Here is a 94,656-nt window from a genome sequence, read left to right on the forward strand (position 1 = left end):
CATGTTGGCCACCCACAAAGAGAGAGGCGCGCCCACACCAAGGCGTGGCGCAGAGCGCCGAATGGCCAAGATGGTCGCGGTCGTTGACAGGCTCGGAGCCATCCGCTGAACAAGACAGCGGTTGCAGCCACGTTCCGGAGCGCGATCACAATCGCCAGAGCGGGATGACAGTGACAATGAGGCCAAAAACTCCCCCGCGAGCGAGCGAGGATGGTGGTAGATGTGAAGCCGACGGTGGTGGTTATTGAATTGGCAGCCGCGACATGTCGCGACGGCCAACATCGAGAAGTTCACCTATCGTTGCCGGACGAAACAGGAACCGTTGAACTGACAAACTCTTGGAACGTGCGTCCGTCGACCGGCGCCAGGGGAGGGGGACTGCCGGACAACAACTCGCGGACGAGCGCTTTAAGGGCTGCCCGGTGTTTTCCGTTCAGAATTGCCCTCGGGTTGAGAACATACGCAATAAACGCATGCCGGACGAAGGCCGGCCAATTGCCGGCTCGCGCCCAGCGCGGCAGAAGCCAAACCAGGAAGTCCGTCCGCGCAACGCTCATGTTATGCGCGGAGATTTGCGGATAGGCCTTCTTCACATCGTCGAGGACGATGAGTAGCGATTTTGCCTGCGCATTGGCGTCCGCAGACAGGCTTCCAGCCGTAATGCGGTAGGCCACGAGCGGCTTTGGAACCAGCACTGCGCTGTGCACAGCCGTGAGCATGAGCGAAAGCTTCCAGTCTTCCCCACCTCTGGCACCACGCGGCATGAGCGTGGCGTCGTATCCTCCGACCGCCTCGAGTGCGGAACGCCGGAATACGGCTGCGCTGCCATTGCCCACAGAGTTCTCCCGCAGAATTCCTATGAGATCTGTCCTTGGTGGTTTGTCAGGCACGCTCGCAGAGAGAAGTCGGTCCTGCTCATCTATCCATAAGGAATAGCAAAACGAGAAAGGCACTTCCGGCGGCGCGGCCTGCAATGCCTTCACCTGTTCGCAAAGATAGTCGGGAGCCCAAAGGTCGTCAGAATCAATCGGTGCAACAAACTCGCCATCTGTCTTCAGCAACGCGGAATTGCGCGCCTCGACGACCCCCTTGTTGGACTGGCAAAGCTTGCGAAACCGCACATCCCCGGCGATGAAAGCGTCGATGACGGCCTCGGTTCCGTCGGTAGAGCCGTCATTGACTATGATGACATCAAAATTGGGGTAGGTCTGGGCAGCAATCGAGATGAGCGTCCGTTCAAGGCACCAGGCAGCGTTATATGCCGGAACGATGACGGAGACGTGGGGTAGGGTGCTGGAAACATCCTGCATTCGGCCTCACTTGCAGGACTTGACGGAGCGCCAGTCGGCGACCGTCTCGGGCGGAATGGCGTTGTGCCAGTTCATCATGGATTCGAAGACCGACATATTGTTGATACTCCCGAGAAAGATCCCCACCACCACCAGCGCGCGCATTGCTGGGCGACCATAGTCGGCAAGCAAGCCCCAGCCCGCAATAAAGGTAAAGAAGGGAAGATAATGCAGCGAATACAAAAAGGTCTCAATACCATAGACAGCATGGAGGATAAAATTGAAGGCGATCATGGTGAGAACAAAAAGCGCGACCTTCGGCTGAACTGCGCCGCGGGCGGCGACCCAAAGGCCGCGCGCAGCCAAGATGCCCCACGCACAGATCGTTGCGAGCGCGATCGGGGAGGTCGAAGGTGCAACGAATTGTAGACGCGAAAGGCGATCACCAAACTCAAACACGAAGCCAGGACCAACGGTGACCATATCCGGCATCGGCGCGGCGATCGTCGTCAGCCAGAATGCCTGGACGTGTTGGAGGAACGTCCCTTGCGTGCCGTAGTCGACCCAACTCTCGGTCCAGACGTTGAAGAACGCCCCGGACTGCGGGAAGAACCGGTATTGCAACATGGCAAGGAAGCCGGTCATCGCGAAGGCGATCAAGGCTGTCAGAGCCCCGCGCCGCAGACCCAGTGCTAGAAGAGCGGCGAAGAGACCGGCGACCCAATTTGTTATGGTGATGGCTAACGAAACCGCCGACTGGAGCGGACCGGACCAAGCGTCATGTTGTCCGCGCGGGGTGGCGAGCCATATCAGCGGGACCATGAAACTCACTCCGCCGAGAAGGAAGAGTTCCGGGATGCCGAACCATAGCCACGCGCTTGACGTGGACAGGCACAAACCGAGCGCGAGGAAACTGTCGATCCTTTGAACCCGCATGAGCCTTAGCACGATGTAGATCGAAGCGCCGAACGACGCCGCCGATAGCGCCACATAGGTGGTCACCATCGCCTTCATGTCCATAATGCCGAGTTTTGTCAGGGCCAGGAAAGGCGTTGTCACCCCAATGGACCACAGCGGATGGAGGTTCGTACGGTGATGAGCTTGGTCAAAGCGCGAGGACAACGCCGCTACGACGCGTCCGGGATCGGAATCCAACCATACGTCGAGATTGCGGCAGAGAACCTCGAAATCGAGACGAAAGAAGAGCCACACGGCAAATCCGGCCGCGACAAGTCCTGCGACCAGCGCAAGCCCGGCGTCCGTGACAAAGCCACGCGAAGGCCATCTCAAACCTAGCGTCGAGCCGAAAAATTCCTCAACGCTATGGCGGTAACGTTCGAGCATGCGCCCCCCGATCGTGCCGATGGGGGATTGCAGATCGGCCCACCCAAGAGATGAATACGATCTCCCAGCATTCATAAGCTGTCAATACCGCCGGCTGCAAAGACAGCTCAAGATGAGTGAATGCAAAATCGGCGTCACAGCAACGGGGAGATTCTCACTCTCGACTTCAGTTCCGAACGACGTTCAGATCTTCATTAAGCAAGTGACGGTCGGTAGCCGCGCCTCGCAATCAGCAAAGACGCGCTGGGCGGGCGTACTGTCTCGCCTGCACGCAGCTCGTTCGCGGCGATCTCCTCAACCGAGCCCTCATTGCTCGGAATTGTCTTCAGGTCCGTACCCTTATCGGTGTCCACTAACCGACACCAGACGGCAGAAGAAGAGTCATCCACGGTAGTGCCTCAGCAACTCACGCCGCCGTCTACGAGTATCACTTGCCCCGTTATCATGCCGGCCTGGTCGCTCAGAAGGAACCGCACAAGCGCGGTCACGTCCTCTTCGGTGGCGAGCCTCCCGAGCGGCGTGCGATTCACTATCTGTGACAGCTGAGGTGAGGTGAGCGTCGAAGACATCTGGGTCTTCACATATCCGGGACCGACGCTGTTCACGGTGATATTGCGTCGTCCGAGTTCCCTTGCTAGTGCGCGAGTCAGTCCATCCATCCCCGCTTTCGAGGCGCTGTAGGCCGCCAGTCCGTTATAGCCTCGACTGCCGATGATTGAGCTGATGTTGATGATGCGGCCACCCACCTTTCCGCGGATCAGGTGCAAGGATACCGCCCGGGCAAAATGGATTGCTCCGAGCAGGTTGACCTGAATCAGCTTTTCGCTTTCGACGTTGGGAAAGGATGTGAGGATCCCCGCCTGAGCGATGCCGGCATTATTGACGAGACCATAAATACCGTCCTCGCCGGCCCACTCGGCCGCATCTGTTACGAACCGGTTTGCTGCGTCGGCGTTGCCAACTTCGCATGGCGCCCAGTAAAGGCGTGATGCGTAAAGTGGATTGGCTTGCAATTCCTCGATCCGACCGGATTTTGAACGGCTGCAGGTGGAAACCTTGTACCCGTCGGCCAACAGTGCCTCGACAAAAGCCGTGCCCAGACCGCGACTTCCGCCCGTCACAATGATGTGGCGTTGCCCCATGTCTTAACCCTTTTTTCCGGACGCACCTGGCGTGATGGCGTCCACGATCTTCAGGACCCGAGGTACTTGGAACGATGGCAGTTGCGCACGGCACGCGGCGAGAATTGCCGGACGAACCACAGCTGGATCCTGGCCCGGTAAAAGCATGACATCGGCAGCAACGAGCGCGCCGCTTATGGGGTTGGGGGCGCCGTATACACGCGCCTCCGCTACGCCCGATACGCTCAGGATCAGCTTTTCGATGGCCAACGGATAGACTTTGTAGCCGCCTACATTGATCGTGTTGTCGGCTCGTCCCAGGATATAGACACGGTCGCCGACGATCTCGCAGGAGTCAGTTGTCGAGAGCCAACCGTCGTCCATGATCGGCTGCGCTGATTCCGAAACATATCCGCGCATCCGGTTCGGCGTTCTGATCTGCAGGAAACCATCGCGGATACGCAATTCGATGCCATGAGACATCTGGTTGATAAAGGATACCGGAAAGCCTTCTAGCCCGTCGTGCACCGCAAATACCATTCCCGCCTCCGTCGAAGCGTATGTATGGGTGACGCGTGCACGCGGATGGGCTGCTTTGACACGGTTGAGCGTGGCCTGATCTGCGGCTTCGCCACCCATTGTGACCTGCCGCAGCGCCAACGCTGCCATATCGCCAGACATCAGGAACGCCCGCCAGAAGGTTGGTGTGCCGCTGATCTGGGTCACCTCCCAGCGTTTCGCGGCATCATAAAAACCGCGCGGGTTGCGCTCGACTGGCGCCACGATCAGCCCGTTGGTGATCGTGGCAGTCAGGATCACTTGCACGCCTGCGAAGCTGCTCGGCTGATAAGTGAGCAGCCACTTTGCCGACTTGTTTGCCGGGTGCTCGGCGCCCGCCCTGGCGCGGCTCAGCAGTGATGCAAGCGTGTGCGCGGCGATCTTGGGGACACCCGTCGTGCCTGACGTCATCATGTGAATCCGCGGCTCGCCGACCGAGGGTTCGATTGCGGGTTTTCCCGTCAACTCGTCTGTCTCTCCAATCCGATACTGGATGCAGTATGCCTCGACGATATCCATCAACTGCGCCTCCGGGGTGCTGGTGTGTGCGACGTAGAGATCGGTCCCCGACCGCGCGCAGGCATCGATGGCACGGATGATGTCGATCGGGTGGTCACTGCACACCATTGCTCGAGCCACCGATCCGGTCTTCAGTATGCCTGCTAGGGCATCCGCCCTTGCACGCACATCTCCACGCGAGAAACTCTGCGCGCCCTTCGCGACAAGGGCAAGCGCGTCATCGGCACCGAGCAGCGCTCCCATCGGCGATGATTATCGAGCGTAGAGACGGGCCAATTCGCCCGCGGTCTGAAATTCGATGAAGCCACTGGCGAAAGGATCGAAGCCGTTGATCTCCTCGAGTTCGCTTACCAGCGTGGCAAGGTCGAGGGAATCGATTGCAACTTCGCCGCCGAGCAACTCCGTATTGCTGGAGATGTTGGCCTCGCCGAGGCCCTTATCGCTCAAAATGCGATTGGTGATGTCCTGGATCTGCTTGAGGACGTCCTGCTCAGTCATGATATAATTTACCCTTGTTTCCCGAGTGGTCCCGCAACGCAATCGCCGCCCTGAAATACGGCATCCCTGATGTCTGCTGCAAGTTGTTTCGAGCGCCGTTCACGGCCCTCGGCGCCCAGATGATAAATCGAGTCAAAAAAGAGAGAATTATCATAGGCAAAGGTTTCCGGCAGACTGGTCACCACGAGCGAAGGCAACTCCGCCAATCGTTCGTGCAATGCATTGATCGCTTTCGCGTGTTCATCAAAAAAGTCACGCTTTACCGGCGAATACGAGTATATCACGCGCACCCCGCGTGCGTTCATCTCTTCTGAGAACGACCGCAGAAGTGGCAGCACATCGGGAACGATGGTGGCTGCTGACAGGTCGAACCTGTCGACCTCCGCGTATGGCCACTCGACCCCGAGATGGCTGGTCAAGCCGCCATATTTATCGAAGCCGGAAAGCGATTCAATCGACTTGATCGTGATCACTTCCTGATTATCGGAAGGAGGAGAGACGACCGAATGCATGACGCGCAGAACCTTTTCCTGCGCCACGTGGGGAAGTTGGGAGAGCGAGGCAAGCCTTTGCCACCAAGACAGATAGCGGATGATCTCCGGGTTGTCCTTGGCGAGCATGAGCTGGCTCACGGGGTCCCCGTTGCTGGGATTGTAGAAGTTCTGGTATTCTAGTGAGATCACCGCGATGTCTGATGCATGCAATTGAGGCGCGCTTTCCGCCAGCATCAGCCGCACGCCGAGATAGCCGTTCAGACCCATATTGACGACGGGGCATCCGGTCTCTTGTTCGAGCAAGGCGCCGTCGGTCCCGTAGGCGAGGTTCGAGCCACCGATCAGGACAATCTTCGGGCTCGGCAGCGACGCCAGGCGATCGTGCTTCATGACGCCGGCTCGCACATAGTCGGTCGCGTCGGGGATCAGCACAACGGCGACTGCTGTCGTTGCGAAAACACTCATCGCCAGCAGTACAACCATCGCCACGAAACGCACCGGGCCGAATGGGCGTGAAGGTTGCGCCTCGGTCATCTTTTGCTCAACTACCGTACTCATGCGCGCGTTTGTCCATCAGAACTGGAAATAGATAAATTGCTGATCTGTTTGATATAGAGCGCCGAAGAGAATAATTGCGGTCGCTGCGGTGTAATTCAGCATCCACCGCGAGGACAATGCGATTTGGCCCGTCTGCGCCTTGCCCTGCATCGCCTCGATCAGCAAGACCACGCCGATGCCGGCGATGCATATCAGGATTTCGGTGCGATAACCGGCGATGACAATCTTCAGCCCCTCTATCGGATTCATCCATCCGATAGGAAGACGAGCGAAAAGCTCCGCTGCGTCGGCAAGATTGCTGGAGCGGAAGAGTATGTAGGCCAGGCACACGAGTGTGAATGTGCAGCCAATTTTCCAGGCACGAAGCGCGCTGGGGTATTTATTGAGACCGACGAAGCGCACCAGCTTACCGCGCTGCTTCTGCGTCAACTGCGAGATGACGATATAGCTGCCATGGAGCGCTCCCCAGACAACGAAAGTCCATTGAGCGCCGTGCCAGAGCCCGCTCACAACGAATGTGGCGAAAAGGCTGAGCAACATGAGATTGTACCACTTCATCTTGATCCAGGTGGTACGCGACATGGGCGTATAGACGTATTCGGTGAGCCAGGACGAAAGCGATATATGCCAGCGCTTCCAGTAGTCCTGGATCGACGTGGCGATGTAGGGCCGGTTGAAATTGGGGCTGAGGTGGAACCCCATCATCAGTGCGGACCCTATTGCAATATCGGTATAGCCGCTGAAATCGCAATAGAGCTGGAAGGCGTAGAGCACCGTCGCCGCGACCACTGCGACGCCATCAACACCCTGCGGGTTGTCGTACACCCGCGCAACGAAAGGCGCGATGTTGTCGGCAACAACAATCTTCTTGAACGCGCCCCACAAGATCAGCTGCAGGCCGAGATAGGCACGCTCATAGTCGAAACTGTGCGGAACATCGAACTGTGGGATCAGTTTCTTCGCGCGTTCGATCGGGCCAGCCACGATCTTGGGGAAGAACGACGCATACAGCGCAAAAGTTCTGAAGCGGCGCTCGGCGGGCATTCCCTTTTGGATATCAATAACATAGCTGATCAGCGAAAACGTGTAAAACGAGATGCCTATCGGCAACATGATGCGGAACGTCGGCACCGGATAAGGGACGCCGCTAGCCTCGGAGAGTGATCGAAGAGTATCACTCAAGAACATCGTATATTTGAAGATGAAAAGATTGAAGACGAGCAGACCGACTGCAATCAGCATCCAGCGCTTCCGCTTGTCCTTTTCGCTCTGTGCGTCAATCCGCAACGCCAGAAAATAGGTGACGACAATGACAATGATGAAATGTACGATAAGCACCGGATCAGCAGATGCATAGAAAAATAGACTTGCGGTAAGAAGCCAGTCCAGGCGAAATCTTTGATTTACGATAAAATATACGACAATGACGGTCGCAAAGAAGAGAACATACTCGATCGAGTTGAAGGCCATGAACCACCCAACGCCCGTGCTCTAGTCGCTATGAACTCGACGAGTTTGTGGCTTCTGCAAGTCCTAGCATAGCTGCGTGACCCTGTCACTTGTCGTTGCATTCATTGGTTAAATCTGACTAGAGGGCATTCGTTCACTGTTGCGAAGCAACACAAAATTGCAAGTTGCGGCGGGCCCCGACAGCCTCCGAACGAAGGCGCGTAATCGATTGTCCTCATTAAGGTGGCAAAAAATAACTTTGGTTGATAGCGGTCGAATTCGTCTTCTTTAATTCAGATCGTCTTGAATCAACCGTTGCGCGGAGAATGAACGTTCTTCATGCTGAAGTCCTAGTCGCCCGCCTCGGGCTTGGGAAACGATCGATGGCGCTTCGCCCCATCTGCGACAATTATGCTGGATGCGATCGGCCACCCCGGTTGTGCGGGTCGTCATCGGCTCTCAGCCACCGGGATGCTGTCAAAGCGGTAGCGTGTCGCGAAAACATCCGCGGCGCAACATGAGTTCGCTTCCCTCACATCACGTCCCCGCAAACCTGCTGGCGCGATGGCGCGCGACGCCTTGGCAAACGGTCCTCTGCCTGTTTGTGATGCCAATGGCGTTCAGCGGGGGGCTGGCACTGCTCTTGTTGGTGGTATCGGACCCGCCGGTTGTGTTGCAGGACTTCAGGGATGCCTATTATCTCGCTGGAGTGGCAGTCCAGGCGGGCCCGCACGGATTGTCGCCGATGATCGCAAGGGGCACTGACGGCTTCGTCAACCTGCCCATCATCGCCTATCTGTTTTGGCCGCTTGGCCTCTTGCCCGTCTTTTGGGCGTCAGTGCTGTTTTCCATTATCGGCGTCTTTTGCGTCCTGGCTGCGTGGTGGCTGCTGGTTCGCCTTGCAGAACTTGAAGCGCAGAGCGCCGTCCTGCTTCTGCTTGTGTTCGCGATCAACGGGCCGATGATCTATGGCTTCAAGGAAGGCAATGTCAGCCACATACTGCTGTTGATGTTCGCAATTGCCCTGACCTGGTTGCGGCGCGGAGCAGAGTTCTCGGCGGGCTTGCTATTGGGGTTCGCCGCGGTGATCAAGCCGCCGCTCTTGCTTGTCGGCATCTATTTTCTTTTTCGGCGGCGATGGTCAGTGGTGGCAGGTGGTGCCCTCAGTTGCGCGGCGGCGGGCCTGCTTTCACTCGCGGTGTTTGGGTGGGCCATGCACGTCAGTTGGTACGAACTGTGTATCAAGCCCTACAGCGACAACCCAATCGCCGCGTTCAATTCGCAGTCCGTTCAGGCGTTCTTCCTGAGGATGCAGGTCGGGCTCGACGGATGGTTCGACTGGAGCCCAATCCCATTCGAGCCTGCCTATTGGTTCTATTCCACCATTGTCGTGGGAGGCATTGCTGCGTTCGTGGTGCTCACCTTGCTGATGCCCGCAGGCAGAGATTCCGGGCAGGCGCACCCACTGGCGCTAATTCAGGTGGAATTCATGATGATCGTGGCCCTTGCATGCGTCATCAGCCCGATTTCATGGTCGCACTACTATACATGGTTCCTGATGCCCTTCGCATTCTTCGTCGGGCGAGACGATCCGGCTTGGTCGACCCCCATCCTGCGCGGCGCCGGCTGGCTGGGTATCGTCTTGTTGTCCACCCCCGTCATCGCCGATATCTGGCGATCAAACTGGGCGTCCTCCACCTATGGACAGATCGGCGTGTCATCTCTGCTGTTCGGAGGCATCATATGGCTGTTGTTGCTGTGCCGGGTTCGATACCGAATGGCGTCCGATGCACACGCAGTCGCCGACAATAGCTTTTAGCTTTTGCCCCATGGCGCCCGCTATTCTCGACTGGTGCGTGACATGCAATGCCCGCGGCTTGCCAACTGCGCGCGCTCACGCAATAGTGCGGCCCGTCGGCTGAAAAGCAACGCTGACTGGGGCCAATGCGTTGAGCGTCGCGCAAGAGCCTGGATTTCGCGGCGGGTAGTCCCGCTTGATATCGACGCTGGGCCTGAGTTGGACGGAGTTTCTAATGGCGACCGGAACTGTAAAATTCTTCAATGCTGATAAGGGCTTCGGCTTCATCACACCAGATGACGGCGCAAAGGACGTGTTCGTTCACATTTCCGCTTTGGAGCGCTCGGGTCTCCGTACCCTGGTGGACGGCCAGAAAGTCCAGTTTGACGTCGAGCCAGACAAAATGGGCAAGGGTCCAAAAGCAGTCAATCTTCAGACCATCTGATCGCTACGCTATCGGGTCCGAGTTGCGCGGCGCACACACGTCGGAATGACCTCCCGAGGATCTAAGCTGTATCGATCGCTTGGGCGTGGCCGCGGGCAATGTGGCGCGGGTTAAGCGGCCACAATTGGATCCGGCCTGTGGGCTATAGTGCGCGCTCCCGAAACTTGGCGAGCAAGGTTCGGTGGTTCCGTCAATCCCTGGTCAGACAAACGCCACAGATGCGTGTGGGCGCCGTGTGCTGCAACTGGCGCGGCTTTCCAACCGGATCTACCAGATCGGCCGCGACATCCGAGAGGTCTCGATCGAGTTCGCGGACAATCCATTACTGAGTTCTTGACGGCACTGGACGGTATCGACCTCAACTTTTTCAGCGCAGCGGCTGACATCACCATCGAAGGCGGTGAATCTCGAAGCTCGCCAAAGCGAACCGAGCTCGCTCCGGCGCGGGCGTGCCCATCGGCATCCTCAATGCACTGGCGGGCGTGGGAAGATCATCTGGTGTTGCGGCGACTGGCCCGGCCTGGCGGAGTGCCCAGCGCACATGCCGCACGGGCTACCCATCGCGCGCCAAGAATGGTTCAGACGCGGCTCGGTTTCGCGAGGCGTGGGTGCTGATCCAAGTCGCGAGCTATGTCAGGTTAACCGCAATCAAACCGGTCTCGAAGGCTGTGAGCAGTTCTACTCCGGTATCGATGAACCTCAGCCGCAGGTTAAGGAACCTTGGTTATCCCTGCTGCGCTGCGGGGACCGCTTCGCGGAGCGCAGGCCTTGAAGGCGCCGACCTGACGCGCCCGAAGATGACGTCCGGGTGACGGTGGATTACCACGAGAGGCGTGAGCGCCGACTAGCTCCCTCGTACCGCGGCCGACAGAGTGCGCGCGGAGGTTGAAGGCGGCTTAAGCGGTGGCGGAGGGCGTCTATCGCAACCTTCCTCTGCGGAACATTTGCCGCGTGAGCTTCAATTTAATGTACTGGAATCAGCGCTTTTCATGCCCAGAGCGTCGGATTTGTTTGCCGCGGTCACGCAATATTCCTAGGCGCTCGTACCCCTTCGAAGACCCCTGCGTTTTTAGCTCGGAGTTCTCAGCTTACTTCTTAGGAGAGGCCGGCGATGGGGCGATACAACTTTGCATCAGGGCCGGCCAAAAGTAACCATATGGCGCATTAACTATTGATTAACCCACGGGCAGAGGGTTAAGAGATCGTTACGCAAATGGTTTGCGTCTCACGCAAGAAGCGTAACAGGGAGTTTAACATGGCAACGATCCAGGGGATTTACATCGCCCTCTTCGGGCGCCCGGCAGACCCGGCCGGTCTCGAATTTTTCAACGACGCGACCAACGAAGGCGCCGACCTCACCGCCATAGGTGATCTGGCCTCCACGGCAGAATACCAGGACCGCTTCACCGGCATGTCCGACGAAGAGATTGTCCAGTCGATCTATCTGAGCCTGTTCGAGCGTGAAGGCGAAGATGAAGGCGTGCAGTTCTTCGTCGATGGTCTCGCAGACGGCACCTACACCATCAACGACATCGCCATCGCGATCCTCGACGGCGCCCAGGGCACTGATCTCGACACCGTCAACGCCAAGATCGCTGCTGCGGACCTTTTCCTCGAGCGTCTCGATCAAGACGAAGAAGTGGAAGCTTATGACGGCGCAGACGCCGCCGACCTCGTCCGCCAGTATTTCGACAGCGTCGACACCGACAATGTTCCCACCGAAGCTGAAATCGACGCACTCATTCTGGAACTCCAGACGCAGGCCGGTCAGAACCCCGGCGGCGGCGGCGGCGCGGGCGACGTTGTTGCTCCGGTGTTCTCCTCGGGTGACGCTGGCTCGATCGACGAGAACGAAGCTGCTGGCTCCGTGGTCTACACGGCGGTTGCAGACGACGATCGCGGTGCTGTCCAGTACTCGCTCGCTGGTGCCGATGCCGGTGAGTTCACGATCGATACCGCGACTGGCGTCGTGACCATCAACGACACCAAGAATTTCGAAGCCGATCAGACAACCTACTCGATTGACGTTCTGGCAGCTGACTTCTCCGGCAACGTCGCCACGCAGTCGGTCACGATCAGCATCAATGATGTCAACGAGGCGCCGGTTCTGACCGTCACTCAGGTTGAAAACGAAGTCGCAGAGAACAACGCTTCGCGGGTCAAGATTGCAGACCTCTCTGCCGTTGACCCGGATGGCGACACCATCACCTTCAGCGTCAGCAACAACAACTTCGAAATCTACGATGGCGACCTTTATCTAAAGTCCGGCATCGACTTCGAGACGGATGGCGACCAGACCGTGACCGTGACGGCATCGGACGGCTCTCTCAGCGACGTTTCCGGGACCATTTCGGTTGACGTCACGGATGTCGCAGAAGGCACCATCTACGAATACAGCACAGTGGGCTACAAGGGCGCGATCTCCGGCTTTGATCGGAACACTGACAAGATTGATGTTTCCGACATTGATGCGAGGCTGAGCCAGCCTGGCAACCAGGCGTTCAGCTACGGTGGCGAGGACAATAACGCAAGCTACGGTGAGCTTGTCTGGGATCATACGTATGCATGGGTGAATGGTCAGATCAGGGCTGTCACATATATTGAGGCCGACAACACCCAGAGCGGCGGCACTGACTTCGAGCTCTATCTCGTCGGGCATATCAACCTGACCGCCGACAACTTCATCCTCTAACGCTCGCGTTATGGGAACTCAGAGAGCCCGCCTCGTGCGGGCTCTTTTTTTATCGCCGTGCACCCGGTTCTTTATCCAAGATGCAGTTGCCCGGCTCGAAGTCACCGTCCTCATCCACCCACCGCAGCGACAGCCCGTCAGGGGCACGCCCCCATGTCGGCGAGGAAGTTCGGGAACCCCTCGCGCCACTGCTCGCACTTCGCGATCCCCCACCCGCCGATAGAGGCATAGCGCTTGTAGCGTGGGTTGAAGCAGGCCCGCCTGGCGTGGTTGTATTGATTGAGCGTACGGCTCGTCCCGCGCTCGCGGCGATGCCCGTGCACAACCTTCGCCTCGCCAAAATCCTCACGAAGGCACCCGCAGCTCCGCGTGTTGCCGAAGCGCACATCGTGCAGCAGCGCGATCGTCTCCCGGCCGCAGTCGCATTGGAACCCCGGGGCGAGCGGTACATTCGGCTGGCATCTGCGCAGAGCCAGCCAAGCTTACATGCTGATCATCTCGGGACTGGCGATCAGAAGATTCGGCGCAAAGAAAAACCCCCGGCATTTCTGCCGGGGGTCTTTATTCGAATGCTCAGAGCCGATTAAGCCGAGAATACGAAGTTGGCGTCCGTGAGAGCGCCGATCGCAACGGTGTCGAGCAGGATAGCCGTGTCGCTTGCCAGGTCGAGCGTGCCGTTGTTGTTGCTGTCGATGAACACATAGGTGTCGCCAGCGCCGTTGTCGTACAGGCCGATCGAGGCATCGGTGTAGGCGGAACCGTCCACCAGTGCGCCGAACACAACGAAGTCTTCCGTGGTGAGGCCGAACGCCGAGACGTCAATCGCGTCTGTGCCGACGTCAAACGCCAGAAGCGTCTCGACGGTCGCGTAGATCGACTTCTCTTCCGTGGTGTAAACGACGGTCGTGTTCGCCGCGCTGCCAAGCGTGATCGAGTCAACGCTCGAAGTACCGGTAACGGTAACCTCATCGGCAGCAGCGCCAACACCAGCGAAGCTGGCCGTAAGAACGCCGTCCAGGCCGGAAGCGTCAAAGGAGAAGTCGCCAGCAGCAATGATCGAGCCGTTGAAGTCGCCTTCGCCGGTCATCACAATCGACTCACCGTCGGTCGAAAGATCAGCTGCGGAGTCACCGTCAACCATAACGTTGACGACGTCCGTGTCGTTGACGACTACATCACCATTCGCAACGTCTTCAAGCGCCAGAGTGGCCTCGTCAGCGTTGTCAAAAGTGAACGAGGAAGTTGCGCCATTAACGTCACCACGGACGCCGACAGTGATACCTTCCGCGATTTCCGTCACAGTCAGGTCGTCAGTCGCAGCAAGTGCGCCGGCATGCCAGAGCTGCTCAACGCCAGAAACGTCCTCGAAGTTCAGTGCCTGAGCGCCGCCGTCAACGCTGACGTTGACGATCTCGACGCTAACGAGGCTGTCCTCAGTGAGGACGAGCGCAGTGCCGTCAACCGTTGCATTGAAAGTATCGACACCGTCGCCACCGTCGATCTCATCACCAGTCTCCCAGGTGCCGACAGCCGCTGTGATGGTGTCGTCATACGGGGTGCTCTCATCAACGCCCGCATTTGCGGAGTCGAGATTGACGGTGATGGAATCAGCGCCGGCTACCAGCACGACATCCGGGTTGCCCGGGAACTGAACGTTCTGAAGATTCTCGATCGCGTCGTCGATTGCTTCAGCGGTCGGGATGGTGGCTTCCGACACGACCGGCGTCAGGAAGTCGCGGCCAGCCTGAGCAGCTTCTTCGCCCGTGTAGAGAGCGATCTCGGTGTCGGTGTCCAGAGCGGCGGTGAACAGGTCAGCCGCTGCGATCTTCGCATTGACGACATCGAGGTCGGCGCCCTGTGCACCGTCGAGAATCGCGATGGCGATGTTGTTGATCGTCAGTTCGCCGGAGTTCAGAGCGTTGGCGAAGAACGCAAGGCCAGCAGCTTCGGCAGGACGGTTGAACAGCGAGATGTAAAGAGAGTTGATGATCTGCGCCGAGGACATATCGTCGAAGCGAGCTTCGTACTCAGCGGTAGCAGCCAGATCGCCGATGGCGGTCAGGTCAGCACCTTCGTTGGTGGCTTCGTTATAGAATGCGAGGCCGAGCGGGTCAGCCGGGCGCCCGAAAAGGGCTACATAAATGCCCTGGATACTAGCCATGGTGTGATTCCTCTTTTATAGAAAAGACGACTTATCGTCAGCGGGGTTTGTAGTCGCGTCGGCGGGGCTCGTCAAGCGTTCACTGTTATTTTTTTCGTCGCACGAGCTTTACCTCCGGGTGGTGCTTAGTGAAGCTTACAATGATCGTTTCTCGTGGCCGTCTTAGAGTGAATGACCCGTTAACGCCTTGTTTTACTGGCGCTTGAGCCTACCAAGGCCGATGAAAAAGAACGGTCGCCATCTACGCCTGCTCCCATTTTTGTGTAATGTAATCACTGGACAAACTGCGTGATGTTGAATAGTGTCGCCTTGATGGCTACAGCCGGGGGCATACCAGGCGTGGCGCAAGGGCTGATAGAATCAAAGGCGTCGGGTCAAAAATGTACACGCATCCACAACAAAGCATGGATCAGGAGGAAGTCCAGAAGCTGCGGCAGGAAGCCGGCTCCTGGCTGCGCAAGCTTCGTGAGGAAGCCGGCTACTCACAACGCGAGCTGGCGAAGCGCGTAGGGCTAGAATATTACACCTTCATCTCGCAGATCGAATCGGGCCGCGGCCGCGTGCCGCCCGGGCAGACCAAGGCATTTGCGGAGGCGCTGAACGTGTCGGTCCGCGATTTCGCGATCCAGATGCTGCGCTTTTACGATCCGCTGCATCACGAGCTGATCTTCGGCACCGAGGCTCGCATCGAGGAGCGCGCGCGCGCTAACGAGACATTGGAACAGCGGCTCGAGCGTCTGGAAAAGTTGATGAACAAGCTGGCCTAGCGCCAGCCTCGAACTCAACGATCGTTGCATCGATAATGCGGGCCGAGAGGGAAACCTCCGGCCGGTTTACATGGTGCAAACAAGACCAACGCGGTTTTGATCATACTCGCATCGCGGGCTTCCCCGGTCGCTTGGCCTCGCCTATTGACTGGCTGCAATGGCGGATCGACATTCCTTGGACCGACCGGTGGCGCCGGGTTTTGACCAGCAGGAATTGTTCGCTACGCTAGGCTGGCAGATTTCTACGCTCCGCCGCACGCAACTTAATCATTGGCATTCGCCTGGGCTATCGCGAGACGGTGTTGCTTAGCTGAGCCACTTCATGGCCTCGACTGCAACGTGTTAATGTCCGACATGGCGGCGGATGTAGGTAAGAGCAAAGGTGCTCCCAGTTTCACAATCCATGGCGATGCCTCGGTGATAACCATCGCGCTCCTGACCACCCTCATATGTGAAAATTGCTGAACGGAGTGGATTATTTAGCGCCGACGATGCAGGAATGTTCCAAGGCCGCCCGCCTCCGCACCCAGATCGCCGACACGCTAGGTGGCGCCTCTTCGTCGACGGTCAGAGAGGTCGGCGGACGGCGGATGTGGAACAGTCGCGGTGGCGATTGGCACAGCTTGTCTTTCCAGCTCGCAAAACCATAATCCTAGCGCGGCTGGCACCTGACAAAGATCGGCCGGCTCAAAGTAAAGCCAACGCTGCTCGTTTGGGAGTGGGGCATCATGCATCGGGCAGACTGTACAGGCATCGGGTAAACACCTGTGCATATTCAACCGGCGATGCCCCGATACGTTCCATCGCAGTTTTGTGGTGGCGAGAACCGAGGTTCGACACGCGACGCCGACCCGATCCGCAATCGCGGATAACCAAGTCAGTCGCCCCAGGGGCGAAGTATTTCCGGAAAATGTGGCGGCCGCGAGAGGCCATTCGTCCCCCCTCGCGGCGTGCGAACCCGTGTCACCGGAGGCCGCCCCGACTGGCTAACGCCGCGCCGCCTACACATAATCACAAAGTAAATCTCACAGCAATATAGGAGGAGTGCAAATGCGCCTCATTGTTAATAGTGGGCAGGCGCTTCACCGTGGGTGAACCACCCGCCTGATGACTGCTGCCGGAGTTCATCTGCCATAGAGATCGCTTGGCCGATCGACGACGGTGTAGTTGAGGACGCACGCAACTTTTGTGATGCTCGCTCCCGACTAACCCCACCGCCGCTTTAATCGTACTGCTTCTCACTGCACAGATGACGACACTAGATGACCAATGAAATTGTCCCGAGGAGAAGGCTGAAGAATTGAGTGTGCAGATCGCGCCCATTTCAGCGCTTCGGCGTGCAACCGTGTGTTTTGGCGAGACGCGCGGTGCCGAAATGGACGACCGCTACAACGTAGAAGAATGCGAGGTCATCCGTGACGACAAACTCGACATCAGCGCGCTGCTGGTCCCCACCAACGCAACCACCAGAGATTCTCTTCAAGCGTCGTCGAATCTCTCAACTGCCTGTGGATGAACGTCAAGCCTGAAACGCACGCGACCTGATCCCCTCGGCCTCTTCAAATGAGGCGCATTGGTAGCTGCCGTGCTATCGGCAATAGTGACAGTGCTCCACAGAGAGGGAAGTTCAGGCATCGACCGCGTCAGCACGCTTTGGCGGAGTCTTTCGGACATCGACGCGCCGAGATATCTCTCGAGCCGGCGCCCAAAAGCAGTTTCCTGGCTCGAAGTCGCCGTCCTTATCCATCCTCTGCAATGAGAGACCGGGCGGGCATTCTCCCATTGTGGCAAGAAAATTGACGAAGCCGGCCTTCCATTCTGGGTCCATCGAAATCCCCCGGCCGCCGAACTCTGCGTAGCGCTTGTTGCGCGGATTGAAGCAGCGGTTCTTGGCGTGGTTGTATTGGTTGAGGGTGCGGCTCGTTTGGCTGGCCTTTCGGTGGCCATGGGTTTGCACGCGCGCTACCAGTATCTCGTCGCGCAGACAGCCGCAGCTCTCAGTGGTGCCATGCCTCACATTGTGCAGCGGCTGTATGGTGACGTTGCCGCAGTCGCACTTGAAGCGCCAAAGCGTATTGGTGCCTTGCCTTTCTCGCAAAATCTCGAGTGCGACCAGACGGCCATAGCGCTCACCGGTGATGTCCATCCATCGCCTGCCCAAGTTGGCTTTCTCCTCTCATTCCAATGTGCGAACCATCCATGAAGACTGGTCCATCGGGGGCTGCTAGCGAACGAGTGATTATAATACTGCAATTAAATTGATTAACCAACGTCTAAGGTGGCCGGTTACTTAGGTAGCAGCTTGGCCGCTGCCTGCACGTTTGGAAAAGATGGTCGATTTCGGTGATTTTGCCCTTCATTTTGCGAAGCACTGCCTGGTGGTCAATGTCAGTCGCCGCGTCCGCAACCCAACCATCCGCACTCTGACCTACCGCCGCCGGCAACCGTGACAAAGAAGGGCCACTCTACTAGCGTGTCAGTATGCCTGCCTCACCCGCGAGGCGGATCAGATGCGCGACATTGTCTGCATTGAACTTCGCCTTTGCGTTATCCAGGTAGAAACGCACCGTTTTCTCAGACAGGCCGTAGATCTGTGCGATATCGGCTTGGCGCTTCCCGAGCGATGTCCAGATCACGCACATTTTTTCGCGAGGTGTCAGACGCTGATCGTGCCGCGCCGAGATCGGCGGGACTTTCTGCATGACATGGAAATGCGTGTATGCAACAGCTACGAGAGCACTTTGCAGTGCATCTAATCCTATCTGCGGCTGCATCTGTTCGGCTGAAATGAACGAGAGCATGGCAGTTCGCCCAAATCCCGCTTGCATAGGGATAGTTGCCCCTGACACGACGCCGACTTTTGCAATTTCGTCCCGGAATTTGGCACTGGCGCCACTCTTGTCGGCTAGAGTTGGGAGCGACCAGACAAAGGGGGCCGACGACTGTCGTGCATGCCGCACCACCGGGTCTACCACCACATAGCGCTCGTTGTTGTATCGCCGCTCCCACTCGACCGGCAGATCGGTGACCGTCTTGGCATCCTGCCCTGCGGCGCAAACATATGCAAAATGCTCGAACCCAATAGACCGTGTAAAGCGGTGCAACGCTGACTTCAAATGCTTCTCGTCGCGACACGTTTCCAACCCGTCGAGAAGCGAGGCCACCTGATTCATGAGTTGTCTGTCACGGCGCTTATCCATCGCTGCTCCCCTAAGCCGTAATGGGCGCCGCGCTCCCCACATTCAGTCGCGGCGGTGCTTCGAAATGTTCAGGGGTTGGAGTTAGCCAGACGGAATGCATCTGACCATCACGGGATTCCGGTAGTGCGATAAGAGACCATCTGCGTTCCCTCACTCAACTCCACCAGGAGGGGAGGCAGCCCCGAATTAGATAAGCAACTGAAAAGACAAACGCGAATGATCATTGACCTGCTCACCTACCTAACAAGCGGCTGGGGCCGAGCGGCGATCCACGCTGCTAGGAATTAGGCCCTGTTGACAGAATGGATTCCCAGATCGTCTGAAGCGTGATTCACGGCTTCCTTTTAGGAGGCGGCATTGGCGCGGGGCGATCTCTCGGACGAGGGATGGGCCGTCATCAACGAGCTTCTGCCAAGCGAGCGAGGTCGCAAGGCTCGCGCGTCGCACGACAACCATCGCTTTCTCGACGGCATGCTGCCCGCCCTGCGGGCCGGCTGCCCGTGGCGCGGCACACACGATCGATAGGGCAAGTAGAACTCGTTCTATGTACGGCAGGCGCTGGTCCGAGCAAGGCATCTGGGATGCAATGTTGGGGACACTCGTGGAACGCGGGCTGACAGACGACTGGCAGCATATGATCGACTCCACCACTGTTCGCGGCCATTCGCAGGCAGCAGGCGCTAAAAGGGGACCTATACGCAGGGCTTTGGTCGAAAACTGGGCGGCTTTACGTCGAAGATCCATGCCCGTACGTACGGTCAGGGGGCCCTCTTGGCTTCGTACTGACAGGCGGCGAGCCCTTCGACTACCTAGCCGTTCGCACCCTTCTGGCCATGGCCGTTGGCAAGTCAGGTCTTATCCTAGCCGATAAGGGCTACGACGGCGACGAGGTTCGCCAGTCCGTGCTTCTGACAGGCGTCATGCAGGTGATCCCGCCGAAGGCCAACCGTCGAATACGGGCTGCCTGTGACTTCCAATAACGGGAACGCAATCGCATCCAACTTCTGTTCAACCGGTTGAACCAGGCACGGCGCAGCGCCACACTCTACGACAAAACCGCCAAGTGCTTCTTGGCCTGTGCCTCGCCGCATCACGCATTTGGCCCAAGGACTATGCCAACAGGCCCTCGGCACCCCGCATAAAGCACGTCAAAGTGAGGTCGAACGCTTCGACAAGCGCACGCCTACACCGCCACCATTCTCGGGAATAAATTCGACCCCCGCATTCTCCAAAGCCTGTCGAAGCGCCAATATCGTTACTCTATTCGCCTTTATCGGATCGCTTTGCGGCTCGACGCGCTTAATGGTGGCTATCGAAACATTAGACAAATCTGCAAGTGACTTCTGGTCCATCTTCAAGAGAGCCCGAGCCGCACGAAGCTGCGTACCAGTTAAGGTTACGCCAAAAGTATCATTTGATGCCATAGGGCTTGATTTGCGTCCCGCGTTCTCATATGGTCCCACTATCGCGTTCTCCAACTAACCTTGTTGGACGTACGAGCGGTCGAGCGAATGTGGTTGCAACACATCACTCGACCTGACCAAAACCAAGCTGTCTGGAGCTCGGATCATGGCTGATTCCGACCATACCACGACTTTGCCTTCCGTCACGCGCTGCGAACATGACGGAACAAACTTCATGGCATTGTCCGCAATCTCCCAAGGCAAACCCGGAGCCTCATCCGATCCTGCCGTGACCGTCGCGCTTGCCTGGACTGAAGCCCATGCGTCCAGGGAAAGTCACTGCAGCAAACAGCAGCGGCTGGAAACCCAGCTCATGTTTGGCGCCGACTCGGCAGATGCCGCTGATACGCCTTGCACCGGCCACCGAAAACCGCGCGTCTCCGTCCGAGAAGCCTATCTGGCGGCAAAGGCGGAAGAAACGCTTGCCGCAGGGCGAGAGCAGCAACTCTTGAGTAGGCTTTCCCAGATACAGGCCACGTCGCTTACCGGTATTGCCGCCAAGCTCTCGGTCGTTGTTCGAGAGAGCGAAGACGACACGGATCTTAGTGATTTTCCGATCGACCTCATCCGTTCCGCGATGAGCGATCTTCATCGCATCATGGCCAGGATAGGGCAGGGGTCGGCATACCCGGCCGCAGGCCTCCTAGAAAACCCAATCCACCCGGTGGGGTCGTCCACTGTCGCTGCCTGGTGTGCGTTTGAAGCGCGCATGCGCGGTGACGAGGAAAGGTATCGGATCTGGGTCTCAACCTACAAGGCTCTCAACACCCTTTCGGCCGACTAAAGGGGAACAAACATTCGCATCTGTGCAGCCGTCCAACAGCCAGCTCAGAACGCGCCACGCACACATCTTTCCATTTCTGTTTCCGTGTCACGAACAGTCGTGGCCGGGAAGATCCGCCTTCAACGCCCTCGCGGGGAGAAGGCTTTTTTTGAGAAACAAGGAGGGTTATTCATGCGCAATACGATTGGTCAGGGAATGGTCGCGACAGCGGCCGCACTATTCGTCATGTGGAGCCCGTTCGGCGAGGCTCATGCCGAAACCACGAAAGAACGGGTTCTTCGTGAAGGCAGGATCGTTGTCGGCATCCACAACCGCTCGCCATGGGGTTTTCGCGAGGATGGTACCGGGGAGGCTACGGGATGGCACCCTGATATCCTCAAGGCTGCCTTCGCGGAGCTGGGCGTCGACGACCTGGAATTTCAGATCACCGAGTTCGGCGCCCTCATTCCAGGCCTCCTGGCCGGACGCTTCGATGCGGTTGCATCAGGGCTTGCCATCACGCCCCAGCGCTGCGCGCAGGTCGCCTTCGGCGCGCCCGACCTTCAGGCTCCCGACGCCGCCATCGTCCTGGAGGGCAATCCGAAGAACATCCAGGGCTATGCCGACATCGCGGCCGACGACACCATCATCATGGGTGCCGGACGCGGCAGTGTGGTGGTCACCAATGCGAAAGCTGCCGGCGTTCCTGAGAGCCGGATGCTGCTCTTCCCCGATATCGAGGCAAATCTGTCGGCGCTGCGGGCAGGGCGGATCGATACGGCCCTGATGGCGTCTCCCACCGTCATCGGCCTCATGGCCGGCAATGGCTCCACGGGTCTCGAACGGGCGCTGCCATTCGACGTCGGCGAGGCAAGCACCAACTATGCGGCGATCGCATTTCGGCAAGACGATCTTGATCTGAGGGATCTCTATGACCAGCAGCTGGCCAAGCTGAAAACCACCGATGCGTTCACCGACATCATGGCCAAATACGGCTTCGGCGAGCCTGAGACGGTGGCTGACGGCATCACGACCGACGATCTCTGCAACGCTCGGCCCTGACGATGTCGATGAGCATGTTCGAGATATGGCTGGGGATCTTGGAGGGGCTCGGCACTACCTTGTCGGTCACCGCCTATGGCCTCGTCTTCGCCATTCCCTTCGCCCTGGTGTTCGGCGTCGCGCAATATCTGACGACCGGCGTCGTGCGTTTCTGCGTGACCTGCATCATTGAATTCTGGCGCAGCTCCGCCGTCATCATCTTGCTGTTCGTCTTCTATTATGCCCTGCCGGTGGTGGGCGTCACGCTTTCGGCGATGACAGTCAGCGCCATGGTGCTGGGCTTGAACGCGGGCGGCTATGCCAGTCAGGCTGTGCGTGCCGGTCTTCAGGCGCTTCCGTCAGGCCAGCGGGAGGCCGGGTGCGCCCTTGGGCTTTCAGGTCCAGCCATCCTCCTGCTGATCGAACTGCCCCAGGCGCTGGTCGCGATGAGCCCGACCTTCGTCAACACGCTGATCCAGCTTCTGAAGGGGACGGCGCTGGTGTCGCTGGTCACGCTGACCGACATGACGTTCCGCGCCAAGGAGATATCGCAGATCGAGTACAATCCGGTCGCCATCTACACCGCGCTTTTGCTGGCATTTTTCGTGGTCTGCTACCCGATCGCCCTGTTCGGCCGCTGGCTTGAAAGCCGGGTCGGCGTACCGGGAGGGCGCACCAGTGGGATTTGACCTGCACTTCGCGCTGTCCAGCGTGCCCATCATACTGGGCGCCGTCGGAACCACGCTTTTCGTCGCGCTACTCAGTTGCGTGGGTGCGGCCGCGATCGGTTTCGTCTTCGACATCGTTCGCCGTCTTGGCGGCGTAACGGGCTTCCTCATCGGGTTCGCGGTCGACTTCATCCGATCGACGCCGCTCCTTGGCTGGCTCTATTTCCTCTACTTCGTCCTGCCATTCTACGGCATCCGCCTTGGCTCGATGACGGTCGGCGTCATGGGGCTAAGCATCTATTACAGCGGCTATCTGGCGGAAGTCTTCAAGGCCGGCATCGACGCGATCCCCAAAGGGCAGCCGGAAGCGGCAAAAGCCCTGTCGCTTAGCCGGCGTGATACGATCATCCACGTCATCGCGCCACAGATGCTGCGAAACATCGCGGCACCGCTCGGCAACTACTTTGTCTCCATCCTGAAGGCGACCCCATACCTGGCGGTGCTTGCCGTCCCGGAGATGCTGGGCCGCGCCTTCGACATCGCATCGCAGACCTACCGTTACACCGAGCCATTGATGATGGCCGGCCTGATCTTCCTCGCGCTCGCGCTGGCGATCTCGCAGGCCGTCAAGCGGCTCGAGCGGCGGCTGCTTGCCGTCGGCGTACGATAACCAAATCAACCGGATCAAGGCATGCACCCACAATCGGACACACTCGTCGACATTCAGGGGCTCAACAAATGGTTTGGCGCCCTGCACGTACTCAAGGACATCGATTTCAGCGTCGCCAGCGGCAAGCGGGTCGTTGTCTGCGGACCATCGGGGTCGGGCAAATCCACCCTGATCCGCTGCATCAACGGGCTTGAGAGCTACCAAAAGGGAGTGTTGCGCCTCGCAGGCACCACACTTGGTCTCAGCGGCAAGGAGACGGCTGCCGCGCGCCGGCAGACCGGCATGGTGTTCCAGAGCTTCAACCTGTTTCCGCATCTGACGGTTCTGGGCAACTGCACGCTCGCATTGCGCCGTGTCGCGGGCAAAAGCCGCGTTGAAGCAGAAAGCATCGCGATGGCGCATCTCGAGAAAGTGAAGATCCCGGAGAAGGCGGGCTCGTATCCAAGCCAGCTCTCGGGCGGACAGCAGCAGCGCGTCGCGATCGCCCGCGCACTGTGCCTCAATCCTCGCATCATGCTGTTCGACGAGCCGACATCGGCGCTTGATCCGGAGATGATCAAGGAGGTGCTCGACGTCATGGTCGCGCTGGCACGCGATGGCATGACCATGGTGTGCGTCACCCACGAAATGGGTTTCGCACGCGAGGTCGCCGATCGGGTCGTGTTCATGGATGACGGCTCGATCCTCGACAGGGCTCCGGCGCGCGACTTCTTCGGCACCAGCGGCCATCCCCGGTCACGGCTTTTCCTCGAAACCATCCTGAAGCACTGAGGCAGCCTGATGAGCGATCAAACACAGGTGTGGACCCCTGTCGATTTCGAAGCCGACGGCAAGCAATGCGACTGGCTGAGAGTGCCGCACTCGGTTGACCTGTCAGGATATGGTGTCGTGCCCGTTCCCGTCATCTGCATCAGGAACGGGGCGGGCCCGACGGCCTTGTTGATGGCGGGCAGTCATGGCGACGAGTATGAAGGCCAGGTGGCCCTGGCAAGACTGGCACGCGAGATCGACCCGGCCACCATACAGGGCCGCATCATCATCCTGCCCTCCATGAACGCTCCGGCTGTCGAGGCAGGGCGGCGGCTGTCCCCACTGGACGACGGCAACCTCAATCGCTCGTTCCCCGGCAATGCCGTCGGCGGCCCCACCGCGATGATCGCGCACTATGTCACCACTGTGCTGCTGCCGATGGCCGATGTGGCCATCGATCTGCACGCGGGCGGTCGATCGTGCGACTACATTCCGTGCGCCCTGATCCGGAGCGGCGGGGGAGCGCGGGAGCATCAAGATCTGCGCGCGCTTGCCTGCGCCTTCGCTGCCCCGGTCACGTCCATCAGTGATGGGTCTGGAGGAGGCGGGCGTACCACTTTATCGGCGGCCGGGGGTGACCTTGGCGTGCCGGTGCTGACCGCTGAACTTGGCGGTCGGGCGTCGCTATCGAAGGAAGGACTTGCCGTTGCGCAACGGGGACTGCGCAGTGTTCTCAAACACTACGGGATCTTGCCCGACGATGATGCAGATCCGCTACCGGAAACGCGCTTCATGCGGGTTCGGGGCAGGGGGGCCTTCGTCTATGCCATGCGCAAGGGGCTTTTCGAGCCGGCGGCCGCGTTGAGCGATGCCGTGCAAGCCGGACAGATTGCTGGTTTCATTCACACCATCGATCGTCCGTGGCTGGAGCCGGAGCCGGTGCATTTCAGCGAAAGCGGCATGGTCGCGTGCCTTCGTGCCCCAATGCTGACGGTGCCGGGTGACTGTCTCTACAAACTTCTCGTCGATATCGACGCCGACTGATCCTGACCAGGGCCGCTCATGGCGGCGGCAACGACGCCATTTCCATGCTTCGCGCCGGCCCGTTGCAGTTGGTCAGCACGACAGGTAACACGCGGCCCACGATACGCGTGGTGCCGCACCGAATGCTCACACGTCCCACAGTTGGACGCAATCGACCCCCTCAAGCTGGGGCAGGTGAGCGCGAAGCTTTATCGTTTTACGCAACCTCGAAGAATTGTCTCGTGGCCAAATCGGATCGTCTACTGAAAGAACGATGCAGGGCTCCAGCGGGGTCCCGGAGGCTGACGAGGAAACAGGCGGTCGGCGGGCGGCGCTTGACCGAACGCCAGCCCACCACCCTTGCCAGCTGAACACTCTGTGCAGCGCCCAGCGAGTTCGCTACAAGGTGTAGGGTTCGCGTATCCCCGTATGGTCCGGTGGAAAGTCCTTGGTGTTGCGGGTCACAAGCAGGCGTCCTGCTGTCTGTGCCGTGGCCCAAATCACTGCGTCGGGTAGCTTGATGCGATGGGCACGCCGCAACGCAACTGCGCGGTTGGCGATCGCGTCGTCCAGCGCGATGACTTCAAAGCCGTCGAGAAACAGCCGGGTCGGTTCGACAAGATCGGCGCTTGCGCCTACCATTACCTCCATCCAGGTAATGATGCTGATGGCGCGTTTGTCGAACCGGTCGAGTTCGTCTCGGGCTTGGGGGATACCGTTCAGATGGTCAATGAGGGTATTGGTGTCGAAAAGTGCGCCTACCATTCACTGCGCAGCTTTTCCTGATAGACTCGACCATCAACTTTACTCTTCCCCCACAGACCAAAACCGTCCTCGACCTGCTCGCGGTGATGGCGGTCGAGATAATCGTCTATCGCCGCCCGGATGAGGGCCGCACGCGACCGGCGTACTCGCTTGGCAAGAATGTCCAGGGCCTCGACCTGCTGATCGTTCATATCGACAAGGGCTCGCATCGCACGCTCCGTCTGATATGCCTTATGTATATCAAATGAGGTGACACGAGAGAAGGGAAGAGACCCCTTCAGGGGCGATACCAGCAGAAATCAGTTGCAAAACGAAACGATGCCGATTGACGGCCGCAACGGCTCGGCAGGCGAAGCTACCATCCTATCTCAGGATGACGCATAGGGACCCGCATCGCCCAAACCCGTTATCATACGTTGAATCGGGCGGTCATTGGCATTCTTCGCGGCTCTACTCCTTTCGGGCAACATCTTGTGTCGGGAGCGGCTTGGCAACGTGACAAAGCCCCGCCAGCTGTCGCCGACGGGGCTCTGTTGCCTGACGGAACTCAATACTCATCCGTACACACGATAGTGGCCGCATTAGCTGAAGGAGACGTTAAGGCCGCCTGCCGATGCGCGTTGCGCTTCGTGCCCCGCGAGAGGCCAAATCTGCATTGCGAAGAAACTATACTGCCTGCATCAAAAGTCAGGCGACGCCTAAACGGAGCCCCACAGACAGTGTCTCGAGGAACGCCGGTATCGACCGCTTGGCAAAGGCCCGACTGAGATCAAGCGTTACCAGTGCTCTTCATCGGTGTGACGCGCTTCCATGGCAATGTCCATCGCCTCGCGGCGGCTGCAGCGATGTTTGGCCATGTAGTGGCTGATGAGCGCTTCTTGACGCTCGATCGGCGTCAAGCCGAACACCGTGGCGAACCGGTGCTCCGCTTCTGGCTTCGATAATGGTGGGGCCCCAGCCCTGCCGCGATACAGACGCGAAAGAAGGGCCCATACCACGATGGCGGCTACGGCAATAATGACAGCATCGAAGGGATCAATCGTTCCGCCCATGGGATCAGTGATAGCCTGGAACGTGTTACCAAATGGAGACCGAGTACGCATCGCCACGGTCCTGCGCGCCACGCTTCGAACTTTTTCTCAGCTTGCACTCGAACCAGGCGCGACGCGCAAACTCAGCGTCAAGATCGAGATCCGTCATAAGGACCTTGGCAAATGTTGTCCCAGCGCCATGGGTCTTGTGATGCGGTCGATCGCACTGCTCCGCCTCCGAAAACTCGCACAACCCCTGACACCCGCCGTTGAGCTCGACCTCGACTGCTGATCGTGGAGATGAAGCGGATTTTCGATCTTTCAACCGACGATGGCCATGGCGTGCGGCGTTACCTCGAAACAGCTTGCAATCGACTTCTGGGCTTGAAAAGGGATGCCGGCGCGATCGTCAAAGCGAGTGCCCATCGAGCGAATAATCGTGCGTTGCGCGGTCAGATGTTCTGGTATCGGTGGTGTTCGAAATCCATGATCGATGGCCGTATGATGGCAAAGACGCGCGAGTGTGGGGCTGTAGAGGTCGGCGCGGGGGGATTGACCTGTCCGGCTGCGGTCAGGACATGGCAGCCGATCGAGACATAGCCTGCCTGCGGCATTGGCCACAGCACGTCAAGACCGTCGAGTGCCCTGAGGTGTTGCTGCTTTGTGGCTGGAGCAACCGCACTGCCGGCTGCCGGCGTTGTCGGTGCCGGGCGAAAATGCACGTTGGGCCTGAGCTGTGCGCCGAACTGACGCTCGAGCACGCTGCGCAGGACGAAGCTGCCGCCGTTCCCATCGATCGTGGTCAGCACGCGTTGTGCCGGGTGCCAGTGATAGACGATCTGGATGTGGTCGGGTCCACCGCCAGCATCGTGGTCGACGAGCACAATGTCACCGGGCGCGATGTCAAGCGGTGTTTCGCGCTGGATCTCCGGCCACAAGACGATCCGGCGCTGGGATCTGCGGGCGCTATGGGCATCGCGTATGTCCAGTCCGCTGGGCAGCATCTTTGTGACCCGTGCCCTCGGGCGCGACGCCCCATAGATGTCGAGGGTATAATAGGATCCGTAGTCGAGCAGCCCTTGCGTGTTGGCGAAGAGTGCGGTGTGTGCCTTGTCCATGCCGCCCGCCTTCATCATGTTGGCCAGGGCATAGCCGCACCAGTTCACGCCTGCAGCGATGTTTTCTTCGCGATGCACCGTGGCCGATGCATCGGCCGTTGCCAGATTAAGCAGCTGATACGCGCGCGCAGCGGCGAGACCAAGATGGTGAACCACCTTATCATTATGGATGATCGTGCCTTGTGCAGCGGTCCAGCCTATCACCCCGCGCTGGAAGATGCTCATCCGCGAGTGGGAATCGTACCAGCCGACCTCGTCGGACTCTGGATAACCGAGCGTTCCGGCCGGACCGCCCTGGGCCGTATATGCGCCCAGAATCGCGCCATGGACTTCGAAGGCCATGGCGGCGCCGGGAGCCTGGAAGATCGTCGCGGGGACGGACGGGAGGATCATCATTGCGCCGCCATCGGGCAACGGGGTCTCAACGAGAAACAGATCGGTGATGGTCCAGCCGTTCGCGCGCAGCTGCGCAAGCTTGACTTGAATGGCACTCATTCGCCGCTCTCCTGATCGGATCACGCTGGCGCGGCGCGGTTCAACTGAACCATGCCCGGCGGGCATATCGGGATTCCACATTGACGCGCGTGTCAACGCTGCGAGCAGCGATTGGTAACCAATGCGTAAATGGCGGATGCACTTTTCGCGTGCAGCTGAAAGGGCGAGAAAACCACTTGCCTGCGCGACGCAAAAATGCACATTTACGCAAGGGAAGGTGGGGCATTGGCCGGCAGGAAGGTGCCCCTTATGGTTTTCGTAGAAGCTGATTTCACCATGAAACCGCTTTGCGTTGCACCGGTGCCGCGTCAGCCGCGCACCACAGCCGCATTTGCCTTTATCCACTGCCAGGCGCCACCCGCGTCCCCCTTCTGAGCCATGGTCGAATTGAGCTGCAACCGTATCGGTTGCCGGATCGGGAGCGGCGGACGTGAAATCGCTTGTCGAAAGTGTTGTCTCATTTATCGCCGACAATCTGGTTGGAGGGGCAGATGTGCCGCCGCCGCCCGGCAAACTTTCCGATATTCCCGAGATCATCCGGCAACTGAGCTCAGTTCACCTTGAGCCGGGCAATAACGGCCCGGCCGATTGGCTGTTGGTCCTGACGCAACATCTCGGCGACATCGAGTTGCGCGACACCGTCATCATCCGCGCAATCCAGGTCAAGGCGCCCCGCCTTGCAGAGGCGCTTGTCGCCAGCGGGTTGATCAAGGTCAACTACCAGCCGGGTGACCAATCGAGCGCCTATTCTTTCACCTTCGTATGGGACAGGCTGGACAGCTATCTCGAGAGCCCCGGCGAGGCGATCCTGACCAGCCTGCTGACGCGGGTCCAGGACATCGATGATTTCAAAGTCGCCCAAATTCTGTTTGCAGAACTGCTGGCATCGCCTGCCCAGCTTCTGCGAATGGAATACACAGACCAGGGCTTCGATGCGCTGCCGGATCCGAGCAGCGACGGCGTCGTCGATCTGGACGAAGTGATTGCCGAGCTGATCAACTCACCGTTGCGAATTGCCCTGCCGTTCGGTGCCTCGCTCGACTATGCTCAGTTGCTGGAAAGAGTGAGCTGGGCAAGGCAGCATCCCGACAGCGACACCATCGCCCTTCTTGGTCCCGAAGCACCCTACGCCGACCGCCTGGAAGGGTTCGGCCTGGAGCTGAAGCTCAACAAGGTTGAGGAATTCGCCGCGCGCACGCTCGACCTGGGCGGCGGCTGGACGATGTCTGGCGCGACCACCGGAACTGGGGCAAAGACGTTCCGGCTCGTTATGTCGGGTCGCAAGCTTGATAGCTCGCAAGGCAACGATACGAGTTTCGACGTCAAGCTGGATTGGCGTCCTTCGGCAGGCAGGGCCATTGTCGGCCCACCCAATGGCACCCGCGTGGAGGCGGGACCAATGGGCATCACCTTCCGGTTCGAGGCTGCCGGACCACCACCGGCACCGACCCCGCTGTTTTCCATCCGGGCGCGCGTTGAACAGGTGGCGTTCGTATTGGCAAAGAGTGATCTTGGTCTGCTCGGCGACGTTCTGCCACTGCCCGATGAGATCCGGCTGCAGGGGGACCTGTCGGTCTTTTACCGGCAAAATGAGGGCCTGCAGATGGAAGCAGGAGGCGATGGGACGTTCGGGGTCGAACTTCCGCTGCCGCTTGATCTGAACCTCGGGTCGGCGGGATCTGGTCTGGGCATCGACCACGTGCTTGCGCGTCTTGACCTGCGCCCTACCACGACAGGTCTGGAAGCGCGCATCGGGGTGAGGGCAGGCGCGAGCGGGCGGTTCGGTCCGCTCACGATCGCAGCGGACGGGATAGGGGGATGGTTTGGCCGTTGGGACAGCGCGCCCTTCGGTGGTTATGCACCAACGCAAGTCGCCGTTTTTCTCGAGGCGGGGCCGGTGTCGGGCGGTGGCATGCTTGCCACGCTCGCCGACCAGCAATTTGCCGGCGGGCTGGCCCTCAATGTCATCGGCATCGGGGTCGGCGCGTTTGCGCTTTTTGGAAAGGCGGACGACGCAGCTGCGTTCGTCGGGGTGCTTGGCGTGCGTCTGCCCATGCCAGGTGTACAGATCGGCTTTGGTTTTGCGGTCACCGGGGTGGGCGGGGTCGTCGGCATCAATCGGCGGGCAGATACTGACGTGCTTCGCGAGCAAATTGTAAGCGGCACCAGTGCCGACATCCTTTTTTGCGACGATCCCGCTCGCAGCGGTCTGTCAGTGGTCAGGCAGTTGCCGCGGCTGTTTCCAGCCGCACGCGGTGTCTTCCTGATCGGCCCGACCTTCAGGATATCGTGGCTCGAGCTCTTCAAGCTGGATGCCGGCCTCTTCATCGAACTGCCGGGACCGCGCCAGATTTTTGTCGCAGGCTCGGCACGGCTGGTCATTGGTAGCGAACATGCAGCACTTGTGTACCTGCGTGTGGATTTTGTCGGCGGTGTCGATCTGGTCAAGAGCCTGATCTATTTTGATGCCGCTCTCGTCAACTCGCAGGTGCTTCAGGTCTTCAAGGTGACGGGCGGGGTCGCCTTACGCATTGCCTATGGCGACAATGGCTACTTCCTGTTCAGCGTCGGTGGTTTTCATCCCTCCTTCAATCCCGGTGGACTGGAGCTTCCAGCGCTGGCGCGGGCTGGAACGAGCACCTCGGTCTCGCTCGCATGGCTCAAGCTCGAGACCTATTTTGCGCTGACCAGCAACACGTTCCAGATCGGAGCAGGCGTGGAGGCGGGCGTCAGGCTCGGACCGATCGCGGCCCATGGCTGGTTCCGCTTCGATGCGATGGCCCAGTATGATCCGTTCAGATTCACGGCTCGCGTCGATGCTGGTTTCGATGTCGAGGTGAAGGGCGTCTCGCTTTGCGGCGTGCGGGTGACAGGAAACCTCAGCGGTCCAGGACCGCTGGTTCTTAACGCACGCGCTTCGGTGAAGGTGCTTTTCGTGCGCATCACCAAGGACGTCACCATTCGCTTCGGCAGCGCAGGCGGCGACCTTTTGCGCGCACCGCTCGATCTGGTCGCATTGATGGCGCCGGAATTTGTCAATCCAGCCAACATCCGCGCCGAAGGCGAAGACGTTTCGGTAGCACTGAGGCCGCAGGCGCCCGTGCAGGTTGGTGGACGTGCAGTGGTCGGCGTGACCGGACCGGTGATCTGGGAGCAGAAGCGTGCACCGTTGGGCCATGACCTGCAACGCTTCGAAGGGGCGCCGCTGGCGCGTGGGATCAACGGGCAGGCGCATCGACTCAACCTGGTCGCTGCAGACACCACTGTGGAAGACGACTGGTTTGGGTCCGGCAGCTTCATGGACGTGTCGGACGCGCAGGCGCTCAACAATACACGGTTTGTACAATTGCAGTCCGGCGTCCGGCTAGGCAGCGGCCGCCACACAACCATAGACGACGTGACGTATGACGTGACCATCGACATCGTCAAATTGCCGAAGCGAAGGTTTCTTGGCAGTCGGATGTTTACAGGCAGCTATGTTTCCCCCGCACTTGCTGGCGCGGCTGCCGAGCGGTCCGGCGGTGCCCGCGTGACCTCCGGCGGCCCGCGCGTCAGAGCGGTTGCGGAAAAATGGAATGCCTTTGCCAATGACGGATCGCAGGTGGCGACAGCGCTGCCCTCCACCCAGGCGTTCATGACGGCCCGCGAGCGCGGGGGAACCGCGCAGCCGGCAATGGCGGTCACTGTTTCGCTTCAAGGGGTGTTGTGACATGGCGACGATGACCTTTCACAGCTGGCGCCGTTCGAGTTTGATGGACAACGCCACGCTCGCCGAGGGCCGGTTGAGCGGGACGATTGCGATGACACTGGACGATCCGGCTGTCGACGCTCCGCCAAGGGCGTTTCCCGTTCCCATTGCGTTCAGAAGTGCGGCGGATGTCTCGGCGTTGAAGCCTGAAGCGATCCGCCACACGGCGCCACGCCCCGCGACCGCGGATGCCGAGACGACGAAGTTCGTCCACATCGATTTTGCCGAACCGGACCTGCCGTGGCGCTACAGCCCCGCGGTCCCTGAACCCGAGGCTCCTGGAGGAATCCGCACACGATTGCGGCCCTGGATCGTGCTTTTGGTGGGCGAAGCGTCGGAACTTGACGTACGCGGTGGTGTGGTCGTTCCCGCCAAGGCGGTTCTTGATGCCCACCCGCTTGGCGAATCTTATCGCTGGGCACACGTTCACGGCCAGGATGGATCCGCCATCGCGCGCCTGTTGTCGCCCCGCCGGCTGTTGCCGCTGCGCAGATATGTCGCTGCAGTCGTTCCCGCCTTCGATGCGGCCGGCCATCCGGCCTGGCAAGATGGCGAGCTTGTCGGCGAGCACCTTGCGGTGCTTCACAGCTGGCGCTTTCAGACCGGGGAACAGGGCGATTTCGAAACTCTGGCGGCTGCCTTACGCGTACGGCGCGCAGGCAGCCTGGGCGTCGCCAATGTGCGTTATGCACGCCCGGTTGCAGATGTCGACGTCACGCTGAAGCTGGGCGGCGCCATCACATCTCTGGCGGACCTTCCCGATCAGACTGCCGAGCTTGACATAGCGCGGGCCGATCTCCGCCAGATCAATTCGGAGCTCGAGGATGCAGCCGAACCGCACGAGGCGCCGCCGCCGCCCATGCGAGACATCATGCAACTGCCGCGCTACGGCGGTCTTTGGGTGCATGATACCGAGGCGGTGCAGTGGACGCGCAGCATAAATGACGATCCACGCCATCGCGGCGTATCCGGCCTCGGGCTCGAGATGGGCATTGTCGGCCAGGAACCGTTGATGGCTGCCGCCGTGGAGCAGGCGGGAGCGCTGAACGATGCGGCCCAGCGCATCGCCTTTCTGGCGCTTGGCCTTGGCATGTCGTCCAGTCTTTGGCGGCGGCGGCTGCCGGAGGCACCCGAACGTCGCCTGTGCATCTTCGGGCCGGCGATGTCGCGAATGATGGCCGACACAGGCGGGACCGTGCTTGACGAGGTGACGTCGCAGCGAAGCGTTCTGGAGCGCAGTCTCTTTTCCAGTGCCGGAATGCGCTTGACCCGGAAGACCACAGCGCGGTCGCGCGCAGCCGGCAAGAGCCGGGTGGATCGTGTGGCGCTCCTACAAGCCGCCAACCAGCTGCCTGTTTCTCCAGATGGTCCTGCCGAAGGCGTTCCCCACGCCGACCTCGCATCGTTGAAACTCGGCACACCCACTCTGGCCGATCGCGCAGCTTTGCCAAAGCTGGGCGAAGACGCCTGGGGGCTGATCGAGAAGTTTCACGGCCAGCCGAACACGGATGAGGTCAGGGACTACTTCATCCAGCTTGTCGAGGAGGTGCTTGGGCTGGGATGCCGCGATTTCATACAGATGTACTTTGATTCACTGTCGCCGTGGCCAGCCATCCTCGAACGCGATCTGCTGATCGGTGCGCTGAACGCGTGTCGCGGCGGCAAGGAGTGGTTCTGGCTCGTTGGCATGCTGCCGCACCCGTCCCCACCTGATCCCCGGCGAGCGGTGAACATTGATGGTCTTTGCGCGGCTGTGGCGTCGGCGATCGACCCGACCGCTGTGCAGCCGATCGCACGCGCTCGGGTGGAAAGCACGATTGAGGGACTGGAACTGGGATCACTGGCTCCACCCGAGGCGCCGATCGGCCTGGATTATCCGGCTTGGACGCTGTTGAGAAACAACGAGCGCGAATGGCTGCTCCCAGGCGTGAGCGACATGGAGACCGATTCCATTGTCGCCTTGCGAACCAATCCGACCTTCATTGACGCCTTCATGGTCGGGCTCAACACGCAATTTCTCGCTGAGATGCGGTGGCGCGGGCTGCCGGCGCCCCGGGTCAGCACGCCGCTCAGGATGTTTTGGGGCTATGTCGATTACACCACCGGCAAACGTGACGCCGACATTCAGCCGATTGGCAGTTGGCCATCACAACCGGCAGGCGCGCCTGAGGCCGACGATATCGGTGACCTGTCGCACCAGGCATTCAAATCGGGCGACGAGACGGGAAAGACGGACCTGGTGATCGCCTTTTCCACATCACTGTTTCGTCGTTATCCCTCGACGCTGGTCTATCTCGTGCGCCCGCCAGCGGGGCTCGCCGAAGCCGATCTCGATACGCTACTGGCCGACCAGCCGAATTTCGAGGAGGCACCTCTTGATCGCGACGCAAGGCGGTATTTCGGGCCGATCTTCCAAGGTGAGATCATGCCGCATCTGGTCTTCTTCGCCTTCGACGTCGACCCATCAAATCTCGAACAATACTGGCTGGTCCTCGACGAGCCGCCGGCCGAGCTGCGGTTTCGCAACGATCGCGGCTCTGCCGGCAGCAATGCAGCCTTGTTCGCCAAGGAGACGATCGACCGCCCCACACGTGTTGTGATCAGCGGCAGTGCTCTCGAAGCAATGGCGGGAGAGACCCCATGATGCGATTTGCATATCGCAACGCCAGGCTGGCGCTGGTTGCGTCAGCGATCAAGGCGATTGGCGGGCCCTTGAAGGGGAAGGCGGCACTTGCCCCCAGGCAGGGCAAGTTCGCCTACTCCGATTTCAATGGCGTCTTGCGGCGCAGACTGCTGGCTGATCTGCAAAAGGAGCAGCAGGAACTGCGGACGGACCGCTACGAAGTCTGTGATGTGTTCGTCTCAATGCTGATGGCGGATTGGACCTGGGACAAGACGAGCGGAATGCGGGAGGCCGCTGGAAAGGATCCGGCCTTGCGTGCGCTTGATCTGGCACCTTCTCTGACTGAGGGGACTGCAGCTGAATTGCAAGCGTTGCCGCGCAGCTCTGCAACGCGCCATGACCTCCTTCGTATGGTGCGGGAGCGAGCAGGCGAGGATGCGGAGATCGAACTTGCCGGTATCGCGCTGGGCGCGTGGCTGCGCGAAGGCGAGCGGTCCAATCCCGTTCGGGACGTGGCGGTTTTGTTGCCGCTCAGGCTCGAGACGCTTTTCAAGTCCGAGGACCGATCACAGTGGAGGCTGCTTGTCAGGGCCACGCCAGATGAACCGTCCATTCAACGCCATGGGCCCCAGGTAAGCCAGATCGAGGCAGATTGTCTGGTCGCATTCTGGAAACGGTCGCACAGCCTGGAAATAGTGCCTTCGACGATCGCCGCCGAATGGCTGGCGGGGGAGGCGCAGGGCGAAGGTGCGATCGCTTGGACTGAATTGTGCGATCAGGTCGGAGCGGCCCGGGCGGCGTTCCTGGTTGCCGCGTTTCCGCCTGTATTGCTGGATGGCGCCTTCGTGTGCACGGTTCCCGACGAACGCATTGGAAACAACCCACCGCCGCATGTTGCCGGTCTGCCTCCCGAACTTGCCATCACCGCCTTTGATTTTGATGGCCAGCGTCTCGATGTCGGATTTCTGATCCCAAAGAACAGTGACATCCCGCTCGTCATGCCGGGCGAGGAGGAGGCAGGGCCCAACTGGCTGACAGACTGGCAGGCGGCCAAGGCGGTGGGTCTGGGAGAAGAGTTTTGGCTGCCGCCGGGATGGGGACCCGAGCGTATTGCAGCACTTTATGTCTACGGTGTCGGTGACGAACCGGCGAACGAGCTGTTCTGCGGCCATGCCAATGCCGGTGTCATGGGGTTGCTTCAGCCGGGCGCTGCGACGAATTCGATCGAAGGCGGCGAGGCAGCGGATCTTGGGAAGGATCCGGTGGCCTGGCGCCGGGTGGCGGTCAACCGCATGTGCGATCTGCGGGGCTCTGGCACCCAGGCAACCGCACGGGCTCTTTGTGGAAGCGGCGAGGCTGTCGCCGACATTCCTGGTGGCAACACGTTCACGGGCCGCAGCCGCGAACTTGTCCAGGCGCTTTGGCCGGCTTTGTGGGGGCACTGGATGCGCGACGTCTGGGGCCGCATGGACGAGGCCCACGACATGTGGAACTGGGCCAATCACTGGGTCGCGCCTGAGGGTCCGCTGGCGCCTTTACGCATCGACACACAGCCTTATGGGCTCCTGCCTGTCATGGTGCTCGAAGGCTGGCAGCCCGCGGGGGACACGTTTGATGCGGCCGAGGAACGTCTTGTCCGCTCACTTGTGCTGCTTATCCAGCAGCGCGCGCATGCAGCCGAGCACAGCGCCGCAGTGAGCGGGGCGGACGAAACAGACCTTTTGGACCGGCTTGCACGCACCGGGGTCAGCGCCGACTACGACTACAGGACGTTCGTGCCGGCCGAGATTCTCGCTCCCATCCTCGCACCGGGGGCGCAGGCTCAATTCAACGAGGTGGCGGCATCCTTGTGGCGGCCTGCGGCCGACGTCGTGGGAGGGGATCCGACGAGAGATTACCTTGCCGTGTGGGACGCGCAGCGTCTGACGCTTCCACTGATCGGTGCCCAGCGGATGTTGCCGATGTCGCTCAAGGATTTCTTCCACAAGCTCTACACGCTCGAATCGGAGATGTTCGGCGAGCATCTGTTTGGCGAAGGCAAACGAACCATCGTGCCGGACAGCCTGCTGATCCGGCTGATGGTCTGGTCTGCCATGGCGGCCAAGGCTTGGTACATGCAGTCTCACCAGTCGCCTGCCGAAACGCTGGTCAACCCGGTGTGGTGGGACGATCCGGATGAGTGGACACCTCTTGCCCGAGGTCAGATGGGTTTCGACTGGGCGGTGCAGAACGGCCTCGGTGAGAAACCGGCCGCAGAGCTCGTTTTGGCTCACCGGGATCACGTCATGAACCTTGCCTCCCGGCTGAGTGAGTTCCAACGTGAGGACGATGACCCCTACCATCCCGGCGAGACAGTTGGGGTTCTCGACATGCCCGAAAACGAGCATGCTGATCTGGATCGGGCCCTGCGCGCGACGCTCGATACCGCCTCCCATCGTCTCGATCCTTGGGCGACCGGGATTGCATGGCACCGACTGAATTCGCAGCTCGAGAGCGGGCGAGCACATCACCGGCTCGGCGCCTATGGCTGGCTCGATGGCCCGTTCATCGGCCAGCCAGGGCCGAACGGGTCAGGCAGGCTCCACGCGCCTTCCTACACTCAGGCGCTCGCCAGTATCGTGATGCGCGACAAGCAGCTTCAGGCAGAAGGTGAGAAGGGTGCGGACGGCAAGAACATCTGGCGCACCCAGCTAGACTCCGCCTGCGTGCGGACGGCCCTCGAAATCGCACAAGAGATCAGGCTCGACTTCCACCTCTATGAGGTTGTCGGTCGCCGCGTCGAGGAGATTGTCGCGGGCCGTGACCGGATTGCAAGACTGCGTGCGTTAAAGCCACTTCGCCCCGAGAGACCGGACCCGCGCGATGTGTGCCAGGGGATGGAAGCTCTTGAGGGGCTTCTGGCGGGGAACCTTGCCGGAGTGCTTTCGGATGACGATTTCGTCCGCGACACACAAAGACAGCGCCTTGTCGCTTTGGACGAAGGTCTGAAAGCCTTCGCCGATCTGCTTCTGGTCGAGGGCGTTTTCAGCGTCGTTGCAGGTCACCCCGAGCTTGCCGCAGATGCCATGGACGCTGCTGCGGGCTTTGCCCGCCCCCCATCCTTCGACGCTGTCAAGACACCGCCATCCGGCTACCGCCTTGTCACCAGCACCGTGTCGGTCATCCAATATCGCCCAGCAGCGACAGACGGTGCGCCGATTGAGATTGCCGATGCATCGCTTGCAGCATTCCTGTCCGAGCGGTTTGGTGATGCGTCTTTGTGGGTCATCCGCGCGCGATGGAAGGATGGCGGTGGCGACGCTGAAGGGGATGTGACGATCGCCGAGCTCGGCCTGACCCCGCTCCAAGCCGTCTTGATACCTGAGGATTTTCTTGCCGAGGCGGCACGCGCGCGCCTGGGCAAGCCGGATGCCACTGTTGCGCAGCTCGACGGACATCGGCTGATGCGTCAGGCAATTGGAATGCTTGCCGCGCAACCGGCAGTCGCAACCGACATCTCGGCTGTGCCGGACAGTCCGGCTGATGCAGAGGTGGATCTCGAGATCAGCCAGGAGCTCGCCCGGCGCTATCTCGGTGTTCACGCTGCTTGCTCTGTGCTGGCGGAAGGGGTCGCGGAAAACGATCCCGTAAAGGTCGTGTCTTATCTTCGCCAGGCCCTGGCGTGGGGCGTCGTCGGTCCGGCGGAGCCGACGCTTCGGCACGCGTTGATAGGCGCCGCTTTTGACGAGGTGATACCAGCGCATGACGCGCTAGCCAGCCTGTTGAACGCTGCAAGGGCGACCTTCATTGCGCGCATCAACCAGGCCCCGGACCCAGCCACCTTGGAGGGAGTGCCTGCGACGGTGTTGGCGCGTGCCATCTCGGAGCTTCTGCTTCCTGGCGGCAGGATTGCCGTGACCGCATGTTGGCCCGTGGCGACACTTCGCGAGCGCAGCGGGTTGCGTGCCGAGCCGGAAACTGCGCTCGACACCGACTGGCTGTCGGTAATCGCGGCGGTACGACCGTCCTTGGCGCGGCTCGAAGCCGTTCAGCTTGAAGCGTGGGCTATGAAGCGGTTCGAGCCGCTTGCTGCCTGGACGGCGGCTCCGCCTGGCGATCCTTGGCGGACAAAGCTGATAGCCGACAACCAGCGTGCACGAGCCGAAGATCTCGCCTCGCTCTCAATGAGCCGGCTCGTTCACGCCTTTGGCGCAGCCGACGCATTTGGAGGCTCGCACGTCGCGGTCGGCTTGGTGGATCAGTTCAGCGAGGCAGTGCCGATGCCGCAGCGTTCTACCTATGCTGCCTTCGGGTTCAATGCCCCTGCGGCTCGTGCGCCTCAGGCCATCATCCTGGGTGTCCCTGCCAAACCCGACCATCGCATGCAGCCACAAGACATACTCGAAACCGTCATCGAGACGCGGCGGTTGGCGCATGCGCGCGCTGCGCGGCCGCAGGACGGTGCCCCGAACCCGATCGAATCATCACTGTGGCTTCAAGCGTCGGGCCCCCTTCGGGTCATGCTCGACGGCACGCAATACACGAGGTAGCGGCCATGGTTTCGCGTGTAGATATGTATCACAGGCTCGAACCGCGACGCGGAGCGCGCGATCTGGATAATGGCTTTGCCGCCCGTCTACACGACCCGGTCTGGTTTCTTGCCCGCCAGTGGCAGATGGGCGAGCATCAAGGCGAGAACGCCACATCTCCGGTGAAGGTTGAATGCTCGGTCTCGCGTAAGCCGATTGCACCGCTTGACGGCAATCCTGCCTTCGATCCGGCCATGGTGCCGGCAGAGGCACTTGTAGAATCCGAACTTGAGGACTGGTGGACGATGGGGAGGCGGATCCGGGTCGGGGCAAGGCTTGCGACCAGTTCAGAACTGGGGCTTGCGGAAATGCCGGCCATGCGGTTTCGAGATCCACCGCCGCCCTATTCAGCGTTCGATGGCATGGTGGATGGGCGCGCGGTCTGGTTGTCGCGACAGCGGCTCGGGATCGGCGCTGGAGCATTTGGCCACGACGCACCGGCGCAGGACAGTCCTGACCATTGGGACCCGCAGCTATTGTCTTACGCCACGACGTTCGACACTCCCGAGGGCATATTGGCCGTGCGCGATCACCGGGGTGGACCCCTGGACTGGTATTCTGCAGATGGAGAACCGTCATCGGCGACCGGTGAGCCGTCGTCGCCACTTGACCTCGTGCTTGTGCCGACGCCTCTGGAATACCCCGCAGCACCATTGAGCCGGTTTTGGGAGATCGAGGACGCAGCCGTCGACATTGGCGGCTATGCGCCAGACACGGCACATTTTGCGACCATGCTGCTTGTGGATCTGATCTTTTCCCATTCCGATGACTGGTTCTTGTTCCCGGTCACGCTTCATGCCGGCATGGTTGCTGCGATTGAATCGGTGACCGTGACGGACGCGTTTGGCGAAATCTACAGCTCGCAGGAAACGCTCCAAGATGGTGCCTTGCGCCATGTTGGACTGCACGCTCCTGAGGACTTCTCGCTGTTTCGCTGCGCGGGGCTCCGTCAGCACGATCTCGTGCTGTGGCTGGTGGCAGAAGGACCACTGGAGAGCGAAGCGATCGAGCGGGTGCAGTTCGGCGTCGATGAGCACTCCAACGTGACGTGGGCGCTTGAGCGAATTGTTGATGCGCGTGAAGCCGCGCGCGGTCCTCTCGCTTCGGACAACGCGAACCCGCCCTATCCGCCAAGCCAACCTTCAGGAGACCTCACCAAACCGAGAGACTACGCCTACAAGCCGGCACAAGGCATTGAAACGCATTGGCACCCCTACACGCTCGACCATAAGGAGGAGGGAGGGCCGACTTATGTGCAAGGCGGGCTTGCCGACTATTCCCTTCAGAGGCCAAAACCACTGCCCCGACCGCGCGCAAGGGTTCTTCAAGCTGGCACGCCCGACGCGCCAGCATTGCACCGCGTGGCCGCTGCCGCATTGTCTGGCGGAGGCATCGAGCTTGAGCGGCGATGGCGACTTGCGCGCGATATAAACGGCCAGCCGGTTTTGTGGATCGAACGACAGCGCCGCATCCTGCGTGGACCGCCGGCGCGCAATATCATGTTCGACGTTTTGGAGGAAAGCGGTGAGGGGTAACGCGCAACGGGCTGCCTACGCGCCGCACCAAGCGGGCCCTGGCACCTGAAAAGGAGAATCTGATGGTTACAATCGCAGACAAATATGCGCAGCTGAAGGCAGCAGGGTTTGTTCCTGTGCCCGACCTTCCCGTAATAGAGATCCCGTTACCGGACTTCGCAGGAAGGTTCTTCACCTTCGCCTCAACCATCGGCCCTGTCACGATCTACTGGCATGCCGCCACCGGCGCCCATGAGGTCTACGGAGCAATTCTGGCTGCCTATCTTGCGCAGGGAGGGCCGCAGGGTGCTCTCGGTTATCCTGTCTCGGGCGAATACGATACGCTTGTTGGTAACGGCGCTGGCGGGTTGAAGGCGATCGGCCGAACGAGCGATTTCCAACGCGGCCTGATTTCCTGGGACCGGGCAAGCGGGCAGACGACTGTCTCGCTGACCGGACCGGTCGTCGTCGGGGCTGATTTCGAGCAGGTGATTGGCATCGACGTTTCGACCTACCAAGGCCAAATTGACTGGACCAAGGTCGCAACACAAGGCACTTCGGATGGTGAAGTTGCGGGCTTCGCCTATATACGCGCCACGCACGACGACGCCGGCACGGACCACCGATTCACCGCAAACTGGGCAGCGTCAGCGGGGCATTTGCCGCGCGGCGCCTATCACTATTTCAGAGCTCATGGCCAGCCCGATCAGATGCGGGGCCAGGTCGACCATTTCATCAACACGTTGCAGGCTGCCGGTGGACCGGGTGAGCTGCCGCCCATGGTCGACATTGAATCGCTTCCCGCCGGTGTCTCGGCCGCGCAGGCGTCCGCGTCCCTGCAGTTTTTCCTGTCACTTCTCGAGCAGGCCTTTGGCGTTCGACCGCTGATCTATACCTATCCGTCCTTCTGGAACCACAACATGGCCAACAGCATGGCCTTTTCTGCCACCTACAAATTGTGGATCGCGCACTACGGTCCACAAACCGCAGATGGCGGCGCGGCCCCGCGAAGCACAGCGCCACAGTTAGTGGGGGGCTGGAACCAGTTTGCGCTCTGGCAGAACGCCGTCAAGAAGGGGGTGGGAGGCATAACGGGATTGGTCGACAGAAATGTCGCGTTCGTTCCTGCGGGAAGAAGTCTGCGTGACTGGCTCACCAATTGAAGGGCACCACGAGGCGCGAGGCTCAAAAGCTGTCATTGCCAGTACACGCGGCGTGTGACAGCGCTTGCCCCTCAAGCAGGCTAACATCTGCGCCGCAAACGAAGTAAGTGCTGCATACGGTCAGCAAGCGAGGCCATATTCCAACTGGACCCTCTAGCGTGTCCTGCGCAACAGAACTCCAGAGGGCGGGGTTCGCGATTTATCCATGCTGACGACGCAATCCAATGTTAAATGCCGCACGTTGAGTGCTTCCCATAACTACCGGGTCACATGCCGAAACCTATTTCCGAAGTCAGAAAACCCGAAATCCTCGAGGCTGCGTTCCAGGCCATAAAGAAGCACGGGCTGCCGATGCCTTCCTACGATCACATCTCCAAGGAAGCGGATATGTCGCGGCAGTTGATCCGTCATTACTTTCCAACACCGGAATCTTTGATGGTGGCCCTGGCTGACGCCTTGGCGTCGAAATATCGTGAACTTCTGACGACGGGCATTCTTGAGGCTAAGGCTACCGAACGCTTGTCCTTGTTTCTCGACTTCTATTTCAACTTCCTGTCGCGCAAGGACCTCAAGAAACCTGCTGACGACCAGGTTTATGACGCGCTGTTTTCCTTGGCAGCGGGATCGAGTGCCTTGAAGATGAACCTCCACGATCAGTACAGCGAGCTCCAGTGGACGATCGCCTACGAAGTCCAGATTTCCAACCCAGGCCTCAGTCAGAATGCCTGCCGGGAGATTGGGCACCTTTTCGTCAGCTTGATGTACGGCCACTGGAAAATGGTCGCATCGCTTGGGTTCTCCGAAAGCTATAACAAGGTGACCAGGGCGGCTCTCGACCGCATTATCCAATCCTACCTGGCTCGGTATGATGACCCTGACAGCGTCTGATCAGCGTTGTGAGCCGCTCCATCAACGTTCGCTTGTGCCCTTGCCCAAAGAGTATTGGGCAAGACTGCGGCGATGAATGCGGTGAAGGTCAGCTGAGGCTGCGCGACCCCTTCTATGCCAGTGCCTATTGACTTGTCACGGCGCCGTTCCCCTTGGCCAGATCGGTGTGCCCGACTGCTGCCGGCAGCGCGGTCTCGAGTACGGCGACGTCCCGTTCCATCGCTGCCATGCAAAGAATGTGCGAGGCTGAAAGACCTATCTCCAACGAACGGCCTCTGTAACCACTGGGAGTGCATCGGTTACCTGATCCCGTCCAGCGCTCAGCAGGTTAGCTCTCGGGTTTGCGGGAACCGAGGGTCGCATGATCGGTGGTGGCCGCGGCGCTGCCAGGCCCGCGTGTCGGGCACCCATAAAGGGCACCGGAGCGTCGCACAGCTCAAGGTCATGTCGGCGATCGAGCATTGCCCACTTCGACGCTCGGCGCTCACGTCGAGGCCCATGAAGACTTCTGTTGATGGTGACCTGGCGGATCGCCCATAACTCTTGCCGCAACTGGCACTGCCCGGAGTGCCACGGCCCGGCGGCACGCACGTGGCTAGTGCAGCGCGAGGCCGACCTGCCGCCATTCGGCAATGTCCATGTCGTGTTCACGCTTCACACCGAGATCGCCGTCATCGCGTTCCAGAACCTGGTCTGTTCAATCCCGCGTTGGAGACGATGCTGACGAGCGCCGTCGATCTTTTGATAACGTTCCGATCATGACTTATCGGACCTTGCTTGCTAAAGGTTTCGATGGCAGCGAATCCGATCGGCAATCCAGTGGAACACGATTTACAACATGACATTGAAACAGTGCAGCGCATCGCCGCGGTGCCGGCCATTCTCGATGTCGTTTGCCGCGCTACGGGAATGGGCTTTGCGGCAATAGCGCGCGTCACAAACGACCGCTGGATCGCCTGCCAGGTACTAGACAACATTGCCTTTGGCCTCCCACCAGGCGGAGAGCTGAAGGTCGAGACGACGCTTTGCCATGAGGTTCGGCAGCATCACGAAGTCATCGCCATCGATAACGTGGCAGAGGATACAAAATATTGCGACCATTATACCCCACGGCTCTATGGCCTTCAGAGCTACATTTCAGTGCCAATCATCACCTCAGATGGCCGGTTCTTCGGCACATTATGCGCGATCGACCCAAACCCTCACGCGGTAAACAATCCCCAGATCATTGGGACCTTTACGCTCTTTGCCGAGCTGGTCGCTCATCACCTGGATGCCGAGGACCGCATAGAGGCGGCGGAACATCGCGCTGACGACACTGCGGCGACCTCACTGTTGCGCGAACAGTTCATCGCGGTGCTAGGGCACGATTTGCGTAATCCACTGGCGGCTATCGACGGTGGCGTGCGCATGCTTGGGACCATCCATACCGACCCGAAGTCCGTGCGAATCCTCCGCTTGATGAGCGAGAGCATCGGTCGCATGGGCGGCTTGATCGATAACCTAATGGACTTCGCCCGAGGCCGTCTTGGCGGCGGCATAAGATTGACGAAGTCCAAGGAAGAACGGATCGAGCCATTGCTCGCGCAGGTGGTCAACGAAATCAAAGCAGGGCATCCTGATCACCAGATTGACATGCGCTTCGATCTCTCGGAGGCAGTCGACGTTGACCGTGCGCGTCTTGCGCAACTGTTTTCGAATCTGTTGGGCAACGCGATCACGCATGGCGACATTGCAAAGCCCATCGTCGTCGACGCGCAAATCGAGGGTGGCCATTTCAATCTCGCGGTGACAAATGGGGGGCAGCCGATCGCGCCCCAGACCATGGAGCGCCTCTTTCAGCCGTTCCATCGCGGGGAGGAGACGAGCTTGCAGGGTCTTGGGCTTGGTCTATACATCGCCGCACAGATCGCGGAAGCGCATGGCGGACGCATCGAAGTCGAATCGGGTTCCGATGAGACCCGCTTCACTTTCAGGATGCCGTTAAACTGAACCCGTTGGGCAATTTCGTTGCGGTCGCCAGTTGAGCCTCTGATTTTTGGCGAATGGGACCCAAGAGGTGCCCAGTCCTCATTTCATCCCCCAAGCAACACTGCGTGAGCGGAGGCTTCGGTCGTCCTTCAGCCTAATTCGGCGCCCACGCGCTCTCAGCCATAAACTGGCTTCGGCCGGCGTCGTCTCCGGACCGAGAATGGCATTACGATGAGGGAAGCGACCGAAGCGCTTGATGGTCTGGATGGGGCAGACAGCGCGAAAAGTATAAAGAAATCAATGCATCAGGGACGCCGAGTCAGCGCCCTGTGTAGCACTGATGTGCTACCCTGTCGATGCAGTATGGCAGCTTGAGAAGCGCGACCTAAGTGATGTCCCTCCGTTCGGATAGCCTGTAGCCGCTCCCGCACGCGGCCCAGAGACATCACTGCAGCGTGAGTGACTATTTCTTTCGATCGTTCAAATGCCAACCAATTGCTTCACCAGAAGTCAGTCCGCCTTGTGAATTATCCTCTGATGACCCAAGAGGTATTGAAGTTTCGTCGTCTCAAGTGGGGCGATCCGACTGCAAAGTTTAGAGTGCTGGCTGAAGACCTTAACCGGCATGGCCATCCACGGCCGCGCCGCAGGCGGCGGGCAACTATACCTCACATGTTGGCAGGATTAATGATGGTCGGAGCGTTCGGAGTCGGGTACACGTCAGATGACTTCTCCACCGACGGCCTTAAGGCCCTGATGCCCGGATCGGGATGCAACATTAAGGGCAACGTTAGCATCAATACTGGCGAACGCATCTATCATGTACCGGGCCAGAAATACTATGACGAGACGCGTATTTCACCAGATTACGGCGAGCGCTGGTTCTGTAGCGAGAAAGAAGCTCGCAAGGCGGGTTGGCGAAAGGCACGGGCCGGCGCTACCAAGTGGTAGCTGATCGACGCTTTGCTTTTTGTCACAGTGAACTAGGGGCTGGTGATTGCGCTTGGCCACTGAATGCCGATCTGCAAGAATTTCCCAACATCTCGAGCATCGAGGCCACGCCGTCGATCTCGGGGCCGGTCCCGCCTCGACGATCGCTGTCAATTCCTCCTTCTGTCAGGCGATTGCCCAAGTTCGAGCCCGCCACACCAAGTCTCCTTCAGCCCCTCTGGACCGGCTTCGTTGAAGCGACGAACCCAGTCCCGCAAACTTTGAAGCGCTTGGTGCCCTGCTGCATGTAATAGATTAGTAATGTCGGCCGGCGGCAGCAGCTCAATGCAATTTACGCGGCTGAGGCCCTTCACCGAGCCCGTGTGAGACTACCGCGTCTAAAGCGACTACGGCCAACCCCGCATAGTGTTCGCAGCTGATCAGCCACAAACGAGTGCCGTCTTCCGATCCATCCAAAATCCGCGAATTGTCCTTTTGGGCAATCGCCAGCGCCACACGCGCCACAAGTTTCAGCATGATCACCTCCTGTTTGAGGGTGATCGTTGCAGGCAGCACCGGCCGATTCCACCCGGCATTTCTGCCGGGTGGCGAGCATGGATCTGGTGGCGAGAACGCGGAACGTTCGCGCCGCGGTGTCGTTGCCCTACACCAACATAGGAGATGACCATGGCAGACCCAGATGTTCACGAGACACATGACCTGATCGCGAGCGACAAGGTTGTCGGGACCAACGTCTACGATCGCGAAGGCAAGCACGTAGGAAAGGTCGAAAGGCTAATCCTCGAGAAGCGCGGCGGCCGGGTTTCGTATGCCGTGCTCAGCTTCGGCGGCTTTCTCGGCATTGGCCACGATCACTATCCGCTACCATGGGCCAAACTCGATTATGACGAAGGCCTGACTGGCTTTCGCGTCGATATCTCGCGTGAGCAGGTCGAGGGCGCACCGAAATATGCCGCGAATGAAGACTTCGACTGGTCGGAGAAGAGCGGCCGGAGCGTCTACGACTATTATGGTATCGTGCCGTATTGGGGCGCGCCTATCTGAGCCCCTGAACAGGGCGGGCTTTGGCCCGTCCTTTTCCTGACCTCGCCAACCCGTGACTTTTATGCCCGATCGCGCCTTGACCTTCAGCGCGGCCCCTCGCAAATTGTGTCTGCGGCGGGCCTATTCAGCGCCGTTGGGCGGCGCGCTCACCCTGAGCCCCCCGATGCGCGCCCGCTATCCCAACGCGGCCGTGCTCAATTGACTTCTCTGCGATGATGTATGCGATATCGCGATCCGACATTTTAATGTCTGGCATGAGCATTCGAACCGCCCACACTTCCGCCGCCATTGACACCGGCCACCAGCGCGCGCGGTGGCCTTGCCGGCATCAATAGGCGCCAAAACCTGAGCGCTGTGTGGCACCTGCGGGTGTCCTCCACCGTGTGCGCGCAAGGGCATAGGTGGACAACGTTCCCCGAATTAAAACCGCACATGATACGCCCGGATCAAGCGGCAAATTTGCGCGCCGGTTCCTGCGCCTTTCGCGCTAAACAAATAAGTGGTGGCAGTATTATTTTCAACGCACGAGAGAAACGATAAACTTTGTTCTCCTGTCGAAAGGTCTAACTCTTGGCGAGTTGGGTATCTACATATTAGCTGCGCCGGATTTCGCTTGAAATAATCTTGTGGGCTAAACTCCCTGACAGCCTGACCGATCACTTTCTTCTTCCCGAAGAATCCATTCTTCCCGTAAACTGGCTGCGATCCGCTATAGGCATGAACCCCGGTTACCTCATTTGGTCCGGTTCTATAAAGATAGAATACGCATCCCGAGAAGTTCCCCGTATAAACATATCCCGGCATTCTTACCGAACCGGCCGTTGCTAATGCATCAATCGTCTGAACATCGATGCAGTTGTTATCAGTGTTAGAGTTATCAGCTCTAGCAACAATTATCTCATTACTTCCGACATTAACTGTAAGAGATGATTTCGTGTAATTTGTCTCGACAATCGTATCCGTTATACCAGTTGATATATTCGCCTGCCGACCAGAAGGATTGTTCCTAAAGGAAATTTTTCCTTTGTTCTCGATGATCTTTCTGATCTCGTCCTTTTGAAGCGCCATGTTTTCCCCACTATACAGTACATGCAAAGAGCCCCAACATGGCAGCTAGCCGCTACCACATTGCGTAGAGTTCGATCCTAATGCACCCGTAAAAATCCTCTCAGCCTAGGATGTGGTGTACATTACCAAACGTCAACTACGTTGATAAGCGAACTACGATCTGAGTGTACTCCTCAACCCCGCCCGGTGTGCTGCTATTCATTCCTCCCGCCACGTCGCCCGCCTCACCCACCACACCTTGTCGAGCCTACGGAGCCGAATCTTCTGGCGCTCATCTACTGTCCGCGTGACCACAGCGATATCAAGTGCATATCCGCAGCTACCGCGCATTCCATGAGGCGCTCCAGGTTCACCGCCGGCACATCGCCATGGAGCCGAATAAGGTCGGCCGGATCATAACAGCGTGGAGGTGAGCATCCAACGCAGCGCCCATTGACAAGCGATCCATTCTTGATGGAGCCGCTGAGCATCAAGGGCTGAAGCCCGCGCTTTGGTCTGTATTCCTCCGGCATGAGAACGAAATAGGAACAAACTCCTTGACGCGTCAATCGGGCTAGGTCATCGTCCTCGCATCAATTCGAGGAGAGACACCATGACCGAGGCCACCACGGCAGCGAGCGGCGAAGCTGCGTCCGAAATCGAACTGCGCTTGCGCTGGCGTCAAACTTGGCCGGACAAGGAGGCACATTACACCGCCTACGCACTGGGCTTTGACGCCGCGGTCGGGTACATCTTTCTGATTGAAGCAGGTGACGACCAACGCGAATGGCTGCGGTCGATGACGGCAGACGACTACGAAATAGCGCGCAACTGCGGCCCAACTAATGGCGTGGATCGCTCGGCTCGACATGCCGCTAGCTGCGTCGAGGACGCGTGGTTCGCTGCTATACGTGGCACCCGGCACGATCGACCGGTGAAGGTGAACGCGTATGCGGCGGCGCGGCATCGGCATGAGGCTGCCTAGGCATCGTCTGAGGGCGTTGTTGTTGGCGAAAAGGCAACGCGCTTCAGCCCGCAGCCCCGCCACTGCCTGAAGTGGCCGGCAAGCACCCCGGTGTGATCGCGCGGAGCCGAGAGGCGAACATGGATTTTGGCGAGTATGGGCCGCCGACGGTGCACTTTCAAGCAGGGGAAGTGCCGGATATAGAGTAGGTGAAATAATCGGGAGGCCGCTCATGGATGACGATGAACTTTCCGACGAAGACTTTGATGCCCAGGTCCGGCACCGTGCCGCACGCAGGGCTCAGGCCATCGTGAAGCGCGAAGGCGCTGCCCTTGCTCAATCCGCTCGTGGACTGAACGAGGAATCTATTGCAGCCGACAGCCAGCTTCTTGCGATTGTAATAGCTCAAGCCATCCTTGACGCCTACGGCGGCGATATTGATGGGGATGAGGGTGGGGAATCTACCCGACAGGCTCCGTCATGATATTCACCCTCTCCACCGATGAAGTGAGCGCTCTTGCACGAATGGCATCCGAATTAGGGTGTTCTGACGAAGACGCGGCAAGACCGTGATCCGAGACTGGCTCATCGGGCATGTGTATCTGGAATTGCCAGAGGCGGGCAACGACGATGGGGCGGGTTGACGCAACAAAAGAATTGATCCTACGGGCCATATTCTTAACCGCTGCATGCGCTAATATTGGAATCATGACCCAAACATCCGGCAATGTAATTGGAGTGTTCACCGAGGATCAGGCGGCCCGCCTGACCGGTGTTTCGCGCCGTCAGCTTGCTGAATGGTCGCGGAACGGGTTTTTCAAGCCTGAGCATTTCGCTGATCGCGGGCGCAACTTCAGCCGTCTCTACTCTTTCCGCGATCTCGTCTGTCTCAAGGTGCTTTCCCAGCTCCGCAACGCACGCAAAATCCCTATGGCGCACCTCAAGGAGGTGAAGTCATTCCTCTCGCACCTAGGAGATCATGTGTGGACTGGGGCCACTCTGTACGTCCTGGGAAAGAAGGTTGTTTTCGAGGATCCCGCCACCGGTGATCTCGAAGAGGTCGGATCGAAGCAAAAAGTGCTTCAAATCCCGCTGCGCCTCGTGGCCAGCGACATGCAGGCCGAGGTGAAAAAGCTGAACCGCCGGGACGAAGCGGAGATCGGTAAATTTGAACGCAACCGCGGAGTTGCGCAGAATCAGCTCGTGATCGCCGGCACCAGAATTCCAGTGCGGAGCGTGAAAGCTTTTGCCGACGCTGGGTATACACCGGCCCAGATTGTAGCAGAATACCCGACGCTCACCGAAGCCGACGTTCGCGCCGTGATCGACGCGAAAGACGAAGCTGCTTGACTGCGGCAGGAACGCCCTTCCGACTGCTGTTGGATGCCGGCGTTCCTGATTCCGTCGGAAGAGTATTCTCAGAAGCGGGCTTCGAGGTGCTCCTCCACAGAGAGGTGCTGCCGGAACGAACCCCCGACGAGATCGTCTGCATAACGGCAGAGAAAAGCTTTGCTGTGCTCGTCGCCATTGACCACGACATGAAGCAGTTGGCAAGACAGTACGGCGTTACGCCCACTGGCGACAAACACAAAGCCCTGAACATCATTCGGGTATGTGGCAACGAAGTCGCCGCCGCTGGCCGGGTGGCGCAGGCTCTACCGCTCATCTTGCTCGAATGGGACTTCTGCTGCAGCAAAACCGCTCGCCGGATGTGGGTGGACGTCGCACCGCACTTCATAAGAACCCACCGGTAGCACCCTTCCTTTCTGGGTTCAGCCGAGTGTCGAATTCACGCTTGCGCCGCTAGCGCCCCCCTGCTCTAAACCTCTTCCAGACCCAGCGTAAACGGCTCTAGCCAAGACCACCAAGCGGATGAAACGTCGATGCCTGACGAAAGCCAGATGCAATTCAACAAGCTGAACTAGATCGTGAACGGGAAGTCGTTGAATTTACGCTCCGCAAGAACCTGACCGACGGCGCAATCCTCATCAGCGGAGAGGTGCCACCACTGGTTCTCACTCAAGGGGATATTCGTCCATCCGCCAAGGCGGCGGTGCGGCAGGCGCTGCTCGACGCCGCTGCCGCACTGGCAGATGATCCTCAAGAGGATGGCGAGACCCCAGAGGAAGCTTAGGCAGCAGTCGGCCCACAGCGGATCGATAATGGGGCCCGCCAAGGTAAACTCGCATTCTGTCAACCAGATGGTAACAGCCAATCTGCCAATCTCGCTCGACGGTGTTGGGGCGGGATGGACACGCTAAGGATTGCAACTCCTCGTATCCCCGGTTCGAATCCGGGGCGACACCTCCAAGAAGCGGCAGAAAGCTCGCATTCTCCCTTCGCTGCCGGTGGTCAAGGAGCCTCGTTTTTGAAGACGTCCGAAAAGATCAGGAAGCTTTTGACGGAAGCTTACTCCTTAGCGGCCCGGGAGGATGAGCAGACTCTCGCCTATCTGCTCGAACTCGCGATAGCGGAAACCGACCACATCGGGCGACCGAAGATTAGGCCGCTTGGAAATAATAGCGCAAACTGATGACTGGTCAGCCGGCGTCGAAATCCACCATGAGGCCCTGAGCCACCGCGTGCGAGGCAATGATCGTCGCCAGGTCTTTATCGCTTAGCGAGCCGTCAGGGATGATCGACCTGATTGCCTGTATCGCTTGTTTCGTCGAAATGGGCTGAGTTCTGTCTTGTACGGAAAGAGTGTACTCTTGGGCCAGCGCTTCCGCTCTTCGTACCGAGATATCTATCGTGGTCAAAGCCGCGCTCCCCGTGGTTTTCAGGCGCATGCACGATGATCGCAGACGGTCGCCAGTCCCTGTTTCACATGCTGACGATGGGTCAGTATCCCATTGTAATGCGACAATGGCGAGTCAATTGTCCGGCGAACGCTGCCCTCGTTCCAGACGCTCCTCAATCACACGCTTTCTCCGCAATTCATCGAGAGCGACCGAAAGAAGGACGTCCACTTCCTCCAAATCCTCCCGCTTGCTGCTCGACTGAATATAGCGGCGCAATTGCTCGATCGTCTGTCGCACGTGCTGCATTGGCTGGCCTTTTCGTACGGAACTATAAACCACCGCGACCGTTCCTGGCGACGTAAAAAATGATATAGCCGTGCGCGCTGAACGTGGGCAAAAATCAAATAGTCCCGCCAGCTTCCGCCAGCGGCGCCAGTTAGCTTTTGCGCCCAGATTGATGGGCTACGGCGGCGGACTGCCGGTCATCCGCGTGTAGAGAAGCCCGAGCCCGCTGGCACCGCAGAAGACGGACCCGCCTGCCGTCAAAGTCCACCTGCCAAGCGTCCCCGCCCGTTCCGCCTTCGGCCGAAGCGTCGTCACTTCGACAGTGACCTTTTCCATGACGAAGCCGTCGAGGATCGGCAGCGATCATCAGGCGGCGGCTCCGCGCGGCCACGCACCCGTCGCCAGTCGGCGATCAGTCGCATGCGGTCTCCTTCCGGTTCTCCGGGCAGTTGATCAGTTTGTCGGGATCGGTATTGTCCAACCGGGGCGAGGTTGGAGGACCAAGCAGAATGCAGGTGTCGAAGTATGATTGGTCTGGAGAGCGTACACGCCGCGATCAATTGAAGAAGCGGATGATGTTTTGGGCTTTTGGAGTTGCCGTTACGGGCGTCGCGGCAGTTTTCGGCTGGGAGGTAATGGCCCTAGCGTAAAGGCCTTGGCTTGATTGAAATTTCAGTTAATTCTAATGCGGGCTTTTGCCCTGCTCACCGGGGCGGCAACGCCCTGCCCCGATAAGTTGCCCCGGTGAGCGCTGGAACATTTTCGCGATCGTGGATGTTGGCCTCTTCAGGCATTGCCCCGCCTGCACCACTGTGAAGACCAACTTGGCCGGCCTTAGCGCCGGCCTCTTTTTTGAGCGTGGAACCTTCTTAAAGTTCGGATGTTTGTTGGATGCAGGTTTTCCCCCGGACCTGCCACAACACTCCCATGTGACCCAAAACTGGCCGGCCTAAGCGCCGGCCAATTTTCGTCACGCAGCGGCCGAAGTACGCCTTGGCGGCGAGGTTCGGCGCCGCCGCCTCTTCCCACGCCTCGCCGTCATCGCTGTGGGCCAGTGGCCCGTCGCCGAAATGCACATAGGCGCGATCGTCGAACTCATATCCGGCGCTCATATCATCGCCGTGAATCGCCCCTAGATTTGTGGACGCCTTCTTCCCAAAATTTGAGGCAAGGAGGCCATGATGGGGACCGGCAATTTCAGTGACGATTTCAAGCGTGATGCGGTCGCGCAGATCACCGAGCGGGGTTACCCGGTCGCGGAGGTCTCGAAGCGGCTGGGGGTAAGCCAGCACTCGCTTTACACGTGGAAGAGGAAGTTCGCGAAGCCATCGGGGGGCGATGGCGATCAGGCGGCAGAGATCCGGCGTCTGAAGAAAGAGCTGACGCGCGTCACCGAGGAGCGCGACATCCTAAAAAAAGCCACCGCGTATTTCGCCAAGGATGCAAAGTGAGATACGCGTTTGTTGCCGAGCATCGCCAAGAGTTCACGGTTCGGGCGATGTGCCGCTGCCTGCGCATCCGACCCAGCGGTTTCTACGCCTGGCTGAAGAACCCGCTGAGCAAGCGGGCGTTGGAAGATGCACGTCAGACCGAGCTTCTCAGCAAGGCCTGGAAGGAAAGCGGCAGGGTCTACGGCTATCGCAAGCTGCATGACGATCTCCTCGATCAGGGAGAGACCAGTTGCGCCAACCGCATCGCTCGTCTCGCCAGGCTGGCCGGGATCAAGGCACAGATCGGCTATAAGCGTCGGCCCGGCTCCTATAGTGGCAAGCCGTCGGTCGTGGTCGACAACACCCTTGCCCGGCAGTTCGATGTCGATGCGCCGGACAGGGCGTGGGTGACAGATATCACCTACCTCCGGACCCAGGAGGGCTTTGCCTATCTGGCCGTGGTGATCGACCTGTTCTCGCGGCGCGTCATCGGCTGGTCGCTACAGAGCCGCCAGACCACCGACGTGGTGTTACAGGCGTTGCTCATGGCGGTGTGGCGTCGAAAGCCGAAGAGCAAGGTCTTGGTCCATTCCGATCAAGGCTCGCAATTCACCAGCATGGATTGGGCGGCGTTCCTGAAGCACCACAATCTTGAGCACTCGATGAGCCGTCGCGGCAACTGCCATGACAATGCCGTGGCGGAGAGCTTTTTCAATCTCCTCAAGCGCGAGAGGATACGGCGCAGGACCTACCGAACACCCGAGGAGGCAAGGCAGGACGTGTTCGACTACATCGAGATGTTCTACAACCCAAAGCGCAAGCACGTCAGAAACGGAATGCTGTCACCTGTCGAGTTCGAACGGCAGCAGGAAATGTAACCCGAGGGTGTCCACGAAACCCGGGGCTATTCAAATTGCGCCACAACCCTTCATATAAATTGGTGTGCCACAAAAACTGCGAACTTGGGTTCTCCCGAAAATTCCAGAACCATCTGGAGCCTACCTTAGTGGCCAGCAGATGGGCCTCTCGGTCGCTAATGGTGCGCGACCCCTTCCGAAGATTGTCCCATTGAGCTTCTAGATCGCTCAGCAGTTGCGAATGTCGACGCTTCGCCTCGTCAGGATCGCGAGTGTCGAGGCTCTTGGTGACTTCCTTTTTGCCTAGGGTCTCGACTAGGTCGGCGGGAACACGCTTGCGCAGCCAGTAAACACCAGTTCTTGGATGCTTGGAGGGACGGCTCATCGACAGCACCATGTGTATCACCCGTGTGTAGCAATCGGGCGACCCTAAGTGTATCAATTTGCTATTTTTTTAGCAGCGTCAACACCTTAGGAGAAAGGTGGTGCCCAGGAGAGGATTCTGCCGGCTTGTGTTCTGCTCTCCGATTAGCGCTGGCTGCGTGCCACAAGCTGCCAGTCACAAGGCCCGAGGAACCTGGCCGTTTCGACGACGGGCTCAAGGTATTGGTTCTCGTCGGCGATCTGGTGTGGCCGCAGAGCTTCTGCTTCCAGAATTGCTCAGAGCCATATGAGGCTCAGCTCCGCAGTCCCGGCGCTTCTTGCCCCGTACGCTCGACATATTCGGTGTAGCCGCCACCATAGAGATGCGGGCCGTCCGGCGTCAGCTCCAGCACGCGGTTGGAGAGCGCTGCCAGGAAATGGCGGTCGTGGCTGACGAAAAGCATGGCGCCTTCGAACCGCGACAGCGCCTCGACCAGCATCTGCTTGGTGGCGATGTCGAGATGGTTGGTGGGCTCGTCGAGAACGAGGAAGTTCGGCGGGTCGAACAGCATCTTGGCCATGACCAACCGCGCCTTCTCGCCGCCAGAAAGTACGCGGCACTTCTTCTCGATCTCGTCCCCGGAAAAACCGAAGCAGCCCGCCAGCGCGCGCAGCGCCGCTTGCCCCGCCTGCGGAAAACTGTCTTCCAGCGACTGCAGCACGGTGCGCTCACCTTCTAGCAGCTCCATCGCGTGCTGGGCGAAATAGCCCATCTTGACGCTCGGGCCACGCGTCACCGTGCCGGAGTCGGGTAGCGCGGCGCCCGCAATCAGCTTGAGCAGCGTCGACTTGCCGGCCCCGTTCACGCCCATGACGCACCAGCGCTCGCGTCGGCGCACCTGGAAATCGAGCCCGTCATAGATCGTGAGGTCGCCGTAACGCTTGTGCACGCCTTTAACCGTCGCCACGTCCTCTCCAGAACGCGGTGCTGGCTGGAACTCGAAGCGCACGGTCTGCTGGCGCTTCGGCGGCTCGACGCGCTCGATCTTATCGAGCTTCTTGACCCGGCTCTGCACCTGCGCGGCATGGCTGGCGCGCGCCTTGAAGCGCTCGATGAAGGCCACTTCCTTGGCCAGCATCGCCTGCTGGCGCTCGAATTGCGCCTGCTGCTGCACCTCGGCAATCGCGCGCTGCTGGCGGTAGAATTCGTAGTCGCCAGAATAGGACGTCAGCGCGCCGCCGTCGATCTCGACGATCTTGCCGACGATGCGGTTCATGAATTCGCGATCGTGCGAGGTCATCACAACGGCGCCGTCGAAGCCCTTCAGGAAGGTTTCGAGCCAGATGAGGCTCTCGATGTCGAGATGGTTGGACGGCTCGTCGAGCAGCATCAAGTCGGGCCGCATCAGCAGGATCTTGGCCAGCGCCACGCGCATCTTCCAGCCGCCGGAGAGCTTGCCGACATCGCCGTCCATCATCTCCTGGCTGAAGCCGAGGCCGTCCAACACCTCGCGGGCTCGCCCGTCCAGCGCATAGCCGTCGAGTTCATCGTAAAGTCCCTGCACTTCACCGTAGCGGGTAATGATCTCGTCCATCTCGTCGGCGCGGTCGGGATCGGCCATGGCTGCTTCCAGCTCCGCCATCTCGGCAGCCAGCGCGCTGACCGGTCCAACGCCGTCAATCACCTCTATCACCGCGCTGCGGCCGGCCATGTCGCCGACATCCTGGCTGAAGTAGCCGATGGTCACCCCACGATCGAGCGAGACCTGGCCCTCGTCCGGCAGTTCCTCGCCGGTGATCATGCGAAACAGTGTCGTCTTGCCCGCACCATTCGGGCCGACGAGGCCTATCTTCTCGCCACGCTGGATTGCCGCCGACGCATCGATGAAGACGATCTGCTTGCCGTTTTGCTTGCCGATGCTTTCGAGGCGGATCATGCGGAAACTCCAGGTCGCGCGAACAGGGAGCCGCCTCAAACCATCCTACCCGACGCTGCGCAAGGGGCCGCAGCGTCACATGGTCAGTATTTCCAGCGCGTGAGCCATACCACCTTTTCCCGGTCTCAGACGTTTAAGGAGGAGGACTATTCATCCGGGCCAACTGCGGACCGTCCGCCCCTCTGTTTCAAGTTCAAATAGCTGCCGTCTGGCATTGGCTGGCTTCAGCGATGGCTTTCGCCCCCATCAAGTCGTTCACATTGATTAGCAAACGCCCCGACAGCTGCCCCTCCTTCCGGCTACAAATTCCGCCCTCGGGAGCGGTTGCGGACGGTCTGGTATTCAGCATCGAGCACTGTCCAACTACCGTCAAACCGTGGGCTTATCTCAACGCTGCCGCTCAAACCAAACGAATTTGCAACGCGATCGCAAAGCACCGAAACGTGTCTCAGAAGATCGTGCCCCGGGGCACGAGGCGCTCAGCGGTCAACACCTATGCCGATGGGTATTGCATCTAGCTGCTGGACGCTGCCGGCCAGATCGAGTCGGTGGCAGCATGGGCGCGAAGCTCGACTGTCGCACGCGTGTGTTTCGAAGACCTTGCCGTCGCCAGCCGGACTGTTCGTTCGAACAACGGCCGCAAGGCATGGGTGGAAGCGCAACGGCTGGTGAGGAAGTAGCAGGTCAGCCAGTGCGATGTGACTGAGTGCTAACCGGTCGCGCGCGCAAGCGAGAAATCCTGGGCGTTTTGCATGAAGTCTACAAGTGCCGCGTTATCCATTGGACGGGCGTAGAGATACCCTTGAACCTCGTTGCAGCCGAACAGCTGCAGACACTGCAACTGCTCGGTCGTCTCAACGCCCTCGGCGATGGTTTTAATTCCCAGGTCCGAGGCCAGAACCTGGATCGATCGCAGCACGGCAACCGCCTGCGCATCGCCCGGCAGGCCACGGACAAAACTCTGATCGATCTTGATCTTGGAAATCGGGAAGCGGTGGAGATAGGCCAGCGATGAATAGCCGGTCCCAAAGTCATCAAGGGCGAAGCGAATCCCGAAGTCTTGCAGGCAGTTCAATGTCGAACAGAGCCGATCGACTTCATCAACAAAGGCTGATTCGGTTATTTCAATCTCCAGGCGCTCGGCGGGCAGGTGTGACGCTGCCATTGCATCCTTGACGTCGGCCAGGACATCACGTGTCCGAAACTGATATGCTGAGACGTTGACGGCCACCTTGATTGGAAGGGGCCACGCGGCAGCATCGCGACAGGCGCGCTTCATCACCCAGAACCCCAGCCTGCCGATGAGCCCCATCTCTTCGGCGACGGGTACGAACTTCGCGGGTGAGACGTTGCCAATCACTGGATGGCGCCACCGCAGCAGGGCTTCGACGCCCACCAGTTTGCCGCTCTTGAGGTCAAGCTGGGGTTGGTAGGCCAGCTCGAACTGGTCGCCCTCTAGCGCCTGCTCCAGTTCGCGTTCGAACTGCCGCCGCTCGTCGCTCGCGATCTGCAGCAAGGGGGTGAACATCAAAATGGTTCTGCCCTCCTTCTTCGCCTTGTGCAGCGCCATATCCGCCTGAAGAAGGTATGTTTCGATCGACGCTTCCATGGTCGTCCACCATCGGACGCCCACGCGCGCGCCGCAACGCAATGTGTTTCCCGGCACCACGAACGGCTGGTCGATCGTGGCCACAAGCCTTTCTGCGAAGTCTGAAGCTTCGTCCTCTCCAGCGCACTTCAAGAGAATGAGGAATTCATCTCCGCCCATCCTGGCGATGCATTCTGTTTCAGGGAAGAGGGCATTGGTACGTTCTACGACCTCCACGAGAATCTGATCACCGGCCGTCTGGCCAAAGCCGTCATTCACGCTTTTGAAGCCCTTGAGATCGAAATAGAGAAGGGCCCAGCCCGCATCTTCCGCCTTGGCGATAGCCTGTGCGAAGCATGTATCAAGACCCCGTCGATTGAAGGCGCCTGTGAGCCCGTCATGGAGCGCCATATGGGTGATTTCTTGTAACGCCTGCTTTCTGGCGGTGACGTCACGGGCGGTTACACAAACGTGCGTTGTGTCTCCAACTTGAACTGCCGAACCGATCGATGCCGTCTTCAACACAAACGGGACAATGCTGAACTCCAACGTGCGGGTTGTGCCGTCCTCCGAGGAGATTTCCAGTTCCACCGGTTGGCCTGCGGGCACGCCACCCTCCCGCTGGTCGCTGGCCTCTCTCACAAGTCGGGAAACCTGCGGAGGAAGCTCATTGAGGTGCCTGGCAGTGCCGGCGGAAAGAAGCGCGATCGCGCGCTTGTTGCATCGGACGATCTTGCCCCGTTCATCGAGGATGATCACTGCGTCAAAAGCATCGTCGATCACGCGCTCGAGCATATTGCGGGCGTTCGAGACGTTGATGCGCTCCACCCACAGGAGGAGCCGGCCCAGATCGAACTCATGAACAAGGATAGATAGAACGCCACTCAGCAGCACCAGATGGATGGCAGCCGTCTGAACCGCGGAGTTGCCGACCACCTGCAGGTAGATGGCGAGAGCTTCAATGCCAGCAGATGCGGCGAGGAGGACCAGCAGTGCGGTTCGTGAGGCAAGGATCGAGGCAAGTGTCAGCGTGAACAGGCCAATGAGAACGAGACTAAGAGGTGGAAGAGCGCGCTCGACAAGCTGACGGCCCTGCAACAGCGTTTCGGTGGCCAGTGCGATGACGGTTGAGCCGGATACGTGCCCGTAAACTGGCACGGCGAAAATATCGTTCAACTGGATTGCGGTGGCCCCGACGATCAGGGTTTTCCCTGACAGGGATTCCGGCTCCATCTCACCCGTCATGAAATCGGCGAACGAAATGCGAGGAAGCTCGTGTGCCGATATCGAATAATCGATTTTCGTGGCCGGCTGTAAAGGCGTGCCATTGCTCAAGACCACGGGCAGCGAAGCGAGATCCTCGGTTCCGATACGCACGAGGTTTGGAAAATCGCGAACCTTTCCGTCGCTGTCGGGAGCGACGTTTACGACGGCCGGCCAGGCGTATTGAATCAATTGATCATGCGGCAGGCTGGTGACGAATTCCGATGAACCCAAAGCCCCGCGCTGGATGAATGCGGCGAGAAACACCTCTGCCTTTGAGGTCGAAAGCGCGTCTGCAAACATTTGATCTTCATGGGGATCTGCCAATGCGCTGAAGTCGATGTCGAAGGCGAGCCTCTCGACACCCAGGTGACCTGCCTTTTCGACAAAGTCGGCGTAGAGACTTCGCGGCCAAGGCCACACGTTGATTTCGTCGAGGCTCCGGCCGTCAATATCGATCAGCACCACCTGTCCAGACGGGGCGCGGCTTGTCAGCTCGAACCTGAGATCTGTCAGGCGATTATTCGGACGGTCTACCCAACCACTTCGATCCGCGACCACCGCGATGGTTACAAGCATTACGATGGTGACGGTTCGCAGTCCGAACTTCGAACACAGGTCGACCAGACGTGAGTGGCAGTACGAAACGAAAGTAGCGTTCATCCTGCGACTTTCTAAGAGCGACCGCCGTGGCCGCCGCCATTGCCGCTTCCGTTACCACCGCCGCCGTTGCCGCCACCGTTTCCGTTACCGCCGCCGTTCCCGTTGCCGTTGCCGTTGCCGCCACCGTTCCCGTTGCCGCCGCCGCCGCCGTTGCCGTTGCCGTTGCCGCCGCCGTTTCCGTTGCCGCCGCCATTCCCGTTGCCGCCGCCGTTGCCGCCGCCGTTCCCATTGCCGCCGCCGTTCCCGTTGCCGCCGCCGTTCCCGTTGCCGCCACCGTTGCCGTTGCCGCCGCCGTTTCCGTTGCCGCCGCCATTCCCGTTGCCGCCGCCGTTCCCGTTGCCGCCGCCGTTCCCATTGCCGCCGCCGTTCCCGTTGCCGCCGCCGTTGCCGTTGCCGCCGCCATTCCCGTTGCCGCCGCCGTTCCCGTTATCGCCGCCGTTCCCGTGGCCTCCACCGTTTCCGCTACCGCCGCCGTTTCCGTTGCCAGCATACTCCTGGCCGCCGCCATAGCCGTCGCCGCTGCTGGCGGAGGCGCTGCTGCCTGCCGTGGGGCTCGAGCCGGATGGATCCGACTGGACTGACGGGTTCCCGACCGCCCCTTGCTGCGATGCTGTGCTGTTTGCCGAGGAGTGGGAAACGCCGGCAGAGGTGGACAGCCCAGAGACAGACGCACCCGAGGTCGCGCTCTGCCCTCCACCAATATCTGCCGAGTCGCCGGAAGAGACATCCGTCACACCGACCAAGCCTTCATCGACGTCGAGCGATGTCGAGCGCTTCGAGACACTCACCGAAAAGCGAGTTCCCTTGACGACTGCTGCCATGAATGGCGTGTGAACCTCGAAATGGGGCTTGCGCTTGTGTTCCACATCGAAAGCCACCGTGCCGGCGGATTGAAACACAGTCGTCCTGAGGCGAAAGAGGGTCTTCTTCTTGATTTCCGCAACTGAGCTTGGCGAGAGCGACATCACGTTCTCGCCGCTGCGAAGCTGCACCCGGCCATTGCTCGACGTCTGAACAGAGGCGCCTTCCGGCACTTTCATGTCAGTTGTCAGCACGCGGGGCCGCAGTGCACCTTCTTGCAGCCAAGCGGTTCCGGAAATTCGCGTAACGACCCAGTCCTTGGCCGAGGCAGCCGAGCATCCAAACACGAGAAAAAACTGGACTGCCAAGACAGTAACGAGCGAACGCATCGCGACCCCCAAATGAGTTAATCGCATGAGCTAAGACTGAATGGCCATAAAAACCCGTTAAACGGACCTGTAGACTCTTCTCCATCAAGCATTGGCGGAGATTACGTTGGGTAACTATCGCTCATTTTGGGCCTCCTTGCGTTCGTAGGTGGGCAAGAAGGGCGCGCTGCGTGTTTGCCCGGACCGCGATAATCGCCGCTTACACGCGCCAACCCAGCCAGTATCGCGGCCACGGCTCTCCCAAATCGTATCCGCGCCATTAAGCAGTTCCATAGCGCCGCGGCTTGCAGTTCACCCTTGGCCGAGGCGGGGAAGGCACGCTTGTTCGTGGGATCCAATATTCACGGCAAGGCGAATTCGCGGCTTGCGGCAGCATGCAAGCCAACCAAATCTGGTGATGCGGCCGCAACGCTTGCGGCGTCAGGTCCCACAGATCCTTATTCTCATCTGATGCGCGTAGATTTCGGCAGCGGCGTTCCTCATGACGAGTCGAAATTGGGAACCAACGAAGATGTTCGACGCTTTTTGGCTCATCTGTAGTTTCTGACAATGACGGGAGGTCAAGCCTTCTGAAGCCGGTTTGCCACCTAGTTTAGAACGAACGGAGCTGCCCGTTCAGTGCACAACCGGCGCGAAGCCGGCTCCGACGAGCCCGACGGATTGGACCGGCTCGATCAATGCCACGCTTACGCGGAATGCGTAAGAGTGGAAGGTGTGAAGCATGTGGTACAACAAGCTGAATCTTTGGCTGACAAGCCAGTTTCGCGTCGTGCTGCTGACAGTGCTGGGGACCTTGATCTGCATTGGTATTGCGCTGGCGATCGACGGCTATTCTTTTGATGACGGTGGTTGGCGATGGGGGGCTCGCCCGTGGAACAATGTCATCATTCCTCTTCTCGTAGCGCCACCGCTACTCTACTTTCTGCTTACGCAGATGCGTCGATTGTCAATCGCGTATCACCGACTTGAAACCGTTGCATCGACCGACAGCCTGACGTCGTGCCTTAATCGCGCTGCCTTCGCGACGTTGGTAGAGGCGTATCTTGAGCGGTTCTCCACATCACCGCATCACAATAGGGGTGCCATGCTCATCATCGACGTGGACCATTTCAAGGGCATAAATGATGCGTTTGGACACGATCATGGCGATGAGGCACTCAAGCTCGTTGCAGGATCGATCCGGTCGGTCCTGAGGAGTGTAGACATCATTGGTCGCCTGGGAGGCGAAGAGTTCAGCGTCTTTCTGCCCGGAGCCAGCGTTGAGCAATGCCAGAGCATCGGTGATCGGATACGTCTGGCCGTGGGAGACGTGGCCTTCCTCCCGGAGGGTGAGCCGTGGCCCATCTCGGTGAGCGTTGGTGCTGCGCCGTTTTCATCCACAACGACGTTCAGCGAACTCTACAGGGTTGCCGATCAGTATCTCTACAAGGCCAAAAGAGATGGACGTAACAGGGTGGTTGTCGCTCCCCTCTTGGGAACGGCATCCCCGCCACCAAGCTGAGCCGAGACACCAAGTGCAACAGCATGAATTGCTGATCACCGGGAGGGAACTCCCGCAACAACGAAAGTCCAACTGAGGACCTCCATCACAGGCGCTGCAGTTTCTTTCTAAAGCTCTCGCAAGGCCGGGATGAATGGCATGGGCAGCCGACACGGTGGGCCAACTTATCCGTCTGTCGGAGCGTCCGCGTCTTTCCATTCCGCATAGAATTTATCGCGCAGGTCGCGGACCAGGATGCCGGCGCCGGCGATCGTGTCGACGGCTACCTCGTGATCCGTCCTGACGATATCGGGGAACTGCGCGACGGTGCTCGAGCGGTGATTGTCAACGTGGGCCATCGCGCGTTCGAAAATGATACCTGCCGTGCAAATTCTACGGGCAACGTCGTTGATGTCGGCCTCAAGGTTATCGGAGGGTGCGAGTTGTTCATGTCGATCGTCCCCTTAAACGGCTACCCCTCGGCGGCCAGTGATGGGAACGCAAAAAGAAGATGAGCGCCGCCAAACAACAAGCTAAACACGCGCGTCGAACATCATAAATGTCATGTCAATGACGCTATGCGCTTTCGCATATCTGTCAAGCGCGGTTAGGCGACGGAACGATCACGTGCCGCGATGGTTGGTAATGCAGTTTCGAACTGAGGAGACGTTAAATGCTTGGTGGATTGATTATGTGGATGATGGGCGTGCCGCTTATCGTGATAATTCTCTTGTTCGTGGTATTCTGACGATCGGGAGGCACAACCCTATTGGCGCCCGTGCTTCTTCCACGCCATCCACGCGCTGAAGGTCGAGGCGCGCTCGGTCCTAGATCGGCCACCGGCATTTCTGCTGGGTTTACCCTGCCCGCCCCCTGCCGCAAGATCTGGGCGCGGCGGACCGAGAGGCGAGCCGAGGTCAGTACGCCTGGGACCACGCGGGCGCGCCGGCCTCATTCTTCTCGCCACGTCGCCCGCCTCACCCACCACACCTTGTGGAGCCTACGGAGCCGGATCTTCTGGCGCTCGTCTGCTGTCGGCGTGACAACAGCGGTATCGAGAGCAGAGCCGCAACTCCCGCATTTCATCAGCCGCTCCAGGTTCACCGCCGGCACATCGCCGTAGAGCCGCATCAGGTCAGTCGGATGATACCAGCGTGGAGGTGAACATCCAACGCAGCGGGCGTTGATCAGCGAACCATTCTTGATGGCCCCGCTGAGCATCAAGGGCTGTATCCCGCGCTTCGGTCTGTATTCTTCCGGCATGAGAACGAAATAGGAACAAAATCCTTGACCGGTCAATCGGCTTGGGCCATCCTCAACCATCAATTCAAGGAGAAGACACCATGACCGAAGCCACCCCGGCAGCGACGGGCGGAGCTGCGTCGGAAATCGAACTGCGCTTGCGCTGGCGTCAGACCTGGCCGGACAAGGAGGCGCATTATACCGCCTACGCACCGGGCTTTGGCGCCGCGGTCGGGTGCATCTTTCTCATCGAGGCGGGTGAGGCTGACAGGGAATGGCTGTGGTCTATGACAGCAGACGACTACGAAATATCACGCAACTGCGGCCCCACGAACGGCGTGGATCGTTCGGCCCGACATGCCGCTAGCTGCGTCGAGGATGCGTGGTTTGCGGCCATACGCGGCACCCGGCACGATCGCCCTGTGAAGGTGAACGCGTATGCCGCGGCCCGGCATCGGCATGAAGCTGCTTAGCGACACCGACGGATTTCCTTCGAAAAATCCCACTCTCCGGACATATGCTACTTGAGCGCCCCACTCCCGCACGAATGATAAGACCACTGGCAGGGGCCTTCGACGTCTCTGACAACGACTTTGTAACCGCAGGACCCCAAGACCAGTTGGCGGCACCCTCGTACTTTGACAATTGGAATGGGCCGGCGATTTTTTGTTCGGGGCTGCGTGCGCTGCGGTGTGAACAAGGTCCAACACTTGGTTGTGGCGCTGGCCGACTAAACCGGCGTGAGTGGGAGGTTGCCGGTCAGTGCTAGTCATGCCACATGGTTTCCGTTTACCATTGGGAGACGATCCACCCGTCGGACAATCCCACCGGCGTGGGGGACACCTCAAACGAGAGTTCACAGACCACCCCATCGAACGGCATTCAGGCCACGTCCATGCGCACATTGCGCAAGCTCACAATGGCACTGAAGCTTGGCCCGAAAACGGGATTTCGGTGTCGCGATTGTAAAGCTGTCGAGAGCTCACCGAGGCAGCGACGCGGGGGGCTTGGGGTTCGGCGCCCCGATGAGCAGGGCCGAAGCCCGCACAATCAATAGCTGAAATCTCCATAAAGCCCATGGGCTCTAGGCCAAGGCCAGAACCTGGTAGCCGACCACCGTCGCAATGCCCATCACGCCAACACCGACAACCACGCGCATGAGCCACGTCCTCAAGCGATGATGGCGTGTCCGCTCCCCGGACCAATCATATTTCGACACCTGCATTCTACTTAACTCTCCGGCAACGCCCCGATCGAACAATAGCAATCTGAACAATCGGATCAAGCGCATCAGCAGGGGGTGAAGACCGTATGCGCCTGATCGGCCACTGGCGGCTCGGGCTTCGCCACGTGTGATTTTTCGGGTCTGGAAGATCCCATTGCTTATCATCGCGGCTTGTTAGACGGTTGGCACGGCCCGCTCCTTTTAGCGCGTGCTTCGCACTCACCACTGCCGCACGGGGCTATTGCACCAAGGTCTCGCGCAACGAGAGACCACCAAGGGACCGGCGTGAATCGGTGGCTGAGATACGTCGCCCTTTTGATCGCCGCCGTTGCACTTGGCGCTTCATGATGGCAGCGCACCGTTGTCTAGTGCTGCGTAATCGATATGCCGACCGTCTTCGTAGACTTTTATTGCTGGTTATGGGACGGCCTGCCTTTCCATGAGGGCTCGGCTTGCAGCTCGAATAGGTCGGTCGCAAACCCGCCGGACCTGGCGCTATGGAGCCGCCGATCGCACCGCCTTTGCAAACTGCCGGCGGCGCTGTGGACGCCCCTTGGGAGTGTGCAAGCGGTTCAAGCATCGGGCGGATAGGGGTTGGAGCATTGGCGCGTGACGAGATGCCGACCAGCGGTCGGGAAGTGGCTCCCGCTACTGCAAAGGGTTTCCGAAATCGTCAGCGAGTGCATCTATATCATATCAGGCACAGTGTCTTCCTACTGACCCCGATTCAGTCATAGATGATTGACAGGCATGAATACGCACTGTCCTGTGACAGCCAATGCAACGCCGATTTCGGTGACACCGTAGGGAACCTCTCCATCGTGGCGAAAATCAAATCACTGGCAATTCTGACAGGTCTCCTCTTGTCTGCGGGGCCTGGGATGGCAGCCGATCAATTTTCAGACGACGCGGTGGCCAGTGCGTTTCCAGAGGCTCGCTGGGGAGTGACCGTCGGTGGCTTTGCGGGTTTCGCGCCGGCCTATGAGGGTTCGGATGAATACCGGTTTGTCGGCTATCCGCTTATTATCCCCAAATACTACGGCGACAACTACGATGCTTTGGAAGCTTCGCGCGTGACATTCAAGGGCATTGATGATGTCCGTATCACCGCTCTTCGCTTTGGCCAACTCGATCTTGGTCCAGTTGTCGGATACAGCTTCGGTCGTGACGAGGACGACGCCGATCTGCTTACCGGCCTCGGCGATATTGATGGAGGCTTTAATGTCGGCGGTTTTGCAGCTTTGCGGCTAGCGCCGTTTTATGTGGACGCTGCTTATGTGACCCAGATTACCGGCGACACTGACCTAGGTCATACCATCCGTATCGGCGCAGGCTGGGAAGATGAGATTACAGAGCGCCTGACAGGACGGGCCTATCTGTCCACAGTCTATGCATCCGATGATTATATGGACGCTCATTTCTCGATCTCGCCTGCACAGGCTGCAGCGTCTGTTGCGGGTCTTCCCGTGTTTGACGCCGAATCCGGTTTCAAGAATGTCAGCTTGGAAATCGGTGGCGAATACAAGCTAACGGAACGCTGGTCGGTAAATTCGAAGCTCGGCTACTCGCGCCTCTTGAGCGATGCGTCTGACAGCCCGGTCACCGCCTCAAAGAACCAGTTCAGCGGAGGACTTGGCCTCACCTATACATTTGGCCGCACGCGGTAGATCCCGGGCAGGCGGAATGTAAGTGAACGCCGACGCACACAACGAGTGCGCTTGTAGGCGCACTGGTTTTCGGTGCGAAATCCGAGGGGCGCAAAGCCCGGTGGACATGGTGGCCCCCACGGCGCTTTGACGTCGACCTTTACCGGCCACGCGCTTACCCGCGCAGGTATCCTCGCAGGTTCGGCGTCAATCTGCGTTGTCGTTATCGGCATCCGGGAGCTCCAGATGGCCATGGCCAATGAGCCAGTCTCGAAGCGCAGCCTGAGCGGCTTCCGGCAGATCGATGCCCAACTCAGCCGCCGCCCGATTCAGGGCGATCGTTTCATCAGCGGAAAGGGGAACGGTGAGGTTCATCGCAACTGCGACTCAATGATTTCACGGGCGGCGGCGCAAATCTCCGATGCGGCGTGATCGTCGTCTTGCTGCTGATCCAACAGGTGCAAAGCCTGAACATAGACTTCGCGCACCTCTTCGTCCGACAGAATGCCTTTTGCCCCGAGCATGCCAATCATTGACGCAAGGACTGACGCCGACACAAGATCGCTCGCGGCGATGGCCGATAAGAATGGTATGTCTTTCATCGCGTGGATCTCCAGTGTCTTGCTGATCCTGCCGGGATGCACGGTCTCCCGTATTCTGAAGTATCAAGCAAGATCCTGAAGGTGAATAGTGGCGGCTCACCCGGTCTTCAACCCACTTTCACGTCTGCGGTCACCAGCCATGAGGCAGAGAATTGCCGGCCCAACTGGAAGCGAGCTGCCCATGTCCCGGCTGGAGGCGTTCCATGGCCAGCGCCAATGAAATTGGCGGGAACGCGAGGAAGATCGGCAATGGCAGGCACGAACTTGAAGGAAGATCGCGGTACTGAGAATGCGGTGATGTGTCAGTGCCCACCGAGGCGACGCATGCGGGGCTTTTTGGGTTCGCCACCTCGGCGGGCAGGGCCGAAGCCCGCATAAGCATTAGCTGAATTTTCTAAAATTCCAATGTTTTCAACTGGCAAACCACACTACAAGAGGTGCCGCTTCTCGCGGTTTTCGTACGGGCCCAATGAGTTGTGCTTGTTGTCATTGGCAGCTTCCGGCGATTTAGCTTCCGGTGCGATCCGATAGTCAGACGGGGGGAAGCTTTGCTGCGTGTTCGTCAGCGCAGAACAGTCAGTTCCTATTGCGAATGCGCTCTTTGATGCGTCGGCCAACAGGGCAGGGGTCGCTTGCGATGGAGCCTGCCAGCTGGTTACCTCCCTCTGTTGCCGATGACCGATCAGAGTCGGACACTTTTGCGCCTCACGTGGTGCACTACACCCCCGCTCGCTGCGCCAACGAGGAATGATGGCGCCCATCGTAACCATTCAAACAGGAACAGCGACCACGCAAAGCTGTCACGACTGTTCTGCGCCCCCGGGCCGGTGGTTGGGATGGTGACCTGGAACAGCAGTAGGACGAAGACGACGATCGCCATTACGACGAAGCCGATCAACGCTCCTCGGTTCGCACCTGAAAGCAACGTGGCAACAAGACCGATCGCGGCCGGAACGACAAGAACGACGAAATCGAGATAGTCCATCCCAGCTCCCCGCATCACCGAAACGATTGTGACCTACCGCAATCTCTGCCGGAAACTCCGTACCATCTGCCTTGAGCGCTGGCATTTCCAGGCGCTGACCGAGGATCCTGGCTTCGCCTGTCGCGAGATAGCGCTTCATGCCGGCCCGATGTCCGTCGCGCAACGAAGCCGGAACGATCATGCGATCCATCTCCTGCCCGAGCACGTCCTCCCGTGAATAGCCGAACACCTCTTCAGCGCCCGGGTTGAGGTCAATGAAGAGACCTTCTGCATCGACCGTGACGATCGCATCGGGCGACACCTGCATTATTGCTTCGCGTAAACGCGTGCTTTCCGCTGCCTGCTGCTCGGCTTCCAGCCGATCGGTGATGTCGACGTTCACGCCACTCATGCCGAGAAATGTGCCGTCCGTCCGATCGAAGCGAGGGCGCGCCTCCGTCCTCATGGTGCGATATCGACCATCGGCACGGCGATATCGCGCCTCGACCGTGAATGGCGCATGATCTGCCATCGCCTTGACGAAGGGCGTCTCAAGTCTCTCGATGTCGTCCGGGTGAGTGGTCGACGACCAATCGAAGGTGGAAAGGTCTTGGGGGATCCACGCCCCAGAACCCCCTGAGGGCGGAATTGAGGAAGATGCACTTTCCGTTCTCGTCACCCATCCAGAGCATGGCAGGCGAATTCTCGGCCATGTTTCTGTAGATGGTCTCGCCAGCCGAGCGGCCCAGCTGCATGACGCGATGCGTGATGTCGGCGACAGTCCCCAGCCAGCGTCGCTCGCCATCGGAGGCCTCGACAATGGCGTTCAGTTCGACCCAGCGGCCATTCCGCAATGTGAGTTCGAGAGAAATGCTCGACTGCGACGCAAGTGCAGCCAAAACTCGTTCCGCGTCGGCAGGATCGAGCAGCGCCTAGAGCGCCGCGGGACCATCCACGTCAGCCGCAAGAATCTTGCTGGCCTGATCGGAGCAAAAGCCTCGCGCTTTGCCAGAGACCGACCAGACGAAACAGCCCAGTCCGACCGCGTCTCCCACTTTCTCGAATAACTGTGCAGTTTCCATCGCCGCCCCTTCCGGTCGGCAATCTGGTCACTCGGGTGAGGATGCCGTCCCAACGAAAGGCCGCCATCATAGGGTCGGGCACGTTCCGTGTGAACTGCGAGAAGTCTCCGGTTCGTTTGGGTTGGCATATGGAACTCCACACGCGCAGCCTTCGTTGGACTTGATCCAGCAGTCAGAGGTTCCGATGAGCTACGTCCGTTTCGCGGCGATGATCGCCGTTTCCACGATCGTGATGTTCGGTTTGATGTATCTGAACACCTACGCGGCAGATCACGTCTTCTTCAGCCAGACCCGCGGCTGGATGGCACTTGTCATGGGGGCGACAATGGCGGTGGTCATGCTTTTGTTCATGTGGGGCATGTATGACAACAAGATCGCCAATTTAGGAATTCTCGTCGGCGCAGCACTCGTCTTCGCCGGATCGCTCGCATTGGTCCGGAGCCAGGCGACTGTTGGCGACGTCGCCTACATGAAGGCGATGATACCGCATCATTCCATCGCGATCATGACCAGCGAGCGAGCGCGGATCAGCGATTCGCGCGTCCGGCAACTGGCTGATGAGATCCTGGAGGCCCAGGTCCGGGAGATTGACGAGATGAATTCTCTGATCGCCGATCTCGAAGGCCTTGAAGCGAACAACTGAGCGGGAGATCCACATGAACTGGAGCGACATGTTCTTCCAGAACTGGGAAGGGATCGTGCGGACGGTGATCGTCGGCCTTCTAGCTTACGTCGTCCTGGTGATCTTTTTGCGCATTTCGGGCAAGCGAACGCTCGCCAAACTCAACGCATTCGACCTGGTAGTGACCGTGGCGCTCGGCTCGACGCTCTCCGCCATTCTCCTGCAAGAGTCGATCGCCCTTGCGGAAGGAGCGGTTGCACTTGCACTGCTCATCGCCGCGCAATTTGCCGTCACCTACACGTCCGTGCGCTCATCCACATTTGCGGATATCGTACGCTCGGAACCCGCGCTGCTGGCCAAGGACGGACGATACTGCGAGGCCACCATGCGCCGAGAACGCATCACGAAGAATGAAGCTCTCAGCGCCATTCGATCAAGCGGCGGCCATCGCATAGAGGATGTCGCGACCCTAATGCTGGAGAGCGACGGAAGCATGAGTGTCGCGCTCGCCACGCGCTAAGAAGCGTCGGCGGCGTCTCGAAGAATGGAGACGTTCCCATGATCTCACGAATGTTCAACTACCACGATCCCGCGCAGAACGAGCGTCGCAAGCGGATCTATGCCGCCTTCGAGCTATGGTACACGATCGTGGACGTCGGCGCGGCCGTCAGTTTCCTGGCGGGCAGCATATTGTTCCTGTGGGAGGACACCAAGACGGTCGGCACATATCTGTTCATCGGCGGCTCCGCACTCTTCCTGCTCAAGCCTGCGATCCGTCTGATGCGTGAATCGAAATACGCGGCCAGTGGCGAGATCGACACGCTGGCCCATCGCGCCGGATGGGTGTCCGACGGCAACGACAAAGCCTCGGGATGAACCTGCGGACAACCTGGCGCAGGAGCGTTGCGAATGCGGTACGTTTAGCCCTCCGACGCCGCCAAAATCCTCGCAGTGGTTTTTCCGACGCGCAGCTATGCTCAGCGCGCTTTGGAACGGTTGAATCGGGGGTTCATGCCTGAACTCTTCCTTGATTGGATTTCGGACAAAGAGAACAGTTCGGCCCCACAGCTGTGAAGCGCTCAGCGGCAGGCAACTGGCGGGCGCGTCAACACGCTCGCTCTCCTTTGGGGTGTCCGATTGCAACTTCGAACTTCATTTCGACTTTGGCGCCGATTGTTCGTGACGAAGCCGCTCGACAGGGGAACTCAAGATCGTCTGGCGGCCAATCAGCCCTTGAACGATCCGTCCCGTTGCTGTGAAGCCGCAAGCCGCGTTTAATGCAAGCGCTGCATCATTGGCCATATTGACGCTCGACATGATCGTGGTCACCTGGGGTCTGTTCGCCATGATCCACCGGGCGGCGAGACGGATCGCCAGCTTGCCATAGCCTCGGCCCTGGCACTGCTTGTCTATGCGAAGATTGCTGAGAGTTATGCAGCCTTGAACTGCCCAGTCGGGCAGGGCATCGGCCTCCCTGAGGACGATGAAGCCCACGACCTTGTCCTCGTCGTAGAGAGCGAACGGAGTCTGGAGAGGCGGCGATGCGCGCAGGCGATCGAACACATCGCCAATCGAGCCGCCCGCGTAAGCCTCCGACAGGGGATCGACGGCAAGACCCGCGACAATATCCTGATCATCGGAGCCGATCTCTATCAACATGGCTGTCATCTGGCACCACCTTCTGCTTTGACAATCAGGTCGTGTCAGGCGGGCGACAAATCGCACCTAGCGGAATTTCGGGATCGACATAGCGGTGATCATCTCATTCGGATACCTTCAGGAGAGTGCCAACCACTCCCTCACCATAATACTGAGCGACATTGAGAGGCGGGCGTTGCGCCGCGTCGGCCTTCTTCACTATCAGTGTGAGCTGTTGCTGAAGACCCCCGAGCTTCAATTCGAGCCACGCCTAATTTGGCAAACAGGCGACCACTGTTCAGGCCGCGTCGGTTGGCCCCGGCATGTCGATCGCGATTGGCTCTTTGATGCCATAGGCCTTGCGTGTGCTCGAGAGGGCCTCGGCGGTAATATCGATCTGGAGGGCCACGATGTCTCCATCCGGATGGTCCAGAACGTCGCCGAGCTCGATCACGCTCCAGCCAAGCGCGCGCAGCCGCTTCGGCCAGAACGACTCGCATACGACCGTGATTTTTCGCATACCGATCTTGCACGCCACCTCCATGACGCCGCAAAGGACGATCCCTGCAACCGGGGATGATCGGCCGCGAACGCGCAAGGCGGGGCTCACGAAGAAGCGAGTCCATTCTACGATGTCCGCAGCCCTTGGCGGATTGCCGCGTGCCAGGCTCGGAAAGACGTCTGCCAGAAGGTGAGGGTGCAAAGTGGGGCCGAAGCGAGAGCCGCCCACGATCTTGCCGGTGTCATCCAGCGCAATCAAGTAGATGGCGCGTTGATTATCGTACGCGTCCATCTCGATGTTGATCGGGCGTGCGACAGCCCGCCATTGGCGCTTGTCCACGTAGATCTCATGACGAATGCGAAAATAGCGCTCGAGGATGCGCCGGTGCTTCTTTCTGTTTTCCCAGGTGATGACCTGTATGCGAACCATGACATTCTCCCGCAGTTGGATGGTAGTCACGCGCTGCGGGATGTCGAATGACGGAATTCCGGCATTGCTATATCTGGATCTCACCCCTTCGGATGGCTTTCACCACGGCGTGAAGGATGTTGCTGACATCGAGCTTGTTGCGGATATTGCGATGATGGCTCTCGACGGTGTTGAGGGTGATTCCAAGTATGCAGGACACATCCTCGCCTGACTTTCCCTGGCCGGCCCATTGCAGAAGTTCCCGTTCCCTCGGTGTCAGGGGCGGTCGATCCTCATCGCCGACGGCGGTCTCCAGCCCGCCGAGCTTACGAAACGTGTGCACACAGACCGTCTCAATGAACGGCAGTGCGGCCGGAGGGACCTCCACATGTTCGCCGGCGGCGGTCACCACTGCAGGCCCTGCAAGAGGGATATGAATAGGAACGCAAAGCCCATCTCTCATGCCAAATTCCGTCGCTTCGTTCATAACCTGCCTGGCGCGTCCACGCATGCGGCCCTCAGGCAGCTGGTGCCAAAAGAATGGTCTGTCGCTCAAGCGGCTGTGTGCCGCACACGGATCATGAACGAAATGACCCTGTGCGTCGTAGCGCTCGAACCACTCAGGGGACCATCCGTCGTAAACGACTGCACGATGCCAAATACTGTCGTGGGGGACCGGCAATCCTGTGATCAACGAATTGTCCAAGCCGAACTTGTTCAACTCGGCACGGAATCTCGCCAGTACGTCTTGGGATGTCAGCGCCGCATCGATTGCGGATATGGTGTCGAAAAGCCCCGCAAGCCCCGCTTCCATCAAGATTTCTCCCGCCCATCTCGCATGAGCGAGATAGTAGATACGCCTCCTTGCGATCTTCAACGCCGCCTGTGTCGAATGTTTACTCTAGTAGTCATGTTCAACTGATGATGTTCGGAAATCCGTTTCTGAAACGCATTAATCTCCGCGATTATCGCATTCCATATATGTTGTATCGAATTGGATGCTGAATGACGTTCGTCTATCGTGCTTCTGGCTCGACATTTCGACTGCGCCTCTCCCCCGCTTTTCTCACGCGAAGACTGCGCGAGCCGATCGGTGTGCACAGCGTGATGATTTGCCAGCGGTCAGGCATGGTTGGGCGGCACATTGAGGCATGGCGCTCAACTGCTTCAGTTTTGTTTCATGCAGTCGGTCGCACCTGTCAGATCGTCAGGCGAGGGTGTCATCTGGATTGCTGCACCCCGATGGTACCGTTGAAGAGGAGGGCGCACCCGCACGCCAGACGCGCTTGGCGCGCCTGATTTTTCACCGACGCGACATCTGGTAAAGTGGGAGGTCTTGACCTTGGTCGCATCGGCTGCAGGCTCCTCCCCATGATGACTTCAAAAGGGAAGCACAGCATGGCTCGAAGGCGCACTGTGCCGTCGTCGTTTTGGGATGAGTGCGTTGTGACAGCTATGCTCAGCGAGCCCCGTGCCGTGGCCGATGATCCAGGATCAACTCGTGCGCCTTGACATTCAGGGCACGGGCCAGAGATTCGAGCGTGTCCAAAGTGGCGTTTTGCCGTCCGGCCTCAACATTGCTTATGTGAGCCCGCGTCAGGCCCGAAACGAAAGACAGCTGCTCCTGCGATAGCCTTCTTTCCCTTCGAAGCCGCTGCACGTTCAAGCCAAACACAGCGCGAAGATTCATGCCGCGAGACTGTGCCGATGCACATTTTAGTACGACACACTATAATGCACATTCTGCGTTGACACAGTGGCCCCTGACTGTTTGAACCGGCTGCCACACAGCGACCCCGGATATGGGAGACACAATGCCCCCCGACCTTCTCGGCACGCCTTTGGACAATGTAAGCGAGCCCATCGCTGATGGGCGGCCACGGTGGCTTTCCGATCACAGGAGCGATCCGTCGAAACTGGACCGATCCCAAGTCGTCGGATTTGCATGCCTGCGTTGCGAGGCGTCCTATCCGGCGACGATCGAACTTGATTCCACAGGATGCCCGGCTTGCCGGGAGACAGCTCCCTCAAATCTACGCCCATGCTATGCCGCGGCTGCGACGCCGTCAGCGGGTGCACAGCGCGCACGACACTCACTCTGGCGCTATGACCATGTCCTGCCATGCGCGGCACACGACGCGGTTTCGCTCGGTGAGGGTTTGACGCCCCTTACCGAAGCGACACGCATCGGCCGCTACCTGGGCGTGCCAAATCTTGCCATCAAGGACGAGGGCCGCAACCCGACCTGGTCACACAAGGATCGCTTCTCGACGGTGGCCGTATCGGTCGCGCGCGCCAGAGGCTCGCGGGTCGTCGCTACGGCCTCATCTGGAAATGCCGGCGCCTCGCTTGCCGCTTACGCCGCACGCGCGGATCTGCGCTGTGTCGTGACCACATTTACTGGATCGGCCGGCCCGATGCTGGCCCAGATCAGGAAATATGGTGCCACGGTAGTGCCGCTGGTCGACAAAATGGACCGGTGGACGCTGCTTGCGCAAGCCGCAGAGCGTCATGGTTGGTTCATCGCATCGCCTTACCGCGCGCCAGTCGTAGGCAGCCACCCGCTGGGCATCGAAGGCTACAAGACGATTGCTTATGAGCTTGTCGAGCAGTTGGACGGTCAGGCGCCCGACTGGTGCGTGCTGCCCGTGTGTTATGGCGACGCTCTATCCGGTGTCTGGGCAGGTTTCTTGGAACTGTTTGCACAAGGCACGATTGTGAAACTGCCAAGGATGGTGGCAGCCGAGGTGCACGGCACGCTGGCACGCGCGCTTTCCACAGGAAGCGACATGCTCGAAGAGCGCGATGGCGGGTTCGAAAGCCTTGCCGTGTCGATTGGCGCGCCGCGCAGTGCCTACCAGGCCCTCAAGGCGCTGCGCGACTCCTCCGGTTGCGCAATACCCGTCAACAATGATGGGCTTGTGGACATGCAGGAGCGTCTGGCCCGCAGTGAAGGGTTGTTTGCCGAACTGGCGTCCGTCACGCCGCTTCTGGCGATCTCAAGACTGCGCAGCGAGGGCGTCATTGCCTCCCATGATCGTGTGGTCGCGGTGGTCACCGCCAGCGGATTGAAGGATCTTGATCGATCGGTCGAGCAGTCGGCGAACGATGTGAGCTTTCAATCGACAGATCGAGCCTGGGAGTGGCTGGGTCGCAACCGTGCCGCGTTGATGGCTCCTCAAGTCTGATCGGTCTCAAGACCGTCCCGGCGCAGGCTCCTGATTGTCTGAATGGGCGCCCACGACCTCGGCAAGACTCCGCCTTTCCCAGGCAAACCGGGTCCATTCTGCCTCGGACGCAGGTTCAATGGCGCTGAGCAAGATCGGTTCTGGCAACGTCGGCGAGGACCAACCGGGAAGTTTGGCAAGCCATGCATCATTAAAAACGGTGTCGACATAACGATATCCTTCGTCCGCCATGATGAGCGCGACCCGCGCGTCGGGATGACTGCGTGCCACCCACCGGGCAGCCAGCGCGGCGGCCGCGCTTGTTGGCCCCTGAAAGATGCCATGCTGTCGCAACAATCGACTTGCCTCCCTGAAAGCAGGGTAGGCACCGATCCAATGCACTTCGTCAACGAGGTCATGCTGCAGATTGGCGGGCAGAACGCTGTTGCCGAGACCGCGAAGGAGCCGTTTGCCAGCTGGCTGGCCAAACAGGACGCTACGATGTGTGTCGACCGCGATGATTGCGAGATCCGGAAACATTGCCCGCAGGAACGTGCCAGTCCCGCACAGCGAGCCGCCACTTCCCACACACCCAACCAGATAGTCGATCTTGCTGACCGTACGTACCAAGAGTTCGGCGAGCCTTGCATAGGCAATGGCGTTTTCCGGATTGTCATATTGCCGTGGCCAGAAGCTGCCCGGCTCGTAGCGTCGAATGCGATTGACCTCATCGAGGCGCGCTCGCTGATCACCGTTGCCTTGCTCGTCCGGGCTGACGACCAAGCTTACACCTAGCATTTGCAGACGTCTTGCGTAGGTCGCGTCAATGAGGCTTGCAGCAGTGACCAAGGTCAATGGATATCCGCGGGCGGCGGCGAGCAGAGCAAGCGCCATTCCAAAAGTGCCGGATGTCGTTTCGACAATGCGTGTCCCAGCAGTCAGCACGCCGTCTGCGCAAGCGCGATCGAGGATATAGCGCGCCGGCATCAGCTTCATGAGTGGGAAGGCTGCTGCGAACACGTTGGGCGCCAGCCTGGCCATACGCGGGGTTTCCAGCGCCCGGAAATAATCGGCGCCCAAGGCTACCATGCCGCCCCGCCACGATGGGTCGGACAGATCTCCACATCGACAAATCCGGCCGTCTGCAAAGTTGCCGCGGCGCGCCTGCTGCGCTGCGACACATCCTTGTCGGCGACGTCGAACAAGATGCCGACCAGCGAGCCGCTATGCGCCACCTGAATGCCACAGGCACCGGCGCTCTGTGCGATGGCCATAGCCTGTTCGAGATGCTGCTTGGGCAACCGCCGCTGACTGATCCATGCGCTCGCGGTTGCCGCGCGGCCAAGACAGATCGGGTCCTGATGACGGATGGCATGAGCAACCAGGCCGCGCAGGACGCGAAATTGCTGGATCTCCTGACCATCATAACGTGCGGGTGATAACTTCAAGGTGTCGATCGGCAGCCCACCATTGGCCTTGCAGCCGACCACGAGCATGGGCGGCAGGGCGCCGCCGAAATCCTCCAGGACGATACCCTCCCTTTGGGCGAAGAGGACGGCCTGATCATCGAACGCGATGGCATCGCTGGCTTGTTCGGCGTCGACCGCTATGCGAGCGATGCGAGGTGGTGCCAATGGCTGGGAATATGCTGCCGCCACCGCGCGGATGGTCGCAACAACATCCGCAGTGGAAGAGCCATAGCCATGACCCACCGGAATGTCACTGTCGATCTCGAGCGCTCCGCCTGCAGCGATACCGAGATGATCGAGCGTCAAACGCGCCGCAGTGACGGCCTTGGTCTTGCCACGCGCATGGACGGTGATGACGCGTGAAGCGGCGGGCTGGAAATTGGCCCGCGCGGTCTTGCATGGCAGAGGAAGTGTGACCAGACCGCGATGCAGCCGCCCGTTTTCGTCTTCGAAGACGCCTTGCAGCAACTCTCCATGATGAGCAATCGCCATCCCGACACCGTGGTGTGGGGAAGTACGGCTGTTTCGCCTCGATTTCGAGCCCGCTCCCACGTTTATCTCCGTCCTCACAGTCGATGGGGCAAGTATGTTGGCGCGGCGTAACCCTTCCCTCATCAGATTCCGGGATTGACGGCCAGCGCGGCTCTAGACCCGGCAGATCCGCGGGCGTCAGGACCTTCCGCGGCAAACTGCTGCGCAATGTCCATCTAAGCGCAGTTCGTCTCATGCCTTGGCGTTGTCAGGGCAACCAAGCAAGCGGCGGGCGCACGTGCAGAACTTTCGGTTCGATAAAGACAGGGCGCCGACGTGGCGGCTCCTTTAGGTGTTGAAGGCAAGGACGAGAGGGCGATCGAAGAGCCGCGCCCATGCCCTGATCCCGGCCTTCTGGATGGCGACGATATTGGTGCCTTGCGTCCACCAGCCATTGCCGGTGGCGACAATGATGTCTGGAGAAAACACCGCTGATTGCACGATCGGCCAGACGAGCAGTTGTTCATAGCAGATCAGCGGTGCGATTTGCCGCCCTGCGAGACTGGCGATTGGGTTGGCGATAAAGTGCGCTCTTGCACCCGCGACCTGCCCCGACCATGACAGCCATGGTTGCCACATGGACACCGGGACCGGCATTCTTTCCCGGTAAATCGTTTTCGCGCCATGTCGGGAAATCTCCATCATGACATTGTCGTAGCCATTGTGAACGATGGTAACGGCGCCGGCATTGACGACGACATTCAAGCCTGCAAGTGCGTTGCCCCAGAGCTTTTCCGTCGTCGGGGTCCAGATCCCCAAAGCCCCCTCGGGCAGGACGATGACTTTGGCTCCATCGGCCGCCGCTTCCCGCACCAGCCCGATGGTATCAAGATGCTGTCGATATCCCGCAGCGTGCCCGTAGCCGCCGCGAAACTGCGTGTCGACCCCGACCCATCCCGGCAGGCTTTCGGGCAGTGTCCATGTGGCGGCGGACAAGCACCAGAACCCGCCAAGTGTGAGAATGGCGATCGACCGATATCTTGTGGTCATGACGACCAGGCCGATCGCCGCCGCGACCAGTCCCCACCAACCCCACCCCGGAAACAGTATTCCTGCCGCGGTAATGGGATGCGCCCAACCCACAATGCCAAACGGTGGAACGCTCATAAGAGCCGCGGCGAAGGCATATCGACCAACACGTCCCCAGCCCGGTCGAGCGGTCCAGGCCATGGAATGAACCAGAACGAAGCCGGCGGAAGCAGCCAGCCAGAGCGCTAGCCCGGCGCTCATGTCGGTGCCGTAGAAATTCGCCACGCCCTGCGGCAACCCGCGGGAAGCCGCAAGAAAATAGGCCCCCGCCACCGTGACCGCCACCGCCCGCCTTGGTGCCATCGACCAGAGTGCTGGAAAAAGCACCGCAACTGGCAAAAGGAGGGGATCACCGCTCCAACCAATCAGCCCCGCGACCATGGCGACGATGGTCAGCCCCACGGATATGAACATGTCATGGCGCCATGGTGATGACCGGCCAGGCGAGACCGAGCAGACCGTCGGCGGGGATCGGTCCGAAATAGCGAGAGTCATAAGAACCTGCGAAATCGGAGTGGAGATAGACGTGGTCGTCCGGCACGAAGCCACCGGAATGCGCGGCAAGCATCCTGCCTTCGCCATCGGTTCGCTGGAGTGTGGACGCAACGATCGGCTCGTTTTCGATGGTCACTGCGTTGCCGATCTCGACGCGCTGCCCGGGCAAGCCGGTGACCGTCTTGATCAGTGGGCTGATCCAGCCCGGGCAAAGGCCGGATCGAACATATCCGCGCTCACGCGCAAGCTCGAAGGTCCGCGTGGGGGGAGGGCATATGAAGACCAGATCGCCGATGCCGACCTGACGATGGAGCGGAATGATGCGCCACAGCCCGAGCGGATAGCTCGGTGTAAGATTGATACGGAACCCTCCCAGCCACCCCAAGCCAGACAGAGCGATCGGCAGAGCCACGAGCAGCGCCACGCATATGATGCCGACCCGCCCCCGCTTCATTTGAGTGCCACACCAAGGCGCTGCGATTGATGCAAGGCCTCGGCCTCCTGCAACGCCTTTGCGCTGCGCTCATGCGCTGCCAACTGCTGGCCAGCGCGCAGCAACGGCCAGGCCGTGGCGAGCTTGCGCCTTTCACTTGCAGGCAGACCGAGTGCGGCCTTGTCGAAGGCAGGACCGTGCGCTTCTTTTGCCGCAGACGACAGCAACGTCCGGTCCCCGAACCGCTCAGACACCTTCGTGCTGAAGGCGTCGATCTCAGCCTTGAGCGTGCCGTTGGCAGGGGCAAATTCCAGTGCGGCCGGCAGGTCGTCGCGGTCGATGGCGTCGCCCACTCTTCCAAGGACCGCGGTCGCTGCCGGCGACAAAGCAGGGATGTCGATCGCCACCTTCTGTCGCTTCACCTGTTCGTTTGCGATCAGCGTGTTCATCGCCGCCTCGCGCATGCGCACAAAGCGTTCAATGTCGCGCCGCAGGGCGGGAAGGTTTGCCAGAGCAACCTCACGGTCCCTCCGATCCGCCTTGCCGGCAAACAGTCCTTCCCTGCCACGCAGCTGTCCGAACGATCGCGGTCGCTGCTCTATCTGCAGCACAGTGTTGCGTGCCGCTTCGGCATCCGTCAGAAGTGTCTCGAAGCGCATGGCGCGCAATGCGGCATCCGGTTCAACATAGATTGAACGGATGCGTCCGGACAGAATATCCCACTGCTTGGCAAGTCCCGCATCCAGCTGCAGCTGCTGTTGTGCCGCGTCGGAGACCGACATGGCAAAACGCGTGATGCCCTGGACCATGGGCGCCGCGCTGTGTGTTGGCTGGGGCCTGGCCGGCTCATTCGCATCGAAAAGGCGCAGGCGAGCACCAACCGACAAAAGGGCCTGGCCCAGCTCCGCAAGACGGGTTTTCTGGCGCAACGTCCAGTCGAGCCGATCGCGAACCAGTGTGCGCGCAACGCGCATCAGGTGCAGACCGCGACGATTGGCGAAGTTCAGTGCCTGCCGGTAGAAGCCGACATCGGCATAGTCCAGCGTTGTTTCCTTGGTGTTGCGCTGCCCCAGGAGCCTTTCCAACCCGCCGGCGATTTGGAACGATCGCCTGCCATAGTGCACCTCGAGATCCTGGCGATGGCGTGTCATGGCGACATAAGTCAGGTGACGGTCGAGCGAGAGCGATGCCAGCACCTTGACCTGGTCGACCGTTGTACCTTGCGATTTGTGGATCGTCGTGGCGTAACCATGATCGATATGGCGATAGCGCTGCGCAACGACTTCGACTTGGTGCTTGCCATGTCCTTCACCGACTTCCGCCACGATCCGTCCTGGCGCAGCCGAAAGCACCCTGCCGATCATGCCGTTCTTGACGCCGAGCGCTGGGTCATTTTGAAGGAAGACGATCTGGTCGCCGGCATCGAAGTGGCGCGCACCATCTTGCGTTGTGTAGGTGAACCCCGCGCCGACCATGCCGCGCTCGACCAGCTTCTCGCGGGCAAGGATATTCAATGCCCGAACATCCCTGCGCAAATGTGCAAGAATGAGCGACGATTTGTTTGGATCGTAATCCCGGTTCCAGGACGAGATCAGCTTTTCAACCGCCTCGGCCTTGAGCGGAGAGCTGACGAGCTTGCCATGAGAGCGATAGGCGGCGAGCGCTGCCGCTACGTTGCCGCGTGCCAGATCAAGCGAAGCGGACCGCATCCATGTCTCGCTCTGGCGATAGACGGTTTCCAGTTCGGCATAGCCGATACGCTCGGTAATGGCGCGGAAGGCGGCACCCGCGTCGATGGGCTGCAGCTGATCGGCATCCCCCACCAGAACCAGCTTCGCACCGGCCTGGCTGGCTGCCTTTACAAAGCCTGCCATCTGCCGTGAGGCGACCATGCCAGCCTCATCCATAACGAAGATTGTACCGCCATCGAGCCGGTCCCTGCCTTCTTTCCAACGCAGTTCCCAGGACGCCAGGGTGCGCGATGCAATGCCGGCTTCGCTGGCAAGACCTTCAGCCGCCTTGCCCGCAAGCGTTCCACCGACAACCCTGTACCCGGCCGCTTCCCAGGCCTCGCGCGCCGCTCTCATCATGGTCGTCTTGCCCGCACCGGCGCGACCGACAATGGCCGCAATGCGCTCGGCGCGCGTCACATGCCACATCGCCGCCTTCTGCTCTTCCGAAAGCCGGGCATGACGCGCCAGCGTTGCAGCCAGGAGCGTTTCTGCGACGCTGAATCCGCGCGCTCGGGCGAGCCACGATGCGCGCGCGGCCATCTCCGTTTCGGTGCGGATCATCGCGCGCGTTGTCAGCTTTGGCGGGGTCAGGGCACCTGTCCTCGGATCGACACGTTCCACATCGAGGCGAAGGCATTCAGGTCTGGCGAGAACGCGTGCCAGAAGTCGCTGAAACGACCCCGGATCGTCGACATAGCGATGAATGATCTTGGCGATGTCGCGCTGATCAAAGACGCTCTTTTCCGCCGTCACCAGGTCGAGAACGGTTTGGGGCCGCTTCTCGATCCGACGTGCATTGTCCCGTCGCGTCGCCTCATGCCGGAAGACGCGATCGAGATCGGCAACGCGCCCTGCGGCATCGCATTTTCGTGTGATCGCCTTGGCGGCCACTCCGATATGGGTGGTGGGCGCGAAGCCGATGCCCTGTTCGGCATAGGAACGGCCGTCGACCTTGATGTCGAGACCGGCGCGCGCGAGATGCAGGTTCTGCAGGTCAAGCCAGCCTTGCCGCTGTTGGAGGAACTCACCCTTTTCGCCGGCCCAGAGCCGATACCGGATCTTGCCTGCCTCGGTCCGGGCGGGCTGACTGTCATCGCCCATGACCGCGACCTTCTTGCCGCCAAAGCCTGTGTCGGTCAGTGGCCGCAAGGTGGTCATCAAATGCACATGCGGATTGCCCGGCTCGTCATGCAGCACCCAGTCGGCCACCTGTCCGCGCGCCAGCACCTGTTCGGCGACAAACTGCCGGACCAGAGCGATATTTTGCACCAGGCTGAGCTCCACCGGCAGGGCGATGACATAGTCCTTGGCGAACTGCGCATCGACGCGCTTTTCGAATGCCTCGACCCTGTTCCAGAAGGCTTCGGCGGCGCCAGCCACTGACCTATCGGCGATCAGTCGCCGTGCCCAATCCGGCGCATCGGCCGGCAGGAGGAATTCCTCGTGAGCCAGACCCTGCTTGGCCGAATAGTCCACCATGCGTGCTTCCGCTTCATGCTCCATCCGGGCGCAATGGCGATAGGCGGCCGAAAGCACGGCACTGCGCCCCTCGGCGCGCCCTATGATCTGCGGCGAAAAATGCGTGATTGCCATGAAAGGAGCAGCTCCCGGCGATTGGCGACATGGTGTTCCGGCCGATTGATCGCGTTGGCAAGAGCCTGGGAAGCCACGTCGCGTGAGCGACGTATTACTGCGCCCTTGGAACATTCCTTCGGAACGCCGGGATGATCTCTCAAAGCGTCGGCTTCGCCGACCTGGCTTTTTCGCCGGGTCGCGCTACGCGCGCTCCCGACCCATTCTCACCTCTGCAGCGAGCTGCTCGCAGACAAGGAGCAACCGAAATGAAGAAGCCGTCATCACGCATCAGGGAAGAGATCGTCAAACTCCACGAGCAGCTAAAGGCCGCGGAAGCGCGCGAGGCCGAGCGCATCGGTCGCATCGCCGTGAAGGCAGGCCTCGGTGATCTGGAAATCGAGGAAAGCGACATGGTCGCAGCCTTCGCGGAAATTGCGAAGAGGTTTCAAGACAGGGGCCGGCGGCAGGGCAAGCCGACGACGGTCACGTCTGGCGCGGCTCAGGGGCAGGATGGCGCAACTTGAAAGGATGAACCGGATGAAAACCACCGAAGCACGCAAGAAGGATACGCGCGAAAAGATCGCGCTCGGCGGCCTCGTTGCCAAAGCGGGACTGCGCTACGAAAAGCGGGCACTCCTGCTTGGCCTCCTGATCGATGCTCGGCATCGCATCATAGGGGACGAGTCTGAGCGGGCGCGCCTGATGGAGATCGGCGAGAAGGCCTTCACGCGTGAGCCCGACTAGGATCGCGTTCCTCGCAACGCCAGCCATTCTCATGACGGGCATCGTGTTCCTGCTGACCGGCATTGAACACTGGACGGCACGGTCTGGTTCGAGCGAACAGATGCAGATGATACTCGGCCGCATCGGCACAGCACTGCCCTATGGCTTGGCGGCGAGCGTCGGCGTGATGTTTGTGTTCGCCGCGAAAGGACGCGCTGCGATCACACCGGCAGGGCTTGGCGTTCTCATCGGAGCAATCGTAGTCACGACGATCGCGGCTTTGCGTGAGTTGACCAGGCTGGGCGGGATCGCCAATGGTCTTCCCCCCGGCCAGACAGTCCTTGCCCATGCAGATCCGGCGATTGCGATTGGCGCATTGATCGTCGCGTTGACGGGCGCGTTCGCGGGACGCGTTGCGTTGCTTGGCAATGGAGCCTTCGCCGCATCGGCGCCACGCCGGGTGGGCGGCAAGCGGGCCATCCACGGCGAGGCGAGCTGGATGGATATCAGTGAAGCCAAGCGGCTGTTTCCGGACAAGGGCGGCATCGTCGTTGGTGAGGCTTCTCGCGTCGACAAAGACACGGTTTGTGACCGCACCTTTCGCGCCGATGATCGTGAGACCTGGGGAGCCGGCGGCAGATCGCCGCTCCTGTGCTTCGACGCCTCGTTCGGTTCCACGCATGGTCTCGTCTTTGCCGGATCGGGCGGCTTCAAGACGACGAGCGTCACCGTACCGACCGCGTTGAAATGGGGTGGCGGTCTCATCGCGCTCGACCCATCGAACGAGGTCGCGCCGATGGTGATCCAGCATCGGCGGGACGCAGGTCGCGATGTGTTCATCCTCGATCCCCGGGACCCCACGACCGGCTTCAACGTTCTCGACTGGATCGGACGCTTTGGCGGCACGAAAGAAGAGGATGTGGTGGCAGTGGCCAATTGGATTGTCACCGACACGGGGCGCTCAGGCTCGATCCGCGACGACTTCTTTCGTGCTTCAGCGCTCCAGCTTATCACCGCGCTGATCGCCGATGTCTGCCTGTCCGGGCATACGCAACGGGCAAGCCAGCATCTGCGGCAGATGCGCGCCAACCTTTCGGAGCCGGAGCCCAAGCTGCGCGCCCGGCTTCAAAAGATCTACGACGGTTCCCAGAGCGATTTCGTCAGGGAGAATGTCGCCCCCTTCATCGCCATGACGCCGGAGACATTCTCCGGGGTCTACGCCAATGCGGTCAAGGAGACCCATTGGTTGAGCTATCCGAACTATGCCGCGCTCGTGTCGGGCGCGAGTTTCGCGACGAACGACATTGCAGATGGCACGACCGACGTCTTCGTCAGTCTCGACCTCAAGACGCTTGAGGCACATCCGGGGCTTGCCCGCACGATCATCGGTGCATTGCTGAATGCGATCTACAACCGCAACGGCAAGGTGCCGGGCCGGACCCTGTTTCTGCTCGATGAGGTTGCACGCCTTGGTTATCTGCGCATTTTGGAGACGGCCCGCGATGCTGGGCGCAAATATGGCATCAGCCTCCTGCTGCTGTTCCAATCGATCGGACAAATGCGCGAGACTTATGGCGGCCGCGACGCGACCAGCAAATGGTTCGAGAGTGCATCATGGGTGTCGTTCGCCGCCATCAACGATCCCGACACTGCTGATTACATCTCGCGGCGCTGTGGCAACACCACCGTCGAGGTCGACCAGACGAGCCGATCCTCCACAAAGTCGGGATCGTCAAGAACACGATCGAAACAACTGGCAGCACGGGCGCTGATTCTCTCACAAGACGTGCTGCGCATGCGCGCCGACGAACAGATCATCTTCACCGCCGGCAATGCCCCGCTGCGATGTGGGCGCGCCATCTGGTTTCGGCGCCGGGACATGAGTGCCGTCGTGGGAAAGGATCGTATGGTGAAGCTCGAGGACAGCGCGGGCCAGGAGGAAAAGGCCGGTGGTCGCGGACAAAAGCAGCCTCGGGCCTAAGGGTGGGGTCTCTTGGGGTGCATGCCACCCCGAGGGATTCATGACGGCGAGGACTGCGCCCAAACGTTTTCGTGTTGCCCCTACCGGTTCGCGCGGCGGGGTGGGTGAGTGGAGGCGGTCTTCTTCGGTGATGATACCGCGATGACTGCTGTCGCGAAAGAACCAGCCATCCCGGTGCGTTGAGGTTTGTCGCAACTGCATTTCCCAGTAAACCGCAGCGTGCAGATCGAGTATCGCGGGCCGCATGACGCCGTCTGCGACTCCGGCACTTCGCAAAGCGACACGCGGCGCAAGGGGAACGAACGCAGCGGCAGGCCGACAAAGGCCTCATCAAAGCCAATGGCGTCCGGCGTTTTGTCTCCAGGCAGAAGAACCTTCGGGTCCTGCGCGCACCATCCATCCAGGTCTGGCCGATCAGGAGGCGGGCCGCGCATGGCCAAGCCCGACAACCGACGCGCTTATCGAATTCGCTCTGGGTATTGGGGTGCCGCGGCGAATTTCCCGATTGCAACGCTGCAGTTTGACGGTTCAAGGGAGCAATGCTGGATACCCGCGGATCGACCCTGGCGGAGCAGCATTCCCTCTGCGCGACGTTTCAGGCAAAGGCTGCATCGACCGCGGCCTGGCCTGCTGATCAAGCCCGACCTATCAGCGTCATGAATCGATCCGGCCCGGTGGATTCAAACCTGTCATTGGACAGCGATTCCGCACTGCGCGATTCTACTGGTGATGATCGTGCAGCCTTATCACCTCTATATCGAACGCCGCGACGCGGGCCGAAACATGGCGCGGTTCTATACGCTCTCGATCGAAGAAACGCTTTTCGGCCAACCCTGCCTGGTACGACGATGGGGCAGGATCGGAACACTTGGTTGCGTGGTCCAGCATTCGTTCAGCCACGAAAAGGAGGCGGTGGATCTCTTCCTTAAACTTCTGCAGGCCAAGCGCCGGCGGGGGTACCGGCCGCGCGCGATCGTTCAACCAGATTGACAGGTCCAGCTGCGGTTGCTGCGGCAATCCTTCGTTCGATGCAGAGCCCCGCCGGTTCCGGCGGGGCTCGTTCGGTTCAGTCCCGGTTAGGGCGGGACCAGATCAGCTGCAGATCCTTTTCGCCTTCCACCTCGACCAAGGTGGCGTAGATCGGAGCCGGAAAGCTGGGGTCATCCAGAGTGACCGAGAGGTAGTCGCGACCGCTTTGTTCGGAGTGCTTCTGCCAGGCGGCTCCCAATTCCACAGCACCGGAGTAGATGCGGAAGTGCGGGCCCTTGTCGGAGGGATTGCTGATGCGTGCCAAGCGAGCCCTTACGTTGAGGGAGAGAGTCTTGATCGAGCCATTGAAGCCGTTGGCGGTGCTGGTGAAAGTCCCGATGGTAGCCATTGTCATATTCCTTTCCTGAGTTTCGGGCCGCGCCCTTCGCGGCCTCGATGGCAGTCAAAAAGACCGGGGACGATCAGGCCCGCACCCGCCAGGGCCGCAACGCAGTGGAGGGCGGCACGAGCGCCTTTCTTGCACCGCGAGGAATGCCGGCACTTCGGGGCCCAGCCCGCCTTGACGCGGGGTGAGGTCCGGCAGGGGAAGAAAGACGCGAGGGTCGTTGCGCGATCAAGATCGAGGCGTAGCCGGTCCTCGGTCGGACTTGCCCTATCGAGCCCGCAGATGGGTCGGCGCTGGGCAAGACGAGGAAGGAACCGACCAATGGCTTTGCCGGGCTATTGGCAAGCGACAACGGGGCGAACGACGAGCGCCGGCCATACCGATCTCAGCCATGGTGGCGCAGCAGTGGCCACCAGACAGCGAAAGCGTCAACGCGGCTGCAAATCCGCCTGTTCGAAACGATGTGGATCATGCCTCCAACAACGATACACGAGCGCGAACGACGCTACTTTCACTCACGCATTTGGCATGCGCGGCATTTTCCGGTGTATCGATGTCAATCAGGCGCCATTTCTCGCCGCGCTCCCAGCCGGTGTCGCCATCGACCAGGCACGTTCCGCGCCTTATTGTCGCCGCCGGCGCATAGATCGATCACGCGCGTGGGAGTTGCCTTGAGCAGCACAACGAGACGATCGCGGTCCGCATCAGTGGGCCGTCCCTCTCGTCGGCGATACGGGCTCAGTGTTCCGCGCCTCCGTAAGTGCTGCGTCAATAAGGTAGGACAGCATAGCGGCGCCCTCTTGCTCTGCGAGCCGGCGCGATTCCTCCAGCATTTCGATGATGCGTGCGCGTCCCTTTGTCATTTTCCTATCATCGACGCGGTGCGCGCAATCTCCACCTGCATGACCGGGCTGCAGCCGCCTTATTGATGATCTTTCGCCATCTGACCGTAGTCCCCTGCCATCTGGCGATAATCATTCACCATCTTGTCAGGAACCCTCACTGCCAAACAACTTACCGATCAGTCCTTCTTTTGGTTGATGTCCGTCTGCGAAAAATCCCCGTGCGTCTCCTCACACAGATCGTCAAAGAACGACTTCAGATTTTCCAGAGCCATGCTTGCAGCAGCCAAGTGAAGGGATATCTGTTTTTTGCCGCGGCCAGCTGGAGTTCGATCGCGTGCGGGTCGACATCCAGAAGTTCTGTCGCAAGCGCGCATGCGCACTCCTCCGGCTCATGCTTCGTTTTTGCTTCCGCGACGAGGCCGATCTCCACGTTGGTACGCCATGCTGAGGTTTCGGCACCATAGGAGCCGGTGACCAAAATCTTCACTGTACGTCTCCCGATGAACGTGCCGCCGCAACGATGGTCAAAAGTCTCTCAAGGTGTCGCTGCGTCAGCTGGTGCATTTTGTGTTCCCGCGCGAAATCCAGAAGCTGGCGAAGATCTGCAACCAACACGTCCTTATCGCCCTCGACCAAGGGCCGCCCCAAAGACCTTCTGTAATCGTCCACAGCCACGGATTTCCTCCACGCTCAAGCGCGCGGCACCGAATCAGGTGAGTGCTCTAGGCAGCACTTAGCTTCCTCTGCCGCTTCGCATGCAGTGCGCGCAGCTGATCACAGGTCTCGATATATGCCATTTCGATGAAATATGCGCGGATTCGATCGCGGCGGGCCTTGGCCATGTCAAGCAACCCCAAGAGAAGATGAGCAGTGTAGTCAAGTTCCTCCTCGTGGGAAAAGGTTGGCCGTTTCGCATGCGTTAGGCCGTTTATCGCTTCGAGATATTCCCGCTCTGCACCACTTGGCGCTTCTTTTGTCTCAACCTTTATCGCTTGGTCATAGTTCATCATTATTCTCCCCACGAAGAAGTGATTCTGAGGAACGATACCAAGATATTCATAAATGTGTTACAACGCATTTTCTCACGCTTTGCGCGCAATGGGTTGCAATGTTAACGGGTTGTGTAACCCTGTATTTGCTGCCAAATTCTGCGTCTTTCGAGAATCACAAGACGTTGGGAAAGTCTGGAGATGGATGAGCGTACGAAACCTGCGACCTTGCAAGGTCTCGTTGCCGCTGTCGTTGAGCGCTCGGATGATCTGGAGCAGCGCGATGGAGATCCGGTGGCCGTGCGTGCGTCCGTGATCGAGGCGGCCGACCTGCTGTGCACATCCTATGGTGCAGGCGCTCTGGATCGCGCCAAGCTTCTTGAACAGCGCCAATCAGACCCGTTTTTCGCTCGTCTCGTGCGCGTGGAAGTAGAGCGGCGCCTACGCGCAACCTAGTTTCCCCGCAGCAATTCTTCGATCGACAGCAAGACATCATCGAGCGTGTAATTGACAACCCGCTGGGCTGACCGCGTCTTTGCCTTCGTGACCATATAGTGCATGCGCTCAAGAGTGCTGCGCTGCCCATCCATCACCTGACTGACATCTGCAATCCAGCCGGGGAAAAGGCGCGGTGATCCGTCCTCCGGCAGGAAACACGTGCCAGAAGCCACGATGTGTCGCCATCCTCGTGAAGCAGTCATGACGCGATAGCTACGCGTAAACGCCCCTCCCGTGGCACTTGCCTTGATGATTGCTTCTTCAACGCCTTCCAGATCAGCCTGGTGAACTGATCCAAGAAAAGCTCTGATCGGCAGGCCTCTCGCGGCGTCGACGGGCTTCATCCCAAAGTACGATGCAAGGCCACGATCGGCGAACACCTTGTCGCTATCCACAACCCAGACCCAGGACCCCACCGGCGCATTCGATTCGATATTCATCAATGCCTCCCGCCCGCTTACTTTAGCCAGAACTACTTGGCGCGCAATCAAAGAATTCCTGTGTCGCTAAGTCTCTCCAAAAAAATTGCATCAAGGATGGGGTGACGTAGCGGCATCACACAAACTTTCCTCGATGCTGCAAAACAAACGTTCGCCACCAGCGCCGCTTTTTCTTTTGGCGAGCACCCTCTACTTTGTGCACTGCGTCAAAGAGTTGATTGCGTCGGCTTCACAGTAAAATAGCGCGCTCGGTAACTTATGCCAGCGCCATTGACCTGTTGTCATTCCTGTCGCGTTCCGACCGGTCTACGACCCTCGGTTGTCGATGGCTAAAATCTGCACGCTTAGGTTATTCCAATTTTAATCCGGCAACTCCAGATTGCATTCGACCGGTCGACACGTGCCGGTAGCGGGGACAGATAGTCAATCGGGAAAGGAAGTGTAATGCCTTTGGGAAACCTACTGGACGGCGTCGGAAATCTCGTCGATGGCGTCGGCGATACAGTCGAAGGATTGGTGGACCCGCTGCTGCCAGGCGTGGGTAGTACGTCTGACGACGTCGTTGACGCTCTGGCCAACCTTTTGCGGGGCACCAATGGCTCTTCGCCCCTTGGAAATCTCTTCAGCAATGGCCTGCTCGGCGAAGACCCGACGCAGTCGATACTTGGGCTCAATCTTCTCGATGACGAAGGCGTCGTCGTCCTCGATGTTCTCGGCACCGAGGTTGCCGTGCTGCCCGATAATGGCGGAATCGTCACCATCGACGACCAGGGCGTGCTCGGCGAGAGCGACGTGCTTGATCTCGGCGGCTTGCTTGGCGATGGGGGACTGCTCGACCTGAGCGGCTTGCTCGGGTCCGACAGCCTTCTCGATCTGTCGGGCCTTCTCGGCGGCGTTCTGGGCTTGCTGTCGCCCGACGGCTCCCTTGATCCCGACGACTATCTCGACGAGGACGGCAATGTCGACACCTCGAAGTTCGAGACGGTGCTGATCGGCACGGACGGGCGCGACACCTTCTCGATCACCGAGGACAGCTCGACCTATGTCGACGGTCGCGGCGGGCTGGACGTGGTGAATCTCGGCCGCTCGGTCGAGGGCCTGTCCTTCGCCAGTGGCTCCAACGCGGTGGTCTTTGCCGACGGTGACACGCCGTACTACTTCGAGAATGTCGAACGCGTCACCTTCTTCGAAGGCGCCCTTTACCTGGATACGGGTGCCGGAGAGAACGCCGGAATCGGATACCGGCTCTACCAGGCCGCCTTCAACCGCACGCCTGACAATGATGGCGTGAAGTTCTGGGTTGAAGAACTCGACGAGGGGCTGTCCGCGCAAGACGCCGCAGCCGGCTTCATCTTCTCCAACGAGTTCGCCGCCACCTATGGCAGCCTCTCAGACGAGGAATTCGTCGCCGAGATCTACGAGAACGTGCTTGGCCGCTCCGCCGAGGGCGCGGGCACCGACTATTGGCTGGGTGAACTGGACAGTGGTCGCCAGGACCGTGCCGACGTTCTGCTCGGCTTCTCGGAAAGTGCCGAGAACGTCGAACTCGTCGGCCAGGTCATCGACGACGGCTACACGGTCGCCTGACACACCCCGCAAGAGCTCCAACTCGCCCCGCTGCCGAAAGGTGGCGGGGCGCTTTTTGCGCAACACGACTTGCGCCAGTGTAGAGCGACGGATGGGGACATGGGTACCGCCCAACGAGAGCGAGCGACGGCAATAGCCAAAATCATCTTTCGCATATCGGCAAGCACGGAGGCTGACGACGGACGAACGTACGCGGGTGCTGGCGGCAAGCTCGATCGGTTTCGACTAATATGGCGGCCGGCGAGTCCTAGTTCAGGCTGCCGCCGGTCTGATTTTGCTGGTTCTTCCGCCCAAATGCGTATGCAACTTCCACGAGCACCAAATCCAGCAAGTATGCGAGCATCTGCGCATTCTTCACCTTCGCAAGCTCACGGGCCTCAGTGATCAACGCGGCGATTCGGTCAGGCGTGCTCAATACAGCTCTCCCCCTTCCGGTGACCCTCGGCACACAAACCAGGCGCTCAGATTGTGCTGCATGATCTACTTCTTTCCCCGCTTCGCCGGCACCGGTGCCACTTTCTTTCGTCCAAGCCCGATTGATTTTGCCAAGGCAGAACGTTGCGCAGCGTAGTTCGGCGCGACCATCGGATAGTCGGCGGGCAGGCCCCATTTCTTGCGGTACTCGTCTGGCGTCAGACCGTGGACGCTGAGATGACGCTTCAGCGATTTGAACTTCTTGCCGTCTTCCAGACAGACGATGTAGTCGTCCTGGACCGACTTCTTCACAGGGACAGCAGGCTTGAGCGCTTCGACAGAAGCATCAGCATCCCCGGCCGAGAGTGTCGCCAGCGATTTGTGAATATCGCCGATGAGGTTCGCCAGATCACCTGCCGGTACCGGGTTGTTCGAAACATAGGCGGATACGATTTCGGCGGTCAGCATTGTTATCTGGTCGCGTTCACCTTGCTCTGTCATGGAGTGTCCCGTTTGCGATTTCCGATGCAGCAAATTCTTGTCTCCTGCGATAGACGGCTACCGGCAGGGATGCAACCTTGCGCGGAGTCTGGAGCGCGCCTTACGGCGCGTCTCCTTGATCGATGTTCGCGAGCCAGTTGGCGGCTTCGCTGGCTTTCGAGGCGGCGGTGAACACGGCCTTCATGTCGTCCTTGAGCACCTTGAGCCAGGTGGCGATGTAGTGTGCGTGATCGGCCCGGGGCTCCTGGGTAATGCCGAGATCGCCGCTCAGGAAGGCAGCCCCCAGTTCGGCGACGAGTTCTTCGATTGCATAGCTTTCGCTGCCGAAGCGACCGGTCATGTCCCGGTCCAGGCGATGTTTTGCGCCCGACCAATGCACCAGCTCATGGCAGAGCGTGGAATAGAAGCTCTCGGCCGGCGTGGTGGTGGAAGTGCCGGTGAAGCGTCGGCGTTCTGGCATCTTGATGCTGTCGCTCGATGGGATGTAGCAGGCGCGATCGCCGCCTTCTTCGATCACGGCGCCAGTGGCTTTTGCAAAGGCTTCGGCTTGTTCGATCGGATCAAAGGTGGGGTCGTCCGGCAGCGACTCGTCGGTTTCCAGGGTGAAGCCGTCGACCTGCGCGGCGTTGAAGACGGTGCTGGCACGGGCCATCAGCCGTTCGGCATGTTTGGTTTCGCCGGTGGCATCATCGGTCTGTTCGAATTCGATCTTCTTGTAGAAGACGATGAGCGAGGATTTTTCACCGCGCCGGACCTGGCAGCCGCGTTCCTGCCACTGGCAGTAGGTGCCCCACAGGTTGGAAGGGTAGTCCTGCGCTTGTGCTGCCACCCAGAGCGAGAGGATGTTGACGCCGTTATAGGGTTTCGCCGAGGCGATGTTGACGGGCCGCTTCATCGAGCCGCCCTTGCTCCTGATCCAGGGGAGCTGGAATTCGCCGGCGGCTTCGAGTGCGGCGACGATGCGGTTGGTGATCTCCTGATGGACATCGAACTTTTCTGATTTGCGGGCCATGATGGTCTCCTTTCGCGTGTTCGAGGTCGCGACTGCCGCGGCCTGATGGCGTCCGGAGAGGCAGGGAGAAGGCGCCCTTGCACCCCGAGCGGCAGCGAGCGGGCGGGCGAAGCGGAAAGATGGCGCATGCCGTTGCAAGGGCGCATGCGCCCTGCCAGGACAGACGTGATGAAGGCCGCAAGAGTGCGCGCCCTAACGTCCCGCGAAAGGAGAGATGGCCCGAGGGCGATCAGGGTGATGATGAGGGAGAGAAGACCCTGCGACGGCGCAGCGCTACAGGCTGCGCAGATCCTTGATCAGGGCGAAGAGATGCAGCGGATCGGTGCCTTGAAATAGGCCCTGAAAGATCCGGTCACGATCTCCCTCTTGGACAAGATTTAGGAGTAGTGTCCTGTCCTATGACTGGTAGCAAATCCGACAATTGAGGTCCTGAACGGGCCAGAGCGCCTACGGAGATGGACGACGGCTGAGAAACTGGCGATGGTCGAGGAGACCTATGCGCCGGACGTGACGGTGAGCCTGGTGGCGCGGAGCAATGCCGTTCAGCCCAACCAGCTCTTTCACTGTCGCAAGCGGCGGCTCAGGGTGCGCTGACGGCGACGACGGGTGGCTTTTTGATGGTCACGCGCAACGATGCAGGCGTCGACCGCCTCCGGCAGCGGGCTGTTGGAAAAGTGTCCGGTGCATCTCGTGGGGCAATACGGCCCCTCGAGACACCTCTCGACAACCTCCAATTGGACCCTTCAGTTGTCGCAGACCCTGGGCTGCAGGCAATGCATGGGGCAACAGCGTCCCCAATAGCAGGATCAACCGAAGTCCCAGTATCCAGGCGCGGCTTCATGAAGCGTTCCGACGGTGCTTGCCTGCACATTCTCGGCACTGATGGCGAAATTGAGCAAGATCGCCTCGCGCGAGGCGCCAGCGTTCATCTGGCCGACCCAATAGTCCACACCTGCCGTTTCACCGGGCC

At 59.8% G+C, this 94,656-nt stretch carries 88 protein-coding genes and 1 pseudogene; 41 read left to right on the forward strand and 48 right to left on the reverse strand.

Translation table 11 applies throughout. The features are described 5' to 3' along the window. Nucleotides 1-290: 290 nt before the first annotated feature. The 7 genes from AAFN84_RS22000 to AAFN84_RS22030 all read right to left on the reverse strand — a co-directional run bounded on the left by AAFN84_RS22000 (nucleotide 291) and on the right by AAFN84_RS22030 (nucleotide 7,851). Nucleotides 291-1,310 (reverse strand): glycosyltransferase family 2 protein, encoded by a 1,020-nt coding sequence (locus tag AAFN84_RS22000; protein WP_347516845.1) that lies wholly within the window; start codon nucleotides 1,308-1,310, stop codon nucleotides 291-293. Nucleotides 1,311-1,316: 6 nt separating this feature from the next. Continuing rightward, on the reverse strand, nucleotides 1,317-2,633 hold the full coding sequence (locus AAFN84_RS22005) for a hypothetical protein (RefSeq protein WP_347516846.1): 1,317 nt from the start codon (nucleotides 2,631-2,633) through the stop codon (nucleotides 1,317-1,319). 398 nt (nucleotides 2,634-3,031) lie between these two features. Continuing rightward, nucleotides 3,032-3,775, reverse strand: a complete 744-nt coding sequence (locus AAFN84_RS22010) for an SDR family oxidoreductase (RefSeq protein ID WP_347516847.1) — start codon at nucleotides 3,773-3,775, stop codon at nucleotides 3,032-3,034. 3 nt (nucleotides 3,776-3,778) lie between these two features. Beyond that, nucleotides 3,779-5,074, reverse strand: coding sequence for a class I adenylate-forming enzyme family protein (locus AAFN84_RS22015; protein ID WP_347516848.1), 1,296 nt, complete (start codon nucleotides 5,072-5,074; stop codon nucleotides 3,779-3,781). Nucleotides 5,075-5,083: 9 nt separating this feature from the next. Then, the gene (locus tag AAFN84_RS22020; protein WP_347516849.1) at nucleotides 5,084-5,329 is read right to left on the reverse strand and encodes a hypothetical protein; all 246 of its coding nucleotides are present in this window, start codon (nucleotides 5,327-5,329) and stop codon (nucleotides 5,084-5,086) included. Between the two features lie 8 nt (nucleotides 5,330-5,337). Then, nucleotides 5,338-6,381 carry a hypothetical protein gene (locus AAFN84_RS22025; protein WP_347516850.1) on the reverse strand — a complete coding sequence of 348 codons (1,044 nt, stop codon included), beginning with the start codon at nucleotides 6,379-6,381 and terminating at the stop codon, nucleotides 5,338-5,340. 15 nt (nucleotides 6,382-6,396) lie between these two features. Beyond that, nucleotides 6,397-7,851, reverse strand: coding sequence for an MBOAT family O-acyltransferase (locus AAFN84_RS22030; protein WP_347516851.1), 1,455 nt, complete (start codon nucleotides 7,849-7,851; stop codon nucleotides 6,397-6,399). Nucleotides 7,852-8,248: 397 nt separating this feature from the next. Between AAFN84_RS22030 and AAFN84_RS22035 the strand changes: the two genes are divergently transcribed. The 3 genes from AAFN84_RS22035 (at nucleotide 8,249) to AAFN84_RS22045 (ending at nucleotide 12,765) form a co-directional block, all read left to right on the forward strand. Beyond that, complete coding sequence (locus tag AAFN84_RS22035) at nucleotides 8,249-9,649, forward strand: glycosyltransferase family 87 protein (RefSeq protein WP_347516852.1); 1,401 nt, start codon at nucleotides 8,249-8,251, stop codon at nucleotides 9,647-9,649. Nucleotides 9,650-9,863: 214 nt separating this feature from the next. Beyond that, a complete protein-coding gene (locus AAFN84_RS22040; RefSeq protein WP_347516854.1) occupies nucleotides 9,864-10,073 on the forward strand; it encodes a cold-shock protein in 210 nt (69 codons plus the stop codon). 1,255 nt (nucleotides 10,074-11,328) lie between these two features. Further along, complete coding sequence (locus AAFN84_RS22045; RefSeq protein ID WP_347516855.1) at nucleotides 11,329-12,765, forward strand: cadherin repeat domain-containing protein; 1,437 nt, start codon at nucleotides 11,329-11,331, stop codon at nucleotides 12,763-12,765. A 583-nt stretch (nucleotides 12,766-13,348) separates the two neighbouring features. Here the strand turns inward: AAFN84_RS22045 and AAFN84_RS22050 are convergent. Further along, nucleotides 13,349-14,926, reverse strand: coding sequence for a DUF4214 domain-containing protein (locus AAFN84_RS22050; protein ID WP_347516856.1), 1,578 nt, complete (start codon nucleotides 14,924-14,926; stop codon nucleotides 13,349-13,351). A 404-nt stretch (nucleotides 14,927-15,330) separates the two neighbouring features. Between AAFN84_RS22050 and AAFN84_RS22055 the strand changes: the two genes are divergently transcribed. Beyond that, nucleotides 15,331-15,693 carry a helix-turn-helix transcriptional regulator gene (locus AAFN84_RS22055; protein ID WP_347516857.1) on the forward strand — a complete coding sequence of 121 codons (363 nt, stop codon included), beginning with the start codon at nucleotides 15,331-15,333 and terminating at the stop codon, nucleotides 15,691-15,693. A gap of 1,300 nt (nucleotides 15,694-16,993) precedes the next feature. Beyond that, nucleotides 16,994-17,209, forward strand: coding sequence for a hypothetical protein (locus AAFN84_RS22060; RefSeq protein ID WP_347516858.1), 216 nt, complete (start codon nucleotides 16,994-16,996; stop codon nucleotides 17,207-17,209). 111 nt (nucleotides 17,210-17,320) lie between these two features. On the opposite strand, the gene AAFN84_RS22065 is transcribed toward AAFN84_RS22060, so the two are convergent. After that, a complete protein-coding gene (locus AAFN84_RS22065) occupies nucleotides 17,321-17,839 on the reverse strand; it encodes a hypothetical protein (protein WP_347516859.1) in 519 nt (172 codons plus the stop codon). 322 nt (nucleotides 17,840-18,161) lie between these two features. Continuing rightward, nucleotides 18,162-18,893 (reverse strand): autoinducer binding domain-containing protein, encoded by a 732-nt coding sequence (locus tag AAFN84_RS22070; RefSeq protein WP_347516860.1) that lies wholly within the window; start codon nucleotides 18,891-18,893, stop codon nucleotides 18,162-18,164. 357 nt (nucleotides 18,894-19,250) lie between these two features. On the opposite strand from AAFN84_RS22070, the gene AAFN84_RS22075 reads away from it, so the two are divergent. The 7 genes from AAFN84_RS22075 to AAFN84_RS22105 all read left to right on the forward strand — a co-directional run bounded on the left by AAFN84_RS22075 (nucleotide 19,251) and on the right by AAFN84_RS22105 (nucleotide 25,292). Beyond that, nucleotides 19,251-19,418, forward strand: coding sequence for a transposase (locus AAFN84_RS22075; RefSeq protein ID WP_347516861.1), 168 nt, complete (start codon nucleotides 19,251-19,253; stop codon nucleotides 19,416-19,418). Between the two features lie 1,044 nt (nucleotides 19,419-20,462). Further along, entirely contained in the window at nucleotides 20,463-21,140 is a 678-nt protein-coding gene (locus tag AAFN84_RS22080) for a hypothetical protein (RefSeq protein WP_347516862.1), read from the forward strand. 171 nt (nucleotides 21,141-21,311) lie between these two features. Then, nucleotides 21,312-22,181 (forward strand): ectoine/hydroxyectoine ABC transporter substrate-binding protein EhuB, encoded by an 870-nt coding sequence (ehuB, locus tag AAFN84_RS22085; protein ID WP_347516863.1) that lies wholly within the window; start codon nucleotides 21,312-21,314, stop codon nucleotides 22,179-22,181. An 8-nt stretch (nucleotides 22,182-22,189) separates the two neighbouring features. Then, nucleotides 22,190-22,849 carry an amino acid ABC transporter permease gene (locus AAFN84_RS22090; protein ID WP_347516864.1) on the forward strand — a complete coding sequence of 220 codons (660 nt, stop codon included), beginning with the start codon at nucleotides 22,190-22,192 and terminating at the stop codon, nucleotides 22,847-22,849. Continuing rightward, the gene (ehuD, locus tag AAFN84_RS22095; RefSeq protein WP_347516865.1) at nucleotides 22,839-23,498 is read left to right on the forward strand and encodes an ectoine/hydroxyectoine ABC transporter permease subunit EhuD; all 660 of its coding nucleotides are present in this window, start codon (nucleotides 22,839-22,841) and stop codon (nucleotides 23,496-23,498) included. Before AAFN84_RS22090 ends, ehuD begins: the two co-directional genes overlap by 11 nt. 21 nt (nucleotides 23,499-23,519) lie before the next feature. Next, nucleotides 23,520-24,269: an amino acid ABC transporter ATP-binding protein gene (locus AAFN84_RS22100; protein ID WP_347516866.1), complete on the forward strand. Its 750-nt coding sequence runs from the start codon at nucleotides 23,520-23,522 to the stop codon at nucleotides 24,267-24,269. Nucleotides 24,270-24,278: 9 nt separating this feature from the next. Beyond that, nucleotides 24,279-25,292: a succinylglutamate desuccinylase/aspartoacylase family protein gene (locus AAFN84_RS22105; protein WP_347516867.1), complete on the forward strand. Its 1,014-nt coding sequence runs from the start codon at nucleotides 24,279-24,281 to the stop codon at nucleotides 25,290-25,292. 378 nt (nucleotides 25,293-25,670) lie between these two features. Here AAFN84_RS22105 and AAFN84_RS22110 read toward each other — a convergent pair whose 3' ends face one another. From AAFN84_RS22110 to AAFN84_RS22125, 4 genes are all read right to left on the reverse strand, one after another. Next, nucleotides 25,671-26,036, reverse strand: a complete 366-nt coding sequence (locus AAFN84_RS22110; protein ID WP_347516868.1) for a type II toxin-antitoxin system VapC family toxin — start codon at nucleotides 26,034-26,036, stop codon at nucleotides 25,671-25,673. Next, entirely contained in the window at nucleotides 26,030-26,245 is a 216-nt protein-coding gene (locus AAFN84_RS22115) for a ribbon-helix-helix protein, CopG family (protein WP_347516869.1), read from the reverse strand. Before AAFN84_RS22115 ends, AAFN84_RS22110 begins: the two co-directional genes overlap by 7 nt. Nucleotides 26,246-26,812: 567 nt before the next feature. Further along, a complete protein-coding gene (locus tag AAFN84_RS22120) occupies nucleotides 26,813-27,088 on the reverse strand; it encodes a hypothetical protein (RefSeq protein WP_347516870.1) in 276 nt (91 codons plus the stop codon). 431 nt (nucleotides 27,089-27,519) lie between these two features. Beyond that, entirely contained in the window at nucleotides 27,520-29,025 is a 1,506-nt protein-coding gene (locus AAFN84_RS22125; protein WP_347516871.1) for a hypothetical protein, read from the reverse strand. An 85-nt stretch (nucleotides 29,026-29,110) separates the two neighbouring features. Between AAFN84_RS22125 and AAFN84_RS22130 the strand changes: the two genes are divergently transcribed. From AAFN84_RS22130 to AAFN84_RS22170, 9 genes are all read left to right on the forward strand, one after another. Further along, the gene (locus AAFN84_RS22130) at nucleotides 29,111-32,389 is read left to right on the forward strand and encodes a DUF6603 domain-containing protein (RefSeq protein WP_347516872.1); all 3,279 of its coding nucleotides are present in this window, start codon (nucleotides 29,111-29,113) and stop codon (nucleotides 32,387-32,389) included. 1 nt (nucleotide 32,390) lies between these two features. After that, complete coding sequence (locus AAFN84_RS22135; RefSeq protein WP_347516873.1) at nucleotides 32,391-35,072, forward strand: hypothetical protein; 2,682 nt, start codon at nucleotides 32,391-32,393, stop codon at nucleotides 35,070-35,072. Then, entirely contained in the window at nucleotides 35,069-39,580 is a 4,512-nt protein-coding gene (locus tag AAFN84_RS22140; RefSeq protein ID WP_347516874.1) for a hypothetical protein, read from the forward strand. Before AAFN84_RS22135 ends, AAFN84_RS22140 begins: the two co-directional genes overlap by 4 nt. 554 nt (nucleotides 39,581-40,134) lie before the next feature. After that, on the forward strand, nucleotides 40,135-41,154 hold the full coding sequence (locus tag AAFN84_RS22145; RefSeq protein ID WP_347516875.1) for a hypothetical protein: 1,020 nt from the start codon (nucleotides 40,135-40,137) through the stop codon (nucleotides 41,152-41,154). Nucleotides 41,155-41,216: 62 nt separating this feature from the next. Further along, on the forward strand, nucleotides 41,217-42,296 hold the full coding sequence (locus tag AAFN84_RS22150) for a GH25 family lysozyme (protein WP_347516876.1): 1,080 nt from the start codon (nucleotides 41,217-41,219) through the stop codon (nucleotides 42,294-42,296). A 270-nt stretch (nucleotides 42,297-42,566) separates the two neighbouring features. Then, the gene (locus AAFN84_RS22155; RefSeq protein ID WP_347516877.1) at nucleotides 42,567-43,184 is read left to right on the forward strand and encodes a hypothetical protein; all 618 of its coding nucleotides are present in this window, start codon (nucleotides 42,567-42,569) and stop codon (nucleotides 43,182-43,184) included. A gap of 514 nt (nucleotides 43,185-43,698) precedes the next feature. Then, nucleotides 43,699-43,908: a transposase zinc-binding domain-containing protein gene (locus AAFN84_RS22160; protein WP_347516942.1), complete on the forward strand. Its 210-nt coding sequence runs from the start codon at nucleotides 43,699-43,701 to the stop codon at nucleotides 43,906-43,908. Between the two features lie 53 nt (nucleotides 43,909-43,961). Then, nucleotides 43,962-45,176: a GAF domain-containing sensor histidine kinase gene (locus tag AAFN84_RS22165; protein WP_347516878.1), complete on the forward strand. Its 1,215-nt coding sequence runs from the start codon at nucleotides 43,962-43,964 to the stop codon at nucleotides 45,174-45,176. Between the two features lie 651 nt (nucleotides 45,177-45,827). Then, the gene (locus AAFN84_RS22170; protein ID WP_347516943.1) at nucleotides 45,828-46,106 is read left to right on the forward strand and encodes a hypothetical protein; all 279 of its coding nucleotides are present in this window, start codon (nucleotides 45,828-45,830) and stop codon (nucleotides 46,104-46,106) included. A gap of 321 nt (nucleotides 46,107-46,427) precedes the next feature. Here AAFN84_RS22170 and AAFN84_RS22175 read toward each other — a convergent pair whose 3' ends face one another. Next, on the reverse strand, nucleotides 46,428-46,622 hold the full coding sequence (locus tag AAFN84_RS22175) for a hypothetical protein (protein ID WP_347516879.1): 195 nt from the start codon (nucleotides 46,620-46,622) through the stop codon (nucleotides 46,428-46,430). A gap of 150 nt (nucleotides 46,623-46,772) precedes the next feature. Between AAFN84_RS22175 and AAFN84_RS22180 the strand changes: the two genes are divergently transcribed. Next, nucleotides 46,773-47,150 (forward strand): PRC-barrel domain-containing protein, encoded by a 378-nt coding sequence (locus tag AAFN84_RS22180; RefSeq protein WP_347516880.1) that lies wholly within the window; start codon nucleotides 46,773-46,775, stop codon nucleotides 47,148-47,150. A 420-nt stretch (nucleotides 47,151-47,570) separates the two neighbouring features. On the opposite strand, the gene AAFN84_RS22185 is transcribed toward AAFN84_RS22180, so the two are convergent. After that, nucleotides 47,571-48,218 (reverse strand): hypothetical protein, encoded by a 648-nt coding sequence (locus AAFN84_RS22185; protein ID WP_347516881.1) that lies wholly within the window; start codon nucleotides 48,216-48,218, stop codon nucleotides 47,571-47,573. 592 nt (nucleotides 48,219-48,810) lie between these two features. Between AAFN84_RS22185 and AAFN84_RS22190 the strand changes: the two genes are divergently transcribed. The 4 genes from AAFN84_RS22190 (at nucleotide 48,811) to AAFN84_RS22205 (ending at nucleotide 50,915) form a co-directional block, all read left to right on the forward strand. After that, on the forward strand, nucleotides 48,811-49,182 hold the full coding sequence (locus tag AAFN84_RS22190) for a hypothetical protein (protein ID WP_347516882.1): 372 nt from the start codon (nucleotides 48,811-48,813) through the stop codon (nucleotides 49,180-49,182). A 211-nt stretch (nucleotides 49,183-49,393) separates the two neighbouring features. Continuing rightward, nucleotides 49,394-49,645 (forward strand): hypothetical protein, encoded by a 252-nt coding sequence (locus AAFN84_RS22195; protein ID WP_347516883.1) that lies wholly within the window; start codon nucleotides 49,394-49,396, stop codon nucleotides 49,643-49,645. Nucleotides 49,646-49,869: 224 nt separating this feature from the next. Beyond that, nucleotides 49,870-50,511: a DUF433 domain-containing protein gene (locus AAFN84_RS22200; protein WP_347516884.1), complete on the forward strand. Its 642-nt coding sequence runs from the start codon at nucleotides 49,870-49,872 to the stop codon at nucleotides 50,509-50,511. Further along, nucleotides 50,508-50,915: a DUF5615 family PIN-like protein gene (locus AAFN84_RS22205; RefSeq protein WP_347516885.1), complete on the forward strand. Its 408-nt coding sequence runs from the start codon at nucleotides 50,508-50,510 to the stop codon at nucleotides 50,913-50,915. The genes AAFN84_RS22200 and AAFN84_RS22205 overlap by 4 nt, the downstream gene beginning before the upstream one ends. A 167-nt stretch (nucleotides 50,916-51,082) precedes the next feature. Here the strand turns inward: AAFN84_RS22205 and AAFN84_RS22210 are convergent, their stop codons facing one another. The 5 genes from AAFN84_RS22210 to AAFN84_RS22230 form a co-directional block, all read right to left on the reverse strand. Then, on the reverse strand, nucleotides 51,083-51,376 hold the full coding sequence (locus tag AAFN84_RS22210; protein WP_347516886.1) for a hypothetical protein: 294 nt from the start codon (nucleotides 51,374-51,376) through the stop codon (nucleotides 51,083-51,085). Between the two features lie 325 nt (nucleotides 51,377-51,701). After that, entirely contained in the window at nucleotides 51,702-51,920 is a 219-nt protein-coding gene (locus AAFN84_RS22215; protein ID WP_347516887.1) for a hypothetical protein, read from the reverse strand. A gap of 114 nt (nucleotides 51,921-52,034) precedes the next feature. Then, on the reverse strand, nucleotides 52,035-52,208 hold the full coding sequence (locus AAFN84_RS22220) for a hypothetical protein (RefSeq protein ID WP_347516888.1): 174 nt from the start codon (nucleotides 52,206-52,208) through the stop codon (nucleotides 52,035-52,037). A 156-nt stretch (nucleotides 52,209-52,364) separates the two neighbouring features. Beyond that, entirely contained in the window at nucleotides 52,365-52,523 is a 159-nt protein-coding gene (locus tag AAFN84_RS22225) for a hypothetical protein (RefSeq protein ID WP_347516889.1), read from the reverse strand. Between the two features lie 533 nt (nucleotides 52,524-53,056). After that, entirely contained in the window at nucleotides 53,057-53,299 is a 243-nt protein-coding gene (locus AAFN84_RS22230) for a hypothetical protein (RefSeq protein WP_347516890.1), read from the reverse strand. Nucleotides 53,300-53,368: 69 nt separating this feature from the next. Between AAFN84_RS22230 and AAFN84_RS22235 the strand changes: the two genes are divergently transcribed. Further along, nucleotides 53,369-54,495 (forward strand): IS3 family transposase gene (locus AAFN84_RS22235; protein ID WP_347516891.1). Its coding sequence is split into 2 segments (ribosomal slippage): nucleotides 53,369-53,609 and nucleotides 53,609-54,495, totalling 1,128 coding nucleotides; the frame shifts between segments, so codons are not numbered across the junction. On the opposite strand, the gene AAFN84_RS22240 is transcribed toward AAFN84_RS22235, so the two are convergent. The 4 genes from AAFN84_RS22240 to AAFN84_RS22255 all read right to left on the reverse strand — a co-directional run bounded on the left by AAFN84_RS22240 (nucleotide 54,443) and on the right by AAFN84_RS22255 (nucleotide 61,478). Further along, complete coding sequence (locus AAFN84_RS22240) at nucleotides 54,443-54,871, reverse strand: DUF6538 domain-containing protein (protein ID WP_347516892.1); 429 nt, start codon at nucleotides 54,869-54,871, stop codon at nucleotides 54,443-54,445. The genes AAFN84_RS22235 and AAFN84_RS22240 overlap by 53 nt on opposite strands. Nucleotides 54,872-55,151: 280 nt before the next feature. After that, on the reverse strand, nucleotides 55,152-56,774 hold the full coding sequence (locus AAFN84_RS22245) for an ABC-F family ATP-binding cassette domain-containing protein (protein WP_347516893.1): 1,623 nt from the start codon (nucleotides 56,772-56,774) through the stop codon (nucleotides 55,152-55,154). A 709-nt stretch (nucleotides 56,775-57,483) separates the two neighbouring features. Next, nucleotides 57,484-60,288 carry an EAL domain-containing protein gene (locus tag AAFN84_RS22250; RefSeq protein WP_347516894.1) on the reverse strand — a complete coding sequence of 935 codons (2,805 nt, stop codon included), beginning with the start codon at nucleotides 60,286-60,288 and terminating at the stop codon, nucleotides 57,484-57,486. Between the two features lie 11 nt (nucleotides 60,289-60,299). Continuing rightward, nucleotides 60,300-61,478, reverse strand: a complete 1,179-nt coding sequence (locus tag AAFN84_RS22255) for a FecR family protein (RefSeq protein WP_347516895.1) — start codon at nucleotides 61,476-61,478, stop codon at nucleotides 60,300-60,302. Between the two features lie 721 nt (nucleotides 61,479-62,199). Here AAFN84_RS22255 and AAFN84_RS22260 point away from each other — a divergent pair. Continuing rightward, nucleotides 62,200-62,979: a GGDEF domain-containing protein gene (locus tag AAFN84_RS22260; protein WP_347516896.1), complete on the forward strand. Its 780-nt coding sequence runs from the start codon at nucleotides 62,200-62,202 to the stop codon at nucleotides 62,977-62,979. Nucleotides 62,980-63,143: 164 nt separating this feature from the next. On the opposite strand, the gene AAFN84_RS22265 is transcribed toward AAFN84_RS22260, so the two are convergent. Further along, nucleotides 63,144-63,317, reverse strand: a complete 174-nt coding sequence (locus AAFN84_RS22265; protein WP_347516897.1) for a hypothetical protein — start codon at nucleotides 63,315-63,317, stop codon at nucleotides 63,144-63,146. A 592-nt stretch (nucleotides 63,318-63,909) separates the two neighbouring features. Further along, nucleotides 63,910-64,257 (reverse strand): hypothetical protein, encoded by a 348-nt coding sequence (locus AAFN84_RS22270; RefSeq protein WP_347516898.1) that lies wholly within the window; start codon nucleotides 64,255-64,257, stop codon nucleotides 63,910-63,912. Nucleotides 64,258-64,301: 44 nt separating this feature from the next. On the opposite strand from AAFN84_RS22270, the gene AAFN84_RS22275 reads away from it, so the two are divergent. After that, a complete protein-coding gene (locus AAFN84_RS22275; protein WP_347516899.1) occupies nucleotides 64,302-64,673 on the forward strand; it encodes a hypothetical protein in 372 nt (123 codons plus the stop codon). Nucleotides 64,674-65,284: 611 nt separating this feature from the next. On the opposite strand, the gene AAFN84_RS22280 is transcribed toward AAFN84_RS22275, so the two are convergent. Next, entirely contained in the window at nucleotides 65,285-65,425 is a 141-nt protein-coding gene (locus tag AAFN84_RS22280; protein ID WP_347516900.1) for a hypothetical protein, read from the reverse strand. Between the two features lie 737 nt (nucleotides 65,426-66,162). Here AAFN84_RS22280 and AAFN84_RS22285 point away from each other — a divergent pair. Then, nucleotides 66,163-67,092 (forward strand): MipA/OmpV family protein, encoded by a 930-nt coding sequence (locus tag AAFN84_RS22285; RefSeq protein WP_347516901.1) that lies wholly within the window; start codon nucleotides 66,163-66,165, stop codon nucleotides 67,090-67,092. Nucleotides 67,093-67,278: 186 nt separating this feature from the next. On the opposite strand, the gene AAFN84_RS22290 is transcribed toward AAFN84_RS22285, so the two are convergent. The 4 genes from AAFN84_RS22290 to AAFN84_RS22305 all read right to left on the reverse strand — a co-directional run bounded on the left by AAFN84_RS22290 (nucleotide 67,279) and on the right by AAFN84_RS22305 (nucleotide 69,536). Next, nucleotides 67,279-67,446: a hypothetical protein gene (locus AAFN84_RS22290; protein ID WP_347516902.1), complete on the reverse strand. Its 168-nt coding sequence runs from the start codon at nucleotides 67,444-67,446 to the stop codon at nucleotides 67,279-67,281. After that, on the reverse strand, nucleotides 67,443-67,673 hold the full coding sequence (locus AAFN84_RS22295) for a hypothetical protein (protein WP_347516903.1): 231 nt from the start codon (nucleotides 67,671-67,673) through the stop codon (nucleotides 67,443-67,445). Before AAFN84_RS22295 ends, AAFN84_RS22290 begins: the two co-directional genes overlap by 4 nt. Before the next feature lie 800 nt (nucleotides 67,674-68,473). Further along, on the reverse strand, nucleotides 68,474-69,040 hold the full coding sequence (locus AAFN84_RS22300; RefSeq protein ID WP_347516904.1) for a PAS domain S-box protein: 567 nt from the start codon (nucleotides 69,038-69,040) through the stop codon (nucleotides 68,474-68,476). 148 nt (nucleotides 69,041-69,188) lie between these two features. Beyond that, nucleotides 69,189-69,536 carry a PAS domain S-box protein gene (locus AAFN84_RS22305; protein ID WP_347516905.1) on the reverse strand — a complete coding sequence of 116 codons (348 nt, stop codon included), beginning with the start codon at nucleotides 69,534-69,536 and terminating at the stop codon, nucleotides 69,189-69,191. 367 nt (nucleotides 69,537-69,903) lie between these two features. On the opposite strand from AAFN84_RS22305, the gene AAFN84_RS22310 reads away from it, so the two are divergent. From AAFN84_RS22310 to AAFN84_RS22320, 3 genes are read left to right on the forward strand one after another with little or no spacing between them, the layout of a single operon-like run. Then, nucleotides 69,904-70,362 carry a DUF305 domain-containing protein gene (locus AAFN84_RS22310; RefSeq protein WP_347516906.1) on the forward strand — a complete coding sequence of 153 codons (459 nt, stop codon included), beginning with the start codon at nucleotides 69,904-69,906 and terminating at the stop codon, nucleotides 70,360-70,362. Between the two features lie 13 nt (nucleotides 70,363-70,375). Beyond that, nucleotides 70,376-70,861 (forward strand): YetF domain-containing protein, encoded by a 486-nt coding sequence (locus tag AAFN84_RS22315; protein ID WP_347516907.1) that lies wholly within the window; start codon nucleotides 70,376-70,378, stop codon nucleotides 70,859-70,861. Between the two features lie 38 nt (nucleotides 70,862-70,899). Next, entirely contained in the window at nucleotides 70,900-71,217 is a 318-nt protein-coding gene (locus AAFN84_RS22320) for a YrhK family protein (RefSeq protein WP_347516908.1), read from the forward strand. 276 nt (nucleotides 71,218-71,493) lie between these two features. On the opposite strand, the gene AAFN84_RS22325 is transcribed toward AAFN84_RS22320, so the two are convergent. From AAFN84_RS22325 to AAFN84_RS22340, 4 genes are all read right to left on the reverse strand, one after another. Further along, nucleotides 71,494-72,009: a GNAT family N-acetyltransferase gene (locus AAFN84_RS22325; protein ID WP_347516909.1), complete on the reverse strand. Its 516-nt coding sequence runs from the start codon at nucleotides 72,007-72,009 to the stop codon at nucleotides 71,494-71,496. 268 nt (nucleotides 72,010-72,277) lie between these two features. Continuing rightward, complete coding sequence (locus AAFN84_RS22330) at nucleotides 72,278-72,910, reverse strand: acyl-homoserine-lactone synthase (RefSeq protein WP_347516910.1); 633 nt, start codon at nucleotides 72,908-72,910, stop codon at nucleotides 72,278-72,280. 67 nt (nucleotides 72,911-72,977) lie between these two features. Further along, nucleotides 72,978-73,703, reverse strand: coding sequence for a LuxR family transcriptional regulator (locus tag AAFN84_RS22335; RefSeq protein WP_347516911.1), 726 nt, complete (start codon nucleotides 73,701-73,703; stop codon nucleotides 72,978-72,980). 645 nt (nucleotides 73,704-74,348) lie between these two features. Then, complete coding sequence (locus AAFN84_RS22340; protein WP_347516912.1) at nucleotides 74,349-74,579, reverse strand: helix-turn-helix transcriptional regulator; 231 nt, start codon at nucleotides 74,577-74,579, stop codon at nucleotides 74,349-74,351. A 226-nt stretch (nucleotides 74,580-74,805) separates the two neighbouring features. On the opposite strand from AAFN84_RS22340, the gene AAFN84_RS22345 reads away from it, so the two are divergent. After that, nucleotides 74,806-76,077 carry a threonine synthase gene (locus tag AAFN84_RS22345; RefSeq protein ID WP_347516945.1) on the forward strand — a complete coding sequence of 424 codons (1,272 nt, stop codon included), beginning with the start codon at nucleotides 74,806-74,808 and terminating at the stop codon, nucleotides 76,075-76,077. Nucleotides 76,078-76,083: 6 nt separating this feature from the next. Here AAFN84_RS22345 and AAFN84_RS22350 read toward each other — a convergent pair whose 3' ends face one another. The 5 genes from AAFN84_RS22350 to traA all read right to left on the reverse strand — a co-directional run bounded on the left by AAFN84_RS22350 (nucleotide 76,084) and on the right by traA (nucleotide 83,339). Beyond that, on the reverse strand, nucleotides 76,084-77,145 hold the full coding sequence (locus AAFN84_RS22350) for a pyridoxal-phosphate dependent enzyme (protein WP_347516913.1): 1,062 nt from the start codon (nucleotides 77,143-77,145) through the stop codon (nucleotides 76,084-76,086). Then, on the reverse strand, nucleotides 77,139-78,077 hold the full coding sequence (locus tag AAFN84_RS22355) for a kinase (RefSeq protein ID WP_347516914.1): 939 nt from the start codon (nucleotides 78,075-78,077) through the stop codon (nucleotides 77,139-77,141). Before AAFN84_RS22355 ends, AAFN84_RS22350 begins: the two co-directional genes overlap by 7 nt. A gap of 267 nt (nucleotides 78,078-78,344) precedes the next feature. After that, complete coding sequence (locus AAFN84_RS22360; RefSeq protein WP_347516915.1) at nucleotides 78,345-79,487, reverse strand: conjugal transfer protein TraB; 1,143 nt, start codon at nucleotides 79,485-79,487, stop codon at nucleotides 78,345-78,347. A 13-nt stretch (nucleotides 79,488-79,500) separates the two neighbouring features. Further along, nucleotides 79,501-80,034 (reverse strand): conjugative transfer signal peptidase TraF, encoded by a 534-nt coding sequence (gene traF / locus AAFN84_RS22365; RefSeq protein ID WP_347516916.1) that lies wholly within the window; start codon nucleotides 80,032-80,034, stop codon nucleotides 79,501-79,503. Next, a complete protein-coding gene (gene traA / locus AAFN84_RS22370) occupies nucleotides 80,031-83,339 on the reverse strand; it encodes a Ti-type conjugative transfer relaxase TraA (RefSeq protein ID WP_347516917.1) in 3,309 nt (1,102 codons plus the stop codon). Before traA ends, traF begins: the two co-directional genes overlap by 4 nt. Before the next feature lie 248 nt (nucleotides 83,340-83,587). On the opposite strand from traA, the gene AAFN84_RS22375 reads away from it, so the two are divergent. The 4 genes from AAFN84_RS22375 (at nucleotide 83,588) to AAFN84_RS22390 (ending at nucleotide 87,015) form a co-directional block, all read left to right on the forward strand. Continuing rightward, nucleotides 83,588-83,845 (forward strand): TraC family protein, encoded by a 258-nt coding sequence (locus AAFN84_RS22375; RefSeq protein WP_347516918.1) that lies wholly within the window; start codon nucleotides 83,588-83,590, stop codon nucleotides 83,843-83,845. A 4-nt stretch (nucleotides 83,846-83,849) separates the two neighbouring features. Beyond that, complete coding sequence (gene traD, locus AAFN84_RS22380) at nucleotides 83,850-84,065, forward strand: conjugal transfer protein TraD (RefSeq protein ID WP_347516919.1); 216 nt, start codon at nucleotides 83,850-83,852, stop codon at nucleotides 84,063-84,065. Next, the gene (traG, locus tag AAFN84_RS22385; RefSeq protein WP_347516920.1) at nucleotides 84,052-86,025 is read left to right on the forward strand and encodes a Ti-type conjugative transfer system protein TraG; all 1,974 of its coding nucleotides are present in this window, start codon (nucleotides 84,052-84,054) and stop codon (nucleotides 86,023-86,025) included. Before traD ends, traG begins: the two co-directional genes overlap by 14 nt. 729 nt (nucleotides 86,026-86,754) lie before the next feature. Next, nucleotides 86,755-87,015, forward strand: coding sequence for a WGR domain-containing protein (locus AAFN84_RS22390; RefSeq protein WP_347516946.1), 261 nt, complete (start codon nucleotides 86,755-86,757; stop codon nucleotides 87,013-87,015). 76 nt (nucleotides 87,016-87,091) lie between these two features. Here AAFN84_RS22390 and AAFN84_RS22395 read toward each other — a convergent pair whose 3' ends face one another. The 3 genes from AAFN84_RS22395 to AAFN84_RS22405 all read right to left on the reverse strand — a co-directional run bounded on the left by AAFN84_RS22395 (nucleotide 87,092) and on the right by AAFN84_RS22405 (nucleotide 89,252). Continuing rightward, nucleotides 87,092-87,403 (reverse strand): DUF736 domain-containing protein, encoded by a 312-nt coding sequence (locus AAFN84_RS22395; RefSeq protein WP_347516921.1) that lies wholly within the window; start codon nucleotides 87,401-87,403, stop codon nucleotides 87,092-87,094. Nucleotides 87,404-88,498: 1,095 nt separating this feature from the next. Further along, complete coding sequence (locus AAFN84_RS22400; protein ID WP_347516922.1) at nucleotides 88,499-88,732, reverse strand: hypothetical protein; 234 nt, start codon at nucleotides 88,730-88,732, stop codon at nucleotides 88,499-88,501. Between the two features lie 235 nt (nucleotides 88,733-88,967). Next, complete coding sequence (locus tag AAFN84_RS22405) at nucleotides 88,968-89,252, reverse strand: hypothetical protein (protein ID WP_347516923.1); 285 nt, start codon at nucleotides 89,250-89,252, stop codon at nucleotides 88,968-88,970. Between the two features lie 183 nt (nucleotides 89,253-89,435). Between AAFN84_RS22405 and AAFN84_RS22410 the strand changes: the two genes are divergently transcribed. Continuing rightward, the gene (locus tag AAFN84_RS22410; RefSeq protein WP_347516924.1) at nucleotides 89,436-89,690 is read left to right on the forward strand and encodes a hypothetical protein; all 255 of its coding nucleotides are present in this window, start codon (nucleotides 89,436-89,438) and stop codon (nucleotides 89,688-89,690) included. Here the strand turns inward: AAFN84_RS22410 and AAFN84_RS22415 are convergent. Continuing rightward, nucleotides 89,687-90,172, reverse strand: a complete 486-nt coding sequence (locus tag AAFN84_RS22415; RefSeq protein WP_347516925.1) for a PAS domain-containing protein — start codon at nucleotides 90,170-90,172, stop codon at nucleotides 89,687-89,689. The genes AAFN84_RS22410 and AAFN84_RS22415 overlap by 4 nt on opposite strands. Nucleotides 90,173-90,616: 444 nt before the next feature. Here AAFN84_RS22415 and AAFN84_RS22420 point away from each other — a divergent pair, with 444 nt between their 5' ends. Further along, complete coding sequence (locus tag AAFN84_RS22420; protein WP_347516926.1) at nucleotides 90,617-91,759, forward strand: DUF4214 domain-containing protein; 1,143 nt, start codon at nucleotides 90,617-90,619, stop codon at nucleotides 91,757-91,759. A 247-nt stretch (nucleotides 91,760-92,006) separates the two neighbouring features. On the opposite strand, the gene AAFN84_RS22425 is transcribed toward AAFN84_RS22420, so the two are convergent. The 3 genes from AAFN84_RS22425 to AAFN84_RS22435 form a co-directional block, all read right to left on the reverse strand. Continuing rightward, complete coding sequence (locus AAFN84_RS22425; RefSeq protein WP_347516927.1) at nucleotides 92,007-92,174, reverse strand: hypothetical protein; 168 nt, start codon at nucleotides 92,172-92,174, stop codon at nucleotides 92,007-92,009. Nucleotides 92,175-92,239: 65 nt separating this feature from the next. Beyond that, nucleotides 92,240-92,674: a MucR family transcriptional regulator gene (locus AAFN84_RS22430; protein ID WP_347516928.1), complete on the reverse strand. Its 435-nt coding sequence runs from the start codon at nucleotides 92,672-92,674 to the stop codon at nucleotides 92,240-92,242. 100 nt (nucleotides 92,675-92,774) lie between these two features. Beyond that, the gene (locus tag AAFN84_RS22435) at nucleotides 92,775-93,686 is read right to left on the reverse strand and encodes a zincin-like metallopeptidase domain-containing protein (RefSeq protein WP_347516929.1); all 912 of its coding nucleotides are present in this window, start codon (nucleotides 93,684-93,686) and stop codon (nucleotides 92,775-92,777) included. Between the two features lie 420 nt (nucleotides 93,687-94,106). Here AAFN84_RS22435 and AAFN84_RS22440 point away from each other — a divergent pair. Further along, nucleotides 94,107-94,285 (forward strand): annotated as a pseudogene (locus AAFN84_RS22440) (transposase); the annotation flags it as partial. Nucleotides 94,286-94,656: the final 371 nt, after the last annotated feature.

This window comes from Mesorhizobium sp. CAU 1741 (assembly GCF_039839275.1).
GTDB lineage: Bacteria > Pseudomonadota > Alphaproteobacteria > Rhizobiales > Rhizobiaceae > Aerobium.

Coding starts and splice junctions, on each gene's coding strand:
- AAFN84_RS22330 (WP_347516910.1), bottom strand. CDS start 72,910: ATGGTTCGCATACAGGTCATCACCTGGGAAAACAGAAAGAAGCACCGG.
- AAFN84_RS22020 (WP_347516849.1), bottom strand. CDS start 5,329: ATGACTGAGCAGGACGTCCTCAAGCAGATCCAGGACATCACCAATCGC.
- AAFN84_RS22190 (WP_347516882.1), top strand. CDS start 48,811: ATGACCGAGGCCACCACGGCAGCGAGCGGCGAAGCTGCGTCCGAAATC.
- AAFN84_RS22230 (WP_347516890.1), bottom strand. CDS start 53,299: ATGAGCGCCGGATATGAGTTCGACGATCGCGCCTATGTGCATTTCGGC.
- AAFN84_RS22405 (WP_347516923.1), bottom strand. CDS start 89,252: ATGAACTATGACCAAGCGATAAAGGTTGAGACAAAAGAAGCGCCAAGT.
- AAFN84_RS22415 (WP_347516925.1), bottom strand. CDS start 90,172: ATGAATATCGAATCGAATGCGCCGGTGGGGTCCTGGGTCTGGGTTGTG.
- AAFN84_RS22220 (WP_347516888.1), bottom strand. CDS start 52,208: ATGCAGCACGTGCGACAGACGATCGAGCAATTGCGCCGCTATATTCAG.
- AAFN84_RS22120 (WP_347516870.1), bottom strand. CDS start 27,088: ATGGGCGGAACGATTGATCCCTTCGATGCTGTCATTATTGCCGTAGCC.
- AAFN84_RS22135 (WP_347516873.1), top strand. CDS start 32,391: ATGGCGACGATGACCTTTCACAGCTGGCGCCGTTCGAGTTTGATGGAC.
- AAFN84_RS22410 (WP_347516924.1), top strand. CDS start 89,436: ATGGATGAGCGTACGAAACCTGCGACCTTGCAAGGTCTCGTTGCCGCT.
- AAFN84_RS22000 (WP_347516845.1), bottom strand. CDS start 1,310: ATGCAGGATGTTTCCAGCACCCTACCCCACGTCTCCGTCATCGTTCCG.
- AAFN84_RS22110 (WP_347516868.1), bottom strand. CDS start 26,036: ATGGTAGGCGCACTTTTCGACACCAATACCCTCATTGACCATCTGAAC.
- AAFN84_RS22320 (WP_347516908.1), top strand. CDS start 70,900: ATGATCTCACGAATGTTCAACTACCACGATCCCGCGCAGAACGAGCGT.
- AAFN84_RS22430 (WP_347516928.1), bottom strand. CDS start 92,674: ATGACAGAGCAAGGTGAACGCGACCAGATAACAATGCTGACCGCCGAA.
- AAFN84_RS22435 (WP_347516929.1), bottom strand. CDS start 93,686: ATGGCCCGCAAATCAGAAAAGTTCGATGTCCATCAGGAGATCACCAAC.
- ehuB (WP_347516863.1), top strand. CDS start 21,312: ATGCGCAATACGATTGGTCAGGGAATGGTCGCGACAGCGGCCGCACTA.
- AAFN84_RS22140 (WP_347516874.1), top strand. CDS start 35,069: ATGATGCGATTTGCATATCGCAACGCCAGGCTGGCGCTGGTTGCGTCA.
- AAFN84_RS22290 (WP_347516902.1), bottom strand. CDS start 67,446: ATGAACCTCACCGTTCCCCTTTCCGCTGATGAAACGATCGCCCTGAAT.
- AAFN84_RS22240 (WP_347516892.1), bottom strand. CDS start 54,871: ATGGTGCTGTCGATGAGCCGTCCCTCCAAGCATCCAAGAACTGGTGTT.
- traD (WP_347516919.1), top strand. CDS start 83,850: ATGAACCGGATGAAAACCACCGAAGCACGCAAGAAGGATACGCGCGAA.
- AAFN84_RS22090 (WP_347516864.1), top strand. CDS start 22,190: ATGAGCATGTTCGAGATATGGCTGGGGATCTTGGAGGGGCTCGGCACT.
- AAFN84_RS22170 (WP_347516943.1), top strand. CDS start 45,828: ATGTTGGCAGGATTAATGATGGTCGGAGCGTTCGGAGTCGGGTACACG.
- AAFN84_RS22045 (WP_347516855.1), top strand. CDS start 11,329: ATGGCAACGATCCAGGGGATTTACATCGCCCTCTTCGGGCGCCCGGCA.
- AAFN84_RS22115 (WP_347516869.1), bottom strand. CDS start 26,245: ATGCGAGCCCTTGTCGATATGAACGATCAGCAGGTCGAGGCCCTGGAC.
- AAFN84_RS22390 (WP_347516946.1), top strand. CDS start 86,755: ATGATCGTGCAGCCTTATCACCTCTATATCGAACGCCGCGACGCGGGC.
- AAFN84_RS22030 (WP_347516851.1), bottom strand. CDS start 7,851: ATGGCCTTCAACTCGATCGAGTATGTTCTCTTCTTTGCGACCGTCATT.
- AAFN84_RS22150 (WP_347516876.1), top strand. CDS start 41,217: ATGGTTACAATCGCAGACAAATATGCGCAGCTGAAGGCAGCAGGGTTT.
- AAFN84_RS22245 (WP_347516893.1), bottom strand. CDS start 56,774: ATGATCCGCCTCGAAAGCATCGGCAAGCAAAACGGCAAGCAGATCGTC.
- AAFN84_RS22010 (WP_347516847.1), bottom strand. CDS start 3,775: ATGGGGCAACGCCACATCATTGTGACGGGCGGAAGTCGCGGTCTGGGC.
- AAFN84_RS22340 (WP_347516912.1), bottom strand. CDS start 74,579: ATGAATCTTCGCGCTGTGTTTGGCTTGAACGTGCAGCGGCTTCGAAGG.
- AAFN84_RS22180 (WP_347516880.1), top strand. CDS start 46,773: ATGGCAGACCCAGATGTTCACGAGACACATGACCTGATCGCGAGCGAC.
- AAFN84_RS22275 (WP_347516899.1), top strand. CDS start 64,302: ATGACCGAAGCCACCCCGGCAGCGACGGGCGGAGCTGCGTCGGAAATC.
- AAFN84_RS22280 (WP_347516900.1), bottom strand. CDS start 65,425: ATGCAGGTGTCGAAATATGATTGGTCCGGGGAGCGGACACGCCATCAT.
- AAFN84_RS22310 (WP_347516906.1), top strand. CDS start 69,904: ATGAGCTACGTCCGTTTCGCGGCGATGATCGCCGTTTCCACGATCGTG.
- AAFN84_RS22175 (WP_347516879.1), bottom strand. CDS start 46,622: ATGCTGAAACTTGTGGCGCGTGTGGCGCTGGCGATTGCCCAAAAGGAC.
- AAFN84_RS22100 (WP_347516866.1), top strand. CDS start 23,520: ATGCACCCACAATCGGACACACTCGTCGACATTCAGGGGCTCAACAAA.
- AAFN84_RS22105 (WP_347516867.1), top strand. CDS start 24,279: ATGAGCGATCAAACACAGGTGTGGACCCCTGTCGATTTCGAAGCCGAC.
- AAFN84_RS22155 (WP_347516877.1), top strand. CDS start 42,567: ATGCCGAAACCTATTTCCGAAGTCAGAAAACCCGAAATCCTCGAGGCT.
- AAFN84_RS22160 (WP_347516942.1), top strand. CDS start 43,699: ATGGTGACCTGGCGGATCGCCCATAACTCTTGCCGCAACTGGCACTGC.
- AAFN84_RS22070 (WP_347516860.1), bottom strand. CDS start 18,893: ATGGATAAGCGCCGTGACAGACAACTCATGAATCAGGTGGCCTCGCTT.
- AAFN84_RS22255 (WP_347516895.1), bottom strand. CDS start 61,478: ATGCGTTCGCTCGTTACTGTCTTGGCAGTCCAGTTTTTTCTCGTGTTT.
- AAFN84_RS22335 (WP_347516911.1), bottom strand. CDS start 73,703: ATGGAAGCGGGGCTTGCGGGGCTTTTCGACACCATATCCGCAATCGAT.
- AAFN84_RS22325 (WP_347516909.1), bottom strand. CDS start 72,009: ATGACAGCCATGTTGATAGAGATCGGCTCCGATGATCAGGATATTGTC.
- AAFN84_RS22050 (WP_347516856.1), bottom strand. CDS start 14,926: ATGGCTAGTATCCAGGGCATTTATGTAGCCCTTTTCGGGCGCCCGGCT.
- AAFN84_RS22040 (WP_347516854.1), top strand. CDS start 9,864: ATGGCGACCGGAACTGTAAAATTCTTCAATGCTGATAAGGGCTTCGGC.
- AAFN84_RS22225 (WP_347516889.1), bottom strand. CDS start 52,523: ATGGAAAAGGTCACTGTCGAAGTGACGACGCTTCGGCCGAAGGCGGAA.
- traF (WP_347516916.1), bottom strand. CDS start 80,034: ATGAAGCGGGGGCGGGTCGGCATCATATGCGTGGCGCTGCTCGTGGCT.
- AAFN84_RS22315 (WP_347516907.1), top strand. CDS start 70,376: ATGAACTGGAGCGACATGTTCTTCCAGAACTGGGAAGGGATCGTGCGG.
- AAFN84_RS22395 (WP_347516921.1), bottom strand. CDS start 87,403: ATGGCTACCATCGGGACTTTCACCAGCACCGCCAACGGCTTCAATGGC.
- AAFN84_RS22015 (WP_347516848.1), bottom strand. CDS start 5,074: ATGGGAGCGCTGCTCGGTGCCGATGACGCGCTTGCCCTTGTCGCGAAG.
- AAFN84_RS22185 (WP_347516881.1), bottom strand. CDS start 48,218: ATGGCGCTTCAAAAGGACGAGATCAGAAAGATCATCGAGAACAAAGGA.
- AAFN84_RS22420 (WP_347516926.1), top strand. CDS start 90,617: ATGCCTTTGGGAAACCTACTGGACGGCGTCGGAAATCTCGTCGATGGC.
- AAFN84_RS22080 (WP_347516862.1), top strand. CDS start 20,463: ATGGCTGATTCCGACCATACCACGACTTTGCCTTCCGTCACGCGCTGC.
- AAFN84_RS22055 (WP_347516857.1), top strand. CDS start 15,331: ATGGATCAGGAGGAAGTCCAGAAGCTGCGGCAGGAAGCCGGCTCCTGG.
- AAFN84_RS22295 (WP_347516903.1), bottom strand. CDS start 67,673: ATGAAAGACATACCATTCTTATCGGCCATCGCCGCGAGCGATCTTGTG.
- AAFN84_RS22200 (WP_347516884.1), top strand. CDS start 49,870: ATGACCCAAACATCCGGCAATGTAATTGGAGTGTTCACCGAGGATCAG.
- AAFN84_RS22195 (WP_347516883.1), top strand. CDS start 49,394: ATGGATGACGATGAACTTTCCGACGAAGACTTTGATGCCCAGGTCCGG.
- AAFN84_RS22065 (WP_347516859.1), bottom strand. CDS start 17,839: ATGGACATCACCGGTGAGCGCTATGGCCGTCTGGTCGCACTCGAGATT.
- AAFN84_RS22375 (WP_347516918.1), top strand. CDS start 83,588: ATGAAGAAGCCGTCATCACGCATCAGGGAAGAGATCGTCAAACTCCAC.
- AAFN84_RS22025 (WP_347516850.1), bottom strand. CDS start 6,381: ATGAGTACGGTAGTTGAGCAAAAGATGACCGAGGCGCAACCTTCACGC.
- AAFN84_RS22265 (WP_347516897.1), bottom strand. CDS start 63,317: ATGGCCCACGTTGACAATCACCGCTCGAGCACCGTCGCGCAGTTCCCC.
- AAFN84_RS22035 (WP_347516852.1), top strand. CDS start 8,249: ATGCGATCGGCCACCCCGGTTGTGCGGGTCGTCATCGGCTCTCAGCCA.
- traA (WP_347516917.1), bottom strand. CDS start 83,339: ATGGCAATCACGCATTTTTCGCCGCAGATCATAGGGCGCGCCGAGGGG.
- AAFN84_RS22350 (WP_347516913.1), bottom strand. CDS start 77,145: ATGGTAGCCTTGGGCGCCGATTATTTCCGGGCGCTGGAAACCCCGCGT.
- AAFN84_RS22250 (WP_347516894.1), bottom strand. CDS start 60,288: ATGAACGCTACTTTCGTTTCGTACTGCCACTCACGTCTGGTCGACCTG.
- AAFN84_RS22260 (WP_347516896.1), top strand. CDS start 62,200: ATGTGGTACAACAAGCTGAATCTTTGGCTGACAAGCCAGTTTCGCGTC.
- AAFN84_RS22005 (WP_347516846.1), bottom strand. CDS start 2,633: ATGCTCGAACGTTACCGCCATAGCGTTGAGGAATTTTTCGGCTCGACG.
- AAFN84_RS22285 (WP_347516901.1), top strand. CDS start 66,163: ATGATTGACAGGCATGAATACGCACTGTCCTGTGACAGCCAATGCAAC.